At 59.7% G+C, this 114,000-nt stretch carries 107 protein-coding genes and 5 tRNA genes (2 of these 112 cut by a window edge); 69 read left to right on the forward strand and 43 right to left on the reverse strand.

Annotation, left to right across the window (positions count from 1 at the left end; genetic code table 11):
* The 6 genes from dusB to ppa form a co-directional block, all read right to left on the reverse strand.
* Positions 1-162, reverse strand: the beginning of a protein-coding gene (dusB, locus tag ACWHVV_RS09185; RefSeq protein ID WP_447929054.1) for a tRNA dihydrouridine synthase DusB. It extends 879 nt beyond the left edge of the window; only the first 162 of its 1,041 coding nucleotides appear in the window; its start codon is at positions 160-162; the stop codon falls past the left edge of the window.
* An 88-nt stretch (positions 163-250) separates the two neighbouring features.
* Positions 251-1,162, reverse strand: a complete 912-nt coding sequence (gene prmA, locus ACWHVV_RS09190) for a 50S ribosomal protein L11 methyltransferase (protein ID WP_447929055.1) — start codon at positions 1,160-1,162, stop codon at positions 251-253.
* An 81-nt stretch (positions 1,163-1,243) separates the two neighbouring features.
* Complete coding sequence (gene accC / locus ACWHVV_RS09195) at positions 1,244-2,584, reverse strand: acetyl-CoA carboxylase biotin carboxylase subunit (RefSeq protein ID WP_447929056.1); 1,341 nt, start codon at positions 2,582-2,584, stop codon at positions 1,244-1,246.
* 30 nt (positions 2,585-2,614) lie between these two features.
* The gene (gene accB, locus ACWHVV_RS09200) at positions 2,615-3,088 is read right to left on the reverse strand and encodes an acetyl-CoA carboxylase biotin carboxyl carrier protein (RefSeq protein ID WP_447528773.1); all 474 of its coding nucleotides are present in this window, start codon (positions 3,086-3,088) and stop codon (positions 2,615-2,617) included.
* 230 nt (positions 3,089-3,318) lie between these two features.
* On the reverse strand, positions 3,319-5,166 hold the full coding sequence (dsbD, locus tag ACWHVV_RS09205; protein ID WP_447929133.1) for a protein-disulfide reductase DsbD: 1,848 nt from the start codon (positions 5,164-5,166) through the stop codon (positions 3,319-3,321).
* Between the two features lie 213 nt (positions 5,167-5,379).
* The gene (ppa, locus tag ACWHVV_RS09210) at positions 5,380-5,910 is read right to left on the reverse strand and encodes an inorganic diphosphatase (RefSeq protein WP_447528774.1); all 531 of its coding nucleotides are present in this window, start codon (positions 5,908-5,910) and stop codon (positions 5,380-5,382) included.
* Between the two features lie 310 nt (positions 5,911-6,220).
* On the opposite strand from ppa, the gene ACWHVV_RS09215 reads away from it, so the two are divergent.
* Complete coding sequence (locus ACWHVV_RS09215; RefSeq protein ID WP_447929057.1) at positions 6,221-7,936, forward strand: protein kinase domain-containing protein; 1,716 nt, start codon at positions 6,221-6,223, stop codon at positions 7,934-7,936.
* An 87-nt stretch (positions 7,937-8,023) separates the two neighbouring features.
* On the opposite strand, the gene ACWHVV_RS09220 is transcribed toward ACWHVV_RS09215, so the two are convergent.
* Together ACWHVV_RS09220 and rnt are read right to left on the reverse strand one after the other, a co-directional pair.
* The gene (locus ACWHVV_RS09220; protein ID WP_447528776.1) at positions 8,024-9,283 is read right to left on the reverse strand and encodes a 6-phosphofructokinase; all 1,260 of its coding nucleotides are present in this window, start codon (positions 9,281-9,283) and stop codon (positions 8,024-8,026) included.
* A gap of 117 nt (positions 9,284-9,400) precedes the next feature.
* A complete protein-coding gene (rnt, locus tag ACWHVV_RS09225; RefSeq protein ID WP_447929058.1) occupies positions 9,401-10,069 on the reverse strand; it encodes a ribonuclease T in 669 nt (222 codons plus the stop codon).
* Between the two features lie 199 nt (positions 10,070-10,268).
* Between rnt and ACWHVV_RS09230 the strand changes: the two genes are divergently transcribed.
* Complete coding sequence (locus tag ACWHVV_RS09230) at positions 10,269-11,489, forward strand: argininosuccinate synthase (RefSeq protein WP_447929059.1); 1,221 nt, start codon at positions 10,269-10,271, stop codon at positions 11,487-11,489.
* A 75-nt stretch (positions 11,490-11,564) separates the two neighbouring features.
* Positions 11,565-11,891 carry an HlyU family transcriptional regulator gene (locus tag ACWHVV_RS09235; protein WP_447929060.1) on the forward strand — a complete coding sequence of 109 codons (327 nt, stop codon included), beginning with the start codon at positions 11,565-11,567 and terminating at the stop codon, positions 11,889-11,891.
* On the opposite strand, the gene ACWHVV_RS09240 is transcribed toward ACWHVV_RS09235, so the two are convergent.
* Both ACWHVV_RS09240 and ACWHVV_RS09245 read right to left on the reverse strand, forming a co-directional pair.
* Positions 11,888-13,108 (reverse strand): EAL and HDOD domain-containing protein, encoded by a 1,221-nt coding sequence (locus ACWHVV_RS09240; RefSeq protein ID WP_447929061.1) that lies wholly within the window; start codon positions 13,106-13,108, stop codon positions 11,888-11,890. The genes ACWHVV_RS09235 and ACWHVV_RS09240 overlap by 4 nt on opposite strands.
* A 145-nt stretch (positions 13,109-13,253) precedes the next feature.
* A complete protein-coding gene (locus ACWHVV_RS09245; RefSeq protein ID WP_447929062.1) occupies positions 13,254-15,206 on the reverse strand; it encodes an exonuclease domain-containing protein in 1,953 nt (650 codons plus the stop codon).
* Positions 15,207-15,525: 319 nt separating this feature from the next.
* On the opposite strand from ACWHVV_RS09245, the gene ACWHVV_RS09250 reads away from it, so the two are divergent.
* Entirely contained in the window at positions 15,526-16,599 is a 1,074-nt protein-coding gene (locus tag ACWHVV_RS09250; protein WP_447929063.1) for a tRNA-queuosine alpha-mannosyltransferase domain-containing protein, read from the forward strand.
* A 4-nt stretch (positions 16,600-16,603) separates the two neighbouring features.
* Here the strand turns inward: ACWHVV_RS09250 and nth are convergent, their stop codons facing one another.
* The 6 genes from nth to ACWHVV_RS09280 form a co-directional block, all read right to left on the reverse strand.
* Entirely contained in the window at positions 16,604-17,239 is a 636-nt protein-coding gene (nth, locus tag ACWHVV_RS09255; RefSeq protein WP_447929064.1) for an endonuclease III, read from the reverse strand.
* A complete protein-coding gene (locus ACWHVV_RS09260) occupies positions 17,236-18,234 on the reverse strand; it encodes an RnfABCDGE type electron transport complex subunit B (RefSeq protein WP_447929065.1) in 999 nt (332 codons plus the stop codon). The genes nth and ACWHVV_RS09260 overlap by 4 nt, the downstream gene beginning before the upstream one ends.
* Positions 18,235-20,271: a methionine--tRNA ligase gene (gene metG, locus ACWHVV_RS09265; protein WP_447929066.1), complete on the reverse strand. Its 2,037-nt coding sequence runs from the start codon at positions 20,269-20,271 to the stop codon at positions 18,235-18,237.
* Positions 20,272-20,390: 119 nt separating this feature from the next.
* Complete coding sequence (locus tag ACWHVV_RS09270) at positions 20,391-20,672, reverse strand: hypothetical protein (RefSeq protein WP_447528786.1); 282 nt, start codon at positions 20,670-20,672, stop codon at positions 20,391-20,393.
* 126 nt (positions 20,673-20,798) lie between these two features.
* A complete protein-coding gene (locus ACWHVV_RS09275; RefSeq protein ID WP_447929067.1) occupies positions 20,799-21,980 on the reverse strand; it encodes a 1-acyl-sn-glycerol-3-phosphate acyltransferase in 1,182 nt (393 codons plus the stop codon).
* A 65-nt stretch (positions 21,981-22,045) separates the two neighbouring features.
* Positions 22,046-22,984, reverse strand: coding sequence for a recombination-associated protein RdgC (locus ACWHVV_RS09280; protein WP_447896083.1), 939 nt, complete (start codon positions 22,982-22,984; stop codon positions 22,046-22,048).
* A gap of 179 nt (positions 22,985-23,163) precedes the next feature.
* Between ACWHVV_RS09280 and ACWHVV_RS09285 the strand changes: the two genes are divergently transcribed.
* The 9 genes from ACWHVV_RS09285 (at position 23,164) to ACWHVV_RS09325 (ending at position 35,335) form a co-directional block, all read left to right on the forward strand.
* The gene (locus tag ACWHVV_RS09285; protein WP_447528789.1) at positions 23,164-23,595 is read left to right on the forward strand and encodes an acyl-CoA thioesterase; all 432 of its coding nucleotides are present in this window, start codon (positions 23,164-23,166) and stop codon (positions 23,593-23,595) included.
* A gap of 189 nt (positions 23,596-23,784) precedes the next feature.
* The gene (gyrA, locus tag ACWHVV_RS09290; RefSeq protein WP_447929068.1) at positions 23,785-26,505 is read left to right on the forward strand and encodes a DNA gyrase subunit A; all 2,721 of its coding nucleotides are present in this window, start codon (positions 23,785-23,787) and stop codon (positions 26,503-26,505) included.
* The gene (gene serC / locus ACWHVV_RS09295) at positions 26,489-27,592 is read left to right on the forward strand and encodes a 3-phosphoserine/phosphohydroxythreonine transaminase (RefSeq protein WP_447929069.1); all 1,104 of its coding nucleotides are present in this window, start codon (positions 26,489-26,491) and stop codon (positions 27,590-27,592) included. The genes gyrA and serC overlap by 17 nt, the downstream gene beginning before the upstream one ends.
* 5 nt (positions 27,593-27,597) lie before the next feature.
* A complete protein-coding gene (pheA, locus tag ACWHVV_RS09300; protein WP_447528792.1) occupies positions 27,598-28,689 on the forward strand; it encodes a prephenate dehydratase in 1,092 nt (363 codons plus the stop codon).
* Positions 28,686-30,977, forward strand: a complete 2,292-nt coding sequence (locus ACWHVV_RS09305; RefSeq protein ID WP_447929070.1) for a bifunctional prephenate dehydrogenase/3-phosphoshikimate 1-carboxyvinyltransferase — start codon at positions 28,686-28,688, stop codon at positions 30,975-30,977. The genes pheA and ACWHVV_RS09305 overlap by 4 nt, the downstream gene beginning before the upstream one ends.
* Complete coding sequence (gene cmk, locus ACWHVV_RS09310; RefSeq protein WP_447929071.1) at positions 30,974-31,660, forward strand: (d)CMP kinase; 687 nt, start codon at positions 30,974-30,976, stop codon at positions 31,658-31,660. Before ACWHVV_RS09305 ends, cmk begins: the two co-directional genes overlap by 4 nt.
* Positions 31,661-31,854: 194 nt before the next feature.
* Positions 31,855-33,543, forward strand: a complete 1,689-nt coding sequence (rpsA, locus tag ACWHVV_RS09315; RefSeq protein WP_447528795.1) for a 30S ribosomal protein S1 — start codon at positions 31,855-31,857, stop codon at positions 33,541-33,543.
* A gap of 275 nt (positions 33,544-33,818) precedes the next feature.
* Positions 33,819-34,193, forward strand: a complete 375-nt coding sequence (locus ACWHVV_RS09320; protein ID WP_447896090.1) for a histone-like nucleoid-structuring protein, MvaT/MvaU family — start codon at positions 33,819-33,821, stop codon at positions 34,191-34,193.
* A 761-nt stretch (positions 34,194-34,954) separates the two neighbouring features.
* Positions 34,955-35,335, forward strand: a complete 381-nt coding sequence (locus ACWHVV_RS09325; protein WP_447929072.1) for a hypothetical protein — start codon at positions 34,955-34,957, stop codon at positions 35,333-35,335.
* Here ACWHVV_RS09325 and ACWHVV_RS09330 read toward each other — a convergent pair.
* The 6 genes from ACWHVV_RS09330 to pilB are packed head-to-tail and all read right to left on the reverse strand — an operon-like array spanning position 35,307 to position 40,920.
* Positions 35,307-36,179, reverse strand: a complete 873-nt coding sequence (locus tag ACWHVV_RS09330; RefSeq protein ID WP_447929073.1) for a DNA replication terminus site-binding protein — start codon at positions 36,177-36,179, stop codon at positions 35,307-35,309. The two genes, ACWHVV_RS09325 and ACWHVV_RS09330, sit on opposite strands and share 29 nt — an antisense overlap.
* A gap of 9 nt (positions 36,180-36,188) precedes the next feature.
* On the reverse strand, positions 36,189-36,419 hold the full coding sequence (gene yacG, locus ACWHVV_RS09335; RefSeq protein WP_447929074.1) for a DNA gyrase inhibitor YacG: 231 nt from the start codon (positions 36,417-36,419) through the stop codon (positions 36,189-36,191).
* A 21-nt stretch (positions 36,420-36,440) separates the two neighbouring features.
* Positions 36,441-37,043: a dephospho-CoA kinase gene (coaE, locus tag ACWHVV_RS09340; RefSeq protein ID WP_447929075.1), complete on the reverse strand. Its 603-nt coding sequence runs from the start codon at positions 37,041-37,043 to the stop codon at positions 36,441-36,443.
* Between the two features lie 32 nt (positions 37,044-37,075).
* Complete coding sequence (locus tag ACWHVV_RS09345) at positions 37,076-37,921, reverse strand: prepilin peptidase (protein WP_447929076.1); 846 nt, start codon at positions 37,919-37,921, stop codon at positions 37,076-37,078.
* Positions 37,922-37,939: 18 nt separating this feature from the next.
* On the reverse strand, positions 37,940-39,166 hold the full coding sequence (locus ACWHVV_RS09350; protein WP_447929077.1) for a type II secretion system F family protein: 1,227 nt from the start codon (positions 39,164-39,166) through the stop codon (positions 37,940-37,942).
* A gap of 8 nt (positions 39,167-39,174) precedes the next feature.
* Positions 39,175-40,920 carry a type IV-A pilus assembly ATPase PilB gene (gene pilB, locus ACWHVV_RS09355; RefSeq protein WP_447896097.1) on the reverse strand — a complete coding sequence of 582 codons (1,746 nt, stop codon included), beginning with the start codon at positions 40,918-40,920 and terminating at the stop codon, positions 39,175-39,177.
* 217 nt (positions 40,921-41,137) lie between these two features.
* On the opposite strand from pilB, the gene ACWHVV_RS09360 reads away from it, so the two are divergent.
* The 3 genes from ACWHVV_RS09360 to ACWHVV_RS09370 all read left to right on the forward strand — a co-directional run bounded on the left by ACWHVV_RS09360 (position 41,138) and on the right by ACWHVV_RS09370 (position 42,749).
* Positions 41,138-41,608, forward strand: coding sequence for a pilin (locus ACWHVV_RS09360; protein ID WP_447929078.1), 471 nt, complete (start codon positions 41,138-41,140; stop codon positions 41,606-41,608).
* Between the two features lie 134 nt (positions 41,609-41,742).
* A complete protein-coding gene (locus ACWHVV_RS09365; RefSeq protein WP_447929079.1) occupies positions 41,743-42,546 on the forward strand; it encodes an inositol monophosphatase family protein in 804 nt (267 codons plus the stop codon).
* Positions 42,547-42,672: 126 nt separating this feature from the next.
* Positions 42,673-42,749, forward strand: a tRNA-Pro gene (locus tag ACWHVV_RS09370).
* A 56-nt stretch (positions 42,750-42,805) separates the two neighbouring features.
* Here the strand turns inward: ACWHVV_RS09370 and ACWHVV_RS09375 are convergent.
* The 4 genes from ACWHVV_RS09375 to ppnN all read right to left on the reverse strand — a co-directional run bounded on the left by ACWHVV_RS09375 (position 42,806) and on the right by ppnN (position 45,523).
* Complete coding sequence (locus ACWHVV_RS09375) at positions 42,806-42,994, reverse strand: hypothetical protein (protein ID WP_447929080.1); 189 nt, start codon at positions 42,992-42,994, stop codon at positions 42,806-42,808.
* Positions 42,995-43,086: 92 nt separating this feature from the next.
* Entirely contained in the window at positions 43,087-43,290 is a 204-nt protein-coding gene (locus ACWHVV_RS09380; protein WP_447896101.1) for a hypothetical protein, read from the reverse strand.
* 91 nt (positions 43,291-43,381) lie between these two features.
* Positions 43,382-44,107, reverse strand: coding sequence for a sulfite exporter TauE/SafE family protein (locus tag ACWHVV_RS09385; RefSeq protein WP_447929081.1), 726 nt, complete (start codon positions 44,105-44,107; stop codon positions 43,382-43,384).
* A gap of 30 nt (positions 44,108-44,137) precedes the next feature.
* On the reverse strand, positions 44,138-45,523 hold the full coding sequence (ppnN, locus tag ACWHVV_RS09390) for a nucleotide 5'-monophosphate nucleosidase PpnN (RefSeq protein WP_447929082.1): 1,386 nt from the start codon (positions 45,521-45,523) through the stop codon (positions 44,138-44,140).
* A gap of 159 nt (positions 45,524-45,682) precedes the next feature.
* Here ppnN and ACWHVV_RS09395 point away from each other — a divergent pair, with 159 nt between their 5' ends.
* Positions 45,683-46,573, forward strand: a complete 891-nt coding sequence (locus ACWHVV_RS09395) for a LysR family transcriptional regulator (RefSeq protein ID WP_447929083.1) — start codon at positions 45,683-45,685, stop codon at positions 46,571-46,573.
* 95 nt (positions 46,574-46,668) lie between these two features.
* On the opposite strand, the gene gcvP is transcribed toward ACWHVV_RS09395, so the two are convergent.
* Entirely contained in the window at positions 46,669-49,563 is a 2,895-nt protein-coding gene (gene gcvP, locus ACWHVV_RS09400) for an aminomethyl-transferring glycine dehydrogenase (RefSeq protein ID WP_447929084.1), read from the reverse strand.
* 74 nt (positions 49,564-49,637) lie between these two features.
* Positions 49,638-50,024: a glycine cleavage system protein GcvH gene (gene gcvH, locus ACWHVV_RS09405; protein ID WP_447528811.1), complete on the reverse strand. Its 387-nt coding sequence runs from the start codon at positions 50,022-50,024 to the stop codon at positions 49,638-49,640.
* Positions 50,025-50,521: 497 nt separating this feature from the next.
* On the opposite strand from gcvH, the gene ACWHVV_RS09410 reads away from it, so the two are divergent.
* Positions 50,522-51,922: an alanine/glycine:cation symporter family protein gene (locus ACWHVV_RS09410; protein ID WP_447929085.1), complete on the forward strand. Its 1,401-nt coding sequence runs from the start codon at positions 50,522-50,524 to the stop codon at positions 51,920-51,922.
* A 78-nt stretch (positions 51,923-52,000) separates the two neighbouring features.
* Complete coding sequence (gcvT, locus tag ACWHVV_RS09415) at positions 52,001-53,113, forward strand: glycine cleavage system aminomethyltransferase GcvT (RefSeq protein ID WP_447929086.1); 1,113 nt, start codon at positions 52,001-52,003, stop codon at positions 53,111-53,113.
* 88 nt (positions 53,114-53,201) lie between these two features.
* Here gcvT and ACWHVV_RS09420 read toward each other — a convergent pair whose 3' ends face one another.
* On the reverse strand, positions 53,202-54,074 hold the full coding sequence (locus ACWHVV_RS09420; RefSeq protein ID WP_447929087.1) for a LysM peptidoglycan-binding domain-containing protein: 873 nt from the start codon (positions 54,072-54,074) through the stop codon (positions 53,202-53,204).
* Positions 54,075-54,094: 20 nt separating this feature from the next.
* Positions 54,095-54,976 (reverse strand): acyltransferase, encoded by an 882-nt coding sequence (locus tag ACWHVV_RS09425; RefSeq protein ID WP_447929088.1) that lies wholly within the window; start codon positions 54,974-54,976, stop codon positions 54,095-54,097.
* Positions 54,977-55,321: 345 nt separating this feature from the next.
* Between ACWHVV_RS09425 and ACWHVV_RS09430 the strand changes: the two genes are divergently transcribed.
* Entirely contained in the window at positions 55,322-56,020 is a 699-nt protein-coding gene (locus tag ACWHVV_RS09430; RefSeq protein WP_447929089.1) for a CoA transferase subunit A, read from the forward strand.
* Between the two features lie 38 nt (positions 56,021-56,058).
* Complete coding sequence (locus ACWHVV_RS09435; RefSeq protein WP_447929090.1) at positions 56,059-56,718, forward strand: CoA transferase subunit B; 660 nt, start codon at positions 56,059-56,061, stop codon at positions 56,716-56,718.
* Between the two features lie 31 nt (positions 56,719-56,749).
* Here the strand turns inward: ACWHVV_RS09435 and ACWHVV_RS09440 are convergent, their stop codons facing one another.
* Entirely contained in the window at positions 56,750-57,514 is a 765-nt protein-coding gene (locus ACWHVV_RS09440) for a DUF1338 domain-containing protein (protein WP_447929091.1), read from the reverse strand.
* A gap of 125 nt (positions 57,515-57,639) precedes the next feature.
* Entirely contained in the window at positions 57,640-57,900 is a 261-nt protein-coding gene (locus ACWHVV_RS09445) for a GrxA family glutaredoxin (protein WP_447929092.1), read from the reverse strand.
* A 157-nt stretch (positions 57,901-58,057) separates the two neighbouring features.
* Between ACWHVV_RS09445 and ACWHVV_RS09450 the strand changes: the two genes are divergently transcribed.
* Positions 58,058-58,831, forward strand: a complete 774-nt coding sequence (locus ACWHVV_RS09450; RefSeq protein ID WP_447929093.1) for a 3-hydroxybutyrate dehydrogenase — start codon at positions 58,058-58,060, stop codon at positions 58,829-58,831.
* Positions 58,832-58,861: 30 nt separating this feature from the next.
* Here ACWHVV_RS09450 and ACWHVV_RS09455 read toward each other — a convergent pair whose 3' ends face one another.
* The 3 genes from ACWHVV_RS09455 to ACWHVV_RS09465 are packed head-to-tail and all read right to left on the reverse strand — an operon-like array spanning position 58,862 to position 61,154.
* The gene (locus ACWHVV_RS09455) at positions 58,862-59,401 is read right to left on the reverse strand and encodes a response regulator transcription factor (RefSeq protein ID WP_447929094.1); all 540 of its coding nucleotides are present in this window, start codon (positions 59,399-59,401) and stop codon (positions 58,862-58,864) included.
* Positions 59,402-59,431: 30 nt separating this feature from the next.
* On the reverse strand, positions 59,432-60,706 hold the full coding sequence (locus tag ACWHVV_RS09460; RefSeq protein WP_447929095.1) for an ATP-binding protein: 1,275 nt from the start codon (positions 60,704-60,706) through the stop codon (positions 59,432-59,434).
* A gap of 22 nt (positions 60,707-60,728) precedes the next feature.
* On the reverse strand, positions 60,729-61,154 hold the full coding sequence (locus tag ACWHVV_RS09465) for a hypothetical protein (RefSeq protein WP_447929096.1): 426 nt from the start codon (positions 61,152-61,154) through the stop codon (positions 60,729-60,731).
* Between the two features lie 161 nt (positions 61,155-61,315).
* On the opposite strand from ACWHVV_RS09465, the gene pyrC reads away from it, so the two are divergent.
* From pyrC to ACWHVV_RS09480, 3 genes are all read left to right on the forward strand, one after another.
* Positions 61,316-62,353: a dihydroorotase gene (gene pyrC / locus ACWHVV_RS09470; protein WP_447929097.1), complete on the forward strand. Its 1,038-nt coding sequence runs from the start codon at positions 61,316-61,318 to the stop codon at positions 62,351-62,353.
* A 186-nt stretch (positions 62,354-62,539) separates the two neighbouring features.
* Positions 62,540-63,673: an NADH:flavin oxidoreductase gene (locus ACWHVV_RS09475; RefSeq protein WP_447929098.1), complete on the forward strand. Its 1,134-nt coding sequence runs from the start codon at positions 62,540-62,542 to the stop codon at positions 63,671-63,673.
* A gap of 76 nt (positions 63,674-63,749) precedes the next feature.
* Entirely contained in the window at positions 63,750-64,049 is a 300-nt protein-coding gene (locus ACWHVV_RS09480) for an ArsR/SmtB family transcription factor (RefSeq protein WP_447528825.1), read from the forward strand.
* An 87-nt stretch (positions 64,050-64,136) separates the two neighbouring features.
* Here ACWHVV_RS09480 and mtnN read toward each other — a convergent pair whose 3' ends face one another.
* Together mtnN and folD are read right to left on the reverse strand one after the other, a co-directional pair.
* Positions 64,137-64,850: a 5'-methylthioadenosine/S-adenosylhomocysteine nucleosidase gene (mtnN, locus tag ACWHVV_RS09485; protein WP_447929099.1), complete on the reverse strand. Its 714-nt coding sequence runs from the start codon at positions 64,848-64,850 to the stop codon at positions 64,137-64,139.
* A gap of 44 nt (positions 64,851-64,894) precedes the next feature.
* Positions 64,895-65,749, reverse strand: coding sequence for a bifunctional methylenetetrahydrofolate dehydrogenase/methenyltetrahydrofolate cyclohydrolase FolD (folD, locus tag ACWHVV_RS09490; protein WP_447929100.1), 855 nt, complete (start codon positions 65,747-65,749; stop codon positions 64,895-64,897).
* 204 nt (positions 65,750-65,953) lie between these two features.
* On the opposite strand from folD, the gene ACWHVV_RS09495 reads away from it, so the two are divergent.
* From ACWHVV_RS09495 to ACWHVV_RS09525, 7 genes are all read left to right on the forward strand, one after another.
* Positions 65,954-66,030: transfer RNA gene (locus ACWHVV_RS09495), tRNA-Pro, on the forward strand.
* A gap of 91 nt (positions 66,031-66,121) precedes the next feature.
* A tRNA-Arg gene (locus ACWHVV_RS09500) sits at positions 66,122-66,198 on the forward strand.
* A 55-nt stretch (positions 66,199-66,253) separates the two neighbouring features.
* Positions 66,254-66,328 (forward strand) — tRNA-His (locus ACWHVV_RS09505).
* A gap of 83 nt (positions 66,329-66,411) precedes the next feature.
* Positions 66,412-66,486: transfer RNA gene (locus tag ACWHVV_RS09510), tRNA-His, on the forward strand.
* Between the two features lie 363 nt (positions 66,487-66,849).
* Entirely contained in the window at positions 66,850-68,094 is a 1,245-nt protein-coding gene (locus ACWHVV_RS09515) for an NAD(P)/FAD-dependent oxidoreductase (RefSeq protein ID WP_447929101.1), read from the forward strand.
* 132 nt (positions 68,095-68,226) lie between these two features.
* Complete coding sequence (locus ACWHVV_RS09520) at positions 68,227-68,436, forward strand: putative motility protein (protein WP_447929102.1); 210 nt, start codon at positions 68,227-68,229, stop codon at positions 68,434-68,436.
* Between the two features lie 210 nt (positions 68,437-68,646).
* Positions 68,647-70,236: a peptide chain release factor 3 gene (locus ACWHVV_RS09525; protein ID WP_447929103.1), complete on the forward strand. Its 1,590-nt coding sequence runs from the start codon at positions 68,647-68,649 to the stop codon at positions 70,234-70,236.
* 52 nt (positions 70,237-70,288) lie between these two features.
* Here the strand turns inward: ACWHVV_RS09525 and ygfZ are convergent, their stop codons facing one another.
* Positions 70,289-71,245 (reverse strand): CAF17-like 4Fe-4S cluster assembly/insertion protein YgfZ, encoded by a 957-nt coding sequence (ygfZ, locus tag ACWHVV_RS09530; protein ID WP_447926040.1) that lies wholly within the window; start codon positions 71,243-71,245, stop codon positions 70,289-70,291.
* Between the two features lie 174 nt (positions 71,246-71,419).
* Between ygfZ and ACWHVV_RS09535 the strand changes: the two genes are divergently transcribed.
* The 9 genes from ACWHVV_RS09535 to ACWHVV_RS09575 all read left to right on the forward strand — a co-directional run bounded on the left by ACWHVV_RS09535 (position 71,420) and on the right by ACWHVV_RS09575 (position 80,463).
* The gene (locus ACWHVV_RS09535; protein WP_447926041.1) at positions 71,420-71,617 is read left to right on the forward strand and encodes a hypothetical protein; all 198 of its coding nucleotides are present in this window, start codon (positions 71,420-71,422) and stop codon (positions 71,615-71,617) included.
* The gene (locus ACWHVV_RS09540) at positions 71,617-72,048 is read left to right on the forward strand and encodes an OsmC family protein (protein WP_447926042.1); all 432 of its coding nucleotides are present in this window, start codon (positions 71,617-71,619) and stop codon (positions 72,046-72,048) included. Before ACWHVV_RS09535 ends, ACWHVV_RS09540 begins: the two co-directional genes overlap by 1 nt.
* A 24-nt stretch (positions 72,049-72,072) precedes the next feature.
* Positions 72,073-74,097: an excinuclease ABC subunit UvrB gene (gene uvrB / locus ACWHVV_RS09545; protein ID WP_447896118.1), complete on the forward strand. Its 2,025-nt coding sequence runs from the start codon at positions 72,073-72,075 to the stop codon at positions 74,095-74,097.
* A gap of 2 nt (positions 74,098-74,099) precedes the next feature.
* Complete coding sequence (gene nei, locus ACWHVV_RS09550; protein ID WP_447926043.1) at positions 74,100-74,924, forward strand: endonuclease VIII; 825 nt, start codon at positions 74,100-74,102, stop codon at positions 74,922-74,924.
* Between the two features lie 186 nt (positions 74,925-75,110).
* Positions 75,111-76,616 carry a fumarate hydratase gene (locus ACWHVV_RS09555; protein WP_447926044.1) on the forward strand — a complete coding sequence of 502 codons (1,506 nt, stop codon included), beginning with the start codon at positions 75,111-75,113 and terminating at the stop codon, positions 76,614-76,616.
* Between the two features lie 108 nt (positions 76,617-76,724).
* Entirely contained in the window at positions 76,725-78,143 is a 1,419-nt protein-coding gene (gene cls, locus ACWHVV_RS09560; protein ID WP_447926045.1) for a cardiolipin synthase, read from the forward strand.
* A gap of 33 nt (positions 78,144-78,176) precedes the next feature.
* Entirely contained in the window at positions 78,177-79,094 is a 918-nt protein-coding gene (locus ACWHVV_RS09565; RefSeq protein WP_447926046.1) for a LysR substrate-binding domain-containing protein, read from the forward strand.
* A 160-nt stretch (positions 79,095-79,254) separates the two neighbouring features.
* A complete protein-coding gene (locus ACWHVV_RS09570) occupies positions 79,255-80,172 on the forward strand; it encodes a YihY/virulence factor BrkB family protein (RefSeq protein ID WP_447926047.1) in 918 nt (305 codons plus the stop codon).
* Between the two features lie 15 nt (positions 80,173-80,187).
* A complete protein-coding gene (locus ACWHVV_RS09575; protein WP_447926048.1) occupies positions 80,188-80,463 on the forward strand; it encodes an acylphosphatase in 276 nt (91 codons plus the stop codon).
* Here ACWHVV_RS09575 and ACWHVV_RS09580 read toward each other — a convergent pair.
* Entirely contained in the window at positions 80,460-81,407 is a 948-nt protein-coding gene (locus ACWHVV_RS09580) for a D-2-hydroxyacid dehydrogenase (RefSeq protein ID WP_447926049.1), read from the reverse strand. The genes ACWHVV_RS09575 and ACWHVV_RS09580 overlap by 4 nt on opposite strands.
* 186 nt (positions 81,408-81,593) lie before the next feature.
* Between ACWHVV_RS09580 and ACWHVV_RS09585 the strand changes: the two genes are divergently transcribed.
* The 13 genes from ACWHVV_RS09585 to ACWHVV_RS09645 all read left to right on the forward strand — a co-directional run bounded on the left by ACWHVV_RS09585 (position 81,594) and on the right by ACWHVV_RS09645 (position 92,707).
* Entirely contained in the window at positions 81,594-81,887 is a 294-nt protein-coding gene (locus tag ACWHVV_RS09585; RefSeq protein WP_447926050.1) for an FmdB family zinc ribbon protein, read from the forward strand.
* A 62-nt stretch (positions 81,888-81,949) separates the two neighbouring features.
* Positions 81,950-83,734: an aspartate--tRNA ligase gene (gene aspS / locus ACWHVV_RS09590; protein WP_447926051.1), complete on the forward strand. Its 1,785-nt coding sequence runs from the start codon at positions 81,950-81,952 to the stop codon at positions 83,732-83,734.
* A gap of 154 nt (positions 83,735-83,888) precedes the next feature.
* Positions 83,889-84,440, forward strand: a complete 552-nt coding sequence (gene ruvC, locus ACWHVV_RS09595) for a crossover junction endodeoxyribonuclease RuvC (RefSeq protein WP_447926052.1) — start codon at positions 83,889-83,891, stop codon at positions 84,438-84,440.
* A 150-nt stretch (positions 84,441-84,590) separates the two neighbouring features.
* On the forward strand, positions 84,591-85,199 hold the full coding sequence (ruvA, locus tag ACWHVV_RS09600) for a Holliday junction branch migration protein RuvA (RefSeq protein ID WP_447528845.1): 609 nt from the start codon (positions 84,591-84,593) through the stop codon (positions 85,197-85,199).
* A 44-nt stretch (positions 85,200-85,243) separates the two neighbouring features.
* A complete protein-coding gene (ruvB, locus tag ACWHVV_RS09605; protein ID WP_447926053.1) occupies positions 85,244-86,281 on the forward strand; it encodes a Holliday junction branch migration DNA helicase RuvB in 1,038 nt (345 codons plus the stop codon).
* 14 nt (positions 86,282-86,295) lie between these two features.
* Positions 86,296-86,676, forward strand: a complete 381-nt coding sequence (ybgC, locus tag ACWHVV_RS09610) for a tol-pal system-associated acyl-CoA thioesterase (protein WP_447896159.1) — start codon at positions 86,296-86,298, stop codon at positions 86,674-86,676.
* Between the two features lie 105 nt (positions 86,677-86,781).
* Positions 86,782-87,462 carry a protein TolQ gene (gene tolQ, locus ACWHVV_RS09615; RefSeq protein ID WP_447926054.1) on the forward strand — a complete coding sequence of 227 codons (681 nt, stop codon included), beginning with the start codon at positions 86,782-86,784 and terminating at the stop codon, positions 87,460-87,462.
* 11 nt (positions 87,463-87,473) lie between these two features.
* Positions 87,474-87,917, forward strand: coding sequence for a protein TolR (tolR, locus tag ACWHVV_RS09620; RefSeq protein WP_447926055.1), 444 nt, complete (start codon positions 87,474-87,476; stop codon positions 87,915-87,917).
* Between the two features lie 5 nt (positions 87,918-87,922).
* Entirely contained in the window at positions 87,923-89,164 is a 1,242-nt protein-coding gene (gene tolA, locus ACWHVV_RS09625; protein ID WP_447926056.1) for a cell envelope integrity protein TolA, read from the forward strand.
* On the forward strand, positions 89,164-90,450 hold the full coding sequence (gene tolB, locus ACWHVV_RS09630) for a Tol-Pal system beta propeller repeat protein TolB (protein WP_447926057.1): 1,287 nt from the start codon (positions 89,164-89,166) through the stop codon (positions 90,448-90,450). The genes tolA and tolB overlap by 1 nt, the downstream gene beginning before the upstream one ends.
* Before the next feature lie 61 nt (positions 90,451-90,511).
* Positions 90,512-91,060: a peptidoglycan-associated lipoprotein Pal gene (gene pal, locus ACWHVV_RS09635; protein WP_447896128.1), complete on the forward strand. Its 549-nt coding sequence runs from the start codon at positions 90,512-90,514 to the stop codon at positions 91,058-91,060.
* Between the two features lie 43 nt (positions 91,061-91,103).
* Positions 91,104-91,925: a tol-pal system protein YbgF gene (ybgF, locus tag ACWHVV_RS09640; protein ID WP_447926058.1), complete on the forward strand. Its 822-nt coding sequence runs from the start codon at positions 91,104-91,106 to the stop codon at positions 91,923-91,925.
* Between the two features lie 20 nt (positions 91,926-91,945).
* On the forward strand, positions 91,946-92,707 hold the full coding sequence (locus tag ACWHVV_RS09645; RefSeq protein ID WP_447926059.1) for a YciK family oxidoreductase: 762 nt from the start codon (positions 91,946-91,948) through the stop codon (positions 92,705-92,707).
* Between the two features lie 27 nt (positions 92,708-92,734).
* Here ACWHVV_RS09645 and ACWHVV_RS09650 read toward each other — a convergent pair whose 3' ends face one another.
* Positions 92,735-93,439 carry an HAD-IA family hydrolase gene (locus ACWHVV_RS09650; RefSeq protein WP_447926060.1) on the reverse strand — a complete coding sequence of 235 codons (705 nt, stop codon included), beginning with the start codon at positions 93,437-93,439 and terminating at the stop codon, positions 92,735-92,737.
* Positions 93,440-94,183 carry a bifunctional 2-polyprenyl-6-hydroxyphenol methylase/3-demethylubiquinol 3-O-methyltransferase UbiG gene (gene ubiG / locus ACWHVV_RS09655; RefSeq protein WP_447926061.1) on the reverse strand — a complete coding sequence of 248 codons (744 nt, stop codon included), beginning with the start codon at positions 94,181-94,183 and terminating at the stop codon, positions 93,440-93,442.
* Positions 94,184-94,395: 212 nt separating this feature from the next.
* On the opposite strand from ubiG, the gene ACWHVV_RS09660 reads away from it, so the two are divergent.
* The 15 genes from ACWHVV_RS09660 to yidD all read left to right on the forward strand — a co-directional run bounded on the left by ACWHVV_RS09660 (position 94,396) and on the right by yidD (position 112,749).
* Positions 94,396-95,685 (forward strand): nucleotide sugar dehydrogenase, encoded by a 1,290-nt coding sequence (locus ACWHVV_RS09660; protein ID WP_447926062.1) that lies wholly within the window; start codon positions 94,396-94,398, stop codon positions 95,683-95,685.
* Positions 95,686-95,694: 9 nt separating this feature from the next.
* Positions 95,695-96,516 carry a hypothetical protein gene (locus ACWHVV_RS09665; protein ID WP_447926063.1) on the forward strand — a complete coding sequence of 274 codons (822 nt, stop codon included), beginning with the start codon at positions 95,695-95,697 and terminating at the stop codon, positions 96,514-96,516.
* Between the two features lie 101 nt (positions 96,517-96,617).
* The gene (tamA, locus tag ACWHVV_RS09670; RefSeq protein WP_447926064.1) at positions 96,618-98,468 is read left to right on the forward strand and encodes an autotransporter assembly complex protein TamA; all 1,851 of its coding nucleotides are present in this window, start codon (positions 96,618-96,620) and stop codon (positions 98,466-98,468) included.
* A 9-nt stretch (positions 98,469-98,477) separates the two neighbouring features.
* Positions 98,478-102,893: an autotransporter assembly complex protein TamB gene (tamB, locus tag ACWHVV_RS09675; protein WP_447926065.1), complete on the forward strand. Its 4,416-nt coding sequence runs from the start codon at positions 98,478-98,480 to the stop codon at positions 102,891-102,893.
* A gap of 9 nt (positions 102,894-102,902) precedes the next feature.
* Positions 102,903-103,523: a peptide-methionine (S)-S-oxide reductase MsrA gene (gene msrA, locus ACWHVV_RS09680; protein ID WP_447926066.1), complete on the forward strand. Its 621-nt coding sequence runs from the start codon at positions 102,903-102,905 to the stop codon at positions 103,521-103,523.
* A gap of 137 nt (positions 103,524-103,660) precedes the next feature.
* Positions 103,661-105,043, forward strand: a complete 1,383-nt coding sequence (gorA, locus tag ACWHVV_RS09685; RefSeq protein WP_447926067.1) for a glutathione-disulfide reductase — start codon at positions 103,661-103,663, stop codon at positions 105,041-105,043.
* Positions 105,044-105,281: 238 nt separating this feature from the next.
* Positions 105,282-105,863, forward strand: a complete 582-nt coding sequence (gene ectA / locus ACWHVV_RS09690; RefSeq protein ID WP_447926068.1) for a diaminobutyrate acetyltransferase — start codon at positions 105,282-105,284, stop codon at positions 105,861-105,863.
* Between the two features lie 105 nt (positions 105,864-105,968).
* Positions 105,969-107,243 (forward strand): diaminobutyrate--2-oxoglutarate transaminase, encoded by a 1,275-nt coding sequence (gene ectB / locus ACWHVV_RS09695; RefSeq protein ID WP_447926069.1) that lies wholly within the window; start codon positions 105,969-105,971, stop codon positions 107,241-107,243.
* Positions 107,244-107,318: 75 nt separating this feature from the next.
* Positions 107,319-107,714 (forward strand): ectoine synthase, encoded by a 396-nt coding sequence (locus ACWHVV_RS09700; RefSeq protein ID WP_447926070.1) that lies wholly within the window; start codon positions 107,319-107,321, stop codon positions 107,712-107,714.
* A gap of 289 nt (positions 107,715-108,003) precedes the next feature.
* Complete coding sequence (locus tag ACWHVV_RS09705; RefSeq protein ID WP_447926071.1) at positions 108,004-108,837, forward strand: ATP-dependent zinc protease family protein; 834 nt, start codon at positions 108,004-108,006, stop codon at positions 108,835-108,837.
* Between the two features lie 38 nt (positions 108,838-108,875).
* Positions 108,876-110,399, forward strand: coding sequence for an inactive transglutaminase family protein (locus ACWHVV_RS09710; RefSeq protein WP_447926072.1), 1,524 nt, complete (start codon positions 108,876-108,878; stop codon positions 110,397-110,399).
* Positions 110,396-111,394, forward strand: coding sequence for an alpha-L-glutamate ligase-like protein (locus ACWHVV_RS09715; RefSeq protein WP_447926073.1), 999 nt, complete (start codon positions 110,396-110,398; stop codon positions 111,392-111,394). The genes ACWHVV_RS09710 and ACWHVV_RS09715 overlap by 4 nt, the downstream gene beginning before the upstream one ends.
* Before the next feature lie 30 nt (positions 111,395-111,424).
* Complete coding sequence (locus tag ACWHVV_RS09720; protein ID WP_447926074.1) at positions 111,425-111,877, forward strand: transcriptional repressor; 453 nt, start codon at positions 111,425-111,427, stop codon at positions 111,875-111,877.
* 55 nt (positions 111,878-111,932) lie between these two features.
* On the forward strand, positions 111,933-112,397 hold the full coding sequence (hisI, locus tag ACWHVV_RS09725) for a phosphoribosyl-AMP cyclohydrolase (RefSeq protein WP_447926075.1): 465 nt from the start codon (positions 111,933-111,935) through the stop codon (positions 112,395-112,397).
* Position 112,398: 1 nt separating this feature from the next.
* Positions 112,399-112,749, forward strand: coding sequence for a membrane protein insertion efficiency factor YidD (gene yidD, locus ACWHVV_RS09730; protein ID WP_447929134.1), 351 nt, complete (start codon positions 112,399-112,401; stop codon positions 112,747-112,749).
* Here yidD and ACWHVV_RS09735 read toward each other — a convergent pair.
* Together ACWHVV_RS09735 and ACWHVV_RS09740 are read right to left on the reverse strand one after the other, a co-directional pair.
* The gene (locus tag ACWHVV_RS09735; protein WP_447553027.1) at positions 112,746-113,162 is read right to left on the reverse strand and encodes a SufE family protein; all 417 of its coding nucleotides are present in this window, start codon (positions 113,160-113,162) and stop codon (positions 112,746-112,748) included. The two genes, yidD and ACWHVV_RS09735, sit on opposite strands and share 4 nt — an antisense overlap.
* A gap of 41 nt (positions 113,163-113,203) precedes the next feature.
* A protein-coding gene (locus tag ACWHVV_RS09740; protein WP_447929135.1) for a tyrosine-type recombinase/integrase crosses the window boundary here: on the reverse strand, positions 113,204-114,000 show its 3' portion. The gene runs 337 nt beyond the window's last position; 797 of the gene's 1,134 nt are visible here — the last part of the coding sequence; the start codon falls outside the window, past its right edge — the gene reads right to left on this strand; the stop codon is at positions 113,204-113,206.

Here is a 114,000-nt window from a genome sequence, read left to right on the forward strand (position 1 = left end):
AGGGTCGGAGGTTACCATTTCGCCCACTACCCAGCCTGCGCCAAGGCGGCGGCAAAGCCTGCGAAACGGCCGGTCGGTCACGCCGGCCATGGGGGCCAGCATTACCGGGCCATGAAGGGGGTAAGGCCCAATGTCAGGAAGCTTAAGGGTCGATAATGTCATGATGATTCAAGCGTTGGGCGAGCGGGTGGGCGCGTTAAAGGGGCGTATGATACGCCTACCCGCTAACAGGGTGAAGGCCCTGCGGCAATTATACCGGCCGCTTGCCGGTCAGGCGCACCCAGCCTTCGCGTACCGCCGGCTCGTCGATGACAAGCCCCTGGGCTTCGTAGGCTTTAATGACCTCGTCGGCCTGGTTGGCCAGAATGCCGGAAAGCGCGATATGGCCGCCCGCGGCCACGTGGCCGGCGATGGTGCCGGCCAGTTCGATCAACGGCCCGGCCAGGATGTTGGCGGTCACGATCGGGTAGTCGCCGCCTTCGAGCTGCTCCGGGTAGTAAAGCGATAGCCGCTCTTCAGCCACCTGATTACGCTCGGCGTTTTCGCGGCTGGCCTGCAGCGCCTGGGGGTCGATGTCGGTGGCATCGGCTCTATCGGCGCCCAGCTTGAGTGCGGCGATGGCAAGAATGCCCGAGCCACAGCCCACATCCAGTACGGTTTTACCCTCGAGACTGCCTTCGACCGCCAGGCCGTCGAGCCACTCGAGACAAAGCGCGGTGGTGGCGTGGGTGCCGGTACCAAACGCCAGGCCCGGGTCGAGGATCAGGTTGACCGCATCAACGTGGGGTGGCGTATGCCAGCTGGGCACGATCCAGAGCCGCTCGCCCATTTGTAGCGGGGCGAAGTCGTCCATCCACTCGCGCTCCCAGTCACGATCCGCCAAGAGCTCGTACTCGATACTCGGGCAGGGTTCGCCGGGCATCTGCTCGGCCCAGGCCGCCTCGATGCGTGAAAGCATCGCGTCGATGCCTTCCAGGTCGTCGTACAGGCCGGTCAAAATGGTGTCTTGCCAGAGGGGGGTAGTGCCCCGGTCGGGCTCGAACACCGGATCGTCCTCGGCGTCTTGCAGGCCGATGGCGGTGGCGCCTTCTTCCAGTAACAGTTCCTCGAGAAGTTCCGCCTGCTCGGGGGCGACGTGGGCGCGAAGCTGTAGCCAGGGCATGGCACTCTCCGAAAATGATGAACGGGGGAAACGATAACGGGGTGGCCAGGCCACCCCGTCAGACTCGATTGCAAGCGTGGATTAGCTGCTCAGCTTTTTCTCGAGATAGTGAATATTGACGCCGCCCTGGCGGAAGTAGCTATCCCGTACCAGATCTTTTTGCAGGTCGATATTGGTTTTGATCCCTTCGACCAGTAGCTCGTCGAGGGCGTTGCGCATACGCGTTAAAGCGGTCTCGCGGTTGGCGCCCCAGGTGATCAACTTGCCGATCAAGGAGTCGTAGTGCGGCGGCACGCTGTACCCCGTGTATATGTGCGAGTCCATGCGCACGCCAAGCCCACCCGGCGCGTGATAGAGCGTCACCTTGCCCGGCGAGGGCATGAAAGTACGCGCGTCTTCGGCGTTGATCCGGCACTCGAAGGAGTGGCCATTGATCTGCACGTCTTCCTGGCGAATCGACAGCGGCAAACCCGAGGCGATACGCAGCTGCTCCTTGACGATATCGACACCGGTGACCATTTCGGTCACGGGGTGCTCGACCTGGACCCGGGTATTCATCTCGATAAAGAAGAATTCGCCGTCTTCGTAAAGAAACTCGAAGGTACCGGCGCCACGGTAGTTGATTTCCAGACACGCCTGGCGGCACGCTTCCAGCACTTTGGCGCGGGCGTCCGGGTCGATCCCCGGCGCCGGGGCTTCTTCCAGCACCTTCTGATGGCGGCGCTGCAAGGAGCAGTCGCGGTCATAAAGGTGGATGGCGTTGCCCTGGCCGTCGGCGAGTACCTGGACTTCCACGTGGCGCGGCTTTTCCAGGAATTTTTCCATGTACACCGTGCCATCACCAAAAGCGGCGTGGGCTTCGGTGCGGGTCACGGTAATCGCCGAGAGCAGGTGGCCTTCGGTGTGCACCACGCGCATACCGCGGCCACCACCGCCGGCGGCGGCCTTGATGATGACCGGGTAGCCGATGCGGTTCGCCGTGGCCAGATTGGTGGCGTCGTCGTCACCCAGCGGCCCGTCGGAGCCGGGCACGGTCGGAACGCCGGCTTCTTTCATCGACTCGATGGCGCTGACCTTGTCGCCCATCAGGCGAATGGTCTCGGCGCGGGGCCCAATGAAGGTAAACCCGGAGCGCTCGACCTGTTCGGCGAAGTTGGCGTTTTCGGATAAAAAGCCGTAGCCGGGGTGTATGGCGCTCGAGTCGGTCACTTCGGCGGCGCTAATCAGCGCGGGGATGTTGAGATAGGACTGGCTCGAGGCTGCCGGCCCAATGCATACCGCTTCGTCGGCCAGGCGTACGTGCATCAGGTCCCGGTCGGCCTTGGAGTGCACCGCTACGGTCTTGATCCCTAGCTCTTTACAGGCGCGAAGAATACGCAGGGCAATCTCGCCGCGATTCGCGATAAGTACCTTATCCAGCATGGGAGAATCCACCCGTATTGAAATGAAAGATTAAGCGATGACGATCATGGGCTGATCGAATTCCACCGGCTCTCCGTCTTCCACCAGGATAGCCTCTACCACGCCGTCGCGATCGGCTTCGATCTGGTTCATCATTTTCATGGCTTCGACGATACATACCGTGTCGCCTTGCTTGACGGTATCACCTACTTCGACAAAGGCCTTCGCACCCGGCGCCGGGCTACGGTAGAAGGTGCCGACCATGGGCGAGTTGACCGCTTCACCGCGGTAGCTGGTCGCCGGGGCGTCCGGGGCGGTATCGGTGCTGGAGGGCTGAGCCGCGGGTGCCGGTGCCGGCTGTGGGTAGCCCGGGTAGCCGTATTGCGGCATCTGCTGAGGCTGCCAGCTGGCGCCATCCGGGTGACGGCTGATGCGGACCGACTCTTCGCCTTCCTGAATCTCGATTTCGCTGATGTTGGATTCTTCGAGCAGCTCGATGAGTTTTTTAACCTTGCGAATATCCATAACGGGGGCCCTATGCTGGTGAATAATGGTGCGCGTGCCTTGAAACGCACGTTTAAAAGCGCAGTAAACCAAATGATAAAAGAGTCAAAAGGCTGCACGTTAACGAACGATGTCTGCCGGACAGCCTTAAAAGCGCGTATTTGACCGATATGGGGGCGGAGTTTGCCGAAAAACACCCCTATTGTCCAGCGCGGGGGCCTCAAAGCCCTCATGGGCGCAGTAAGCGGCTACTAAGCGCCCCGGCCATCTTGCTGAAAGCGTTTGAGCGAGGCGAGGTGCTTTGCGAGGGCGTCGGCGCTGATATCGCCCTGAACGCGGGCCTGGCGAATCTCTTCGCCTGCGTCGAAAAACAAAAGGCTCGGCGGGCCGAATAGATCGAACGCCTCCAGCGCCGCCCGGGTTTGCGGTGTGGTCTCGGTGACATCGACCTCGATCAGCGTCAAATCTTCGAGCTCGCTTACCACGCGCGGGTCCGGGTAGACGTTGCGCTCCATCACCTTGCAGGCGATACACCAGTCCGCGGTAAAGTGTACGAATGCAAGGGTATCACCGCTTTGTTCCAGAGCACTTTGCAGCTCCTCGAGTCCCGCCACCGTAGTGAAAGCGGGCGCCTCGGCCCGCTGGGATGAAGCGGTCGATGAGCCAAAGCCGCCCAGCGGGCGCAGCGGATCGTGACTGCCTTGAGCGGCGCCGAAGACCAGCGCCACCCCCCAGGCCAGCAGCATCAGGGCAAGGGTCTGACGCGCGCGGGCAAAGCCGCTTGCCGGGTGAGGGGTCAGCGCGCCAAGCGTCAACCCGGTACTGATTGCCAGGGCAGCCCAGAGCAAAAGCGCCATCGCCGGGTCGATCAGACGCTCGATCATCCAGATAGCCACGCCAAAGAGCAGCAGCCCGAAGGCCACTTTGACGCCGTTCATCCACGCCCCGGAGCGCGGCAGCAGGGTCGTGCCGAACGTGCCCACCAGTAAGAGCGGCAAACCCATGCCTAGCCCTAAAGCAAACAGCACCGCGCCACCCATCAAGGCATCGCCCGTGGTCGAGATGAACACTAAAGCGCCGGCCAGCGGCGCGGTCACGCAGGGCGACACCACCAATACCGACAATGCCCCGGCCAGCGCCAGCCCCGCGGGGCCACTTTGCTGAGCGCGGGTTTGCCAGCGCTCTACCTGCTGAGCAAGGCGCGGCGAAAGGCGCAGGTCGAACGCCCCCAGCATGGCCAAGCCGAACAGGCCAAAAAGAATCGCAAAGCCGATCAATACCGGCGCCGACTGTAGCCGTGCCTGCAGGTTGAGCCCGGCGCCGAACAGGCCCATCAGTATGCCGACCACGGCGTAGGTGGCGGCCATGCCCAGCACGTAGCTCGAGGAGAGCACGAAGGCCCGCGGCCGCGTGGGGTTTTGTCCCACGATGATCGACGAGAGTATGGGCAGCATCGGCAATACGCAGGGCGTAAAGGTCAGCCCGATGCCCGCCAACAAAAACAGCCCGAGCGCGACGGGCAGGCTCGTTTCGCTAATCAGCGCGCTGAAGCGCCCATCTTCGCTTTGCGGCGCGCTTAATGAGGCGGCGCCCTCCGCGGTCGTGGCCGCTGGTGCTTCTTGTGCCTCGCTTTGCCAGTCTGCAAAAGCGGCGGGCGGAGACGTTTGGGCGGCCTCCAGGGTAATCTGCTCTGGTGGGTAACACAGTCCGGCGTCGGCGCAGCCCTGAAAGCGGAACTCGAGGGTAATCGGGCCGTTTTGAGCGGTGGTAAAGGGCGCTTCGAATACCAGCTGGTCCCTGAAAACGTAGGCTTCGCCCATGAATTCGTCGGTAATCAAGCGGCCCTGGGGAATGACCGGCGCGTCCAGCAGCGCTTGTTCATTGGAGGCCTCGAGGGCGAGCTGATGGCGGTAGAGGTAGTAGCCTTCGCTGATATCCACCCCGACGTAAACCCGCTCACCGTCGTGCCAGGCCTGGCTTTGAAACGCCTCGAGTACCGGGAGAAAATCACTTTGGCTGCTATCCGAGAACCACTGGGCCTGGGCTGCCAGCGGTAGAGCCAATAAACAGGTTAAGAGTAAGCGCTTGATCAATAACACGGCAGGTCCTTGAAAATCGTCCCGCGTAGCATAACGTACCAGAGCGGACGCGCGTAGCGGCTGCGATGACGTGCCGCGCTCGGCGCCTGGCCCGCCTTGAGTGCACGGGTTTTCCATGCATTCGTCTTCGATGCCGACTTTTTCAATAAATTCGTTTTCCATACAAAAGGGCCGCCCTTGGGCGGCCCTTTAAGGCGGCAAAAAAAGCGTGGCTTATGCTTTCTGGTAAGCGGACACGGATTTTTCGATGGCTTTACGCGCGGCGTCTACGCCTTCCCAGGACTCGACTTTCACCCACTTGCCTTTTTCGAGATCCTTGTAGTTCTCGAAGAAGTGCGCGATTTGCTGGCGAAGCAGCTCAGGCAGGTCCGTCACTTCATGGATGTCGTCATAAAGCGTGCTGAGCTTGGGGTGCGGTACGCAAACCAGCTTGGCGTCTTCGCCGGCTTCGTCGGTCATGTTGAGAATGCCCACCGGACGAGCGCGGATGATGCTACCCGGCGCGACGGGGTGCGGCGTCACGACCAGTGCGTCGAGGGGGTCGCCGTCGTCGGCCAGGGTGTGGGGAATGAAGCCGTAGTTGGCCGGGTAGAACATCGGAGTGGCCATGAAGCGGTCAACCAGCAGTGCGCCCATGTCTTTATCGATTTCGTACTTGATCGGGGCATGGTTAGCCGGAATTTCGATCGCCACATAAATATCGTTGGGCAGATCCTTTCCAGCGGGGATGTGGTCGAAGTTCATTTGGAGTCCTTAGCTTGGCTTTTAACGTACGGAGTCTAAGCGATTGATGTATTGCGCAATTGCGACAAATTATACGAATAAGACCGCAGAATTACCAATTCAACGTCGGCCCCGCGCTAAATTTCCCCGGTTTTAACTTGAAATGCAAAAGCGTTATTCGTCTCGAGGCGGCCAGCCGCGTTGACGATCACCGACCATTGGCGGGCATCGCTGTGCTTACGCAACGTGTATGATAACGCCTATCGATAGGGCGCTTGGCGGTTGGCGCCTCTTTTTTTGATATTTAACGCTCGCGGCCAAGGAGGATGAATTGGCGCACGCTCAATTACTGATCAGCTACGGCCAGGCGTTTGTTGCCCCGGACCGGCGAAAGCATCGAAGCTCCATGTCGGTAAGCGTGCCGGACACCCCCTTGCTCAACACCAAGGGCGCCTGCGCGGTGATCAGCGATTCGCTTTCGCGCAATACCATGGCGAAACAGGCGGGGGATTTGAGCGTGCGCGGCTTCATGGCCGACTACTACTCGACGCCGGAGCACTGGGATATCAAAACCTCGGCGACCAGGGTGATGCTCGCTCTCAATAGCTGGTGCTATAGCCAGAGCCAGCACGTCAAAGAGGGCAGTTTCGTCTCGTCCATGTCGGCGATGATTTTCAAAGCCGGTGAGGCCAACCTGTTTCATATGGGTGACACGCTGGTCTTTCGCCTGCGCGGTGCCGAGTTCGAGCAACTCACACGCGACCACGTCACCGACGTCGGCGGCTACCGCTACCCTTCGCGGGCACTGGGCATGGATGGCAGCCTGGATATCGACTACAGCCTGATCAATCTAAAGCAGGGCGATTTCTTCGTGTTCACCACCCAGGGCGTTCGCGGCACGCTGATGCCCTCGGACTACGTGCGCCTGATTCGTGAAGACGCAAGCGACCTGGACGCCGCCTGCGAGCGGCTGGCCAGTGAAGCCAAGCAGCGCGCCCAGGAACGCGGCTACGGCGGCGACCAGTTCTGCTTTCAGATTCTGCGCATCGACGAGCTGCCCGAGGAGACCGAGGACGACCCGGCGCTCATCTACGGCGACCTGCCCATTCCGCCGGAGCTTTCCCCCGGTCAGCGCCTCGACGGCATGGAAGTCGAACGCGTGCTTTCACGTAATGCGCAGTCGCGGGTCTATCAGGTGCGCGATATCAACTCCCAGCGGCGTATGGTCATGAAGGCGCCAAGCCCGGAGCTTTCGCTACGCAACGCCTATCTGGAGCATTTTCTGCTTCAACAGTGGGTGGTGGAGCGGGTCAACTCGCCCTTCGTGGTCAAGGTGATCGACCCCTCGCGGCCCCGGCGCTACCTTTACTACCTGATGGCGTATATCGAAAGCGAAACGCTGCGCGAGTGGGCGGACCGCCACCCCCAGGCAAGCCTCAAGCAACGTCTGGACATCGCCAACCAGCTGGGCAAGGCAGTGCAGGCGCTGCACCACCGGGACATCATTCACCAGCAGATCACCCCGGACAACGTATTGATCGACCAGCACGGCCAGGTCGTGCTGGCGGACTTCAGCGCCTGCCACATGCGCGATATGGAGGGGCATCGTAACTCCGGCGAGCTGTTGCGCCAGGTCGGCTTCAACGAGCACACCGCCCCGGAATACGCCCTGGGCGATAGCGTTGGGCGGCGAAGCGATCAGTACTCGCTGGCCTCGACGATCTACTGGCTGCTGACCGGGACGCTTCCCTATAGCCTCACCCCCGACCGGCTGCGCAGCCACACCGACCTGGAATCACTTAGTTACAAAAGTGCGCGCAGCGCGACGCCGGAAATCACCCCGGCGCTGGACGATGCGCTACGGCGTGCGCTGGACCCCCAGCGAGCACTGCGTTTTAGAAAGCTGTCGGAGCTTTTACACGCGCTGCGCGTATCCCTTGGCCGGGTGCCGGTGCGCGACGAAACCCGCCGCGAGCCACGCCGATTCTGGCAGGGGGTGGCGGGTATTTTGCTGTTGCTGCTCGTGCTCTCCTGGCTTCTGCGATAGCCCGCTGTAGCGGTCACACTGAATAGTCAGCCACTAAAAAGCCGGGACGATGTGAGCATCGCCCCGGCTTTTTTTACCCGTTAACGCTTAAAGCGAAAAGGCGGGTAGTTTTTGCTCGACCTTGGCCAGCTTCAGCTTGGCGACTTTCGGCAGACCATTTTCGAAGGGCGGGAAATCCTCACCCTGAATCAGCGGCGAAAGATAGTCGCGGCAGGTTTGGGTAATGGCAAAGCCGTTATCGGAGATGAAGTCCCGGGGCATGAACTTCTCCTGGTTGGCGACCTGGGAAAGCGGTGCGGAGATCACGTCCCACTGGTAGGGCGTCTGGGAGATACGGCGAATGGCCGGCATCATCGCGTTCTTGCCTGCCAGCGCCAGGCTTACCGCTTCACGGCCTACGGCGTAGGCTTGTTCTACGTCGGTTTTGGACGCCAGGTGGCGCGCGGCGCGCTGCAGGTAGTCGGCCACCGCCCAGTGGTATTTGTAACCCAGGTCCTGTTTCACCATGCCGGCCAGTGTCGGCGCCACGCCGCCGAGCTGGCGGTGGCCAAAGGCATCGGTGTTGCCCGCATCGGCCAGGAAGGTGCCGTCTTCGTAGCGCGCGCCCTCGGAGACCACGATCACGCAGTAGCCGTACTTCTTCACGCTTTCATCGACCCGCGCCATGACGGCTTTACGGTCGAAAGCGATCTCCGGAAAGATCACCAGGTGCGGCGGCTCGCCTTCGCCTTCCCCCGCCAGGCCTCCGGCGGCGGCGATCCAGCCCGCGTGACGGCCCATTACCTCGAGAACGAATACCTTGGTCGAGGTGGCGCACATGGACGCGATATCAAGCGAGGCCTCGCGGGTCGAGGTGGCGATGTACTTGGCCACGCTGCCAAAGCCCGGGCTGTTATCGGTGATCGGCAGGTCGTTATCCACGGTTTTGGGTACGTGGATCGCGGTGAGCGGGTAGCCGAGCTTCTCGGAAAGCTGCGAGACCTTGAGGCAGGTATCGGCGCTGTCGCCGCCGCCGTTATAGAAGAAGTAACGAATATCGTGGGCCTTGAAGACCTCGATCAAGCGCTCGTACTGTTTTCTATGGGTCTCGATGTCCTTGAGCTTGTAGCGACACGAGCCGAAGGCGCCACCCGGGGTGTGCCTGAGAGCGGCGATCGACTCGTCGCTTTCCTGGGAGACATCGATCAAATCTTCGGTGAGGGCACCGATGATGCCGTTATGGCCGGCGTACACCTTGCCAATCTGGTCGGGGGCCTGGCGGCAGGCCTCGATAACGCCACAGGCGCTTGCATTGATGACGGCGGTGACGCCACCGGACTGGGCGTAGAAGGCGTTATGCTGAGCCATGGAAACCTTTTAACTCCTGATTCGGATGGGGTGAGGCGTTGCCGGCTTTTGAAACCGATACCAATCGAGTCATATCGGCCGGAGTTTACCGTAAAGCGGTTTTGACTGCATCACGGGTTACTCCGATGTATCCAGGTCTTGCTCCTGAAGCGCAAGGCGCCAGCCCCCCAGGTCCTTGTAGCGGTTGACCATGGCGCAGAAAAGCTCGGCGGTGCGCTCGGTGTCGTAGCGTGCCGAGTGGGCGGCCTTGTTGTCGAACTCGATGCCCGCTGCCCGACACGCCCGCGCCAGCACCGTTTGCCCGTAGACGAAACCGGCGAGGGTGGCCGTGTCGAAGCTCGAGAAGGGGTGGAACGGGCTTCGCTTCACGCCGCAGCGGTTGGCGGCGGCGTTCAAGAAACCGTGATCGAAGGCGGCGTTGTGGCCCACCAATATGGCGCGTGAGCAGTTGTGCGCTTTGACCGACTTACGAATCGGTTTGAAAATCTCGCTCAGTGCTTCTTCTTCCGAGAGCGCGACCTGCTGGCGCAGCGGGTCGTCCAGGTTGATACCGGTGAAATCGAGCGCTGATTGCTCGACGTTCGCCCCCTCGAAAGGTTTGATGTGGTAGGCGTAGGTCGCATCCGGCAAGAGGTTGCCGTCGGCGTCCATCGTGAGCGTGACGGCTGCAATCTCGAGAACCGCATCACGTTGGGCGTTGAATCCACCCGTTTCCAAATCGATGACGACCGGTAAATAACTGCGAAAACGTTGGGCCATCAATTCACGGGCTATTGCCTCGCTCATGCAGCTCTCCTTAAAAGCGAGTAGTCGGTAAAGAGTAGCGGCAGGCTACCGCTAACAGTGGCTTGATTCTAGCAGCTTTGAACCGGCGGCGTCGTTGACGGTGTTCCCGAGACTTTGAGAGCGCTATACTCAGGGTTTAACGAATTCGTTAAAGCCCGGGTGTTTAAGAGCGGGCTTTGCTAAACCAAAGGAGTCGAGAATGTCCGATGTCAAAAAGGTTGTGCTGGCCTATTCAGGAGGGCTTGATACATCCGTGATCGTTAAGTGGTTGCAAGAGACCTATAACTGTGAGGTCGTGACCTTCACAGCCGACATCGGTCAAGGTGAAGAAGTCGAGCCCGCCCGCGCCAAGGCCGAGGCGTTAGGTGTTAAAGAGATCTACATCGAAGATCTGCGCGAAGAGTTCGTGCGCGACTACGTCTACCCGATGTTTCGCGCCAACACCATTTATGAAGGCGAGTACCTGCTCGGCACTTCGATCGCCCGCCCGCTGATCGCCAAGCGCTTGATCGAAATCGCCAACGAAACCGGCGCCGATGCGATCTCTCACGGCGCGACCGGTAAGGGTAACGACCAGGTGCGCTTCGAGCTGGGCGGCTACGCGCTCAAGCCTGGCGTCAAGGTCATCGCGCCCTGGCGCGAGTGGGATCTGACCTCGCGTGAGAAGTTGATGGCGTATTGCGAAGAGCACAATATTCCGGTCGATTTCTCCAGCAAGAAGAAGAAATCCCCGTACTCCATGGACGCCAACCTGCTGCATATCTCCTACGAAGGCGGCATTCTGGAAGACCCCTGGGCGGAAGCCGAGGAAGACATGTGGCGCTGGAGCGTATCGCCGGAACAGGCGCCGGAAACACCGACCTATATCGAGCTGACTTTCGAGAAGGGCGATATCGTCGCCATCGACGGCCAGGCGCTCAAGCCCCACGAAGTGCTCGAAAAGCTCAACAAGGTCGGCGGCGACAACGGTATCGGCCGTCTGGATATCGTCGAAAACCGCTACGTGGGCATGAAGTCGCGCGGCTGCTATGAAACACCGGGCGGCACCATCATGCTGCGCGCCCACCGCGCTATCGAGTCACTGACTCTGGACCGTGAAGAGGCGCATCTGAAAGACCAGCTAATGCCCAAGTACGCCGAAGTGATCTATAACGGCTACTGGTGGAGCCCGGAGCGGCGCATGCTGCAGGCCGCCATCGACGAAACCCAGGGCAATGTGTCGGGCGTGGTGCGTTTGAAGCTCTATAAAGGCAATGCCATCGTCGTGGGCCGCCAGTCCGAGCAGTCGCTGTTCGATGAGTCGATCGCTACCTTCGAAGACGATGCCGGCGCTTATGATCAAAAAGACGCGGAAGGCTTTATCAAGCTGAACGCGCTGCGTCTGCGTATCGCCGCAGGCAAAGGCCGTAAGCAAAGCTAAACGTTTGGCGGCCAGCGCGGCTGGCCGCTTTTAGCGGCAAGACGTCGTTTTCAGGTAACGGTTCAGGATAGCGCCATGTTTAAAAAACTGCTTTCGATTCTAACGGGCAGCGGCGATCAACCCGCCGCCGGGGTGACACCCGCCGAGCCCGTTCAGTACAAGGAGTACGCCATCGTCTCGACGCCGGACCCGCAAAGCGGCCAGTACCGGGTGAGCGGCACTATCAGCAAGGCGTGCGATGATGGTCAAACCCGTGAGCACCGCTTCGAGCGCTCGGACATGCTGCCCGCGCGCCAGGCCTGCGACGACATGATGGTGACCAAGGCCAAGCGCTATATCGACGAGGTCGGCGAGACGATGTTCGAACCCGACTCGCGCCATACGAGCGACCCTAAAGTTTAGGATTTGGCACTACTGTTTAGAGTGTTATCCACCAGGGACCGGGCTTGTGCAGCGGCTCCCAGCAAAAGAGAGTCCGAAAGCCCGTTCAAGAGGTTGCCACTCTCGGCGGACTCCACATCATTGAGCAGCATCCCCATTGCGCCCTTGCGCTCGACCAGCGCCTCAAAAAACATGGGGCCCAGCGAAATCTCTTTCATCAGCGTGCTTAGATCGATATTCAAAATGATCGGCATGTGCGATAAGAGCCCGAGTATGAACCCTTCTTCATCATCCAGTTTTCTTTTGCGCGCGACTTGCTCGCAGGCCAGCGCCTTGGTTAGGCCGTTAATCAGGTTCAGCTTGTTGGCCGGACTATTATTAGCGAGCAGGATAATCGTCACCATCATTCTCAGCTCGTTAATACCCAGAAGCTGAATGCAGCTATTGAGCTTATAAGAGGGCTGCGCGAGCGCATACCATGCCGAGTTGGTGCGCCTTAATACTGCATCGACCATGCTCGGGTCCTGAGCAATCAGGGACCGGATTTCCGAAATACTGACATCGGGCTTATAGAGTTTCGCGATGAGCCGCAGCTGATAGGCTTTTGGGGATGAGCGGCGGATATTACGCGTTTTTTGGGTGGTCGGGCGCTCGTAAAAATAGCCCTGAAAAAGCGACACCCCAAGCGCTTTGAAATGCTCGAACTCCTCTTGGGTCTCCACCCGCTCGGCCAAAAGCGTGACATTGTGCGCTTTTAGCGATGCGATCATTTCGTTTGAAATGCCGGATGAAATATCCAGTTTGATAATGTCGCAATAAGGCAGCAGCGATTCGTGATTTTGATCCGTCTGGAAGTCGTCGATGGCCAGCGTGTAGCCCTGCGCTTTCAACCCTGCCAGGGCTTGCTTGACTTCTGGCGTGGGCGGCGTGGTTTCAAGAATTTCGAGCACGACTTGATTGGCCGGGAGCGCGTGCAGGTCCGGGTTGAGAAGCCACTGTTCGGAGACATTGATGAACAGTTTGCGCGTGCCACAAAGCTTGTTTAAGCCTATTTCGTAAATAGCGACGGCGCAGGCCCGGGCGGTTGCCTGTACGTCGTCATCGATATGCGCTTCCCGGTCGTTGAAATGACCACGATAAAGTAGCTCATCGGCGACGTGGTTGAGATGGGCATCGACGATAGGCTGGAGTGCGATCGTATAGCTTTTGGAAGCCACATCGAGTGCGCTGCTTGGCATTAACTTATGGCTCCCAATTATATGGCCTGTGTGGCCGGGAATGTTAGCTTAAACTCTCCCCCCGTGCTAGTTACCCTACAGCGAACGAACCAGCGAATTTGCAAGCAAAGTGGCTTTTAACCCTCGGCTCGAAATTAGAGAACGTCTATAAACTACCGTCCTGGCGGTCCAGGGCGCTCGCCTGGAAAACGAGAAGCTCGGCGAGCGTATGAATGTTGCGCGCTTTTAGCCGAGTAACCATCGAAAGCCAAAGCTCGGCGGTTAGCTGAGCGTCGCCCAGCGCCGTATGGCGGGCGTCCTGGGGGATTGCCAGCGCGTAGCGCTTGGCCTGGGACTCCAGGTCGTGGCCGGATAGCGCGCTGTCCAACGCTTTGGAAATCAACAGTGTATCCAGCACCGGCTGGGTCGGCCTGGCGCCCGCTTGGCTCAGCGCGAGCAGGTCGAACGAGGCATTGTGCGCCAGTAGCACGGCGTTTTGGGTGTAGGCATTAAACGCATCGAGCACCACGCTTGCAGCCGGTGCGTTTCGTACGTCGTCGTCGCGGATGCCGTGAATGGCGGTGCTCGCGGCGGGGATCGGGCGAAAGGGGTTGATGTAGCGGTCGAACACGTCGTTGGCGAGCAGCCGGTTGTTGACGATTCGGCAGGCGCCAAGGCTTAACAGCGTATCGCCGCCGCGAAGGTCGAGCCCCGTCGTTTCGGTGTCGAAGGCCACGATATCGAGCTGCTCCAGGGCGCGCTCGAACGGCGCCGCCGCCGGTGTTTGATCGGCGATGGCGAAGTCATGAAACTCCGGGCGGGGAGACGCAGACGGCCTGGGAGCGCTCTGGCGGCGCGAGCGCTTGAACGATACGCATAGCCTGGCGTGCTTGCCGTCCGCGTCGTTCTCGCTCCAGAGCGTGCTTTGGTGAATGAGCAGGACGTCCTCGACACTGGGCGCCAGGGGCAGCGTCTCGATGACTTCGTTTCGCCAGTTCGTTAGCGTTGTCGCCTCGATGGCAAGCCCCCGCCAGATGAAAGCGAGCCAAACGCCGTCGTGGGTGTTGATCAGCTCGCCTTCGAAGCCGCATCGGGGCAGCTCACCGTGCAGCTTTTTAACCAGCGTATCGAACAGGGCGATGAGCGATGGCTGGTGGCCCTTGAACCAGCCGGGCACGCCGATGGGCGTTATCAGGGGGCGTGCCGGATCCAGCTGTTCGTCCAGCGCCTGCCAGAACGCGTTCGACCAGATCGAGGTCAGCCGCTCGTTGACGAAATCCGGGTCTTGCCACAGCGCTCTCAACTCGCCAAGCGCCGCGGGCGGCGTGGTTTGCTCGATGCCCTGCAGCAGGGTATTGATGTTTTTTCGCACCCCCAGCTCGTTTTGCCAGGCGCGGGTCACATCCTTGAGCGTTACGACGATTTCACCGGTGGAATGGGCAAGCCGGGTTAAGCTAACCGACAGGATGCGCTCGGTTTGGCGCGTTAGCACTTCCCGGGAGAAATCCCCGTTCGAGGCGGGGGCCGCCATCAACGCGTCGAAGCGTGCGCCAAGCGCCGGGTCGGGGATCAGGCTCTTGAGCTCTTTGCCCAGTCCCAGGCAGTAGGGCGAGACGAAAAGCGCCTCCGCCGCCTGATTGAAAAGTAACAGCCGACGGTGCTGGTCGAACACCAGAATGGGCGTGGCCAGGCGCTGTAACAGGTTTTCGAGTTCCCGGCGAACCCGTGCGGTTTCTTGTGCTCCTTCCTGGCGCGCGCTTTGCAGCCGAGCCCGGTCGACGCGCCACTGCTCGGCGATCTGGCTCACGTCCGGCCCCAAGCTTGCAAGCCAGCCGCTCGGGGGTTCGATGGTTTTATCCGGGTGGGCCAGCAGTTTGGCAAGCTCGCCATGAAGGGTGCGCAGCGGCGTCAGCAAAAAGCGCTCGAGCCCATAGCCCACCGTCAAGAGCGTGACCCCGCCGGACAGCGCGCACAGCCACATAAGCGCCCGCGGCAGGGGCGGAAGCACAAGTTGGCTGTCGAGCCAGGCCGCGAACACGGCGCCGCCCAACAGGCTAATACCCCCGAGCAGCAGCCAGAGCCCTACCAGCCGCTGGGGTGTAGGCAGGCCTTTAACCATGGTCAGCGCCCGCGTGGCGGCTGGCGCTCGAAAGCGCTAAACGTAACAAATAAATAGACAAGCGCTGAGTCCTTTGTCGGCGAAGGTGGCTGGGCGCCGGCGTATCGAACCCGGCTGTTGGAAGTTTAAGCTGTTGGAAGTCTATGTAGATACGCGCTATCCGCCTAGGCGACCTTGGTGCAAACAGCCGTTCTCTTTAGTGCTTTGTGGCGCGAAGCGAGTTGATATACTGGCGGGTCTTCAGGGCTTGTCCGAAAAGCCGGCGGTACGGGTATCGTTCAGGCAGGGCCTGGCAAGCGCTTAGCCAACAGGGTTTTAAATGCGGGTACTGTTACTCTCGGCTTACGAGGCGGTTAGCCACCGCTACTGGGCAGACCAGTTGATCGCGCGCTTTGATGATCTGGACTGGACACGGCTTAGCCTGGCGCCACGCCACTTTGCCTGGCGCATTCGCGGTAATCCCATGAGCTGGTGGCTCAAAGAGCACGCCACGCTGAGCCAGTCTTATGATGTGGTGCTGGCCACCTCTGTGGTGGACCTGGCCACATTGGTCGGGCTTTTTCCTCACCTTGGGCGGGCGCGGAAGATCGTTTACTTTCACGAAAACCAGTTTGCCTACCCACCGTCGAGCGCCCAGCAGCATCACGTCGAAGCGATGATGGTCAATCTCTACGCAGCGCTTGGCGCAGATGAAATCGTATTCAACTCGGCCTATAACCGGGACTCGTTCATCGACGGCGCCCGGGCATTTTTGAAAAAGATGCCGGATAACCTGCCCGCCGCCGCGCCGCTGGAGGCGCTTCGACGCCGCGCGTGGGTGTTGCCGGTGCCGATTGCGCCGCTTGAGCAAACCGCCACGGGAGGGTCGCCTTCAAAGCGGATTATCTGGAATCACCGCTGGGAGTATGACAAGAACCCGGACGACTTCTTTAACGTGCTTTTCAAGCTAAGCGAGGCGGGAGTGGCCTTCGAGCTTGCGGTGGTAGGCCAGCGCTTTCGCGACGAGCCGGCCATTTTCGACGAGGCGAAAACGCGCCTAAAAGAGCATATCGTGTGCTGGGGCGCGCTCGAGCTTTCAAAATACCGGCAGCTTTTGGAGCAAGGCGGCATCGTGGTCTCCACGACCTGGCACGAGTTCCAGGGCCTGGCGATCATGGAGGCCGCCCAGCAGGGCGCACTGCCGCTGGTGCCCGACCGGCTCTGCTTTCCCGAGCTCTACCCGCAAGCATACCGCTACGATGGAACGCCCCAGGGGCTTTATGAGCGTTTAAAAACGTGGCTAACCGACCCCGAGCGCCGCCCAAAGCGGCTGGATAGCCACGCCTGGGAGTGGCCCCAGTGGCAGGCGCGCTACCAGGCGCTTTTGTACGGGCCGCCAGCAACGAGCGAGTAGCCGCTCAAAGCTCGACTTTCTCCTTGTACTCGCACAGGTCTTCGATGATGCAGCTGCCGCAGCGCGGTTTGCGCGCCACGCAAGTGTAGCGGCCGTGAAGAATCAGCCAGTGGTGGGCATCCTTCATGAACGGGCGGGGGACGTGGCGCATCAACTTTTGCTCGACCTCGACGACATCCTTGCCTTTGGCGATGCCGGTACGGTTGGAGACCCGGAAAATATGGGTATCCACCGCGATGGTCGGTTCATTGAAGGCGGTATTCAAAATGACGTTGGCGGTCTTGCGGCCTACCCCGGGCAGTGCTTCCAGCGCCTGGCGGGTGCGGGGCACTTCGCCGTCATGTTGCTCTACCAAAAGCGTGCAGGTCTTCATCAGGTTCTGCGCTTTGGTGTTATAGAGCCCGATGGTCTTGATGTGCTCTTTCAAACCCTCGAGGCCGAGGGCGATGATTTGGCCGGGCGTATTGGCGGCGGGAAAGAGCTTCGCCGTGGCCTTGTTCACGCCGACGTCGGTCGACTGGGCCGAGAGCAGCACAGCGGCGAGCAGCTCGAACGGCGTACGCCAGTTGAGCTCGGTGGTGGGGTGGGGGTTGTCGGCCTGGAGCCGGCTAAAGATTTCAAAGCGCTTGTTGGCGTTCATGAGGACGTTTCCGATTCGAGCGCCTGATGGGCCGCATCTACCACCTGCTGGGCCTGGTGCAACTGCTCTTCGACCCGCGCGACGTCGGCGGCCGTTCCCTGGCGCTTGGCGTGGCTTAGCTGCTGGCGCACGTGGCGTAGCGACTGCTCGGCGGCTTTTAGTGCCATGCGCTTTTGATGGCGCCGCGTAGCGCTGCTTTGTGTCTGTACGGTGGCTGGCTCGCCGGCGTTTGCTTCATTCAGGGTCGCGTCGAGCGCCTCTAGCGCCCGGCGTTGGGTCTCGAGGCTGGCGGCAAGCTCGTCGCGTTTGGCGCTATCCTGCTCGTTTTCAAGCTTACGCTCGAGGCGTTTGAGGGCGGCGGCCTGGCGCGCGCGGTTGGCTCGCAGCGCACTGGGCGAGGCGAGCGAGGCGGGCGGGGCCTCCTTTTTAGGCGCCTCCAACGGTTTGGTGGCGCTACGCTGCGCGCGCCGCTGACGTTTGGCCTCGGCCTGGGCGGCCAGGCGTTGGTTGCGCGCGATGAAGCGCTCGCGCCCCTTGATGGCGCGATGCTCCAGGTAAGCGGTTTGCTCGGCGCCGGTATTCGCGGCCTGCCACTGCGGGTGGGGCACCAGGTCGATGCAGTCTACCGGGCAGGGCGCCACGCAGAGCTCGCAGCCGGTACACTCGTCCTCGATGACCGTATGCATCTGCTTGGCCGCGCCGACGATCGCATCCACCGGGCAGGCCTGAATGCACTTGGTGCAGCCGATGCACTCATCCTCACGGATGAGCGCAAGGGTGGGCGGCTGGGGCGGTTGCTCCAGCGGCAGCGTGGCCCGGCCGGTGAGTTCGGCCAGCCGGTTTAGGGTCTCGACGCCGCCGGGCGGGCAGCGGTTGATAGCGTCACCCGCTACGATGGCTTCGGCGTAGGGGCGACAGCCGTTATAGCTGCACTTGCCGCACTGGGTTTGCGGAAGCTCGGCGTCGATGGCATCGATGAGCGCACTAGCAGCCACTTAAGTCACCCGTTGGCCCGGCTTGGCACCGCTGTCCGGCGACATTAGATAGATCCCTTCATCGTCGCCGGCGGCCAGTACCATGCCTTCGGACATGCCAAAGCGCATCTTGCGTGGCGCCAGGTTGGCGACCATCACGGTCAGGCGGCCTTCGAGCGCTTCCGGCGAGTAGGCACTGCGGATACCGGAGAAGACGTTACGGGTTTCACCGCCCAAATCCAGGGTGAGCTGCAATAGCTTGTCCGCGCCCTTGACGTACTCGGCTTTCGCGATGCGCGCGATGCGCAGGTCGACCTTGGTGAAGTCGTCGAAGCTGATTTCCGCCGCGATAGGGTCGTCAGCAAGCGGCCCCTTGGCGGATTCCTTGAGTTTCTGCTCTTCCACGAGATCTTCTTTCGAGGCCTCGATCATGGCGTCGATCTTGTCACGCTCGATGCGCGTCATCAGCGGCTTGAATTTCTCGATGGCGTGGCCGGTTAAGATGACCTTGCGGCTCTCCCAATCGAGCGAATCAAGCACGAGAAAGCGCTGAGCTTCGGCGGCCATGGTGGGCACGACCGGCGCCAGGTAGACCATTAACTGGCGGAACAAATTGATGCCCACCGAGCAGATATCCAGCACTTCCTGCTCGCGGCCGTCTTGCTTGGCCAGCGCCCAGGGGGCTTTATCGGCGATGTAGGTATTGGCTTCGTCGGCAAGCTCCATGATTTTGCGCATCGCGCGGCCGAATTCGCGTGCCTCATAATCCCGGGCGATCTCATCCCCTGCGTCAACGAAGCGCTCTACCAGCTGCGGCTCGGCGCAGTGCGCGGAGAGCGTACCGCCGCCGAGCTTCTTCACGAACCCGGCGCAGCGGCTGGCGATATTGACCACCTTGCCGACGAGATCCGAATTGACCCGGGCGGTGAAGTCGTCGAGGTTCAGGTCGAGATCATCGACCCCGGCGCTCAGCTTGGCGGCAAAGTAGTAGCGCAGGTACTCCGGGTTGAGATAATCCGCGTAGGTGGCGGCCTTGATGAAAGTGCCGCGGGATTTCGACATCTTGGCGCCGTCCACGGTCAAAAATCCGTGGCAGTTCACTGCGGTGGGGGTGCGCAGGTCGGCGCCGTGAAGCATCGCCGGCCAAAAAAGCGCGTGGAAGTAGACGATATCCTTGCCGATGAAGTGATACACCTCGGCGGTGGAGTCCTTCTCCCAGAAGCTGTCGAAGTCGATGCCTTCGCGCTCGCAAAGGTTCTTGAAGCTGGCCAGGTAGCCGATCGGCGCGTCGAGCCAGACGTAGAAGTACTTGCCTGGCGCGTCGGGAATTTCAAAGCCGAAGTAGGGCGCATCCCGGGAGATATCCCACTCGTTGAAACCGGATTCGAACCACTCCATCAGCTTGTTGCGAATTTGCGGCTGCACGTGGCCGTCGTTGATCCAGTTTTGCAGAAATTCGCTGAACTCGGGCAGCTTGAAGAAATAGTGGGTCGAGCTTCTAACTTCAGGCTTGGCGCCGGAAATCGCCGAGACCGGGTCGATAAGCTCTGCCGGGGTATAGGTCGCGCCGCACTTTTCGCAGTTATCGCCGTACTGGTCGTCGCTATGACACTTGGGGCAGGTGCCCTTGATGAAGCGGTCGGCGAGAAAGAGCCCCTTGACCGGATCAAACATTTGCTCGATATCGCGGGTGGCGATATGGCCCTTGTCGCGCAGGCGCGTATAGATCTGCTCGCTAAAGTGGCGATTCTCTGCCGAGTGGGTGGAGTGGTAATTGTCAAAGCCCACGCCAAAGCGGGCGAAATCCGCCTGGTGATTATTGGAGACCCGCTCGATCAGCGCCTCGGAGGTAATACCTTCCTGCTCGGCGCGCAGCATGATGGCGGTGCCGTGGGCGTCGTCGGCGCACACATAAAAACAGCGCTGGCCCCGGCTTTTTTGAAAGCGCACCCAGATATCGGTTTGGATATATTCGAGCAGATGACCAAGGTGAATATCACCGTTGGCGTAAGGGAGGGCGCTGGTCACCAAAATATCGCGCGGGGCAGTGTTTGACATGGTTTGGAATACTTCCGATTAGCTTGTAACAAATAAAGTCGGCGAAGGGTGGGGGCACTTCGCCGATAACGTCGTTCGCCAGTGAGGCCCGGGCGCCTCTTGTCAGCGCAAGTCCGGCGCTAGTAGAGCGCCTGCTCCTCCTGCACGACTTCCCGCAAAAGCTCTAAAAAGAGTTTGTCCGCCTCGGAGTGCTCGGCGGGGTCTTCGGGGATGTGCACGCTGGTCGTGCCGGATACTTCGTTGGCGATGCGCGCCATCGCCGCGGGGCTGGAACCTTCGGCAAGCTCCCGGCGAGCAACGGCGAGCGACTGCAGCAGGATATCCGGGTCTTGTAGAAGCTTGCGGATAAATCCACGTAGCTCGTTGATTACGCGAGTTTTTTGAATTTCGGATGCCGACATGGTGCGCTCCTTGAGGCTTGGGCTAAAAACCAAGCCTGAACCAAACAGTGAATGCCTTGACCTTAGCACTTTTTGACAGGCTCGGCATGAGCCGTGCGCGGGTAAGGCGTGGGCCGCGCCGGCGTTTTAAAGGCGCAGCCGGCCGGCCTTGTGTTTTACCGGATTGGCGTACTGGTTGAGCCAATAAGGGCGCAGTTCTTCGGGCACAGAGGCCAGGCGCTCTGCAAAGCGTGCCCGGTCTTCCCGGGTAATGGCCTTGCGCGCCACCAGCTCCGGCGCCTCACCGAGCGCTTCCAGGGCCAGGTAGTGGCTGGGGAATAGCCGGTAGCCGCCGATCACCTGGCGGTCGATCTCGGCGGCGACTTCGTCCGGGGTCGCCATGTCCGCGTCTAGCGGCTGGCCAAAGCGCAGCTGCACGCGGCCCTTGGTACCGGTAATGCCGGCCACGATCGAGCGGATATCCTCGAACTCGCTTTTCGCGTAGCTGCCAAGGGTGGCCACGTCATGCAGTTCCTGGGCCTTTTGCACGTCGCAGGGGTCGTACTCGTAGCTGATCGACACCGGCACGAGCTTGAGCTCGGCGATCGCTTCGCCGAAAACGAAATCGCCCGGATCGCTACGACTCGCCATGGTCAACATCTTGATGATGGCCGGGTCGGTACGATCGATGCCGTTTTTGGCCCGACCTTCGCGCTGGGCCATCCAGATGGAGTGGTTGTCGCCGGTGATCGAGTGGCGAATATAGCCCGAAAGCTTCTGGTAAGCGGCCAGCATCGCCCGCTTGCCTCGCGCGCTGCGCGGCACGATAAAGCTCTTATTGAGCCGCATCAGGTCGGTGACGTAGGGCTTTTTGAGCAGGTTGTCGCCAATGGCGATGCGCACGGTGTCGCGTCCGGCGGCGTAAAGCGCGTAGTTGACGAAGGCCGGGTCCAGCGAGATATCGCGGTGATTACCGATGAACAGGTAAGCGCTATTCGCGTCGAGCTTCTCGAGCCCGGTGACCTCGAAGGCGTCGGTCGTGGTGCGTATCATGCGCTCCATGTAACCGGCGATACGCATTTGAAAATCGCGAACCGAGGCAACGTTTTCGACCTCGCGGCGCACCGTGCGCCCGGCGATCATGCGCGCAAGCGCCGGCGCCCACTTGGCAAGACGGGGCAGCTTGAACCGGGTTAACGCATCGAGTAGCTCGCTGTCGCGACTCAGCCGCGTGAGCACGTCTTTCACCTCGTGATCCATGTAAGGGCGAATATCCGCCCAGGGATCATCGGACGAGGCGTCGTTGAGAGCGTGATGTTGGTCAGTCATGCGATCCGTTTGTAAGAGTGAGCCAAATCGAGGGTGAAACCGCTATTCTAACCCAACGGCGCGCGTCAGGCCTGGTCGGTCGTGGCGGGCTCTTTTTGGGCCTCGCCGCCTAGCCATTCGAGTAGCCGGGCGATATCTTCTGAAAGCGACTGCGCCATCAGGATGAAGTCGGTTTCAAGCCGGGCAAGCGCGTCGTCGCCGTCGTCGGCGTGATCCGCTTCCTCGATCAGGGCATCGCCAAAGCGCAGCGACTTGAGCGCCAGGTCGTCGTGTAGCACCAGGTGTAACCGACCTTCGAGGCCGATGGCAAGTTTGCTTGCCTGGCGGCCGCTCTCCAGCAGGTTTTGAATCTCGTCGCTGTCGAGATCGACCTGGCGGGCGCGCAGGACGCCGTCGTCCCCCTTGGCCTTGAGCTCGACCTGATCGCCTAGCTGCATATCCGCCGGGCGGCTCGCGGCGTCGCCAAGCCAGGTCGTCATGGCGCGAATCGGCAGGGTTTGCGAGTTGACCGGGGTCACCTTCAGCGTACCTAGCGTTTCGCGTAGAAGATCGAGAATCTCCTCGCAGCGGGTGCGCGAGCTTGCGTTGATACCGATCATGTTACGCCTGGTATCCCACCAAAGGTCGACTTTTTGGCTGCGTACGAAGGCACGCGGCATCAACTCCTCGGTGATCTGCTCCTTGAGCGTGGTTTTCTCCTTGCGGGTCACCTTGCGCGCCTCGGCGGCCTCGATATCGGCGACTTTCTCGTCGAGCTCTTCCTTGACCACGGAGGCCGGAAGCAGGCGTTCCTGGCGCAGCGCACTTAGCAGGCGGTGACCCTGGATCTCGTGGAGCAGTTGACCACTGCCCAAGCGGCCTGCTGGCGCTGTCCACCCAAGCCTGCGGGCATCGGCGCCGCCCAAAGGCCTGGCGGCGTGGGGCTCGAGTGCGCTCTGAAGCGCGCTGGCATCGAGCTCGAACTCGCCGTGTAGACGATACAAGTGCAGGTGCTTAAACCACATATCACCAATCCTATCCAAAAGGGGGCACATTATGGCGAAACGCTGCCCGTCCTGCCAGCCTCTTGCACTAAAGCGCCTTTATTGCCTACGTTAAATGGCCGGTATTTAAATGTGCGTTTAAAACCCATGTTTGTTCGCTGGCGCTTTTCAAGCGTTGTTTAATTCAATAAGGATTTTTTATGTCGTCTTCGATTACCCGTGTCGATCTTCGCGTACGTGGCTACCACCTGGATGGCTACGGCCACGTCAATAATGCCCGCTATCTCGAGTTCATGGAGGAGGGGCGCTGGGCGTTTTTCGACGACCACAAGGACCTGATTCGCGAGCTGCACGAGGCCGGGCGCGCTTTTGTAGTGGTCAATCTCAATATCGATTACAAAAACGCGGCGGTGCAGAACGACGACCTGTCCGTGCTCACCGGCATTACCGAGGTGGGCGAGCGCAGCGCACGCTGCCACCACCGCATCCAACGCGCCGACGGCAAAGTCGTCGCCCAGGCGGATCTTACTTTCGTGCTGCTGGATATAAAATCGAACAAGGCAAGCGCCATCGAAGGCGATGTGTACCAGGTGCTCGACCGGCTTCGGGTCGATAAAGAAGCCTTCGCTTAAGCTTTTCATTCGCAAATGATCCCGGCGCGTTGATGAGTCTACCCTTTACGCGCTCTCTGACTGCCCTTGGTGCTTATGCGGTGGTATGATGGAGGGGTATGTGCGCCCGCCTGTTGATTCTCTAACACGGCGGCATTAAAGCGCTTTCAACTCTCGCAGTGCCAATGCAGTGCAAAGGATCTGACTTTCATGGGTGACATCGCCAGAGAAATCTTGCCCGTCAATATTGAAGACGAGCTAAAGCAGTCGTACCTCGACTACGCGATGAGTGTCATTATCGGCCGCGCGCTTCCCGATGTGCGCGACGGGCTGAAGCCGGTGCATCGCCGCGTGCTCTTCGCCATGCACGAACTGAGCAATGACTGGAACAAACCGTACAAGAAGTCGGCGCGTGTCGTCGGCGATGTCATCGGTAAGTACCATCCCCACGGCGACAGCGCGGTCTACGACACCATCGTTCGTATGGCCCAGCACTTCTCCATGCGCCACGTGCTGGTGGATGGCCAGGGTAACTTTGGTTCGATCGACGGCGACAACGCCGCTGCCATGCGTTACACCGAGGTGCGCATGGCGCGCCTGGCCCACGAACTGCTGGCGGATCTGGAAAAAGATACCGTCGATTGGGTCGATAACTACGACGGCACCGAGCGGATTCCCGAGGTGCTGCCCACCCGCGTACCGAATCTGTTGATCAACGGCTCGTCGGGTATCGCCGTGGGTATGGCGACCAACATTCCGCCGCACAACATGCGCGAAGTGATCGACGGCTGCCTGGCACTGATCGACGACTATACGCTGACCATCGATGATCTGATGCAGTACATCCCGGGGCCGGATTTCCCGACCGCGGGGATCATCAATGGCCGCGCGGGTATTCTGGATGCTTACCGCACCGGTCGCGGGCGTATTTATGTGCGCGCGGCGCACACCATCGAGCACCACGACAAGACCGGGCGCGATCACATCATCATCACCGAGCTTCCCTACCAGGTGAACAAGGCGCGGTTGATCGAGAAAATCGCCGAGCTCGTCAAAGAGAAGCGCATCGAAGGGATTGCGGAGCTTCGCGACGAGTCCGACAAGGACGGCCTGCGCGTGGTCATCGAGATCAAACGCGGCGAGTCCGGTGAGGTGGTGGTCAACAACCTCTTCGCCCAGACGCAGCTTCAAAATGTGTTCGGTATCAACATGGTGGCGCTGGAAAATGGCCAGCCGCGCACGCTGAACCTGAAAGAAATGCTGGAGGCGTTCATTCGCCACCGGCGCGAGGTGGTTACCCGGCGCACGCTGTTCGAGCTCAAAAAGGCGCGCGAACGCGGCCATATTCTCGAAGGCCTGACGGTTGCCATCTCGAACATCGACGAAGTCATCGAGCTGATCAAGGCCTCACCCAACGCCGCCGAGGCGAAAGAGAAGCTGCTCGAACAAGTGTGGCAGCCCGGCCAGGTCACCGCGATGCTCGAGCGTGCCGGTGCCAACTCCTGCAAGCCGGAAGACCTCGACGAAGGCTTTGGTCTGAATACCACGGCCACCGAGTACCGTCTCTCGCCGGCCCAGGCCCAGGCCATTCTGGAACTTCGCCTGCACCGCTTGACGGGGCTTGAAACCGAGAAACTGCTCGACGAGTACCTCTCTATTCTGCAACGCATTGCGGAGCTGACCGAGATTCTCGCCTCGCCGGAGCGTCTGATGGAAGTCATCCGCGAAGAGCTTCATGCGGTTCGCGACCAGTTCGGCGACGACCGCCGCACCGAGATTCAGGCAAGCCATCTCGATCTTTCCATGGAAGATCTGATCGCCGAAGAGGACATGGTGGTGACCGTGTCGCGTTCGGGCTACGCCAAGACCCAGCCGCTTTCCGACTACCAGGCTCAGCGCCGCGGCGGTCGCGGCAAGTCCGCTACCTCGATGAAGGACGAAGACGTCATCGAGCACCTGCTGGTCGCCTCGACCCACGACACCGTGCTGCTGTTCTCCAACCGCGGCAAGGTGTACTGGCTCAAGGTGTACGAGATGCCCAACGCCAGCCGGGGCTCGCGAGGCAAACCGTTGGTCAACATGCTGCCGCTCGACGAAGGCGAAGCGATCAACGCGATTTTGCCGGTGCGCGATTACAACCCGGACAACTACATCCTGTTCGCCACCGCCAAGGGCACGGTCAAACGCACCAGCCTCGAGCAGTTCTCGCGCCCGCGCAGTGTCGGCCTGATTGCGATCGATTTGGAAGAGGACGACCGCCTCGTCGGCGCGGCGATTACCTCCGGTAGCGATCACGCGATGCTGCTCTCGTCCAACGGCAAAGCGATTCGTTTCGAAGAAGGTAACGTGCGCGCCATGGGCCGTACCGCCCGCGGCGTTCGCGGCATGCGCCTGCTAGGCGACGCGGAAGTGATCAGCCTGATCATTCCCAAGAGCCAGCAGATCGACTCGGAAACCGATAGCGAAAGCGAAACCGAAACCGGTGAAGAGGCGGCGGCCCAGGTCGAGCCTCAGGCGGAAGGGCAGATCTACATTCTCACCGCCAGCGAAAAAGGCTACGGCAAGCGTACGCGCCTTGAAGAGTTTCCGCTGCGCGGACGCGGCGGCCAGGGCGTGATCGCCATGCAGACCAGCGAGCGTAACGGCGCGTTGGTGGCCGCCATGCAGATCTACGACAGCGATGAAATGATGCTGATCACCGACCGTGGCACGCTGGTGCGCACCCGCGTCGAAGAGGTCTCGACCACCTCGCGTAACACCCAAGGCGTCATGTTGATTCGTCTGGGTAAAGAGGAGAAGCTGGTCAAAACCGTGCGTGTCGACGAGCCCGCTGAGCTGCCGCTCGAAGAGCCAGGCGAAGAGGGCGAAGCGCCGGAGGAGGCGATCAATAGCGGCGAGGAGGAAAGCGGGCACGATGACACGTCACTATAACTTCTGCGCAGGGCCGGCGGCCCTGCCCACCGCTGTCTTAGAGCGCGCCCAGCAAGAAATGCTCGATTATCAAGGGCGCGGGCTTTCGGTGATGGAGATGAGTCATCGAAGCGATGAGTTCGTTGCCATTGCCCATAAGGCCGAGGCGGATCTACGGGGGCTTTTAGGCATTCCGGATAACTACCGGGTGCTGTTTTTACAGGGTGGCGCAAGCCTGCAGTTCGCCATGCTGCCCATGAATCTGTTGGGTCAGGGCGGCAGCGCTAATTTTATCCAGACCGGCATCTGGGGGAAAAAGGCGCTATCGGAAGCCAAACAGCTGGGCTTTGATTGCCATGTGGCAGGTAGCAGCGAAGCGAATGGGCACCTGGAGGTGCCTACGCTCGAGAGCCTTGCCTTGAGTGCTGATGCCGCCTACTTGCACTATACGGCCAACGAAACCATCGGCGGGCTCGAATTCGATTATACCCCCGCGCTCAAACGCCAGGACGGTGCGGACGTGCCGCTCGTTTGCGATATGTCCTCGAGCATTCTTTCCGGGCCGCTCGACGTCAGTGACTTCGGTGTCATCTACGCCGGCGCCCAAAAGAACATCGGCCCGGCGGGTTTGACGCTGGTGATCGTGCGCGACGACCTGCTCGGTCGCGCCCAGGCCGCGACCCCCTCGCTGTTTGATTACCAAAAGCTCGCCGAGGCGCAGTCCATGGTCAATACGCCGCCGACCTACGCCTGGTATCTCTCGGGGCTCGTCTTCGAGTGGCTTAAAGACGAGGTAGGTGGGCTCGAGGCGATGGATGCGCTCAATCAGCGTAAAGCCGACAAGCTTTACCGCGCCATCGACGAAAGCGACTTCTACTCCAACCCGATCGCCAAGCGCAATCGTTCGCGCATGAACGTGCCGTTCGTGCTGGCCGACGCCGCCCTCGATGGGGTGTTTCTGCGTGAGGCCGAAGCGGCCGGGCTATTGAACCTGAAAGGCCACCGCAGCGTGGGCGGCATGCGCGCAAGTCTCTACAACGCCGTGCCGGAAGCCGCCGTGGACGCGCTCATTGCGTTCATGCACGATTTCGAACAACGAAAGGGCTAGGATTCATGTCAGATACGCCGATCAATTTGGACGAGCTGCGCCAACGCATCGACCAGCTCGATGAGGACATCGTGCGTTTAATCAGCGAGCGTGCCCATTGCGCCCAGCAGGTGGCCAAGGTCAAGCTGGTGGATGACGAGAACGCGGTGTTTTATCGGCCCGAGCGTGAGGCCCAGGTACTGCGCCGCATCATGTCGCTCAATGAAGGCCCGCTCGATGACGAAGAGATGGCGCGGCTTTTCAGAGAGATCATGTCGGCGTGTCTGGCGCTGGAGAAACCCATCAAGGTCGCCTACCTGGGCCCGGAAGGCACCTTCACCCAGCAGGCAGCGCTCAAGCACTTTGGCGACAGCGCCGTCAGTCTGCCCATGGCAGCCATCGACGAAGTTTTTCGCGAGGTAGAAGCGGGCGCGGTGAACTATGGCGTGGTGCCGGTGGAGAACTCCACCGAAGGGGTGGTGAATCACACCCTCGATACCTTTATCGACTCCTCGATCAAGATTTGCGGCGAGGTCGTTCTGCGTATTCATCACCACCTGCTGGTCAGCGAGAATACCCGTCGCGATAAAGTCACACGTATTTACTCCCACCCGCAATCCTTTGGTCAGTGTCGCAAGTGGCTCGACGCTCACTTTCCTCACGCCGAGCGGGTGCCGGTCGCCTCCAACGCCGAAGCGGCGAAGCTGGTCAAGACCGAGTGGCACAGCGCCGCGATTGCCGGTGATATGGCGGCCAAGCTCTATGGGCTTACGCATATCGCGGAAAAAATCGAGGACCGTCCGGACAACTCGACACGGTTTTTGATCATCGGTAGCGAAGGCGTGCCCAGCTGCGGCGAGGATAAAACCTCGGTGGTCGTGGCCATGCGCAACCAGCCCGGCGCGCTTCACGACCTGCTCGAACCCTTTCATCGTCACGGTATCGACCTTACCCGTATCGAAACACGCCCCTCGCGCACCGGGGCGTGGAACTACGTCTTCTTTATCGATTTCAGAGGCCACTGCGACGAACCCGGCGTTGCCTCTGTGCTCGAGGAAGTCAAACAGCGCGCGCTTGAGCTGCGTGTTTTGGGCTCCTACCCCCAGGGCGTAATGTGATCGATCGGCAATCCTCTTTGAAAAGCCAGGGGGGCTTTCGAGAGCCGCGGTTATTGATCGTCGGGCTTGGCCTGATGGGCGGCTCGCTTGCGGCTGCGCTTAGGCAGCAAGGCTTTGATGGCAAGATTCTGGCCTGCGACCCCAGTGATAGCGAGATCGCGCTGGGCATCGAGGTGGGGCTGATCGACGGCGGCGGTCGCCATCTCGAAACGCTGCTGGATAACGTCTCGATGATTGTGCTGGCGGTGCCGGTGCTGGCCATGGAGACGGTGCTGGCAACGCTTAAAGAGGGCTTGTCCAGCGCATCCCCCGACGTAGTGATCACCGATGTCGGCAGTACCAAGGGCACGATTCGCGACTGCGTGGTGCGGGTTTTTGGCGAACTGCCAGCCAACGTGGTGCTCGGCCACCCCATCGCCGGGTCCGAGAAAAGCGGCGTGGCGGCGGCCAATCCGGCGCTTTTTATCGATCATAAGGTCATCCTGACGCCGGCACCCAACGCCGACCCCGTAGCGCTTTCCAGAGTCGCTGCGCTTTGGCAGACCTGCGGCGCCGAGGTGCTCGAAATGAGTGTCGAGCGCCACGACCAGGTGCTGGCGCGTACCAGCCACCTGCCGCATCTGCTGGCATTTTCCCTGGTGGATACGCTGGCCCGTCAGGACGAGCGGATGGAAATCTTCCGCTACGCCGCCGGTGGCTTTCGCGACTTTACCCGCATCGCCGGCAGTGACCCGGTCATGTGGCGCGATATCTTCATCGCCAATCGCGAAGCGGTGCTGGCCTCCCTCGATGACTTCGAGGCGGGCCTGGCGAATCTTCGCCGCTCGATCGAGCAGGGCGATAGCGACGCGCTCATTGCTACCTTCGACCGGGCCAGCCACGCGCGGCACTACTTTGGAACCCTACTTAGTAAAACCAGTTATCAGGCGGAATACCATATGCAGTCTCACGCAAATGTTACCTACCGTGTAAAACCCGGTGGCCAGGCCCAGGGCCGGCTGCGGGTGCCCGGCGACAAATCCATGTCCCACCGCTCGATCATGCTGGGGGCGCTGGCCGAGGGCGTGACCGAGGTAAAGGGCTTTTTGGAAGGCGAGGACAGCCTGGCCACGCTGCAGGCGTTTCGCGAAATGGGCGTGGCCATCGAAGGCCCGCACCAGGGGCGCGTGACGATTCACGGCGTGGGGCTTCACGGGCTCAAGGCACCGGCCGGGCCGATTTACGTGGGCAATTCGGGTACCGCCATGCGGCTATTTGCCGGGCTGTTGGCGGGCCAGCAGTTCGATAGCGAGCTTACCGGGGACGAGTCGCTGACCAAACGCCCCATGGGCCGCGTGGCAGAGCCGCTGCGCCTGATGGGCGCGGAGGTAGAAACCGCCGAGGGCGGGCGCCCGCCGCTGGTCATCCGCGGTGGCGCCAAACTGCAGGGCATTCATTACGATATGCCCATGGCCAGTGCCCAGGTCAAATCGTGTTTGCTGTTGGCGGGGCTTTACAGCGAAGGCGAAACCCGCGTGCGCGAACCCGCGCCGACCCGCGATCACACCGAGCGCATGCTCAACGGCTTTGGCTACCCGGTACACCGTGAAGGCGATACTTGCTGGCTGGAAGGCGGGCATGAGCTCACCGCCGGGCCCATCGACGTCCCTTCGGATATTTCGTCGGCCACGTTCTTTTTAGTCGCTGCGGCGATTACCCCAAACTCGGACATTACCCTCGAGCACGTGGGCATGAACCCGACCCGTATTGGTGTCATCAATATCCTGACGCTGATGGGCGCTAATCTCGCGTTTGAAAACGAGCGCGAAGTAGGCGGCGAGCCGGTCGCCGATATTCGCATTCGTTACGCGCCGCTCGAGGGTGTCGATATTCCGGTCGACCAGGTGCCACTCGCCATCGACGAGTTTCCGGCGCTGTTTATCGCCGCGGCCAATGCCAAGGGTACGACCCGGCTGCGCGGCGCCGAGGAGCTTCGCGTCAAGGAGTCCGACCGACTCCAGGCCATGGCCGACGGCCTTGCTATTTTGGGCGTCGAGCACACCGTGGTGGAAGACGGTATCGATATCGTTGGCGGCCAGTTGTCAGCGGACGCATCGCCAAACTACGCCGGCGGCACGGTCGATAGCCTGGGCGATCACCGTATTGCCATGGCGTTTGCCGTGGCGGGTCTGCGCGCCTCGAGCGAGATCGTCATTAACGACTGCGCCAACGTGGCCACGTCGTTTCCGGGCTTCTTGACGCTTTTGGAACGCATCGGCATGAGCGCCGAGGAGGTACGCGAGCCATGATATCGATCCCGGTACTGACCATCGACGGCCCCGGCGGGGCCGGCAAGGGCACGATCAGCAGTCTGCTCGCCGAACGCCTTGGCTGGCATCTGCTGGACAGCGGCGCGCTTTACCGACTCACCGCCCAGGCGGCGGCCAAACACGACGTGGCGCTGGACGATGAAGACGGCCTCAAGCGCCTGGCAGCGGAACTCGATGTCGCCTTTCCCGTGACAGACGGTACCCCGCGTACACTGTTGGAAGGCGAGGACGTCACGCTCACCATTCGCACCGAGCAGGCCGGCGAGCGGGCTTCACGGGTGGCCTCGCTTCCCGGCGTGCGCCAAGGGCTCCTGGAGCGCCAGCGTGACTTTTGTAAAGCGCCGGGTCTGGTAGCCGATGGGCGGGACATGGGAACGGTGGTATTTCCCGATGCGCCTTTAAAGGTGTTTCTAACCGCCAGCGCCGAGGAGCGTGCCCGTCGACGGCATCAGCAGTTGCAGGAAGCCGGCGTGGATGCTAGTCTTTCGAGTCTTTTAAAGGAGATTCAGGCACGCGATGCACGCGACACGCAGCGCAGTGTGGCTCCTCTCAAGCCGGCAGATGATGCCATTACGCTTGATACCACACGCCTGAGTATACCGGAAGTGGTTGATCAGCTAACTCGCTTGCTCGCTGAGAAAGGGCTTGCAAGCGCAAACTGACTCTCCCTTGCGGCGTTTTTGGGAAGGTGTCACGACATGGCAGGGCGGCAATTCATATGATCGTTCATATCAGAGAGCCCGGTCAGGTCTAACCAGCGTTAACACCCCTGAAAGCTGAGTTACATTAGGCCCGTACTCGCTGGTGGTACGGAGAAGGCATTACGCCTCAACAACGTTGATCACGTAGGAAAACCATGAGCGAAAGCTTTGCTGAACTGTTTGAACAGTCTCTTAACGACATCAACATGGAGCCGGGCGCCATCGTCGCGGCCCAGGTTGTCGACATCGACGGTGACTGGGTTACCGTTAACGCTGGTCTGAAATCTGAAGGCCAAATCCCCGCGGCGCAGTTCCGCGATGAAAACGGCGAACTTAACATCGCGATCGGTGATGACGTTCACGTTGCACTGGAAGCCGTAGAAGATGGCTTCGGTGAAACACGTCTGTCTCGTGAAAAAGCCAAGCGTGCAGAAGCCTGGAAGATTCTTGAAGCAGCCTTCGAGAAAGACGAAATCATCAAGGGCGTGATCAACGGTAAAGTTAAAGGCGGCTTTACAGTCGACGTTGACTCTATCCGTGCCTTCTTGCCGGGTTCACTGGTCGATGTTCGTCCGGTTCGCGATACCGCGCACCTGGAAAACAAAGAACTCGATTTCAAAGTCATCAAGCTCGACCCGAAGCGCAACAACGTCGTCGTTTCGCGTCGCGCCGTGCTTGAAGCCGAAAACAGCGCCGAGCGTGAAGCACTGCTCGCTACGCTGCAGGAAGGCCAGCAAATCAAGGGTATCGTCAAGAACCTGACCGATTACGGCGCCTTCGTTGACTTGGGTGGCGTTGACGGCCTGCTGCACATCACCGATATGGCCTGGAAGCGCATCAAGCATCCGTCCGAAATCGTTGCCGTGGGTGACGAGATCAACGTCAAGGTTCTTAAGTTCGACCGTGAGCGCAACCGCGTATCGCTGGGTCTTAAGCAGCTGGGCGAAGATCCCTGGGTCAACATCAAAGCGCGCTACCCGGAAGGCACCAAAGTACACGCTGTCGTCACTAACCTGACCGACTACGGCTGCTTTGCAGAGCTTGAAGAGGGCGTCGAAGGTCTGGTCCACGTTTCCGAAATGGATTGGACCAACAAGAACATCCATCCGTCCAAAGTCGTGCAAGTGGGCGACGATGTCGACGTCATGGTGTTGGATATCGACGAAGAGCGTCGTCGTATTTCCTTGGGTATCAAGCAGTGCACCGCTAACCCGTGGGAAACCTTCAACGCTGAGTACAACAAGGGCGACCGTGTTTCCGGTACCATCAAGTCGATCACCGACTTCGGTATCTTCATCGGCCTTGAAGGCGGTATCGACGGTCTTGTACACCTGTCCGATATCTCCTGGACCGAGACCGGCGAAGAAGCGGTTCGCAACTTCAAGAAAGGCGACGAAGCCGAAGCCGTCATCCTGTCTATCGACCCCGAGCGTGAGCGTATCTCGCTGGGTATCAAGCAAATGGATTCCGATCCGGTTGCTGAGTACCTCTCGGTCAACGATAAAGGCAGCATGGTAACGGGTCGCGTCGTCGAAGTTGACGCGAAGGAAGCGCACGTAGAACTCGCTACCGACGTTATCGCTATCTTGAAAGCGTCTGAAATTAGCGCTGACCGCGTCGAAGACGCGCGTAACGTGCTAAACGAAGGCGACAGCGTTGAAGCGCGCATCGTTAATGTCGATCGCAAGAGCCGTCAGATCAATCTGTCGATCAAAGCGAAAGACCAGGACGATACACGTCAAAATATGAAGAAACTGCGCGATCAGGACTCTTCTGAAACAGGCGGCGGTGGTGCAACCACTATCGGCGACCTGATCAAGCAGCAGATGGGCGGCCAGGACTAATTGTCCTAGCGTTCATTAAGAAACGCCGCCTTCGGGCGGCGTTTTTTTTACCTGTAATAACGCGTCTGCTTCAATAAATTACTTTGCCGGTTTCCAGGTTTAAACTTTTAAACTGGTTTGATATAAAAAAACGATTAGTATTTAGCTTAAAATCAACTAGACTATTGTCAATTAGATCAATTAAAGCAATAATGTCGACGCCTCGGGGCAAGTAATTCATGGTTATTATAATTTAACCTTTTACTTGTTCAGTCACAGTTATCAAGGAACCCCCTATGTCACTCCTAAATGAATACATGCAGAAAGAGCAGCAGCTAAAGCAGCTGCAGGAAGATCTACAGCGTCTGGAAGGTGATCAGCGCCTTAAGAGCGAGCTCGAGTTTAAATCAAAGCTCGAAGCATTGATGAACGAGTTCAATAAGCGCCCGGCCGATGTCGTTGCGTTACTGGAACCTTCAAGCGACCAGCGCTCTTCCCAGAAAGCGGCGGCCCCGACCAATCGTCGCAAGCGTCGTCTTAAAGTGTACAAGAACCCGAACACCGGCGATGTCATTGAAACGCGTGGCGGAAACCATAAAGGGCTACGTGCATGGAAAGACGAGTACGGCGATGAGACCGTCGAATCCTGGCTCCAGCCGCAAGACAGCTAATTAAGAAAAGCCGGTGCCTTTTGAAGGCACCGGCTTTTTTTGTTCGAGTTAAGCATTGGATGCCCCAGGATTCTCTGAAAGCCCTTCAAGCGCAGACGAGCCAGCAAGCGTTTCTCGCAAAGACCCACAGCAGTAGACAGCTGAATCCATTCCAGCGCCTGCTGCGTAAGCACAGACACCTCTGCTATGCTTGAAAGAGGTTTGGGGCTACCTGCCACGCCTTGAGTACCTTGATAAGCATTTGTGAACGGGCCCAAGAGCTTTGAATCAACGTCTCTTTGCAGTGTTCTGACTTTGTCCTTAGCCCTTTGCCGTATGGTTTGAATGTCGCACGCTTCATTCAGTGTCAGATAAGTGTGAACGTGACAGTCACGGCTCGCTTTTTATGCGCTATAGTCGTTGTGCTGAAACGCCAAGATGAACGCTTTTCGCCCCTGCGGGCAGCCCATTTAATCCAGCGAAAAGCGGCTGGACAAGGTAGCGGCGACCTCAGCCTGTGTGATGCATTAAGTAGCTCATTCTTACCATTTAAAACGACTGCCAGTGCCACCATTATAAGACGTAGTAACGCTCACTGAGCCTGTAAGCCGTCATCAAGTATTTTGAGTATCAGTTAGCCGATTGGCTCGGCCGATTTAGAGTATTTACTGAAATTAACTTTTGTTAGTAAGCGCGATATTAAGTCGCACCCTCAAGCTAGACTTGCCGCACCATGAAGCTGCACATTTTCTTTTCTTAAGTAAGGTGTAAATGAAAGATCAATGAAATATCAAAAGGACTATAAGCAGGTGGACGAGCGCGACAAACTACGTAAGTTTCGCGAGCTTGACGATGCTTTCGCGCAGGCGTTACGTCAGCTGGAGAATCCAGACAATAGTTTTGATATTCCTACCGGCCCTCCGGTACGTTCGCTTAAAGACCTGGAAGAGCAGGATGAGAAAACCCGGGTCGAGGAACGCGAGCAGCTGTTTGGTGAGCGCTTGAAAGCCCTGTGTATCGAAAGCGGATATTCTGAGGAAAGTGTCAAAGCGCTCGTAGAGGCTTTGGTGAAAGGAGGACGCTGGGCTATGGATGAAACACCGTCGGTTACCCAGCCCACGGTCGAGCACAGCCTTAGCGGTAGCGATAAACCCGCAGGCTAGGTAGAAACGCCTCACTTTCCAGCTTTTCATCGCGGCGCTTGGCGCGGGTGCGCTGCTCCGGCACCTGAGGCGAGGGCGCCTTGATGTGCGGTAGGCGCGCTTGCTGGGCGGGCACGATCAGTGGCATGGCAATATTATGCGCCAGGCGTGTATGGCCATCCTGAAGTGGCTCGGTAAAGAACAGGTTCGCGCGCATCAATGGTGCCTGGGCTTGCACCCGGGCCAGCGTTTCGCCAGAAGGTATGCCGGCCAGTTTCTGAAGCTGAATGCGTATGTGAGGGGCATCGGTATCGAGTTGCAGCAGTTTTTTCTCCGCCTCTTGAACGCTCAGCTTTTTAATCGAACGCCCGCTCGTATACCAGGCCAGGCGCACCCGGGAGACCGGGGCCGGGGCGATAGGAATATGACGCCAACACTGCTTCAAGTGAAGGCGTGCCATACCGCTTTGGCGCAATACATCATCGACATGGGGATGGCGCTCCGGCAAGCGTTGCCGCGCCTCGCTCAAGGCGCTGGGTGAAAGCGCCTTGATACGCCTTATAAGCTCACTAATAGCGCTCTTGGCCTGGTTGACCTCGTCGATGGCTTCGAGAAGGTCGTCGCCTGCCGCGATCACGGCGATATAGTTACGCGTTTCGCGCCCGTCCTGGCCTTGCACATGCCACATATCCATCAGTGCATGGCGAAACCAGCACGCCTGCTCGCTTGTTCCTTCCAGTTGCCAGGTGGGCGGCTGGGCTCTCTCATAAAGCTCGGCGGCCTTTTCGATCGCAGCTATCAGCTGGTCGAAGCGGGAATCGAGCGCGTAAAAGAGGTGATACGCCGCGGGGGTATCGCTACTCATTGAGTGCCTTCATGAGAGCGGGGCGTCTTTATCGGCCTGGGCCAGCAGTGTTTCGATATCGGCTTCATCCATGGCCGATTCGCCACCAATGCGGTGGGATTCATCCGCCCAGGCACCAAGGTCGATCAACTGGCAGCGCTTGCTGCAAAACGGCCGATACGCACTTTCCGGCGTCCAGGGTACCTGGGTGGCGCATTGGGGGCAGGCTACTTCAAAAGGGGAATCGTTAGCGGGGGACATAAAACTCCTGCACGTTGATGCTCATATAGTGTTACTCAAATGCCGGTAGCGCTGGTCGAGAGTGGCGACTTGTTTTTCGAGCTGCTCGCAAGCGCTATCATTATCGACCACATCATCGGCGTTGGCCAAACGCTCTTCCCGAGAAAGCTGCGCGGCCAGGATCGCATTTATCTGCTCTTCGCTTACGTTATCCCGGCGCATGGTACGTTCGCGCTGGGTCTCGACGCTCACATCGACCACGAGCGTGCGCGCGACCAATGCCGCCTGTCCGGACTCGAATAGCAGCGGTGAAACCAGCAGTACGTAGGGCGAGTGCCGTTCGAGTGCTTCGAGATGCTCGACCAGACGCGTACGGATACGCGGGTGGGTAAAGGACTCGAGCCATTGACGCTCTGTGGCGTCGTTGAAAATCAGGGCGCGTAGCGCGGCCCGGTCGAGCGTGCCATCACCCTTGAGTATATGGCCGCCAAAGTGCTCGATGATGTCCGCAAGCGCTGGCTCACCGGGCATGACGATTTCCCGGGCGACGTCATCGGCATCGACAAACCCGATACCCCGCGCCTCGAACGCCCTGGCGACGGTCGATTTACCCGAGCCGATACCACCTGTTAAACCAATGATCATAAAACTATCTATCCAGCCCTGGTGGGGCTTGGTTAAAAGCTAAGCGCTGTGTAAAGCACGAACAGTTCGTCACCGGCGAGCAGGCACGTCCAGCCAGCCAGCGCCAAAAAGGGGCCAAAAGGCAGCGGCTTACCGCGCATGTTGGGAATCAGCCACTGGGCGAGCAAGCCTATGACCGCCCCCAGCCCCGCCGACACTACCAGCAAAAGGGGCAAGAACGCCCACCCCAGCCACGCGCCAAGGGCAGCCAGCAGCTTGAAGTCGCCATACCCCATGCCTTCCTTGCCGGTTATCAGCTTAAAGAGCCAGTAAAAACTCCAAAGAACGAGATAACCCGCCATGGCACCGATAACGGCACTTTGCAGCATGAACGGCTGGAACATCAGCTGGTAGATGAGGCCTAGCCAGAGAAGCGGCAGCGTCAGCGCATCGGGCAACAAGAAGGTACGAAAATCGATAACCGCCAGAGCGAGAAGTGTCAAACACGCGGCAAAGATGAACAGCGCGTTGAGCGTAAAACCAAAAAGTGCCAGCACCGCCACGGCCAGTAGCCCCCCGGCGAGTTCCACGAGCGGATACTGCGGGCTGATACGTGTTTGGCAATGCGCGCAGCGCCCCCGGCGCTTTAGCCATCCGACGACGGGCAGGTTATCGTGCCAGGCGATGGCCGCTTCGCAACGTGGGCACATGGAAGCGGGGACGGCGAGATTGAAGCGCGGGGCGGGTTCGAGGGGTAACTCCAAAGACGCCCGCGCCTCTTCGCGCCAGTGGCGCATCAGCATGACCGGAAGGCGGGTAATGACCACGTTCAAAAAACTGCCCAGGCAGAGTCCAACGATAAAAATGGCGCTATATAAAACGGCTGGCGGTAAACCCATGATGCTCCAGGCAAGCGGTTAAAGTGCGGTACCAATTTCGAAGATGGGCAGATACATGGAAACGACGACGCCGCCGACCAAAAGCCCCAGAACGACGATTATAACCGGTTCCATGAGTGAGGTAAGTGTGTCGACCTTGTTTTCCACTTCTTCTTCGTAATAGTCGGCCACTCGATTCAACATCGCATCCAGGGAGCCTGCTTCTTCGCCAATGCTTACCATTTGCACGGCTAGGGCCGGAAAACGGTTGGTCAGGCGCATGGCAAAATGCAGCTGTTGGCCGGTCGTCACGTCTTCGCGTACCTCGTTGATAGCCTTGATGTAGACCCGGTTGTCCGCCGCCCCGGAGGCGGTTTCCAGCCCCTCGATGAGCGGCACGCCGGAGCTAAAGGTCGTGGCAAGCGTTCTTGTAAAGCGTGACACCGCTGATTTGTGCAGTATGTCCCCCAGCACCGGTAGGCGAAGCAGGAACTGGTCGATGGCGTAGGCGACTTTATCCGAACGCCTGGCCGCCGCCTTGAGGAGCACGATTCCCCCCACGATCAGACCAAGAGTAGGTAGCCAGTAGGCCTGGGCGAGTTCCGAGAAGCGCACGGTCAACTGAGTGAGTACGGGAAGCTCGGCGCCAAAGCCCTGGAACATGCTTTCGAACTCGGGCACGACCATTACCAGCAAAATCATCGTCACGACCAGGCCGATGGTCATGACCGCAGCCGGGTACCAAAGCGCCTTTTTCACCCGGCTTTTCAGTGAAGCGACTTTTTCCTTGTAGAGGGCGATGCGTTCGAGCATTTGGTCGAGCGCCCCGGCCTGCTCGCCGGCGCTGACCAGGTTCACAAAGAGCCGGTCGAACTGCTTGGGGTGTCGGGCCATCGCCTGGGAAAGGCTGTCGCCGGAGGAGACATCGCGCATGATCTGCTGGGTCAGATCGACCATGGCCGGCTTTTTCATGCTCTCGGAAATGGCCTGGAGCGCCTGAAGAATCGGGATGCCTGCGCGCATCATGGTCGCCATTTGCCGGGCAAACAGCATGATGTCGACACTGGAGACGCTGCCGCGGCCGTTCAGGCTGCTGCGTTTTTGAATTTTTTGCGCGGTAATCCGTTGGCGTGCAAGCTGCTCGACGATTTCATCCTTGGTGCGGCCAATCAGCTCGCCCTTCATGACACGGTCTTTCGGGCCCTTGCCCTGCCATTTCCAGCGGTGCAAGGGAGCAAGTTTCGTGCGCGCTTTCGCTTTGGCCATCACCCTGGTTACTCCTTGCTGATACGGTTGACTTCTTCAAGGCTGGTGCTGCCATCCAGCACCCGACTCAAGCAGCTTTGATAGAGGCTTGGGTGGTCTTCCTGGCGGGCGAGCTTGTCGATTTCGAGCGCGTTGCCGTCGCGCATGATCAAGGTGCGCATGTCGTCGCTAATCGGCAGTACTTCGTAAATGCCCACGCGCCCTTTATAGCCCTGGGTGCACTGCTTGCAGCCCACCGCCTTGTAGATGGTGACGTTATCGAGCTGCGCCTGGCGGAAACCGGCTTTCAAAAGCGCCTCGTGAGGGATATCCGCCGGCGCCTTGCAGTTGGGGCAAAGCCTGCGTGCTAGCCGCTGAGCGATGATCAGCGTGACCGAGCTTGCGATGTTGTACGAGGCAACGCCCATATTGGCCAAGCGCGTCAGGGTTTCCGCCGCCGAGTTGGTGTGCACGGTCGAGAGCACCATGTGCCCGGTCTGCGCCGCCTTGACGGCGATCTCTGCGGTTTCGAGATCGCGAATCTCGCCCACCATGACCACGTCCGGGTCCTGGCGCAAAAACGCGCGCAGAGCGCTGGCAAAATTGAGCCCGATCTTGGGCAGCACGTTGACCTGGTTGATGCCCGACACCTTGATCTCGACCGGATCCTCGGCGGTACAGATATTGCGCTCGATCTGATTGAGCATATCGATACCGGTGTAGAGCGTTACGGTTTTACCGCTACCGGTGGGGCCGGTCACCAGGATCATGCCCTGGGGGCGTTTGAGGGCGGCTTCGTAATCCTTTTGTTGGCGTGCACTGAAGCCCAACTGCTCGATACCCAAGCGTATCGAGGAGGGGTCGAGTATCCGCAGCACCAGCTTTTCGCCGTACACGGTGGGGAGCGAGTTGACCCGGAAATCGATCGAGCGCGAGCGGGACAGCTGCAGCTTGATCGCCCCGTCCTGGGGAAGGCGGCGCTCGGAAATATCCAGTCGGGACATGATTTTCAAGCGCGCCGCAATCCGGTCGCGCATGGCAAACGGCGGCTTGGCGATCTCGATGAGCATGCCGTCGATACGAAAACGCACCCGGTACTGGGATTCGTAAGGCTCGAAGTGAATATCCGACGCGCCGCGGCTAATGGCATCCAGCAGCACCTTGTTGACGAACTTGACGACCGGCGCGTCCTCCTTGTTGACGCCGGTACTCTCGAGGGTGACCTCTTCGCCTTCCTCGTCGTGAACGATATTGAGCGCGCCTACGGAGTCGTCCACGCCGTCGAGCTCTTCGAGCAGGCTGCGCTCGTTCTGAGCCACGTACTGAATCAGGTGGCTGCGTATTTGCTCCGCCGGTGCCAGTACGCCCTCGACGCTCAAGTTGGTGGCAAACTGCAGTTCATCTAGCTGGGTGAGCGTGGCCGGGTAAGGCACCGCCACGGTGAGCCGGTGGCCGTGGCGCGCCAGCGGCAACGCGTTCAGCTTGTTGAGTATCTTGATAGGGTATTCGTTGGCGGGGGGTAGGGCGCTTAACTTGACCGCCTCGAGATCCACCACCGGTAGCCCGTACTCCCAGGCCGCTGCTAGCACCGCATCGGTCGAATCCACCAGCCCGCTTTCTACCACATGCTGTAGAAACGAAAGATCGAGCTCGGCGGAGGACTCGTCCGCCACCTCGGCTTGAGCCCGGGTCAGCACTTCATGGGCAACCAGGCGCCTGGCAATACCGCTTAATTTAAGCCCCGTGGCGGGCTCGTCAAAGGCAGAAGAGGTCATAGAATCTCGCAACGCGTGCGTTTGGGCAGCAAGAATACTTAACTGCCATTAAAAACTACTATAATGCACGCTTTGCCGTCATCATAAAGAGGGAATAGCGCTCAAAAAAGGCTTATAAAGCTAGTTGTCAGCTCTTCCCCGCCAGGCTACTGTGATCCCCACATGGGCTAAACATTTTTAGCCCCAAAAAAACGACATATTCAAAGGGACACACCGAATGCAAATTCCAAACGCAACACAGCTAAAACGCTACCACCAGAGCGGTTTTACGCTGATCGAGCTGCTGATCGTAGTGGCGATCATCGGTATTCTGGCGGCGGTGGGTGTGCCTCAGTATGGTAATTACTTGGATCGTTCTGAGCGTAGTGCTTGTATGTCGGAGCTGAGTTCGTTTCGTTCGTTGGCGATGGCGACTGCAACGGTAGGTGGTAGTACGAGTACCGATACACCTGAAATATATAATTTCCAGTTTGAATCTTGTGGCGAGTTAGAGTCATCAGATATTAACGATACAGGCACCAAAGATACTCTTGTAGACCTGTTCGTGAATACCCCTGACACTGCTGAGACTAGTAGTACAGTAGAAACGCGTAATCGTGAACAGGATGTGTTCGTTACCAACCGTGGTCGAATTGCTGCAGAAAACCCCGTTACTACTGCGGGTCAGGGTAACTCCGGTAATGGTTAAGTTTTCTGGTAGTGGGTTTAAACTCAATTAAGATGTTATTGAAAAGCTGCCCAAGGGCAGCTTTTTTATTGTCATGACAACGACATGAAACCGCCTTAATATAAAGATTTAATTCGATTCGCCAAGGAGACCCCATGCCCGCCACATTACAAGCCCGCCTGAAAGAAGCTGTACGAATCGCCAAGGAGGCGGGGCGGATGATAAGCGAGGCGCGGGCCGAGCAGCGTTTCGATCAGCGCTTAAAGCAAGGCATCGAGCTGGTCACCGATGTGGACGTGGCGGTGGATACCTTTATCAGCGAAGAGCTTTCCAAACACTTCCCCGGTGAAGCGCAGCTTAGTGAAGAGCTGAGCCCAGAGAAGGGGTTGGAAGCGAAGGAGCCGCTGTGGGTCGTGGATCCTATCGACGGCACGGTGAACTTCGCCCAGGGGCTTCGCCATGTGGCGGTCTCCATTGCCTGGCTCGAGCAGGGCGTGGGCAAGGTCGGTGTGGTGCACGCGCCGTTTTTGGATGAAACCTTCACCGCGGTCCAGGGCGGCGGGGCGTACCTGAACGGTCAGCCCATCGAGCCAAGTAAGGCCAGTGATCTGGCAGCGACCCTGGTCGGAACCGGCTTTCCCTACGACAGGGCTGAGCGCAAAGCGCTAATGCCGCGCCTGGAGGCCGTGTTAACGAATTGCCAGGATATCCGCCGAAACGGCGCCGCGGCGCTGGATATCTGCGATATCGCCTGCGGGCGGCTGGACGCCTACTTCGAGACCGTCTCGCCCTGGGATTTTGCCGCCGGCTGGGTGATCGCACGCGAGGCGGGCGCCTCGCTTGGCCGTTTGGTCGAAGTACCCGAGGGGCTCTCGGCGGACCTGTACCCTGAAGAGCTTCTGATCACGGCCCCCGGCGTTTTCAACGAGATGGCGTCGCTTCTCAAGGGCGTGTCGTAAGCGTTTGGCCAAGCATTTGAAAAGAAAGCCTAAAAAGGACTTTTCATTTACGCCATTAAACGCTAGTATACGCACCGTCTTGAGGCGATAAGTCAGCGCTTTAAAAGTGCCGGTCCCAAAAGACATCGGAGTGTGGCGCAGCTTGGTAGCGCGTTGCAATGGGGTTGCAAAGGTCGCAGGTTCGAATCCTGTCACTCCGACCAAAATACGAAAACCGCCGCTACGGGTTACCCCGAGCGGCGGTTTTTTTTATGCCTGATCAAAAACGCTCGTTAATGTCTTTGATCTCGTTGGGGCGGCGTTGGGCGCCGCCAGGGCGAGTGCCTGGTTGTTGGCCTGGGCGGCTCGCGGCGTTACCCCGATACTTGTCCCAGGCGTTTTTCGCCTTTTGCCGGTTGGCGGGCTTTCGTAGCCAGTTGAAGAGCGCCAGCAGTATCCACTTACGCATGATGACCTCCAGAGACGCTGATTCCGGGCGAACGTGCTGAATCAAAAAAGCCGCCGCTTAAAGCAAGCGGCGGCCCTTCGCGTTCGGCGGGCTTATTCTTGCTGGGCGCGGTGGTCGGCCAGGGCGGTGGTGACCGCTTCTTCCCATTGGCCGGCGTCGATACCCCAGTGCTCCATCTCCGATTCATCCGGCGCGCCTTCGGCGGCGGCTTCGAGCTCTTCCGGCGAATGGGCCTCGAAGCAGTGTTTAGCGAATGCTTTGGTCGGGCCTTCCTGAAGCTGGTTGATCATTTCCATTGGGTCGTATCCTTTCCTTATGGGTGCTTAATAGCGGGTATGAATCAGTATAGTAATTAGCCAGCACTTTGCGCTAAATGTTCCACGCGGACTAGACAAATACCTCGGTGAGAATTTTAACCGCGATACCGGCCAGTAGCAGCATGATCAGCTTATCGAACCACGCAAATGGCAGGCGCTTGCCAAGGGCGGCGCCCAGCGGCATGCCCAGCGCAATCACGGCGAATGCCGCCAGGCTATAGGCGCCAAGCTCGAGGGTTAGAATACCCGTGGCCAGCAGTGCCGGTATTTGGGCCAGCGTAATGGCGCAGAAAAATACCGAGATCGAGCCAATGAACACGCGCCGCTCGAGTCGCATGGCGTTTAAAAAGGTAATCGAGGCCGGCGCCGACATGCCCGCCGCCCCCTGAAGTATGCCGCCGACTAGCCCCACCGGCAGTACGAGCCGGTCGGCCATCGCCATCGAAAGCGCCATCTTCCCCCTCAGTAGCTTGATCACGAGATAAAGCACGATCGCCCCGGCCACGCCTAATGACAGCGTATCGTGAGAGAGCGCTACCAGCCCCCAGGTACCCAAGACGATCCCCGCGCAGCCTGCCAGCGAGAACACCATCAAAAACCGAGTCGGCAGCAGGTGGCGGCGGTGCTGCCAGGCCTGGAGGGCGTTACTGAACAGGTTGGAGGCCACCAGTAGCGCGATGGCCGTCTGCACGTTGTAAAGCATGGTAAACACCGGCACGACGATGACCGGCACGCCGGAGCCGATCGCGCCTTTCACCACTCCGGCTATCAATAGCGTGAATAGCGCGATGATCACGGGTTCATCCTGTATGTCATGCGTTCAAGATCAGTTTTCGAGCACGTAGCAGGGCGTATAGGGCTCGCCGTCGAGCTTCATGCGCCCCTGGGCGACGAAGGAGCTCAAAAGCTCGTCCAGGCGGCGCATGAGCTCCGGCTCGGCGGAGAGCACGAAAGGACCATGGGCCTTGATGGCGCGAATACCCGGCTCTTTCACGTTACCCGCCACGATGCCGGAAAATGCCCGGCGCAGGTTGGCGGCCAGTTCGTGAGTGGGCTGGTCGCGATGCAGAGCAAGGTTCTTCATCGCTTCGTGGGTCGGCTCGAAGGGGGCCTGGAACTCGCGGGCGATGTTGAGACGCCAGTTGAAATAGAAAGCGTCCTGATGCTCGCGGCGAAATTGAGCGATCTCGTCGATGCCTTCACGCATGCGCCGGGCGACGGACACCGGGTCGCCGGTAATGATGGTGTAGTAGCGGCGAATCTCCTCGCCCAGGGTGTACACCAAAAACTCGTCGATTTTCTCGAAGTAGGCGGCAGAGGCGGCTGGGCCTGTGAAAATGAGCGGGAAGGGCGTGTCGCTGTTTTTCGGGTGTAGCAGAATACCCAGTAGGTACAGGATCTCTTCCGCGGTGCCCACACCGCCGGGGAAAATGATGATGCCGTGACCCAGGCGCACGAAGGCCTCGAGGCGCTTTTCGATATCCGGCATGACCACCAGTTCGTTGACGATCGGGTTCGGCGCTTCCGCGGCGATGATGCCGGGCTCGGAGATCCCCAAATAACGCCCCCCTTTACGCCGCTGCTTGGCGTGGGCCACATTGGCGCCTTTCATGGGGCCTTTCATCGCCCCGGGCCCGCACCCGGTGCAGATATCCATTTCGCGCAGACCCAGGTGATAGCCCACGTCCTTGGAGTAGTCGTACTCTTCGCGGGAAATCGAGTGCCCGCCCCAGCACACCACCAGGCTCGGGTCGAGCTGGGGCTTTAACGTGCCGGCCTTGCGCAGAATATGGAAAACCGCGTTGGTCGTGCCTTCGCCGGTGGTCAGGTCGAAGCGGTCCTGGCGCTGAATTTCGCTATACACGTAGACGATGTCGCGAAGGATCGACGAAAGATGTTCGCGAATACCGCGAATCATGTGGCCATCGACGAAGGCTTCCGCCGGGGCGTTGGTCAGCTTCAGCCGAATGCCGCGGTCCTGCTGAAGCACTTCGATGTCGAAATCCTTGTAAGCCTCCATGATCGCCAGGCTGTCGTCCGAGGGACGCCCGCAGTTGAGCACTGCCAGCGCGCAGCGGCGAAGCAAGTCGTGAAGCCCGGTTTGAGAGGTGCTTTGCAGGCGATAGACCTCTTGTTGAGAGAGCACCTCGAGGCTGCCTTCAGGGGAAATCGTGCTGGAAATCGTAGGGCGCGGGGCCAGGGCTTGGTTCATTCGTGTAACGTTCTCTGGGTGAATAACAATGACTTGCCCTACTATCACCCAAGCGAATGGCTACGTGCAAGGCGCCTCGGCGTGCCAGATATGCTAATCTTGACCGTTTTGGTGTTCGCGTTTGAAACACCATACGTTACTTTTGCTATGGCGCTCATCATGTTCAATGCCCACTACTTTCGAACCTTTATTACGCTGGTGGAAACCGGTAGCTTTACGCGCACCGCGCGCCGCCTGGAAATGACTCAGCCAGGCGTCAGCCAGCACGTTCGAAAACTCGAAGGGTATCTTGATAAAACGCTGATCGAGCGCAAGGGAAAAAGCTTTACCCTGACCGAGTCCGGCCGGCGCGCCTACGACTATGCCCTGAAGCTGTTTGCCGAGCACGAGCAATTTCGCCACGCCCTGGACGATGACCTGATCGACAGCGGTGAGTGCCGGATCGCCTCGCCAGGAAGCGTCGGGCTCATGCTCTATCCGTTCATTTTGGGCCAGCAGCAAATGCACCCGAACCTTACGGTGAGCTATAGCTTCGCCTTCAATCATGAAATCGTCGGGGACCTGCTGGATGGTCGCTACGATATCGGTATCGCCACCGAGCAGGTCAAAAGCGCCGAAGTCTCCTGCGAGGTGTGGCATAAAGAGCCGCTTTGTCTGGTGGTGCCGGCAGACTTTGCCGGGACTACGCTGGCCGAGCTGATGGGGCTTGGTTTTATCAACTATTACGACGGTATCAATCACGCTAACTACCTGCTGCGCGCCAACTTCCCCGACGAGTTTCGCTCCATGAGCCACTTTCGCCATCAGGGCTTTACCAACGAGGTGAGCATGGTGCTCGACGCCGTGGCCCGGGGGCTTGGCTTTACCGTGGTGTCACGGCTGGTGCTCGAAACCTCGCCCTGGCAGCGCCAGGTGAGGGCCTTGTCGCTCCCCGTTGCCGTGGATGAGGTGCTTTACGTGCTGACCCGGCGGGATTCGACGCCGCCCAAACGCTACGAAAAGCTGCTCAACGGCTTCAAACAGCAGCGTCTGCAGGAAATCGCCCAGTAGCGCCAGGCACTGAAACCTATAAAAAAGCCCCGGGATGCTCGTATCCCGGGGCTTTTTTGAGAGTGCGCTAAACGTTTTTTTGGCCTGGGGGCGCTTTAGTTACGGTAGTCATCGATGCTGGGGCAGGAGCAAATCAACTGACGATCGCCCAGCACGTTATCGACCCGGTTGACCGTCGGCCAGTACTTCGCCGCCATCACCGCCTCGGAGGGGAAGGCGCCCAGGGTGCGGTCATAAGGCCGCGCCCATTCGCTGTCGGCCAGGTCGCGCTGAGTGTGCGGCGCATTGACCAGCGGGTTGTTCGCAAGCGGCCACTCGCCGCTCTCGACGCGTTTGATCTCCTCGCGAATCGCGATCATCGCATCGCAGAAGCGGTCGATCTCGAAAAGCGACTCCGACTCGGTGGGCTCGATCATCAGCGTGCCCGGCACCGGGAACGACATGGTTGGGGCGTGGAAGCCGTAGTCCATGAGGCGCTTGGCGATATCCTCTTCGGAAATGCCGGAAGTCTGTTTCAGCGGGCGAATATCGATGATGCACTCATGGGCCACGGTGCCGTTTTGCCCGCGGTAGAGAATCGGGTAACTCTCTGCCAGGCGCTTGGCGATGTAATTGGCGTTGAGAATGGCAAACTCGGTGGCTTCACGAAGCCCCCGGGCGCCCATCATCTTGATGTAGGCCCAGGAGATCGGCAGGATCGAGGCGCTGCCGAAGGCCGCGGCGGCCACCGCGCCGCCTTCGGTTTTCACGCCGTTGATCGGGGTGACCACGTGGTTGGCAACGTAAGGCGCCAGGTGCGCTTTCACGCCGATGGGGCCCATGCCCGGGCCGCCGCCACCGTGGGGAATGCAAAACGTCTTGTGCAGGTTCAGGTGCGATACGTCGCCACCGAAATCGCCGGGGCGGGTAAGCCCGACCTGGGCGTTCATGTTGGCGCCATCGACGTAGACCTGGCCGCCGTTTTCGTGAACCACCTCGCACACCTTGCGTACGTGGGATTCGAACACCCCGTGGGTCGACGGGTAGGTGATCATCACCGCCGAGAGGCGATCCTTGTGCTGCTCGGCCTTTTGGATCAAGTCGTCGAGGTCGATGTTGCCTTGCTTGTCGCACTCGACTACGACCACGTCCATGCTGACCATGGCGGCGGAGGCCGGGTTGGTGCCGTGGGCGGAGCTTGGGATCAAGCAGACGTTGCGGTGGCCTTCACCGTTGGCCGCCTGGTAGCGGCGGATGGCCAGAAGCCCCGCGTATTCGCCCTGGGCGCCGGAGTTGGGCTGCATCGAAACGTGATCGTAGCCGGTGATCTCAACCAAAAACGCGGCAAGCTCGTCGATCATCTGATGATAACCCGCGACCTGATCCCGCGGGGCGAAGGGGTGCAGTTGGGCAAAGGCCGGCCAGGAAATCGGCAGCATTTCGCTGGTGGCGTTGAGCTTCATGGTACAAGAGCCCAGCGGAATCATCGCGTGGGCGAGCGACAAATCCTTGTTCTCCAGGCGCTTCAAGTAGCGAAGCATTTCGGTTTCGCTACGGTAGCGGTGGAACGTGGGATGCGTCAGGAAATCGCTTTCGCGGCGGTACGCATCAGGAATGCCTGAAAGAGCGCTTTCGAACAGCTGGTCTTCGAGCGACGGAATCGATAGGCCGTGCTCGTCGCCCAGGATCACGTCGAACAGCGCCGCCAGGTCGTGAGCGGTGGTGGTCTCGTCCAGGCTTACGCCGATGTCGCCATTGTCGAAGTAGTGCAGGTTGATATCAACAGTCATCGCCCGGCCGTGGATCTTGCCCGCATCCACGCCGGTCAGGCGAAGCGTATCGAACCAGCTTTCACTTTCTAGCGCCACGCCGGCCTGTTTCAAGCCCTGAGCCAGCAGCGAGGTGAGACGGTGAACCCGGGCGGCGATTTTACGCAGGCCCTCGGCGCCGTGATAGGTCGCGTAGAAGCCGGCGATGTTGGCCAAAAGCGCCTGGGCGGTACAGATGTTGGAGGTCGCTTTCTCGCGGCGTATGTGTTGTTCGCGGGTCTGCATCGCCATGCGCAGCGCCGTGTTGCCCCGGCTGTCCTGGGAGACGCCGATGATACGCCCGGGAATCGAGCGCTTGAGCTTGTCCGAGGTGGCAAAAAACGCCGCGTGAGGGCCACCAAAGCCCATGGGCACGCCAAAGCGCTGGGAGTTGCCGACCACGATGTCGACGCCCATCGCGCCCGGTTCTTTCAAGAGCACCAGGCTCAAAAGGTCCGTGGCCACGCAGGTCATGATGCCGCGCTCTTTGGCTGCGCTTACGAGGGGCTCGAGCGCGGTGATGGCTCCGCTTGCGCCGGGGTACTGAAGCAGCGCACCGAACACGTCGTGCTCGGCGAGGGTGTCGGCCGGGCCGGTAATCAGCTCGAAGCCAAAACATTCGGCGCGGGTTTTGACGACGTCGAGGGTTTGCGGGAAAACGTCGTCGGCAACGAAAAAGGCGTTGGACTTGCTCTTCTTGTTGGCGCGTTTGCAAAGCGCCATGGCTTCCGCGGCGGCGGTGGCTTCATCGAGCAGCGACGCGTTGGCAAGCTCCATACCGGTCAGGTCCATCACCACCTGTTGGAAGTTCAGAAGTCCTTCGAGTCGGCCCTGGGAAATTTCCGGCTGGTAAGGCGTGTAAGCGGTGTACCAGCCCGGGTTTTCCAACACGTTACGCTGAATGACCGCGGGCAGGTGGGTGTTGTAATACCCCTGGCCGATGTAGCTTTTGGCGACCTTGTTCTGGCGCGCCAGCTGGCTTAGGTAACCGAGCGCTTCGGCTTCGCTTTGCGGCTCGTCGAGGGCGAGCTCGCGGTCTAGTCGGATATCCCCCGGCACGGTTTGCTCGATCAGGTCCTCGATGCGCTTCATGCCGAGCGCGCTCAGCATGGTCGCGGCATCGCGCTCGTTAGGGCCGTTATGGCGTTTGATAAAAGCATCGTGATCGGCCAGTTCGGCCAAGCGGCGAGTTTCAAAGGACATGAGAAGATTCCAGACGTAATGGGAAGACCGTGCGGGGCAAAACCTAAGCGCCTGCGTAGGCAGGCGCTTGAAAATCACTCGTCGGCCAGCGTTGCCTGATAGGCGTCGGCATCGAGAAGATCGTCGAAGTCCTGGTCGCTGACCCGGACTTTCATGATCCAGCCGCCATCATAAGGCGCTTCGTTGACGGTCTCCGGTGCGTCTTCGAGCGCATCGTTCACCTCGATTACATCCCCATCCACCGGCGCGTAAAGATCCGAGGCGGCCTTGACCGACTCGATCACACCAAACTCTTCACCCTTGGTGAGCGTTTGGCCGATCTCGGGAAGCTCGACGAATACCACGTCGCCAAGTGCTTGCTGAGCGTGGTCGGTGATACCGATCGTGACGGTGCCATCTTCGTGGTCAAGCACCCATTCGTGGCTTTTGGCGTAGCGAAGATTCGCAGGAAGATTGCTCATGTCGTATCCCTATTAAACGGTTGTCCAAGCCAAAACATACTAGCGCTTGTTGGGGGCCTTAGCGACCCCTTCAAACGCGCTGGCCGATAGCGCTATGGTACCGTGTTTCTCATAGGAAACAAATTTCTATAGCGTGGCATGAGTAGAGGCCCACTGCGTTTTTATTTACCTGGAAACGCCATGCTATTTAATAGAATCAACCACTTCACCCTGATTTTGCCCAGCGAAAGCGTCAAGTCCATGGCAAGCCAACGGGAAAATAGTGTAAAACAGGGTTATCGGCCGTTTAGCCGAGTAACGAACGCTTACGCGCTATACACGCTCCGGAATCGGCGCTTCTAACGTGGCAAAGCATCACCGTCTCGATCCGGAGTTTGCCAGGTGTGCTCGAAGGCGGGCCGACTTTTTGGGCGTATCGGATATCGACACCATCACGACACCATAATGACATCGAATAAACATGCATTCCTGAAATGCTCAAGGGTAAGGAGAACGACGTGGAAACGCTAACAACTGTGGTCGAGGCCGTTAACGGGGTCGTGTGGGGGCCGTTAATGCTCATCCTGCTGCTCGGTGTGGGGCTTTATCTTCAGGCGGGCTTGAAGCTCATGCCGATCCGTAAGCTCGGTACCGGCTTCAAACTGATGTGGCAAGGGCGTGATGCCAAGCGCGGCAAGGGAGGCGAGCAAACGACCGACGACGGCGAAATTTCGCCTTTCAACGCGTTGATGACGGCGCTTTCGGCCACTGTAGGCACGGGCAATATCGCCGGTGTGGCCACCGCGATCGCCCTCGGTGGGCCGGGGGCGGTGTTTTGGATGTGGATTACCGCCCTGGTCGGCATGGCGACCAAATTCGCCGAAGCGGTGCTCGCCGTTCGCTACCGTGAAACCGATAGCAACGGCTACCACCTGGGCGGGCCGATGTTCTACATCAAAAATGGTTTGGGCAGAAAGTGGCTGTGGCTGGGTATCTTGTTTGCCTTCTTTGGCGCGGTGGCGGCCTTCGGCATCGGTAATACCGTGCAGTCGAACTCCGTTGCAGACGCCATGGACGCTACCTTCGGCGTGCCACACTGGCTGACCGGCGTGGTGATCATGGTGTTGGCTGGCGCGGTCATTCTGGGCGGCATCAAGCGTATCGCCAAAGTGGCGGGTAAGCTCGTGCCCATTATGGGGATCGCTTACGTGCTGGCGGGGGTGGTGGTACTGATCGTCAACGCCGACCAGGTCGGTGAAGCCTTTAGGCTGATTTTCTACTACGCCTTCAACCCCATGGCGGCGGCCGGTGGTTTTGCCGGGGCGGCGGTCATGGCGGCGATCCGTTTTGGTGTGGCGCGCGGTATTTTCTCCAACGAAGCGGGGCTCGGTAGCGCGCCGATCGCCCACGCGGCGGCGCAAACCAAAAACCCGGTCCGCCAGGGGTTGATCGCCATGCTGGGGACGTTTATCGATACCATCGTGGTGTGCACCATCACCGCACTTGTGATCCTGACCTCTTCGGTATGGCTCGAAGGGGAAGAAGGGGCCTCGCTGACGGCGCTTTCTTTCGATGCGGCGCTCCCCGGTTTTGGTAACCAGATCGTGGCGATTGCGCTGGCGGTGTTTGCGTTCACCACGATTCTGGGCTGGTCGTTCTACGGCGAGAAGTGTTTCCAGTTTCTCTTCGGTACGCGCTCGATCATGCTTTACCGGGTGCTGTTCGTGCTGGCGCTGCCGCTTGGCGCGATGGCCCAGCTGGGCTTTATCTGGCTGATGGCGGACACGTTCAATGCGCTCATGGCCATTCCCAACCTGATCGCGCTGGCGCTGCTGTCGCCGGTGGTGTTCAAACTGGCCAAGGACTATTTCGCCGGTAAGGACGTGCTGCCCGGCGAAGCGCTGGATCACGACAAGTAAGGGTTGAACGATCTAACCCCCAATACGAGCCGGGAAGCGACGTTTGCTTGCCGGCTCTTTCGATGGCGAGGACACGACATGACAGAACTCCACAAAACACCGCTTCACGCGCTGCACCAAACACTTGACGCCAAAATGGTGCCTTTCGCCGGTTATGACATGCCGGTGCAGTACCCGCTTGGCGTGAAAAAAGAGCACGAACACACCCGTCGCCAATGCGGGCTTTTCGACGTGTCGCACATGGGCCAGATTTTGGTCTCTGGGCCGGACACCGCCGCGGCGCTGGAGTCGCTGATTCCGGCGGATCTCGAGGGGTTGGCCGAAGGGCGCCAGCGCTACGGGCTTTTCATCAGCACCGATGGTGGGATCATCGATGATTTGATGGCCGTCAACGCCGGGGATCACTTTTACCTGGTGGTCAACGCCGCCTGCAAGGACCAGGACATTGCGCATCTGCGCGCCAACCTCGGCTCCAGCCATGAAATCGAGGTGCTCGAGCGTGGCCTACTGGCCCTGCAGGGGCCCAAAGCGGTGGAGGTAATGCGCAGGCTTTGCCCCGAGGCCTGCGAGCTTACGTTCATGCAGCACGGACGTTTCACGATTCTCGGTCAAACCGTTTGGGTGAGCCGCAGCGGCTACACCGGTGAGGACGGCTTCGAAATCTCGGTGGCCGCCGAGGCCAGCGAAGCGTTCGCCAAAGGGCTTTTAGAGGCGCCGGAAGTCGAGATGATTGGCCTGGGCGCGCGTGACTCGCTGCGTCTTGAAGCCGGGCTCTGCCTCTACGGCCATGATATGGATATGGCGACCACGCCTGTCGAAGCGGGCTTGATCTGGGCGGTGGGCAAGCCGCGCCGCCACGGCGGCGAGCGCGCCGGCGGTTTCCCAGGCGCGGATGTCGTGCTCCATCAGATCGATGCCAAGGATCACACCCGTAAGCGGGTAGGGTTGGTTGCCGAGGGTCGCGCGCCGGTGCGCGAAGGCGCGCGCCTGCTCGACGAGCAGGGCGAAGAGGTCGGCGTGGTGAGCTCTGGCGGGTTTGGGCCAAGCGTTGGCAAGCCCATCGCCATGGGCTACGTCACCCGCGAATGGGAGGCACCGGAGAGCGTGGTTTACGCCGAGGTACGCGGTAAAAAGCTGCCCATGACGGTCGTCAAAACGCCTTTCATTACGCCGGGCTACCACCGCGGTTAATAGCGCGGCCTGGCCCCGACATAAAAAGCCCCGGTGATGCCGGGGCTTTTTTATGGGCGAGTGAAAAGGGCTTTCAACGACGAACGCGTTAGCGAAGAACCTGACGCGGGTCGATGGGTTTACCGGCCTGGCGCAGGTCGAACAACAGATCATAGCGCTCGGTGGCGCTGCTTTGACCGACCTCGCAAAGCGGCTCACCGGCGCTTACGTTCTGCCCCGTGCTCACCAGTATGCGCTCGCAAAGCGCGTAGACACTTTGCAGGTTGTCGGCATGATGAACGATCACTACCTCGCCGAGCTGGCGCATACCATCGGCGAAGCGTACCTCACCCGGGGCGACCGACTGCGCCCGGGCACCGGGCTGAGTCGCCAGTAGCATGGGCTGGAGCGTGCCACGGCTGTCCGGGCCGAAGCGGCGCACGATCCGGTAATCCTCCAACGGCCAGGGCCAATTGCGCGCCGACGAGGGTACGCTTGCACTGGGCGTGGGCGCCGCCGGCGACGGTGAACTCGAGCTGCTCGAAGAGGCCGTGGCGCGGGAAGCGGAGCCCGCGCTAAGCGGCACGCTAATGATCTGACCAACGCGCAGCGCAGTGGGGGAGGTCCCGGCGTTGGCGCTCTGGATACGCCCGCTGGTCGTGCCAAAGTGGCGCGCCACGCCGGAGAACGTATCCCCTGAGCGGATCTGGTAGCGGTAAGGCCCACCGGAGGGCGCACGCTCCTGCTGGGTGGGAATCAAAAGACGTTGACCGACCGCCAAGCGCTGGGCGTTTACCCCGGGGTTGAAGCGCTCGAGACGCTCGATGGGCACGCCCGCGCGCGCCGCGAGCTGGCCCAGCGTATCACCACGGCGCACCTCGACCCATTCGCCGTTGATGGCACTCGAGGCGCTGCTGGTGGGGTTTCGCTGGCTCGACGACGGCGCTGAGCTGGCGCACCCGGCCAGTATGCCCGCCAGCAAGCAAACGCCTACCCAAAGGGCTAGTCGTGGTCGCTCAGCGTTTCCAGCAGCGCGTCTTTTTCCTGCCAGAGTGAGTTGATCCATGCGTGGAAGCGTTCCTTGTGCTGCGGTTGTTGATGATAACGTGCGGTGTGCATCCACTCGGGGATCGCGATCTGTCGCGCCACCAGGTTAACCGATGCCTCCTGGCCGCATAAGAAGTCCCAGAAGTTCGGCGAAGGGTTGGTGTAGCTGATGGTGACGTCTACGATACCATCCAATTGATCGCCGAGAAGCCCTAATACCTGGGCCACGCCACCGGCCTTGGGGCGTAGAAGATGGCGAAAAGGGCTCTGCTGGGCCTCACGTTTAGCCACGCTAAACCGGGTGCCCTCGACAAAGTTGTAGATCGAAATGGGCGCGTGGCGCGCCTGACGGCACACGCGCTCGGTCGAATCCCTGTCAATAGTAGCGAGCTTAGGGTTTTTGGCAATCTGTTCCCGGCTAAAACGGCGCATAAAGGGAAATTCGAGCGCCCAGAAGGCCAGTCCGACGATGGGAATCCAGATGAGCTGATGTTTGAGAAAAAAGCGCGGCATGGGAATACGCCGGTGAAGCGCCATGAACAAAATGAAGATATCGGTCCAACTGCGATGATTGGAGATGACCAGAAGCCACTGGTTCGGGCTAAGCGAGGCGGGGATATCGATCGACACATCGGGTTTGAGCCAGTGCTTCATCCACCAAAGATTGAGCCCGATCCAATTGAGCGCGACCGCGCAGAGCTTGCCCAAAAGCCACTGTTTTGCGCGTTGGCCCGGCACGACGACCTTTAAAAAGGTGAGCGCGATCAGCGGCACCCCCCACAATAGCGTGCTGAGCGTGAGCATTAAAATGCTCCCTGCTCCCTTGATGACTGGCATACCCTTGACTCCTTCGCGGTTTCATAACCCTGGCCTTGCGCGCTGTGTTGTACACGGCCTTTGAGGTAAATGCTAAAGGATCAAGGCCTTACTTCCCAGTAAATCCCTCTATAAGCACCGTTAGACGCTTGACGCTCCTGGTGGCTCTTTATAAGTTGTCTCTTCGGTTTGATAACAAAAAACACGTCGCCCCTTTGGCGCCAGGCTTTTTAACGACCACCCTGTAGTAGTATTTGGTAAGCAACCATGTAGCAACTTTGGGGCGCAAGACCCTCGAGCCACCCACCCTTTAACGTGCACGCGCCAAGGCGCGCCGGGCACGAATGACAACAAGCGAGGCTACACATGGCAGGATTCGATAAGCGGGTCGCTTCCTATGAGGAAGCAATGGAAGGCATCGAAAGCGGCATGACCGTTCTGGCCGGTGGGTTCGGCCTTTGCGGCATTCCCGAAAACCTGATCGCCGAGATCAAGCGCCGCGAGGTCAAGAATTTGACGGTGGTATCCAATAACTGCGGCGTAGACGGTTTCGGTCTCGGGCTTTTGTTGGAAAAGCGCCAGATCAGCAAGATTTTTGCGTCTTACGTAGGCGAAAACGCGCTTTTCGAGCGGCAGATGCTCGACGAAGAGATCGAGGTCGTACTGACGCCCCAAGGCACGCTTGCCGAAAAAATGCGCGCCGGCGGTGCGGGAATTCCGGCGTTTTATACCGCGACCGGCTACGGCACGCCGATTGGTGAGGGCAAGGAAGTGCGCGAGTTCGATGGCCGTCACTATATTATGGAAGAGGCGATCGTGGGGGATTTCGCCATCGTCAAAGGATGGAAGGCGGATCGCTACGGCAACGTCATGTACCGCCACACCGCGCAGAATTTCAACCCGATGGCGGCTAGCGCCGGCAAAATTACCGTTGTAGAAGTGGAGGAGATCGTCGAGCCCGGCGAGATGGATCCCAGCCAAATCCACACGCCGGGTATTTATGTCGACCGGATCATCCAGGGCACGTTTGAAAAACGTATCGAAAAGCGCACGGTTCGTAGCTAAGCACCCGGCCAACTTCCACTGACTTCGAGGTAATTACCATGGCGTTAACACGAGAGCAGATGGCCCAGCGCGTGGCCCGTGAACTTCAGGACGGCTTCTACGTGAACCTGGGGATCGGTATCCCCACTTTGGTTGCCAACTACATCCCCGAGGGGATCGACGTGATGCTTCAGTCCGAAAACGGGCTATTGGGTATGGGACGCTACCCAAGCGAAGATGAGCTCGACCCGGACATGATCAACGCCGGAAAAGAGACCGTTACCGCCCGGGACGGCGCGGCGATTTTCTCCTCCGCCGAATCCTTTGCCATGATCCGTGGTGGCCACGTGGATTTGACCGTACTGGGCGCCTTCGAGGTGGACCAGCACGGCAACATCGCCTCCTGGATGATTCCCGGTAAGCTCATCAAGGGCATGGGAGGGGCGATGGACCTGGTCGCGGGTGCCGAAAACATCATCTGCACCATGACCCACGCGTCTAAACACGGCGAGTCCAAGCTGCTCGAGAAGTGCGAGCTGCCGTTGACCGGCGCGGGGTGTATCAACCGGGTGCTGACCGACCTGGCGTATCTGGAGATCAAGGACGGCGCGTTCATCTTGAAAGAACGCGCGCCCGGGGTAAGCGTAGAGGAAATTCAGGAGAAAACCGCCGGTAAGCTGATCGTCCCCGATCACGTGCCGGAAATGGAATTCGCTTGATTCAAGCGGTCTTCTCAAATGGCGTGTTCGATCACGCCATTTGGCACCGGGTGTGCGGCGGAAGCAGCTCTTCGCCCAGGGTGGTTGACGCGCTGTTCACCCCTTTTTGGGCCAGCGCCAGTCCACCAAAGCAGAGCCGGTGTTCATCTCCCTGGCTAAACGCTACCTTTTGCGGCATGGCCGGGTAGAAGCGGTGATCCAGGGAGTTCGAGACGGGAAAAATGCCGTTTTGCCGATCACTGGAGCACGCCCACCCGGCATTTTCGAGGGCCTCGTTCAGTGTGGCCAGCGGCTCGCCCAAAACCTGGCAATTGAACCCGGCGTGGTGAAGTCGCGGGCCCATCACCGCAAGCCACGCCGCCACCGGGTGTTCCCGCTCGAGTGCCTGGTAAAGCGCCCAGGAGGGCATCGGCCAGGGTCTTCCCCGGCAAAGCAAATTGTGCCCCTTACAATCCTGGGGGTGGCTTTGCTCTATAAGCTCTAAAAGTGCCTGCCTTGGCGATGTACACAGTGCGCCCAGCTGGAGCTCGGCTAAAATCAACCAGCTACTCTGTGGTGCGCCAAGTAGATGAATGATGAGACCTTTATCTGCCAAGGCATACTGGGTAGCACAGACGTAACCCATGCGGTGAAGCTTGTCGGCAAGTCGTGCCGCGCTAAACGGCCCGTGGTTCAGGGTTAAAAGCGTCAGGTATTCGGCTTTGACGTTGGCCGGCCAAATACCCAGGCCGCCAAGGTCCGGGTGCGTATGGATATAATCAAGCCAGAGCTGCTGTTCGAATTCTTCACGTTGCATGGCGCATGTCCTTGCCGCCTTGGGCGGTCTTGTTGGGGAAGGTAGGCCCTGGTCACTATAGGCAGCAAGGTGGCATGCGGGTTCAATTAAAAAGGGGAATAAAAGGGGAATAAAAGGGGCAGGGATCAGGCCAGAAGGCCATTTTCACGCACGTAGGCGTCAAACTCGCTATATCCGCCGATATGATCCTGGTCGATAAACACCTGGGGAACGGTGTGGATCGGCTTGCCTGCGGTCTTGGCGATGTCCTCTTTGGTGACGCCTTCCGAGGGCATATCGACGTAGCGATAGCCTTCGATCTTATGGGCGCTTTCCAGCTGCTCGGCAAGCTGCTTGGCTCTTACACAAAATGGGCAGCTCATGCGCCCGAAAATGACCACGAACATGGTGACTCCTTGGGGATGGTGACGTTGGTTTGCCATTGTCGCTCAGGTGGGCTGCGTTGAACAATCCTGGCGCGCTTTCGATCATGTTCGCTCAGGCGTTCTATACTGATGTTCGTCTAATGAATGCTTGGACTTTTTCTTCTTTTAGGAGGTGGGTATGTCGGCAGGTATGGGTAACACGCCCCGGGTCGCGCTGGTCACGGGCACTAGCAGCGGCATTGGTGCAAGCGTGGTCGAACACTTTTGCCAACTGGGCTATCAGGTGCTGGCGGTAGACTTCAACGCCGAGGGCGAGAAAACGGCCAGCCAACAGGGTGCGGCGTTTTTCCAGGCCGACTTGACCGACGCCCAGGCGTGCAAGGACGCGGTGAAAGAAGCGATCAAACGTTTTGGCCGGGTCGATATTCTGGTCAACAACGCCGGCATACAGCACGTCAGCGCCATCGAATCGTTTCCCGAGCAGAAGTGGCGCGCCATCATGGATTTGATGGTCACCGCGCCGTTTTTGCTTACCCAGGCCGTGTGGCCCTCCATGCGAGAAAACGGCTGGGGGCGGATCATCAATATCGCCTCGATTCACGCCCACGTGGCCTCGCCGGGCAAGGTCGCCTACGTGACCGCCAAGCACGGGCTGATCGGCATGACCAAAACCGCCGCGCTGGAAGGCGGCGAGCAGGGTATTACCGCCAACGCCGTGTGCCCGGCCTACGTCAAAACCCCGCTGGTGGATAACCAGATCGCCGATCAGGCGAAGCTCAACAAGATGGACGAGCAAGAGGTGATTGAAAAGATCATGCTCAAGGATGCCGCCGTGAAGCGCCTGGTCGAACCCAGCGAGGTCGCTCAACTGGTGAACTACCTTGCTTCCGACGCCGCGGGCGCCATCACCGGCTCGAGTTTCAATATCGACCTTGGCTGGACGGCGCACTGATGCGAACGGCGGCTCTTGGGTGCCTCGATCCTAGCGCTTGACCGGGCGTTTTTGCAGCTTGCGCTGAAGCGTGCGCCGGTGCATACCCAGTGCCCGGGCCGTAGCGGAAATATTGCCGTCGTGCTCTTGCAGCACTTTTTGAATGTGCTCCCAGGTGATCCGGTTGATCGACGGCGGGTTGTCGGCCAGTTCGATGTCCGGATCGCCGCCTTCGTGCTCGAAGGCGGCGATCACGTCGTCGGCGTCCACGGGTTTACACAGGTAGTGTAGCGCGCCGAGTTTGATCGCCTCGACGGCGGTGGCGATGCTCGAGTAGCCGGTCAGCACCACGACCCGGCAGGTGGGTACGATGGCGAGCAGCTCCGGCAACAGCTTGAGTCCGGAGCTTTGTTCGAGTTTCAAATCGAGGGTCGCCATGGTCGGGGCGAACGCGGCTGCGATCTGCAGCGCCTGTTCGGCGTCGTGGGCTACTTGTACTTCATAGCCCCGGCGGGTCAGCGCGCGGTTCAACACATGGCAAAACACGTCGTCGTCGTCCACGATCAAAAGGCGCTGGTCTTGAGTCGGCATGGTCTTCTCGCTGTTTATCGGTGGGCGGCGCTATTTTTCGGGGGCATCGCTTCTGGGCAACGTGACCTCGGTGAGCGTTCCGCCTTCAGGGTGATTATAGAGGCTGACGCCGCCGCCGAATCGGTTGATGGTGGCATGGGTTAAAAATAGCCCAATGCCCATGCCTTTGCTCTTGGTCGAAACGAAGGTGTCGCCGAGCTGGTCGGCAATCGACATGGCGATCCCCGGGCCGTGGTCGCGAATATCGATCACCACGTTCTCTTCGTTCCAGTCCAGACGTACGTTCACCTGCTCCGGGTGGGCGTCGGCGGCATTGTTCAAAAGGTTGGTCAGCGCCTGGTCCAGGGTGGCATCGACCAAAAGCCAGGGGCGGCTTCGCCGGCTTTGAACCTCTAACTGATGGGTGACATCCGGGCGGATGACCAGCCAACGCTGGAGGACGCTCGAAAGCCACTCTTCGGCGTCGAACACCTCGGGCTCTGCCATGCGCCGCCGGTCGGCGTTGGTAACCAGATTCTGAAGGCGGGATTTACACACGTCGACCTGCTGGCGCAAAAGTTTTATATCGGCTTGAAGCGGCGAGTCGGCGGTGGTTTCCGCTTCCATCTCCTTGAGCAGTACCGCCATGGTGGAAAGGGGCGTGCCCAGTTCGTGGGCGGTACCCGCCGCCTGGGTCGCGACGGCCAGCACCTGTTCGTTGCGCAGCGCCGCTTCACGGGTGCGTGAAAGCGCCTTGTCACGGCTTCTCAGCGCGTGGGCCATTTTGTAGATGAAAAACGTCACCAGCCCCGCCGAAAGGCCGAAGTTGAGCCACATGCCCAGCACGTGCAGATTCAAAAGGCTGTCGCTGTCGATATGGCTCAACTGGGCGATAGGGTGGTAGACGACCATCAAGAAGCTGTAACCCGCCATCGCGCAGCCTGCGATGATCCAGGCGTGGCGCCAGGGTAGCGTAGCGGCGGCGATGGTCACCGGCACCAGGTAGTAGGTGATGAACGGGTTGGTCGAGCCGCCAGTAAAGTAGAAAAGTAGCGTCAAGCCGGCAATATCGGCCAGAAGGTGCAAAAGATACTCGTGATGGCTCACCGCGCGGGGCCTGCCCAGTCGCCACCAGGTAATGATATTCAACACGCCCATGGCGATGACCACGCTAATGACCGCCGCGACTTCGAGCTCGAAAGCGAGAAACTCCACGCCCACGATGATCGCCAGCAAAAAGCCCGTCCAGGTAATGCCGCGCACGATCGTCAATCGGACCAGGTTGCGGTTGGGAGTGGAGAGTGGTAGCGGCAGGGCGGTTTGCATAGAGAGCTACTTGGTTAGGGCGTTAGCGCGACTGGGCGCGGGAGGTTTTGAAACCGTGAATGATGAACTTGATGAACAGGGTCATCACGTAGGTCAGCCACCCGGCGGTAGCCAGCAGGTTAAATACCAGTATCTTGGGTGGAAGCCAGGCACGGCCGACCAGTGTTTCCAATAAAATATGGAGCAGCATGGCCAAAAGCAGCGGCAGCGCCAGGGTATGAATCCACATGTCCGTGCGGCGTTTACGCACGTGGTAGCGGCGCAGTAAAACGCGCATGGGCTTGTGCGCCCAGCTAAACAGCAAAAGTGCCCCCACCACGAACAGCATGGCAAGCGTGGGCTCGGTGCTGCCTCGGTGCACGGATGCCGAGATGGACCAGGCAAGCGCTAGCCACATCAGCCCTTCAATGCTGGTGAGTATGTCGGCGTAGCGTCTGACGTTTTGCATAGTCGGCCAAAATCCTTGAGCGGTTATAAAGCCGCCATGATACGACACTTGTAAAGCGCTGTGGACGTTGCGCGGGATTTACCGGCTGGATTTAACCCGTCCGGCGTTCAGGTATACTGATCGAAAGCCCCTTCAAACCCACCGCTGATACAGGATTGACCGTGGACTCTATTACGCTGACCCGCCCCGACGACTGGCACCTTCATTTGCGCGATGACGAAGTGCTGAGCGCGGTCGTCAATCACACCGCCGCGCAAATGGGGCGTGCCATCATCATGCCCAATTTGAAGCCCCCGGTCACCACCACCGATCAGGCGCTCGCCTACCGCGAACGCATCCTGGCGGCGCTGGCGCCTGGCAGTCAGTTCGAGCCGCTGATGACGCTCTACCTCACCGACACCACCACTGCCGAAGAGATCGAAAAGGCGCACCAAAGCGGTGTGGTCAAGGCGGTGAAACTCTACCCGGCCGGGGCGACCACCAATTCGGCCTCCGGCGTTACCGATATCACCCACTGCGATGCGGCCATTGAGGCGATGGCAAGGCTCGGGTTGCCGCTGCTCATTCACGGTGAAGTCACCGATAGCGACATCGATATCTTCGACCGGGAAGCCGCGTTTATCGAGCGCGTGTTGAAGCCACTGCTCGAGCGCCATCCCACGCTCAAGGTGGTGTGCGAACATATCACCACCCAGCAAGCCGCCGAGTTCGTCGCTAAAGGCCCGGATAACCTGGCGGCCACGATCACCGCGCATCATCTGCTGTTCAATCGCAACAAGATGCTCGCCGGCGGCATTCGCCCTCACTACTACTGCCTGCCGATTCTCAAGCGCGAGCAACACCGCCAAGCGCTGTTGCAAGCCGCCACCAGCGGCAGCCCGAAGTTCTTTCTGGGCACGGATAGCGCCCCCCACGAGAAGGGTGACAAGGAGTCGAGCTGTGGCTGTGCGGGGGCCTACACGGCGCCGGCCGCCATCGAGCTATACGCCATCGCCTTCGAAGAGGCGGGGGCGCTTGGCAAGCTCGAGGCGTTTGCCAGCCTGAACGGGCCGCGCTTTTACGGGCTGGCGCCCAATGCCGATACCGTCACCCTCGAGCGCCGCCCGCAGGTGCTACCGGCAAGCTACGCCTACGGTGACAACCGCTCGATCGTACCGCTAATGGCCGAGGAGACGCTCGAGTGGTCGCTCAAGGGGTGACGAATCCCCTGGGTTGATTGAACTGAACGGAGCCTTTGGGCTCCGTTTTTCGTTGTAAGGCGCCTCATGGGCCTGCTTGAAGCGCTCGTTGTTGGAAGGCGCCAGATTCTGGTTCGTCCAGGCGGTTGTCTTGCGCGCATATTAATGTTTATATATTGAGATATTTCTATATATAGGTGAATAAGCATGTCCGTTAATCCAGAAACCCTCGCCGCGCCGCTTTTCGAACCCTTCGATCTTGGCTCGCTCAACCTGGCGAATCGTATCGTCATGGCGCCGATGACGCGTAACCAATCGCCGGGTGGCGTACCCACGGAAGAAGTCGCGGCCTACTATAAAAGCCGCGCCGCCGGTGGGGTTGGCCTGATCATCACCGAAGGCACCTATATCGACCATCCCGGCGCCAACGGCTACCCGGCGGTGCCGGCGTTTCATGGCGAACAAGCGCTGGCCGGTTGGCAGCGCGTGGTCGAAGGCGTACACGCCGCTGGCGGTAAAATCGTACCCCAGCTTTGGCACGTAGGTCGCGAGCGCCGTCCGGGGGTCGAGCCCCAAACCAGCGTGCCGGGTTTCGGCCCCATGTCGATCGTCGAAAACGACCTGGAAGTCGTCGAAGCGATGACCGAGGACGACATGCATGACGTTGCCGCCTCTTTTGCCCGGGCGGCGATGGATGCTCAGCGCATCGGCTTTGATGGTATCGAGCTTCACGGCGCCCACGGCTACCTGATCGACCAGTTCCTGTGGCCGGAGAGCAACCAGCGCACCGACAACTACGGCGGCAGCCTCGAAAACCGGCTACGCTTTCCGCGCATGATCGTGCGTGCGGTGCGTGAAGCGGTGGGGCCGGACTTCCCGATCATCTTCCGCTTCTCGCAGTGGAAGCTTTCCGACTACACGGCCATCATTGCCGAAACCCCCGAAGCACTTGGGGAGCTCTTGAAGCCGCTGGCCGATGACGGCGTGGATATATTCCATGCCAGCACCCGCCGGGTGTGGGAGCCGGGCTTTACGGGTAGCGAGAAGACCCTGGCCACCTGGACCCGCGAGCTAACCGGCAAGCCGGTGATTGCCGTGGGTAGCGTAGGGCTCGACCGTACCTTCCGGACTGGCCACTTCACGCGTACCGAGGACCCGACCTCCAAGAGCCGGGTGAACGTGGCCGAGCTTGCCGAGTGGCGTGCCAAGGGGCATTTCGATCTGATCGCCATTGGCCGCGCGCTGCTCTCCGACCCGCAGTGGGCCAACAAGGTAGAGCAGGGCCGCCTGGACGAGCTTTCGGACTTCGATAGCGCCGCCCTCGACTCCCTGGTCCGTTAAGTCGAGACCAAAGAGCGCCTCGGCAGTATGGCGTTAAACGCGTATACTGATCAGGCTTTCGCCACTGGCCGTGATCATGGATATTAATACCGTTTTAAGCGCGCTGGCGAACCCGGTGCGCCTCGACATACTGACCTGGCTGAAAGAGCCGGAGCGCCATTTTCCGGCTCAGAAAGAGACCGCGCCCCAGGGCGGTGTGTGTGTCAGTCATATTCGCGAAAAGGCCGGTCTTTCGCAGCCGACCATTTCGCTCTATCTTTCGACACTCGCCCGCGCGGGGCTGGTCTCTTCGCAGCGGGTGGGGCAGTGGACCTACTACTGCTACGAACGCGAAGTCGCGGATGCCTTCCTGCATGCGCTACAAGAGCGGCTATGAAAAAAGCGCCTGCCAACCGGCAGGCGCTTTTTTGTTGGGATAAAACGGCGAGGCCGCCCGGCCGCGCCATTTGATAAAACCATGGATTTACGGCTTTCGCTGCCCCAGCGTTTGCAGCATTTGGTCGACCATACGCGAAGAGTGGGCGGCCGCGACTTCCAGAAACTGCTCGAAGGAGAGGTGGTTGTCGCCGGCACCGGGAATATCGGACAGCGCGCGAATCACCACGAAAGGGCAGCCGTAGAGGTAGCAGGTCTGGGCGATCGCCGCCGCTTCCATTTCAACGGCCAGCATGGTGGGAAACTGCGCGCGGGTGGCTGCTACTCGCGCCGGGTCGGCCATGAAGGCGTCGCCGGTGGCGATTAACCCCTCGCGCACGTTTACCTCGCCCAGTGTCTTGATGGCCTGTTTGGCGATATCGCCCAGGTGAGTATCGGCGATATACGCCGCCGGCATCCCCGGTACCTGGCCGATTTCATAGCCAAAGACCACCGCGTCGACATCGTGGTGGCGTACCTCGCTCGAGATGATGATATCGCCGATATCCAGATCCTCGGCAAAACCGCCCGCGGAACCCGTATTGATAATCGCATCCGGCTGATAGCGCTCGAGTAGCACCGCCGTGCCCACCGCGGCGTTGACTTTGCCAATGCCGGACTGCAGCACGATCACTTCGAGCCCATAATGCGTGCCGCTATAGAATACGAAGCCCGCGTGATCGACACGCTCGGCGTTTTCGAGCTGACCTGCCAGCGTTTTAACTTCTTGCGCCATTGCGCCAATAATTCCAATGCGTTGCACCCGGCGTACCCCCTTTCGATTGAATGTAGACGGTTTTGGTTATGTTAAGCGTCGTGAGCCTCGGCGGCTTCAAGTGTGTTCTCGAGCAGCGTGGCCACGGTCATCGGTCCCACGCCGCCGGGTACCGGGGTAATAAAGCTTGCGCGCTCGGCGGCGCTTTCAAAGTCCACGTCGCCAATGAGCTTACCGTCTGCCTGGCGGTTGATGCCCACATCGATCACCACCGCCCCCGGCTTGATCCATTCGCCCTTGACGAGCCCGGGCTTGCCGACGGCTACGATGACCAAATCGGCGCGGCTTACGTGGGCCTCGAGGTTTTGGGTGAAGCGGTGGCACACGGTCGTCGTGCAGCCGGCCAGCATTAGCTCCATCGACATGGGGCGGCCCACGATATTGGAGGCGCCGACGATCGTGGCGTCGAGTCCGCGTACGTCGATACCGCTTTCGCTCAATAGCGTCATGACGCCCTTCGGCGTACAAGGGCGAAGAGCCGGGCTGCGTTGCGCCAGGCGGCCCAGGTTGTAGGGGTGAAAACCGTCGACGTCCTTGTCCGGGCGGATACGTTCGAGAATGGGGCGAGCGTCCATATGTTCGGGAAGCGGCAGTTGCACCAGAATGCCGTCGACCCGGGGGTCGTCGTTTAGCTGGTCGACCAGCGCCTCGAGCTCGTCTTGCGTCGTGTCGGTGGGTAGCGCGTGCTGAAAAGACAAAATGCCGGCCTGGTCGCAGGCGCGGTGTTTGTTGTTAACGTACACATGAGAGGCCGGGTCATCGCCAACCACAACCACGGCTAATCCGGGGGCGCGAGCACCGGCCTGTAAACGGGCGGCGGTTTTCTCGGCAACACGATGGCGGACATTAGCGGCGATGGTTTTGCCATCGATGAGTTGGGCGGTCATGTAATGAGGTCCCTATGGAGGTGATGAGCGGGTCAAAAGGCCGATATGAGGTTGGCATACCAGCGAATCGCCAATTTTCGCATGTTGGGCCTGGCAGGCAAAGCGGCCAAGGCCTTAAAGCCTTTAAGTGTTGACTTTAAAATTAAAAATAGTAGTATATGCCTCGCTTGAGACGGGCTAAGCAGTAGCGTCAAAGGTAGTCATCGGGATGTAGCGCAGTCTGGTAGCGCGCCTGCTTTGGGAGCAGGATGTCGGGGGTTCGAATCCCTCCATCCCGACCACGTACCTCGCGCGGAAGGTGGTAACTTGCTTTTCCAGGCGTTGGTTGTGGTCAAGTGCTCATCGGTGTTCGGTATCAGGAATGCTTCATGTGCGCCCATAGCTCAACCGGATAGAGCAACGGCCTTCTAAGCCGTAGGTTGCGGGTTCAAGTCCTGCTGGGCGTGCCATCGAAGTATGGCCGCAGCTGTTAAGCGCAGGCGTCGTGTTTGTTGGTTATCAATGGTGGATGTAGCTCAGTGGTAGAGCCCCGGATTGTGGCTCCGGTGGTCGTGGGTTCGATCCCCATCATCCACCCCATTGATACGAAACACGTAGTGCTAATAAATTAGTACTAATAAAGCAGTAGCAGTAAAGCAGTAGTAATAAGTTTTCTGGTTGTGGTGGATGTAGCTCAGTGGTAGAGCCCCGGATTGTGGCTCCGGTGGTCGTGGGTTCGATCCCCATCATCCACCCCATTAACCTTTCCCTTCTCGTTTCTTTTCCCTTCTTTTTTATCGTTCGTTTTTTCTCTATCCAATTCTTGCTTCAAGCATATTAGACGGCTTGTAGTCTTTTCTGCGTTCTGCGTTCTGCGTTCTGCGTTCTGCGTTCTGCTGCGCTTGAAATCCCCCCTGCGAATCGACGCATTAAAACGTGGCAGGCGATTTTACTGTCGTTCCTGTTTTAGCGGTAAAAAATTCTGCTCCTTTGGCTTTTGTCGTAATTCATGCTGTTTATGGCCTTCAATACAGTGGTTATCACTATATTAAAGCTACCTGAGCAGTGGTATTTTTTTCTGATACTTTCAGTCATTTATACCAATAAAGGGGAGCGTTTAAATGGGCCAGCGGCGTATTGCGGTACTCGGAGCAGGCATGGTCGGTGTGAGTATCGCCTGGCACCTGCAAAAGCGGGGCCATCAGGTAACGCTCATCGACCGGCGGGAGCCCGGGCGCGAAACCTCCTACGGTAATGCCGGTATCATTCAGCGCGAAGCCGTTAGGCCTTATGCCTTCCCCCGGGATATGAAAACCATTTTGAGCGTGCTGCCCAACAAGCGGGTCGATATCCGCTACCGCCCCGGCGGCATGCTCAATGCGTTCTCGCCGCTTTTAAGCTACTGGCATCATTCATCGGCTAGGCTTTATAAAAAGATCGTTCCTGAATATGCCTCGATCATCAAGCTCTGCCTCGACGCTCACGGGCCGATGATCGAAGCGGCCAACGCAAGTCATTTGGTGCGCCGCGAAGGCTGGCTCGAGATTTACCGCACCAAAGCGAAGCTTGCCAAGCGTATCGAGCAAGCCAAGGAGGCGCGCGAGCGGTTCGACGTACGGTTCGACGTTTTGGACCGCGCCGCTCTCGAGCAAAAAGAGCCGGACATCGGCCAAGACATCATCGGTGCCATCCACTGGCTGGACCCCTGGACCGTGGCCGACCCGGGGGCGCTGGTAGCGGCCTATGCGGCTTCCTTCGTCGAACTGGGCGGGCGTATTCTGCAGGCGGATATCGAGAGTGTCGAGAAAGACGGCGAAGGCTTCAAGGTAGTGGCGGGGCAGCAAACGCTGACACCGGACGATGTGGTCATGGCGCTGGGCCCCTGGGCGGGCAAATGGGCATCAACGCTTGGCTATAATATCCCCACCTTCGTCAAGCGCGGCTATCATATGCACTACGCCACGAAGCCCGGTGCAAAGCTCAACTACTGGCTGATGGACGCCGAGATGGGGTATTTGCTGGCGCCAATGAATGCGGGCGTGCGCCTGACCACCGGCGCCGAGCTCGACCGGCTGGAGTCACCGGCCGACGAGCACCAGCTTGGCGCCGCGGAAAAAGTGGCCCAACAGGTTTTTCCGCTAGGCGAGCGCAGCGAAGAGGCGGCCTGGAAGGGCGCCCGGCCGTGCCTGCCGGACATGAAGCCGATTATCGGCCCGGCGCCACGTCATCAAGGGCTTTGGTTTGCTTTCGGCCATGGCCACCAGGGCTTTACCCTGGGCCCGGCGACGGGCTCGCTATTGGCCGACCTGATGGAAGGCAAGCCCACGGCGATCGATATGGCGCCGTTCCGGGTTGAGCGCTTCTAAATGGATTATAAAACTCATCCTTTACTGGTGAGATCATTGGGCCTTTGCTACGCTTTGACACAGGTTTTACAAATCGTGATTTCAACCCAGCAGTACGCTCAAGGAATCAGGAACTCAACGTGAGGTGAGATTATGGATGTCGCAGCGAGCCATGCCGTTAGCCAAGCGCTTTATATGAATCAGGCGCAAACCGCGGAGCAGGCCCAGATGGAGCTTTTCCGTCAGGCGCTGGATATGCAGTCGCAGCAGGTGACCGAGGTATTGGCCGGCGCCGATCTTCAGGCCCAGCCGGATTTGGCCCGGGAGGGCACGCTCGGCACGCAGGTCAACACCTACGCCTGATGCATTCGAGCCCTTCACTGTAAAGAGTCGCCGCTGGCGGCTCTTTTTTTGTGCTCGACATTTTGTACTTAACAAGGCCTGGCGGCGCTGCTTTTTTAAAGGGCGTGGCACCGGTCCCGCCAGAACGTTACAATCCCGGCCATTGTGACTCACTCAGCCAGAGCCGTTCGGCGCTTTACACATCGCTGAGTATCAATTTATAGAGGCAAGATGAAAGAGACTCAGTTAACCCAGGAAGCGGAACTACGGCGCACCTTCGCGATCATTTCGCACCCTGATGCGGGCAAGACCACGATCACCGAGAAAATGCTGCTGTTCGGTAACGCCATTCAGATGGCGGGCTCGGTCAAAAGCAAGCGTAACGACCGCCATGCGACCTCCGACTGGATGAAAATGGAGCAGGAGCGCGGTATCTCGGTTACGACCTCGGTGATGCAGTTCCCCTATAACGGGCGCATCGTCAACCTGCTGGACACCCCAGGCCACGAGGATTTCTCCGAAGATACCTACCGTACGCTGACGGCGGTGGATTCCGCCTTGATGGTGATCGACGGCGCCAAGGGTGTCGAGGACCGCACCATCAAGCTGATGGAAGTATGTCGGCTGCGTACCACGCCGATTTTGACCTTCATCAACAAGATGGACCGGGATATTCGCGACCCCATCGAAGTGATGGATGAAGTCGAGACCGTGCTCAACATTCAGTGCGCGCCGATGACCTGGCCGATCGGCATGGGGCGTCACTTCAAGGGGGTGTATCACCTCTATAACGACGTAATTCACCTCTACACCCAGGGCCAGGGTAACCGCATTTCTGAAGACAAGCGCATCGAAGGTCTGGATAACCCGGACGTGGAGGCGCTGTTGGGCGAAGAGCAGGCCGAAGAGCTGCGTATGGAGATCGAGCTGGTCCGCGGCGCTTCTCACGAATTCGATCTCGACGCCTACCGGCGCGGTGAGCTCTCGCCGGTCTATTTCGGTACCGCCATGGGTAACTTCGGCGTGCGTGAAATGCTCGACGGCTTCGTCGAGTACGCACCGCCCCCCCAGCCGCGGGACACCGATGCCCGGGAAGTCATCGCCTCGGACGAGCGCTTTTCCGGCTTCGTGTTCAAGATCCAGGCGAACATGGACCCGAACCACCGCGACCGCATCGCGTTTTTGCGGGTGTGCTCGGGCAAATACGAAAAGAACATGAAGATGCGCCACGTGCGTATTGGCAAGGACGTCAAAATCGCAGACGCCTTGACCTTCATGGCCTCGGACCGCTCCCAGGTGGAAGAAGCCTGGCCCGGCGATATCATCGGCCTACATAACCACGGTACGGTGCAAATCGGTGATACCTTCACGGTGGGTGAAGACATGCGCTTCACCGGCATTCCGCACTTTGCCCCGGAGCTTTTCAAGCGCGTACGTCTGAAAGATCCGCTTAGAATGAAGGCGCTACACAAAGGCTTGCAGCAGCTCTCTGAAGAGGGCGCGACCCAGGTCTTCATGCCCATGGACAACAATGACCTGATCCTGGGCGCGGTGGGTACCCTGCAGTTCGACGTGGTCGCCCACCGGCTGAAGGAAGAGTACAAGGTCGACTGTATTTACGAAGGCGTGAACGTGCAAACCGCGCGCTGGGTGTATTGCGAAGATGCCAAGATGCTCGAGGAGTTCAAGCGTAAGGCCAGCACCAATTTGGCCATCGACGGCGGCGGTTATTTGACCTACATCGCCCCGACTCGGGTCAACCTGCAGATGACCCAGGAGCGTTGGCCGGACATTCGCTTCCAGCCCACCCGCGAGCACTAAGCGCGTATCTCCCAAGCGCCGCCGGCTAAAGGCCGGCGGCACTTTGATCGATTCAACCCATAAGGCTTGCCGAAAGCTGCTCCGGGTCCAGGCGTTCGACCGGGTAGGGCAACTCTTCGAGTGTGACGGGCTTATCACTCCAGCTTAGCCCAAGCGGCGTTTCGATCGCTTTGGTGGCCACCACCGCGAGTAACGCTACCTGATGCTGGCCGCTAAAGGCGCTATTCACCACCTCGCCCAGGCTTTTGCCATTTTCATCGGTCAGTGAATCGGTCACGCCGGGCAGTACGTCGCTTTCAAGGCGTGCGCGTACAAGGCGCTTTTTCACCTGGCCGCGAAAGTGCGCGCGGGCCACCACTTCCTGGCCGGTATAGCAGCCTTTTTTGAAGCTGATACCGCCAAGGGCTTCCCAGTTGATCATCTGGGGCAGGAAATGGTCTTCCTGGGCTTCGGTCAGCCAGGCAAGGCCGCTTCGAATATCCGCCAGCTGCCAGGCGTTTTGCAGCGTTTCATCCGCTGGCGCTTCGCTTTCATCTTCTTGCAGGCCCAGCACGTAGCGCTCCTCGCCCGGTAGACGCAGTATCGAGGCTTTTTCATCGCCGGTGTGCAGGTAGGCGCTCTCGGGCAAGGCAAGCCCCGCTTTTTCTGCCCACTGCCGGGCTTTTTCCGGTCCTGCGCCGACCAATGTAAGCCCGGTGTTGACGCCAAGTTCGGCCTGGTAGAACACTGCAAACTTTTTGAGATGCTCGGCAAGTTTTTCGACGAGGCTTTCGCTGACCAGCAGTCTAAAGTGGTGCTCGGCGACTCTTAAAAGCTGACCATTGGCGATGATGCGCCCCTTGGGCGTACAAAAGCAGGTGAGCGGGGCGAAGTGGCCGTTCGCCAGGCTCACCTGGGCGCTGGTTTGCCCCTGTAGAAACTTCTCGGCGTTCGCACCTTTGATATCCAGCGCGGCCAGGTGATCCAAGCGTACGTCGCCGTTGAAGGAAGGGGACTGTTCGGTTGCCATACAAGCTCCACTAGCAGGGGGTGTGCGTTCGCTCTAGCGTAACACTGTTGATCTGCAGGTGAGGGCTCGAAGTCGCAATTGCAAGGCAGCGGCGGCGTGCTAGACTTCTCGGGTTGTATCAGTTTTGCATAGGTTAGCGGGCGCCCGGCGCCGGTTTCAAAAGAAGGATGAGTCATGGCTTACCAATCCCTGAACTTCAAGGGTGTACGAAACGCCGATGAAGTGAACAAGATTACGACCGCACTGATGATGCTCGACGGCGTGGAGAGCGCCGAGGTCGGGCGTCATGGCGCGGAGGTCGAAGGGCGTGCAAGCCATCAAACGCTTATCAAGACGGTCAAGGATCTAAAGCTCAACATCGAGGTCTCCTAATGCATCAGCCCATCACCCTTATCAGCGAGCGCAATAAAACCTTCAGGCAGCGAATCGAGGTCGAGGACGTCGAAGCGCTTTACGCCGACGCGCCCGCGCCGATGGGGGGCGATGGGCAGGACCCGGACCCGCACGACTACTTCGATATGGCGCTGGGCAGCTGTAAAGCCATCACCGTGCAGATGTACGCCAAGCGCAAGGAGTGGCCGCTGGAAGGGATTACGGTGACGGTAGCGCGGGACGAAAGCCAGGAGCGCCAGGGGCAGTACTCCCTCGACGTTCATCTCGAGCTTCACGGTCCTCTCGACGAGGCAATGCGCGCAAAACTTCTGGATATCAGCGAGCGCTGCCCGGTGCAGCGGCTCATGACCCAAGCCACCGTGACCATCAATACGCAGTTGACTTCCCCCGGCCAGCACGCGGGCGAATAACGATTTTTCCAGATTGGAGTAACGATGAGCAGAGAGTTCCGGCTAACGTCGAAGTTCGAACCCGCGGGTGATCAGCCGACCGCCATCAAAGGCTTAATCAGCGGGCTCGAGTCGGGGCTTGCCCATCAGACGCTACTGGGTGTGACCGGGTCGGGCAAGACGTTCACCATGGCCAATATCGTGCAGCAGCTGCAGCGCCCGACTATTGTCATGGCCCCCAACAAGACGCTGGCCGCCCAGCTTTACGGGGAGTTCAAGGCGTTCTTTCCGGATAACGCCGTCGAGTACTTCGTCTCCTACTACGACTACTACCAACCCGAAGCCTACGTTCCTTCCTCGGATACGTTCATCGAGAAAGACGCCTCGATCAATGACCACATCGAGCAAATGCGTCTGTCTGCCACCAAGGCGTTGCTGGAGCGCCGCGACGCGCTGATCGTGGTATCCGTGTCGGCCATTTACGGTCTGGGTGACCCGGACCAGTACTTGAAGATGCGCCTGCACTTTACCCGGGGCGAGTTGATCGACCAGCGGGCGTTTTTGCGCCGCCTGGCCGAGCTTCAATATACCCGCAACGACATGGACTTTCGCCGCGGCACCTACCGGGTACGCGGCGACGTCATCGACATCTTCCCGGCGGATTCCGACGAGGAGGCGGTGCGCGTCGAGCTTTTCGACGACGAGATCGACTCCATTCGCCTGTTCGACCCGCTCACCGGCGATGTGCGCGGCCAAGTACCGCGTATGACGATCTACCCCAAGTCCCACTACGTGACGCCGCGAGAGACGATTCTGGAAGCGATCGAGTCGATCAAGGCCGAGCTCAAGGAGCGCCTGGAGTGGCTTAGAAAGCACGAACGGCTGGTGGAAGCCCAGCGCCTGGAGCAGCGTACGCTCTACGATATCGAGATGATGCTGGAGCTTGGGTACTGCAACGGCATCGAGAACTACTCCCGCTATCTTTCCGGGCGCGACCCGGGCAACGCGCCGCCCACGTTCTTCGACTACCTGCCGGACGATGCACTGCTGTTCATCGACGAGTCCCACGTGAGCGTCCCCCAGGTGGGCGGTATGTACAAAGGCGACCGCTCGCGCAAGGAGACCCTGGTGGAGTACGGTTTCCGGCTGCCTTCGGCGCTGGATAACCGCCCGATGAAGTTCGAGGAGTGGGAATCTATCTCCCCGCAGACCATTTTCGTCTCAGCCACACCGGGTAAGTATGAAGCCGAACACGCCGGCCAAGTGGTCGAGCAGGTGGTGCGGCCGACGGGGCTTCTCGACCCGGAAATCGAGGTGCGTCCGGCCAGTACCCAGGTGGACGACCTGCTCTCGGAGATCAACAAGCGCACCGCGGTAGGCGAGCGCGTGCTGGTCACCACGCTTACCAAGCGTATGGCGGAAGACCTGACCGAGTATCTGGACGATCACAGCATCCGCGTACGTTACCTGCATTCGGATATCGATACCGTCGAGCGGGTCGAGATCATTCGCGACCTGCGCCTGGGCAAGTTCGATGTACTGGTCGGCATCAACCTGCTGCGCGAGGGCCTGGATATTCCCGAAGTCTCGCTGGTGGCCATTCTCGATGCGGATAAAGAGGGCTTTTTGCGCGCCGAGCGCTCGCTCATCCAAACCATCGGCCGCGCCGCGCGTAATGCCCACGGCAAGGCGATTCTTTACGGCGATCGTATTACCGACTCCATGCGTCGTGCCATGGATGAAACCGAGCGCCGTCGTGCCAAGCAGATGGAGCACAACGAGGAGCACGGCATTACGCCGACCACCGTGACCCGCTCGGTGGCGGACATCATGGAAGCCGGCCAGGCGCCGGGGGCTAAAAAGACCAACGGCCGCCGCGGTTCGGATCGCAAGAAAAGCCAGCCCGTCGAGTACGACATTGCGAGCATGGGCCAGCAGGAGCTTACCGATGCGGTCAGCAAGCTCGAGGACGCGATGTTCGAAGCGGCCCAAAATCTGGAGTTTGAAGAGGCGGCGCGTCTGCGCGACCAGCTCAATCAAATGAAAGAGAAACAGCTGGTGCTAGGGTAGTCGTGCCGGAAGGTCCGGAAATCCGCCGCGCGGCGGACCGTATCGAAAAGCAGATAGGCGGCCGGGTAGTGGAAGAGGCCTGGTTCGCCTTTGACGAGCTCCAGGCCCAGGCAGGCTCGCTGGTAGATGTGAGCATCGACGCCGTCGAGACCCGGGGCAAGGCCATGCTGATTCGCTTTGCCAATGGTCGGGTGCTTTATTCGCACAATCAGCTGTACGGCGTCTGGAAGCTTCACGCCGCCCACCAACCACCTCAAACCAGGCGCTCGCTGCGCGTACGTTTGATCGCCGAGGGAAGGGCGGCGAGCCTTTATAGCGCGTCGAGTATCGCGCTGCTCGAGCAAGACCGTCTCGACGAACACCCCTTTTTGGCACGCCTGGGCCCGGATCTGCTAAGTCAGAACGTATCCACCGCCGGGGTGGTCGAGCGGCTGGACGATACCCGGTTTTATCGCAGAAGCCTGGGGGCGCTGCTGCTCGACCAGTCCCTGGTGGCGGGGCTTGGTAACTACCTGCGCTCGGAGATCCTGTTCTTTGCCGGGCTCAACCCCAAAACCCGGCCGGTGGATCTAACCGCTGACGCGCGCAAGACGCTGGCGCAGATCATCATCGATACCACCTGGCAAGCCTACCGCCAGGCCGGGGTCACCAACCGCGATGCCTGGATCGAACAGGCCAAAGCGGCCGGCGAAACACGGCGGCAGTGGCGTTTTAGTGTATTCGAGCGCGCCGGGCTCTCTTGCCACCGCTGTGGCGAGGTCATCGAGCGGCAGATGGTCGGCTCGCGTAGGCTTTACTGGTGCCCGCACTGCCAGCCGGTTTCATGAATCCAAATTTATACCGTTATCTTATTTGTTAAGCTAAAAGAATTGCCTCTGGAGTAATGTTGTCAGCAAGCAGAGCTGCCGTGAATTATTCGATCGGGTATACTGCGCTTCGCCTAGACGGCTAACGGGATACCAAAATCCTTTAGAAATAGCCGCTTGAATCGACCTATCAGGAGCCCGTTGTTCATGACCGTGATCAAACAGGACGACGTTATTCAAAGCGTCGCCGATGCCCTCCAGTACATCTCCTATTATCATCCGAAAGACTTTATCGACGCCATGGCGGCCGCCCACGAGCGTGAAGAGAACCCGGCCGCGAAGGATGCCATCGCCCAGATTCTGATCAATTCACGCATGTGTGCGACCGGACATCGGCCGATTTGTCAGGATACCGGCATCGTAACCGTGTTCGTTCACGTCGGCATGAACGTGACCTGGCAGGCGGACATGAGCCTGGATGATATGGTCAATGAAGGCGTTCGCCGGGCCTATCTTCTGCCGGATAACGTGCTGCGCGCCTCGGTGCTGGCCGACCCGGACGGCAAGCGCCAGAACACCAAGGACAACACACCCGCGATCATTCACCACAAGATCGTTCCCGGCGATAAGGTCGATATCCACGTAGCGGCGAAGGGCGGCGGTAGCGAAGCGAAATCCAAGTTCGCCATGCTGAATCCTTCGGACAGCGTCGCCGATTGGGTGCTCGAGCAGTTGCCCAAAATGGGCGCCGGCTGGTGCCCGCCGGGGATGCTTGGCATCGGGATTGGCGGTACGGCGGAAAAAGCCATGGAGATCGCCAAGGAAGCGCTGCTCGATCCCATCGATATTCAGGAGTTGCAGGCGCGCGGGGCAAGCAACCGCGCCGAAGAGCTACGCCTGGAGCTTTTCGACAAGGTCAATAAAACCGGAATCGGCGCCCAGGGCCTGGGCGGTTTGACCACGGTGCTCGATATCAAGGTCAAGGATTACCCGACCCACGCGGCCAACAAGCCAGTGGCGATCATTCCCAACTGCGCGGCCACACGTCACGCCCATTTCACCCTCGACGGCTCGGGCCCGGTGGCCTTGAAGGCACCCAAGCTCGAGGACTGGCCCGAGATCACCCGCGAAGTAGGCGACAACGTCAAGCGGGTCAATCTCGACACCGTTACCGCCGAGGAGGTCAAAACCTGGCAGCCCGGCGATACGCTACTGCTCAACGGCAAGCTTCTGACCGGCCGGGACGCGGCGCATAAGCGTATGACCGACATGATCGCCAAAGGCGAGCCGCTGCCGGTGGATATGAAAGGGCGCTTTATCTATTACGTCGGCCCGGTAGATCCGATCGGCGACGAAGTCGTGGGCCCGGCTGGCCCGACCACCGCGACACGCATGGACAAGTTCACCCGCACGATGCTCGAAGAGACCGGGCTTCTAGGCATGGTGGGTAAGGCCGAGCGTGGCCAGGCGGCGATCGAGGCGATTCGGGACAACCAGGCGGTTTATTTAATGGCGGTGGGGGGCTCGGCTTACCTGGTCGCACAGGCGATCAAGAAATCCCGCGTGGTAGGCTTCGAAGATCTGGGGATGGAAGCCATCTACGAGTTCGAGGTAGAAGATATGCCGGTCACGGTGGCGGTCGACACGCAAGGCACCTCGGTTCATCAGACCGGCCCGGCTAAATGGAAAGCAATTATTGCCGAAACCGCGTAAACTGGCGGAAGCAAATTACCCGTCAGTCAAAAACGAAAGCCCCGTCTCGCGGGGCTTTCGCATATAGGGAATCGTTCAAGGAACTGAGTGTATGGCAGGGAGCGTTTGATGACTTCATGGCTTATCGGTACGGGGATTATGCTCATCCACCTGTTGGGCATGGTCTCCGCCGTCATGGCGCTCATGTCGAGTCGAACCTCGCAAGGTGCCGTCGCCTGGATAATGTCGCTTCTAACGTTTCCTTACGTGGCGCTGCCGGCCTACTGGTTTTTTGGCCGCCCGCGGTTTTATGGCTACGTAACGGCTCGTGGCGCCAAGGACAATGTCCTAAGGCGCGTGCTGCGCCGCTACCGTAATAACATGAAGCCGCATATCTCGCTTCCCGCCACCCCGGATATTCAAGCGGTGGAACAGCTGGCCATGATGCCGCTGACCAAGGGCAACCACGCCGAGCTATTGATCGATGGTGACGCCACCTTCGAGAGTCTGTTCCAGGGAATCGACGACGCTAACGACTACTTACTGCTGCAATTTTTTATCGTTCGCGATGATCGGCTCGGTCAAAAACTCAAAGAGCATCTGTTAGACGCGGTAGGCCGGGGCGTGCGTATCTACTTTCTTTACGACGAGCTTGGCAGCCGTAAATTGCGCGACGGCTACTTCAAGGAGCTGGCAAGTGAAGGCGTAGAAGTAAGCCCCTTTGGCTCCTCACGCGGGTTCAAGCATCGTTTTCAGCTCAATTTCCGCAATCACCGTAAGATCATGGTCGTCGATGGCAAAAAAGGCTGGGTAGGGGGCTTCAACGTCGGCGTGGAGTATCTAGGGGAGCACCCGCGGCATGGCCCCTGGCGGGACACTCACCTGATGCTTCAAGGCCCCGGCGTACTGGGTCTGCAGGAAGCGTTTTGGGAGGACTGGCACTGGGCGACCGGTGAAGTCATCACACTGAACTGGCACGCCGAAAACCACGCGCAGATGGACCATCAGGTGGTCATCGTGCCCTCGGGCCCGGCGGACAAGCACGATACGGCCAGCCTTTTGATCCAGCAGCTCATTCATAGCGCCAACGACCGGCTATGGGTGACAAGCCCTTATTTCGTGCCGGACCAGGGCGTACAGGATGCGCTGCGTTTAGCGGCCATGCGGGGCGTCGATGTACGCGTCATGATCCCCGAGCGGCCAGACCATCTGCTGGTATTTCTTTCGGCGTTCTCCTTTTTACCGGACATGCTGCGAGCAGGTGTTAAAATATACCGTTATCTTCCTGGGTTCTTACACCAAAAAGTCATGCTAATCGACGATGAGGCGGCCACGGTCGGCACGATCAATCTGGATAACCGTTCTTTTCGGCTTAATTTCGAGATTACCGCCTACGTACCGTCGTCAAGCTTCGCCGCAAGCGTCACCGATATGCTCGAGGAGGATTTTTCCAATTGCCGGCGGGTTACCATCGACGAAATCAATAATCGGCCGCTTTGGAAGAAAGTCGTTTCCCGCGCTGCCTATTTAACCGCGCCCATTCAGTAGCTTTAGCGTAGACGCCGACACAAGGAGTTTCGGATGAATCTGGAAACCAAATGGCTCGAGGATTTCGTCGCCCTGGCCAATACGCGAAGCTTTTCGGCCTCGGCGCGACAGCGCCACGTCACCCAGCCCGCTTTTAGCCGCCGCATTCGCGCCCTCGAGCAGGCGCTGGATACGACGCTGGTGGACCGCTCGACCACGCCCATTGGATTGACCGCCGAAGGGCAGCTTTTTCTAGTGACCGCGCGCAACCTGGTAGAACAACTCAATGAGTCCATTAGCCACTTACACGGGCTTTCCATCGCCAACGAGGCATTGGACATCGTCGCGGCGCACTCGCTTGCGCTCAGCTTTTATCCGCCCTGGATCTCGCGGCTGCAAAAAGGGGTAGGCGAGCTGCCTACCCGATTGATGGCGATGAACGTGGGCGAGGCGATCCACGTACTGCGCGAGGGCAACTGCGACCTGATGCTCGGTTATTACGACCCCTTCGCCACCATGCAGCTCGATACCAAGGTGTTTCCCTCATTTTCCATCGGCAATGTCAAAATGCTGCCGGTGTCGCTTGCCGATAGCAACGGGCAGCCGCTCTTTACCCTCGACCAGCAAGAGCCGGTCCCGTTTTTGGCTTATAGTCAGGGTGCTTTTTTGGGTCGCAGCGTGCATATGGTGCTCAAAAACGACCCGCTGCGCATGAACCTGCGCACGGTTTACGAAACCGCCATGGCCGAAGGGCTAAAAGGGATGGTGCTCCAGGGGGTCGGCGTTGCCTGGATTCCGGACTTCTGCATTCGCGAGGAGCTCAAGAGCAAACGCCTGGTGCGCGCCGGCGACGAAAGCCTCGATATCCCGCTGGAAATTCGCCTTTACCGCTGCTCGCTGGTCCATAAACCCGGTGTCGAGCGGCTTTGGCGGCAGATGATGAAACTCCCGAGGGATTTCCTTCAAGCGTGATCATTTGAAAACGGCTTCACTATAAAGTGCTTGTGAAAAAGGCACGTACTGCGAAGAAAGCGCGCCAGGCAATAGTTAGGTATGCTGTTATTATTAAAAAGCATCACACAAGTGCGCGCTATAAAGCGCATGACATAAAGTATTTCGCAAGGGAATCAATATGCTAAAACGTACGCTACTGTTCTGGTGGAAAGTAGTGCAGGACGCCATTGCTCTCTGGCTCGAGCGCAACGCTTTTAGCTACGCAGGCTCGCTTGCGTTCTATACGCTTTTCTCATTGGCACCGACGATCATTATCGCCGTCACGGTCATTGGTATCGTGCTGGGCGAAGATGCCGCCCAGGGCCAAATCGTCGCCCAGTTGCAGGGCACACTTGGGGTCGATGCCGCATCCGCCATCGAACAAGCCGTCGCCCAGTCGCGTATCGAAGAGTCGGGGCTTCTTCCCACGCTTTTGGGCTTTGGCGCGCTACTGGTCGGCGCAACCACCGTGTTTGCGCAGATGCAGTTCTCGCTGAACACCATCTGGGACGTTACTGCCAAACCTACCTCCAACAGCGCCTTCATCTTTATCAAGACCCGCCTTTTATCGCTGACCGTGGTGCTGTCGATCGGCTTCATTTTACTGGTGTCTCTGGTGCTGGGGGTAGTGATTCGCGGGATGCTGCAAGCGGCCAATTATCTCATGCCGTTCATGAGCTTTTTCACCACTACGCTCGAATCCTTGCTTTCGCTTGCCATGGTCACGCTGTTGTTCGCGACCATCTTCAAGGTGTTGCCGGATGTCGTGCTACGCTGGAGGGACGTATTGATTGGCGGGCTGGTGACGGCGGTACTCTTTACTATCGGGCGCAACCTGATTGCCGTTTATCTGGCCTACACGGCGACGGCATCGACCTACGGCGCGGCAGGTTCGGTCGTCATGGTACTTTTATGGGTCTATTACAGCTCGCTTATTCTACTGTTTGGCGCTGCGTTTACCCGCTCGCTATTGGCCCGCCGCGGGCGGCCGATCATCCCGCGTAATAGCGCGGTTCGCGTCAAGCATGAGTTCATCAAAGAGCAGGACGACGTTTAAAAAGGGGAGGCCATCGTGGTAACGAAAAACGTTCGCGCTTGGGTAAGCGGCAAGGTACAAGGCGTTCACTACCGTTCGAGTACTCAGCAACAGGCCCGTACCAAAGGGGTAACGGGCTACGCTAAAAACCTGCCCGATGGCCGGGTCGAAGTACTCATGTGCGGCGACGCCGAGGCGGTCACCGCCCTTGGCGAGTGGCTCTGGCAGGGGCCTGCGAACGCACACGTCACCGAGGTCACCTTCGAAGAGGTCAGCGGCGTGCGCTTGCCCGAAGGTTTTACGACCGCTTAAGCGCTTGCTTTGAAGCGTTCGATATTCTCGGCGGTCAGCTTGACGATGTTCTGGCGGGCCTCCGGGGTAACCCAGGCGTTATGGGGGGTCACGATCAGGTTGAGCGCCTCGTCGCTTGCCAGCGCGTCCAGCAAGGCATGGCCACTGCGCGGCGGCTCTTCGGGCAGTACATCGACGCCAAGCCCGCCAATTTGGCCTTCGCGCAGGGCCTTTAACGCAGCGTTCTCGTCGATAATGCCGCCTCGGGCGCAGTTAACCAGCAAAAGCGACGGCTTGGCGTTTTCCAGCCGCTCTTTATTGATCAGGTGCTCCGTTTGCTCGTTGAGCGGGCAGTGCAGGCTGATGACATCGGCGCGGGGCATAAGCTCGTCGAGGCTCGGGCGCTCGTCGTCGGCCTCGCCACTTGGGCGTGCGGCGAACGTCACGTTCATACCAAACGCTTTCGCCAGCCGCGCCACTTCCGAGCCAAGCTCGCCCTGGCCGACCATGACGAGCTCCTTGCCGGCAAGCTGTAGCGTCGGGTAGTCCTGCAGGCAGAAAAACGCGCTCTGCTGCCAGGCGCCTTGGGCGACATCCTGCTGGTAGCGGGGCAGGCGAGCCGCCAGTGTCAATATCAACATCAACGTATGCTGAGACACGCTGGCCGTGCCGTAGGCGGACACGTTTTTCACGGCAATACCGTTGGCCTTGGCCGCGTCCATGTCGATATTGTTAAGGCCGGTCGCCATGACGCAAATAAGCTTGAGCGAGGGCAGCGACTCCAAAAGCTGACGGTCGAGTTTGACCTTGTTGACCAGCACGATCTCGGCGTCTTTCAGGCGCTCCTGGGCCTGCTCCGGGGTGGTTTGGTCGTAGATATCCAGCGTCGAGACGCAGTCACGAATCGCGGTGAAATCGATATGGGGGCCCATGCTTTGTGCATCGAGTATTACCGCGTTGGCCATTTTATTCTCTCCATGTAAACCGAGGGGTGCCAGGCCTTGCCCGGCAGGGGGCACAAAAGGGTATAATGGGCGGCTTTACCAACCGCTGTCTTGGAATTTATTACGACAGGCCACATATTGCCAGGGCCCAAAGTCGTTAGGGTTATCAATGTCCTGTCTACGCTGAGCTTTTCAGGAGCTATCAACATGCCCATCTATGAATACGAGTGCAAGGCCTGCGGTCATCGCATGGAAAAACTACAGAAGATCAGTGCCGACCCGTTGAAGCACTGCCCGGCCTGTCAGCGCGACGATCTTAATCGTCTGGTGTCGGCGGCCGGTTTCCGCTTGGCCGGCGGCGGATGGTATGAAACCGATTTCAAAACCGGTGGCAAGAAAAACCTGGCAGCGGACAACCAGCCCGCCGCAAAGGGTAAAGCCGAAAGCGCTTCGTCTACACCCACCGGTGGCTCTTCCAAAAGCAAGGGTGATGCGGCGTAGCCGCGCCGGTGAAGGCCAGACCCGCGATACCTTTATTGTCACGTAACAGAACAGGATGAAACATGCGCAGCCATTATTGCGGCCAGCTTAACGAAACTCTGGTAGATCAAACGGTCACCGTCTGTGGGTGGGTGCATCGTCGCCGTGACCACGGCGGGGTCATTTTCCTCGATATGCGCGATCGCGACGGCATCGCCCAGTTCGTAGTCGACCCGGATACCGCTGAAGCGTTCGCCAATGCCGACCGTGCCCGTAATGAGTACGTGCTGCGTATTACCGGCCGCGTTCGGCTGCGCCCGGAAGGCACGCAAAACCCGAACATGCCCACCGGCATGATCGAGATTCTGGCGAAAGACGTCGAGGTGCTCAACACCGCTGCCACGCCGCCTTTCCAGCTCGACGAGCACGGCAAGGTCGGCGAAGAAGTGCGCCTCAAGCACCGCTACATCGACCTGCGCCGCCCGGACATGATCGAGAAACTGCGTCTGCGCTCGCGTATCTCGCATACCGTTCGCGCCTATCTGGAAAACGAAGGTTTTCTGGATATCGAGACGCCGATCCTGACCCGCGCAACGCCGGAAGGCGCCCGCGACTATCTGGTGCCTAGCCGCACCCACGCCGGCAGCTTCTTCGCGTTGCCGCAGTCGCCTCAGCTTTTCAAGCAGCTTTTGATGGTGGCGGGTTTCGATCGTTACTACCAGATCGCCAAGTGCTTCCGCGACGAAGACCTTCGCGCCGACCGTCAGCCCGAGTTCACCCAGATCGATATCGAGGCCTCCTTCGTCGAGGAGAACGATATCATGGGCATTACCGAGTCGATGATTCAAAAGCTCTTCAAGGAAGTACTCTCCGTCGAGCTGCCGGAATTCCCGCGCATGAGCTGGCAGGAAGCGATGGACCGGTTCGGCTCGGACAAACCCGATCTGCGTATCCCGCTCGAGCTGACCGATGTCGACGACCTGATGAGCCAGGTCGACTTCAAGGTCTTCTCCGGACCGGCCAGCGCCGATGACGGCCGCGTGGCCGCGCTGAAAGTATCCGGCGGCGCCAAGCTTTCGCGTAAAGAAATCGATGAGTACACCAAATTCGTCGGTATTTACGGCGCAAAAGGCTTGGCCTGGATCAAGGTCAACGAGCGCGCCAAGGGGCTGGAAGGTCTTCAGTCGCCCATCGTCAAGTTCATGGAGAACGTGGTCGAAGAGCTTCTGGACCGGGTAGGGGCCGAGGATGGCGATATCATCTTCTTCGGCGCGGACAAGACCAACATCGTCAACGAGGCGATCGGCGCGCTGCGCGTGAAGCTCGGTGCCGATCTAGACCTTTACACCCAATCCTGGGCGCCGCTTTGGGTCGTCGACTTCCCGATGTTCGAAGCCGACGATAACGGTCGTCTGAGCCCGCTTCACCACCCGTTCACGGCGCCATCCTGCTCGCCGGAAGAGCTCAAGGCCGACCCGGCCAGCGCGCTTTCCCGCGCCTACGACATGGTGCTCAACGGCACCGAGCTCGGCGGCGGTTCGATCCGTATCCACGACCAGACCATGCAGCGCAGCGTGTTCGAGATTCTGGGTATCGGTGAAGAGGAAGCTCAGGAGAAGTTCGGCTTCTTGCTCGACGCGCTCCAGTACGGCGCGCCGCCCCACGGCGGCCTGGCCTTCGGCCTCGATCGTCTGGTGATGCTGATGGCCGATGCGAAAACCATCCGCGAAGTGATCGCCTTTCCGAAAACTCAGAGCGCGGCGTGCTTGATGACCGACGCCCCGGGCGAGGTGAGCCCCGATCAGCTCAAGGACCTCAACATCCGCCTGCGCCAGAAAGCGAAGCCCGAGACCACCACCGGCGAGTAATCCGGTAAAGGTTTCAATGCTACGTTAAGGTAGGCTCAAGCACCGGCGCTCGCGTCGGTGTTTTTGTTTCCAGGCACCGTGCTCCAAGGGAAGTAGGTCAGGAAAAGTACGTCTGGAAATAGTACGTTAGAAAAAGTCCGTCAGGAGAAAGCACATGGACGAACGGCCCAAAGGCCCGCCTAGGCGCATCCTGGGGATCGACCCGGGCTCGCGGATTACCGGGTACGGCGTGATCGAACTGGTCAACGCCAAGCCGCACTACGTGGCCAGCGGCTGTATCCGAACCGCTGACGGGGCACTCGAGCAGCGCCTGGCGCAAATTTACGCCGGGCTTGCCGAGGTAGTGGGTCTTCACCGGCCAACCGAGGTTTCGGTGGAGCGTGTCTTCATGGCGAAAAACCCGGATTCCGCCCTGAAACTTAGCCAGGCCCGCGGCGCGGCGTTGGTGTGCATGGCCAACCACGGGCTCGAAATCGCCGAGTACGCCGCCCGCCAAATCAAACAGGCGGTGACCGGCCAGGGCGGGGCGGATAAAGCCCAGGTCCAGCATATGGTCACCGCCATTTTGAATCTTTCGGCCACCCCCCAGGCCGACGCCGCGGATGCGCTGGCCATTGCGCTCAGCCACGCCTACGCAGGCCAGGGGCTAAAGGCTTTGCCCGCCCGGGGGGCAAGCCGGCGCTCGAGCGGGCGTTGGCGACTTTAACGGCGCACAGCGCTTACAGCGCTTAAGGTCGTCGCGCCACCACTGGTCATCTGTACAGAGTCGTCATATAGTAACCCTGTGTAGAGTAACCGTCTGTTTAGTCACTCGCTTTTTTATGTAACCCAAGTTTGATCGGTAACGAGGTAGCCCATGATTGGTCGTTTAAACGGCGCACTGCTGGAAAAACATCCACCCTGGGTGGTCATCGACGTGCACGGCGTTGGCTACGAGTTGGAAGCTTCAATGACAACCCTTGTGGCGCTTCCCGCCCCAGGCGAGACCGTAACGCTCTATACCCACCTGACCATTCGCGACGACGCGCATCTTCTTTACGGCTTCGCCCGGGCCCAGGAGCGTGCGCTCTTTCGGGCGCTGATCAAGGTCAACGGCGTAGGCCCCAAGCTCGCCCTGGCGATTCTCTCGGGCATGGACGAAGACGCCTTCATGCGCTGTGTGCGCGACGACGACAGTAAAGCGCTCACCAAACTGCCCGGCGTGGGCAAGAAAACCGCCGAGCGGCTGATCATCGAAATGCGCGACCGCTTCCCGGAATGGGAGCAGGGCCAGCACGCCCCGCTTGCCCTGGAAGGCGCCAACGGCGAGCCCGCGCCGCGCAACAACCTGGCCGATGCCGAAGCGGCGCTGACAAGCCTTGGCTACAAGCTGACCGAAGCCGCTAAAATGCTGGCCGATATCGACCCCCATCAGCCCACGGAAGCGCTCATAAAAGCAGCCCTTACCCGGCGCATGGGAGGCTGAATGACAAATTATCGGGTTTTGAACGCAGGCGCTAACGAGTATTTATGCTAGAACACGACCGGCTCATTGCCGCCGCCCCCGAGCAGGGCGAAGTGCGCATCGACCACGCCATTCGCCCCAAAAAACTCCAGGACTATATTGGCCAGCCCCGGGTACGCGAACAGCTGGAGATTTTTATCGGCGCCGCGCGGCTTCGCGAGGAGAGCCTGGACCACACCCTGGTCTTTGGCCCGCCAGGCCTTGGTAAAACCACGCTGGCCAATATCATTGCCACCGAGATGGGCGTCGGGCTCAAGTCTACCTCGGGCCCGGTACTCGAGCGCGCCGGCGACCTGGCCGCCATGCTCACCAATCTCGAGCCCGGTGATGTGCTGTTCATCGACGAAATCCACCGGCTTTCGCCGGTCGTCGAGGAAGTTCTTTATCCCGCCATGGAAGATTTCCAGCTCGATATCATGATTGGCGAAGGGCCGGCGGCGCGTTCGATCAAGCTGGATTTGCCGCGTTTTACGCTGGTCGGGGCGACCACGCGCGCCGGGCTTTTGACCTCGCCGCTGCGCGACCGCTTCGGTATCGTGCAGCGTTTGGAGTTTTATAACCTGGAAGAGCTGACCGAGATCGTGACCCGCTCGGCCAGGCTTTTGGACGTCGAAACCGACCACGAAGGCGCGATCGAGATCGCTCGGCGCTCCCGGGGCACGCCGCGTATCGCCAATCGACTTTTACGCCGCGTGCGCGACTACGCCGACATCAAGGGTAACGGCGTCGTTAACGCCGCGTTGGCCGACGCCGCGCTCAATATGCTAAACGTGGACCATCACGGTCTGGACCATATGGACCGGCGGCTATTGCTGGCGATGATCGACAAGTTCGACGGCGGCCCGGTCGGGGTGGATTCGCTTTCCGCGGCGATCGGTGAAGAGCGCGATACCATCGAGGACGTCATCGAGCCCTACCTGATTCAGCAGGGGCTCATGATGCGCACGCCGCGTGGGCGCGTGGTGACCCGCCAGGCCTGGCGACACTTCGACCGCGTTCCCCACGAGCAGAGTATCGATGTGGAAGGGGAGCGCCGCCCGTGAGCTCAACGTTTCGTATGCCGGTGCGTGTCTATATCGAAGACACCGACGCCGGCGGCATCGTCTACTACGTTAACTACTTGAAGTTCATGGAGCGCGCCCGCAGCGAATGGCTAAGAGAATTGGGGCTTGGCCAGCAAACGCTGCTGGACGAAGGCACGCAGCTAGTGGTATACCGCTTGGCTTGTCACTATAGCAAACCGGCCAGACTCGACGACGCGCTAAGCGTAGACGCAACGGTCGACAGTATGGGCCGCTGCCGGATGGTGTTCGAGCAACGCGTATGGCGAAACGAGGAACTCTTGTGCCGCGCCACAGTCGAGATAGCCTGCTTGAACGGCGAAACGCTGCGGCCCAAAGCGTGGCCCAGCGAGCTTCGCGCCCAACTCGACGCGTAAGCGGGCCGGGCAGCACTACCTAACGGGTTTCTGGATCCATTCTACAGACCATAACGGCGCGTTTGCGCTAACAGACTGATGAGGGCGACTGTGAACGATAACACCATGTCCATACCCCACCTGATAATGAGTGCCAGCACCGTCGTGCAGCTGGTCATGCTGCTGCTTGTAGTGGGGTCGATCCTCTCATGGGTGGTGATTTTTCAGCGCAGTATCGCTATACGCCGAGCCAAGCGGGAGTACAGCGAGTTCGAAGAGTCGTTTTGGTCCGGTGTCGATCTCAACGAACTCTACCGCGACATTCCCGCCGACGAGCCGGGGCATGGCGCCGAGCATATCTTTCATTCCGGCTTTCGCGAATTCAACCGTTTGCTTCCCAAGACCCGTAACGCCGATACCATTCTCGAAGGCGTACAGCGCAGCATGCGCGTGGCCTGGTCCCGGGAAGAAGACCGCCTGACCCAACATCTGACCTTTTTGGCCACCGTGGCCTCGGCAAGCCCCTATATCGGCCTGTTCGGTACGGTCTGGGGCATCATGGGCTCGTTTCAGTCGCTCTCCATGTCGCAGCAGGCAACCCTTGCCACCGTCGCGCCCTGGATCGCCGAAGCGCTGATCGCCACGGCCATGGGCCTGTTCGCTGCCATCCCCGCGGTTATTTTCTACAACCGTCTCTCCAATGACGTTGGCCGGCTACTAGGTAAGTACGAAGACTTTGCCGAAGAGTTCCACGCCATTTTGCATCGCAATCTGCAAGGTCGCGATAGCAGCAAGAGCGCCGGCTAAGGGAGTCCACCATGAACGGACCATTTCATCGCGGCGGTAATAAAAAACCGATGGGGGAGATCAACGTCGTCCCCTTCATCGATGTCATGCTCGTGCTGCTGGTGATCTTCATGATCACCGCTCCCATGCTGACTCAAGGAGTCGAGGTCGACCTGCCCCAGGTAAGCTCCGAACCGCTGGAGAACCAGGACGAGTCGGACCCCATCATTATCTCGGTCAATAGCGAAGGCAGCTATTTCATTACCCTGGGTGAGGACACCACGGCGGTGTCGCTTGATCAGATGTCCGAGCGCGTCGTCGCGATACTCCAGCGTGTACCCAATACGCCGGTCATGGTGCGGGGCGACCGTAACGTACAGTACGGCCAGATCGTGGTGCTGATGAGTACGCTTCAGCGCGCCGGCGTTGCCAACGTAGGGCTACTTTCCGAGCCGCCCCAGGAGGCGCAAGGGTAACGCTTATGGCCCATGACGCTTTTCGTGACCGACAGGACGTCGGCTATACCTTGCCCGCGATACTGGCGATTGCGGTTCACCTCGCGATCCTGGCGTTTAGCTTGATCAGCCTGCCGAGCAGCACCGAGGAGCCGGACACTACCTCGATCGTGCAGGCAACCTTCGTCAGCACCGAGACCTTTACCGACCAGGCGCAGCAGGCGGTCGAACAGCAGGCGGCATTAGAGAGTGCCAGCGCCCCGGAGGCGACCGAACCACCGCCTGAGCCGGAACCCGAGCCCGAACCCGCGCCGCAAGAGAGCAACGCCGAAGCCGAGGCGGAAGCGCAAGCCGCTGCCGAGGCTGAAGCCCAGGCGGCTGCAGACCGCGCTCGTGCGCTCGAAGAAGCCGAAGCCGAAGCGGCGCGCCGGGAACAGCAGGCCGAAGAACAGGCTCAGGCGCAGGCAGCTCAAGCCCAGGCACGCGAAGAAGAAGCCCAGCGCCTGGCCGAAGAGCGCGCCGCCGAGGAGCAAGCCCGAGAAGAAGCCGAAGCCGAGCAGCAACGCCTGCGCGAAGAGCAGGCTCGCCAGGAACGCGAGGCAGAAGCGGAAGCCGAACGCGAAGAAGCCGCACGTCGCGAGGCGGAGGCCGAAGCAGAGGCCGAAGCAGAGGCAGAGGCAGAGGCAGAGGCCCAAGCTGAAGCCGAACGCCAGCGTGAGGAAGAGGCGCGTCGCGAAGCCGAGGCCGAAGCACAAGCTGAGCGCGAAGCCCAGGCAGAACGTGAGCGCGAAGAAGCGGCGCAACGCGAACGCGAAGCCCAAGCCGAGCGTGAGGCACAGGCCCAACGTGAACGGGAAGCAGAGGCCCAGCGTCAGCGCGAAGCCGAAGCTCAGGCAGAGGCCGAAGCCGCCATGCAGCGCCAGTTGGAAGGCGAAGCGGCGGCCGCGGCCAATGCGCAACAAGCCCAGCAGGCAGCCAATAACTTTAGCAACCTCGTGCAGCGTGCCGTCGAGCAGGCCTGGATCATTCCCGGCGGCGCCGGCGACAACCTGCGTGCCACCATAAGCGTGCGTTTGGGGCCGTCAGGGGAGGTGTTAATGGCTAACATAGTTACGTCGAGCGGCAACAGCGCTTTTGATCAGTCGGCCATTCAAGCGGTCGAGCAAGCAGCGCCGTTTCGCGAGCTGCTGCAACTAACCCCGGAACAGCAGCGCATGATTCGATCACAACCGATGAACTTTAACTTCACACCAGGAGGGGTACGTTGATGCAGACATTGAGCAAAGTGTGGCTATTTTGTGTTCTGCTGCTGATCAGCAGCGTCGCAAGTGCCAACCTTACCATCGAAATAACCCGGGGCAGCGACCAGGCCCTCCCCATCGGCGTAGTGCCTTTCGAGGGTGGCGAGGGGTTTCCTGAAGACGTTGCGCAAATCGTTCAGGATGACCTGGAGCGTAGCGGCATGTTCGCGCCGCTCGAGCGCAGCGCCATGTTCGAACGGCCAAGTCAGGCAAGCGATGTGCAGTTCGGCACCTGGCGCTCGCTGGATACCCGCTACCTGGTCGTCGGGCGCGCTCAGCAGTCCGGCAGCGGCTACCAGATCCAGTTCGAGCTGATGGACATTAGCGGCCAGTCGCGCATGATTGGCGAAACCGTCAACGTCGATAGCAACGACCTGCGCGGTGGCGCGCACTACATCAGCGACCAGATTTTTGAAGCGATCACCGATATTCGCGGCGCGTTTTCGACCAAAATTGCCTACGTCACCGCCCAGGGCTTGGGCGACAACATGCAATTCGGACTTTACGTGGCTGACTCTGACGGGCGCCGCAGCCAGCAGGTGCTGACCTCTGATCAGCCGATCATGTCACCGGCCTGGTCGCCGGATGGCACTAAACTGGCCTACGTTTCCTTTGAAACGGAACGCCCGGCGATTTATATTCAAAGTGTGTCCTCCGGGCAGCGGGTTCAGGCAACCTCGTTCGAAGGTATCAACGGTGCACCGGCCTGGTCGCCGGACGGCCGCCGTCTGGCGATGTCGCTTTCCAAGGATGGCCAGCCGGATATCTACGTGCTCGATATCGGCAGTCGTTCGCTCGACCGTGTGACCCAGAGCAATAGCATCGATACTGAACCGGCCTGGTCGCCGGATGGCCGTAACCTGATTTTCACTTCGGATCGCAGCGGCGGCCCGCAGATTTATCAGATGCCGGCCAGTGGCGGCAGCGCCGACCGCGTGACCTACACCGGCAACTACAACGCCCGCGCGCGCTACTCACCCGACGGTGACCAAATCTTTTTGATTCACCGCTCGGACCGTGGGTATCAGGTAGCGCGTCAGGAATTGGATGGTGGCCGTTTGGTCGTATTGAGCGAATCAACGCGGGATGAATCTCCTAGTGTTGCGCCGAACGGGACCATGGTAATCTTCGCTACCCAACAGGGTGGAAGTGGCTTTTTGAGTGCCGTTTCGGCGGATGGCCGCTCGTCATTCAGACTGCCGGCAGCACAGGGTGAAGTACGCGATCCCGCGTGGTCTCCCTTTTTAAATTAAAGTTGAACAACAGAAATAGTTGAACAACACAAAATTCTGTTTTCAGGCAAGGAGTCTGATTATGCAACTTAAGCCATTGGCTCGCTCTCTAGCAGTCGCTTTCTCCATTCTGGCGGTTGCTGGCTGTTCCAGCACCGGCGGCACCCAGGACGGTGACGCTTACGGAAGCCAAAGTGGCAGCACCACGGGTACGGGCACCGGTTCTGGCACGGGCACCAGCGGTACCGGTCAGTACGGTTCGACCAGCGGCTCGGGTACCGGCCAGCAGGCCGATTCACGTATCCCCGAAGTGCGCACCATCTACTTCGATTACGACCGCGATACGATCAAAAGCGAGTACGAATCCGTGGTAATGGGCCATGCGCGCTACCTGCAGTCCAACCCGAACGCGCGCGTTACGCTTCAGGGCCATACCGATGAGCGCGGCACGCGGGAATACAACATGGCACTGGGTGAGCGCCGTGCTCGCGCGGTACAGCGTTTTCTGAACATTCAGGGCGTTTCGCCGTCTCAGATGAGCGTTGTGAGCTACGGTGAAGAGCGTCCGGCGGCCAGCGGCCAGGGCGACAGCGCCTACTCACAAAACCGTCGCGTTGTATTTAGCTACTAGACGTACCGGCGCGCCACGGCGCGCCTGCGTTTTCGGAGTCAACATGAATCACAGTCTCAAACGCTTTTTTGAGAGGCTGTGCGGTGCGGGAGCCATTGCGCTCCCGCTGTCCGTATTGCCCCTTACGGCGCTTGCCCAACAGCCCCTGGTTCAGGATATTTCTTCGGGCTCCAACGGCTTCTATCAGCAAACCCAGCGCCAGGAAGCTTCCGGCGGTAACCTGGTGTTGTTCAACCAGGTCGAGGAGCACCAGCAGGAAATCCAGCAGCTGCGCGGCCAGGTCGAAGAGCTTAGGCATCAGCTGGAGCAGCTGCGTCGGCAGTCGCAGCAGCAGTATATCGATATCGAAGACCGCTTGATGAACCTGCAAACGAGCGCACCGGCGCAGGCCTCCGCGCCAGCCCCGGCGCCCGCCGAGCAGGCCGCGCCGCAAGTAGAACCCGAAGCCGCGGAGGCGGTGGTCAACGCCCCCTCCAGCAACGTAAGCGAAGACGCCCAGGCCGACTATCAGGCGGCCTTCGCCCACGTTCAGGCGCGCCGCTTTAACGAAGCGATCGACGCGTTCAACGCCTTCGTCGATGCCCATCCGGATACCAGCCTGACGGCCAACGGCTACTACTGGCTTGGCGAACTCTACGCCGCCGAAAACGAACTCGGCGCCTCGGATGAAGCCTTTAGTCGTGTTATCGAAGACTTCGACAACAGTAACAAAGTGCCGGACGCGCTTTATAAGCTGGGTCTGGTCAAGGCCCGCCAGGGCGAGCCCGAGCGCAGCCGCGAGCTACTAGAGCAGGTGCGCGACGACTTTCCGCAAAGCAGCGCCGCCGGGCTTGCCAACGACTTTCTCCGCCAGTCCGCCGGATAATACTCACCTCGAGGTTATGCATGACCTGCAAGATCGACTATCAGCCCCAGCCTGAACTCTTAAAGGACCGGGTCATTTTGGTCACCGGTGCCGGCGATGGGATCGGCCGGGTCGCGGCGTTGAGCTACGCCCAGCACGGCGCCACCGTTATTCTGCTGGGCCGCACGCTCGAGAAGCTCGAACGCGTGTACGATGAAATCGAGGCGCAGGGCAGCCCCCAGCCGGCGATTTTTCCGCTCAATATCGAGGGCGCAACCCTCGAAGATTTCGACGATATGGCCAGGCGGTTGGATAAAGAGTTTGGTCGGCTGGACGGCGTTTTACACAACGCCGGGCTTCTGGGAACGATTACGCCTTTCGAAGAGTACGATCCCGAGCTTTGGGAACAGGTGATGCAGGTCAACATCAATGGCCCCATCTGGATGACCCAGGCACTCTTGCCGCTGCTGGATAGCGCCGAGGATGCCTCGCTGATTTTCACGTCCTCTAGCGTGGGCCGTAAAGGCCGGGCGCAGTGGGGCGCTTATAGCGTTTCCAAGTTTGCCACGGAAGGCTTCATGGAGCTTTTGGCCGACGAGTTCCAGGAGCGCGCGCACCTGCGCGTCAATACGTTAAACCCGGGCGCCACGCGCACCGCGATGCGTGAAGGCGCCTACCCCCAGGAAGACCCCACTACGCTGCGTACGCCGGAACAGATCATGCCCACCTACCTTTGGCTGATGGGCCCGGACAGCCGCGGCGTCACGGGGCAAAAAATCGACGCGCAGCCGCCCCGGGCTTAAACCCCGAAAGGGTTCGTTCTCTGCCTGCTAGAACGTGAGAAGGCGCTCGACCAGCGCCTCGCAGGTCTCGAACCAGACATCGGCGGGCCAGGTGCGATAGTCGTCCTGCTCGCTGATATACCCATACCCCACCGCAATGGCCGTCATGCCCGCCGCTTTCGCCGCCTCGATATCGCGGCGATGATCGCCCACGTACCAGCACTCTCCTGGGGCGATATTCAGGCGCCGCGCGGCCTCCCAAAGCGGCTCGGGCTCGGGCTTTTTGACACTCAAGTCGTCGGCGCACAAAAGCGCACCCGGCTCCAGCGCCAGCGCCTCGAGTAGCGGCAGCGTGTAGCGGCGCGGCTTATTGGTCACGATCCCCCAGAGTCTTTCGTTGGCGTGCCAGTCGATCAGCCACCGATCCAGCGGGCTAAAGACCTGGCTATGCACCGCTACCGCCTGCTCGTAGGCATCCAGCAGGTACTGGCGGGCGCTGGCGTGGCCGTCGGCATTGGCTTCAAGACCAATGGCCAGCGTCACCAGAGCGCTGCCGCCGTTGGAGACTTCCCGGCGGATCTGATCGAAGGGCAGGGGCGCCAGGCCGTGGTACTGCCTTAACGCGTTGGTCGCGTTCGCCAAATCCGGGGCGGTATCGACCAGCGTGCCGTCGAGATCAAACAGCACCGCCTTGGGTGCAGGAAGCTCACGCGTGGCGCTAGCGGCGGGCGCATCAAGGGTCGAATACGCCATTTATTGGCTCACTTTGCGGCAGTACATCATGTAGTTGACCGAGACGTCCTGGGCTACCAGCTTGTAGCGGCGGGTAAGCGGATTGTAGGTCAGTCCGGTTTGCTCACGCACCTCGAGTCCCGCCTCACGCGCCCAGCCGGCCATTTCAGAAGGGCGAATGAATTTAGCGTAGTCGTGGGTGCCCCGGGGCAAAAGATTCAGTACGTACTCCGCGCCCACAATCGCAAACGCGTAGGCTTTGGGCGTGCGGTTGATCGTCGAAAAGAAAACGTAACCGCCCGGGCGCACCAGCTTGCAGCATGCACGAATGACCGAGGCCGGGTCCGGGACGTGCTCGAGCATTTCCATGCAGGTGACCACATCGAAGGTGCCCGGCGACTCCTCGGCCAGGCTTTCAACGCTTATATTGCGATAGTCGAGCTCGACGTTATGGTGCTCGGCATGGACCCGGGCAACGCCCAGCGGCGCCTCGCCCAGGTCGATGCCGGTCACCTGAGCGCCGCGGCGCGCCATGGACTCGCTCAAGATGCCGCCGCCGCAGCCCACATCCAGCACGGTTTTACCCGCAAGCCCGGCGCGGGCGTCGATGAAATCCAGGCGCAGCGGGTTGATCTCGTGCAGCGGCTTGAACTCGCCCTGGTCGTCCCACCACTGGCTGGCAAGTGCTTCAAATTTCGCCACTTCCGCTTGATCGACGTTACCTTTATAGCGATCAGCAGTGCTATCCTGAGAGGTCGCTTGCATGGGGTCACTTCCTTATCGTGTCAGCGCGAGATTTACCGGGCCGCCTAACGGCCAGATCGTTCCAGCGGGTTAGATTAGGCAACAAGGTGGCATCCACCCCCGGGTTTTGTATTATTACATTCTAACCACTCCAGGAGCGAAGCGCATGAAAAGGAACGCGTCATGACTCAAAAAGCCCTGTTTATCCGGCGATTGCGTTGGGAGCGTACCTAATGCGCGTATTACTCCACGGCAGTGAGCTCAGCGCTGCGACAGCGGCCGCGGCGCTTGCCTTCGTAGGCCACCGGGTCGATTGGCTGCTCCACGAAGACTCTCCCTGGGAGGCGGTTTCCGAGCGCGACTGGCTGCGCCGCGAGCCCGAGCTCATGGCGCATATCAGCCAGGCGCTCGACCAGGGCACCTTGCGTATCATCGATCAGTTGGACGATGCCGGCGCCACGGAGGTGATCTGGCTGGCTCTTTCGCCCAACCAGCGCCAGGCGGCGGACACCTTGATCGACGCGCTAACGTTTCAGGTGCCGCGGGTGGTGCTGGTAAATAATTCCACCTTCCCGGTGGGCGACACCGAGCGGCTGCACGCCTTGATGGGCGAGCAGCATTCGAGCGTGGCCCTCCCGGATACGCTGGAAGAAGGGCGCGCCTGGGAGTCCTTCACGCGCCCCACACGCTGGCTATTGGGCTGCGACGACGCCCAGGGCGAGCAGGTCATCCGCGAACTTCTGCGCGCGTTCAACCGCCGCCGCGACGTTTTCCAGCTCATGCCTCGGCGTGCCGCGGAGCTGACCAAACTTGCCATCAACGGCATGCTGGCCACGCGCATCAGCTACATGAATGAAATCGCCGGGCTTGCCGATACGTTAGGAGTGGATGTCGAGCACGTGCGCCAGGGCATGGGCGCCGACACGCGCATCGGCTTTGAATACCTGTACCCGGGGTGCGGTTTTGGCGGCCCGAACTTTTCCCGGGATTTGATGCGCCTGGCCGATGTCCAGTCGCAAAGCGGGCGCTACTCGGCGCTTTTAGAGCAGGTCGTCGACATCAACGAGCAGAAAAAAGAGACGCTGTTCAGAAAGCTCTGGACGTTTTTCGAAGGTGAGCTGACCGGCAAAACCGTCGCGATCTGGGGCGCGGCGTTCAAGCCCGGTACCGCGCGCATCGACCACGCGCCGGTCCTTACACTGTTGGAAGCGCTATTGGCTCAGGGGGTCAAGGTGAAACTCCACGACCCGGCAGCCACCCCGGCGCTTGCAGCGCTTTTGGGCGAGCGCGAGGACCTGACGCTTTACACCGGCGACCCTTACCTGGCCTGCGAAGACGCGGATGCGCTGATGCTGGTCACCGAGTGGAAAATCTATTGGAACCCGGACTGGCATCGCTTAGCCTCGTTGCTCAACGCTAAATTGGTATTGGATGGGCGCAACATTTTCGACCCTGCCTTCGTAGCCAGCTGTGGCCTACGCTATAGAGGGATTGGTCGTCGTGCCGACCCAACGACTCTTTGAGGATATTTCATGTCTGACGCCACCTCGTCCCAACGCATCGTGCCCGATGTGGACCAAAGCTTGAGCGCGCAGCACCTGCGCCACCGCCGCGGGCCAACCATCTGGCCTTTGTGGCTCATGCTGCTGCTAGTGATCGCGCTGCTGGGTGCGCTTGCAGCAGGGCTTTGGTTCGAGCGCGAGCGTCTATCGGGCGAGCTTAGCCGAGTAAGCGGGGAGGTTTCCAACCTGCACGCGCGGCTCGAGTCCGGCGATGTCGACGTCGTCGATACGGTCACCTACATGCAGGCGCAGATGACCACGCTGTTCCAGGAGCAGGAACAGCTTGCCCTGCGGCTGAGCAACACCCGGGAAGAGCTTTACGGTGTACTGACCGACGGCGAAGAGTTGGCCTCGGTCGAGTCGCTGGACGACCTACGCACAGACCTCGATCAGCTTCGCGAGGCCGCCGATCTTAACGACCGCCAGTTGGACGCCATTCGCACCTCGCTTGGCGCTCTGGAGCAGGCGGGAACCGCCGGCCGTCGAAATCTGGTGGAAGAGGTGGCTTACCTCGACCAGAGTACCGCCGAGCGCATCGCGGCACTTGAAGAGCAGCTCGCCCGGGAGAGCACCTCGATCGAGAACCAGTTCAGCCAGTGGCGTAGCGACTTCGACGAACAGCTGGCCGAGCTATCACAAAGGCCCCAAAACGATGAAGCGGGTATCGATCAACAAGCACTCGATAGCGCGACGGCAGAACTAAGCGAGCGTATTAGCGCGTTGGAGAGCGATGTGCGTCAGGTGCGCCAGGCGCAACTGGCGTTTAGTGCTCAAATGGAAATGCTGCGATAATTCGGCGCGCGACGTACTATATCGTCTACAAGTACTCTATCGTCTACACGTACTCTATCGCCTCACGCTTTTTCGCTGGCCTGGGTTAGGAAAGGACACACATGCAACGATACCGTCAGCGATTGGCCATCCCCGTCGCGCTGTTGGCAGCCACGCCGTTTTTGACGCTTAGCCCCATGGCGCGCGCGGTAGAAGCCGCCATTAGCGGCGTCACCGGGCCGGTACAAGAGAACGTTGACGCTTACCTGCAAAACATCGACGAAGAGCGCTATACCGACGTGCGTCTGGAAGGCGAGATCCGTCAGCGCGCCCAGGAAGCGCTGCGGGTTTTTGGCTACTACGAATCCGAAATCAACGTCGAGGTCGATCAAACCCCGGTGAGGGTACGAATCGAGCCGGGCCCGGCGGTACGCATCGAAACTCTGTCGATCGATATCCAGGGCGAAGCCAAAGATGACCCGACGTTTCAGGCGGCGCTGGACGCCTTTCCGCTCAGCGAAGGCGATGTGCTCAATCACGCCCCCTGGGACGAACTAAGCTCCGATTTCTCGGGCCTTGCGATCGAGCGCGGCTACTTTGACTGGGGCTTTACCGACCGGCGTATGGAAGTTCGCCCTTACCTTGAAAGCGCGCGACTCTACATGGATTTCGATAGCGGGCCACGCTATCAGTTCGGCAATACCGTCATCGTGGGCAGCCATATCCAGCCCGAACGGCTGCGACAGATGCGCGGCTTCGAGACCGGCGACCCTTATCTGGCGGAATCCGTGGCTCGTTATAGCCAGCGGCTGGGGGAAACCCGTTGGTTTAGCTCGGTCACCGTGCGCCCGCGGCTGCAAACCGCCCAGGAGCTGGTGATTGCACCAAGCGGCGGCGGGTCGCCCTGGTTCGACTCGGCCACCGCCTCCCAGCCCCAGCGCCCGCGGCTTTCCAGCGCGGCGTTCGCGAGTGCACTAAGCCTTGGCCAGCCGGGCAACAACCGCCTGCCGATCGACGTAACCGTCGAGCCTGCCGACCGCCACCAGTTCGAAACCGGTATTGGTTATGCCACCGATGTCGGCCCCAGGCTGCGTTTTGGCTGGCAGCAACCCTGGATCAATAGCCTGGGCCATAGCCTTAACCACGACCTTTACATTTCCGGGTCGGATCAGCGCTTTACCGGGGTGTATAACATCCCGCTGGAAGACCCGATTCGCGATAACTACCGGCTCCAGTACGGGATCCGTAACCGTGACGATAACGACACCCAGTCGATCGAAGGCACCATCGAGTTCGCCCGGCGCTGGGAGTTCGAAAACCGGTGGGTTCAGACACTTTACTTGCGTACCACCTACGAAGACTTTACCCAGGGCGGGCTCTCCGACGAGGTCTGGCTTTACTATCCCGGCATTCAATGGTCGCGTACGCGCACCCGGCCCGAGCGCTTCCCGCTTTGGGGCGACCGTCAGCAGCTCTCGGTGGAGTACTCGGATACCGCTTGGGGGTCGGACGCTCGCTTTGCCCGCGTGACCGGTGATACCGAGTGGATCCGTACCCTCAATGCGGACAACCGCTTCATAGCGCGACTCAGCGTGGGCGCTACCGAAACCGACGACTTCGACAAAATCCCGCCCTCGCTGCGCTTTTTTGCCGGCGGCGACCGCAGCGTGCGCGGCTACTCCTACGAGAGCCTGGCGCCGCGCAGTGAAGACGGGCTGCTACGCGGGGGCCAGCAAATGCTGAGCTCGACGCTCGAGTACCAGCGCCGGGCGACCGGCAACTGGTGGGGCGCTGCCTTCGTCGATAACGGCAACGCCTTCGACGATTGGGAAGCCGACGACCTGAAAACCGGGGCGGGCCTGGGCGTTCGCTGGGTATCGCCGGTCGGCCCCATTCGTTTTGACGTCGCGCATCCCTTCGACGATGACGACAACGATTACCGCTTACACTTCTCTATCGGCCCCGAGTTCTAGGAGCGCATTTTGGCAGACGTCGCAAAGAAAAAGCCGCGCAGCAAAAAGCGGCTCTCTTCTAGAACCCGCACCCGCTTGGCCATTTGGAGCCTGATCCGGCTTCTAATCCTCGTGCCGCTGTGGCTGTTTGGCCTGGTCGCGCTGATTTTGGGAACGGCGCTTTCTCCCTGGGGAACAGCGCAGATCTTCTCCCAGGCGGAGAAGCGCGGCTATATCAGCTTCGAGTCGCAGTCCGGGGAGCTGCTCGACGAGTTCACACTGCAAGGCTTTCGCCTGAACATCGGCGCGACCCGGGTCGCCATCGATGACCTGGAACTTCGCTGGGCGGACGACTGCCTGCTGTCCGGGCGGCTATGTATCGACACGCTGCGCGCCGACGGGGCGGATATCCGTATCGGCGCGAGTGACGATGAAACGCCGCCGCAAGAGAACCAAGAGCCGCTGCGCATTACGCTGCCTTTTCCCATCGAACTTCGCGAACTGGTACTGAACGACACCGCGGTGACGTTGGGGGACGGTACGCGTATCACGCTGGCGTCATTGACCAGCGCCGCCATCGCCGAGGAACAAAGCGTGCGTTTGGCGCCGACCGAGCTAAACCAGCCTCGCGTCTATTTGCCCCCGTCCCAAGGCGTGCGGCTCACCCAGAATACCGACACACCGCTCGAGGCCACCGGCATCGACGGGGCGATCGCCGTTCACGCGCCCCGGGATGAACGAGAGGCAACCGAAGACGAAGGCGGCGGGGTGCTGGTGAGCGAAAAAGGGCGAACGCAGCTGCCCGATATCACGCTCCCCATCGATGTCATCGTCGAAGAACTCGCCATCAACGACTTCGCCCTCGAAGGCGCCTTCGACTACCAGGTCGAGCGGCTCACGCTCGTGGGCTCGGTGGTCGAACACGATGTCGCGATCGATACCTTCTACGTGCTCACCCCGGACGCCGAAGTCGATCTTGCGGGCACTATCCGCCTGGCGGAAAGCTATCCCCTCGATCTAAACCTGGACACCACGCTTTACTTGCCCGAACGCTTTCCCGAGCTTAGCGGTAATACGCTGTCGCTTTCACTGTCCGGCTCGCTTGCCGAACTAAGCGGCGAGCTCGACACCGAAGGGCTGGTCAATGTCGTGCTCGATGCAAGCGTGGACGTACTCGACCCACGCTTTCCCTTCGATGTGCGCCTGCAAACCGAGCAATTGCAGTGGCCACCCACGCCGTCGGCAGACAGCGACGCCGAGCCCTTGACGGTGGAGAACCTGGATCTTCGCGCCAGCGGTAACCTGGAAGCGTTCACCGTGGTGCTCGACGCCGACGGTATCGAGGACACCAGGCTCGACGCGCGGGTCGATCTTGACGATCCGACGTATCCGTTCGACCTGCGTCTACGAAGCGAGCGGTTCCAATGGCCGCTGATCGGTGCAGACAACGCCGAAACCGACCCTATCGTCGTACAGAATCTGGATCTGCACGCCAACGGCGACCTGGAGGCGTTCACGGTAGTGCTCGACGCCGATGGAATCGAGGATACCCGTCTCGAGGCACGCATCGATATCGAAGATGCGAACTATCCGTTTACCGCTCGGCTTCAAAGCGAACGGCTACAGTGGCCCCTGATCGCCCCGGAAAACGCCGAGACCGCCCCTTGGGTCGTGCAGAATATGGACATGCGTGCCGAGGGTGACATCAACGCTTACACACTAGCGTTGGACGTGGACGGCCAGGGGCCGGAGGTGCCGCTTTTATCGCTGAACGTAGAAGGCAGTGGCGATACCGGCTCTTTTAGCTGGTCATCCCTTGCCCTTCGAATCGATGAAAGCCGGTTGGCAAGCCAGGGGCGGGTCAGTTGGGCCGACGCCATTGCGCTGGATACGCGGATTCGGCTGGATAACTTCGACCCCTCCCACTTCGTCGATGACCTCAACGGCTCCCTCGATGGAGATATCGAACTGGGCGTGCTGCAGCAGGGCAGCCGCTGGCTGATCGACCTGCCCGAACTCTCGATCGGCGGCGAACTCCAGGAGTACCCACTGACGCTGCAAGCCGCGCTGACCGCCAATACGGACCTGGAAGTCGATATCGACGAGCTGCTCTTTACCCAGGGCGAGAACCGTCTCACCGCCCAGGGCCAGGCAAGCCAGCAGGCGCTTTCGCTGGATGCGGACATTGCGCTCACCCAGCTGCAAACCCTGCATCCGGAACTTGCCGGCCGGTTGACCGGCGATATCCAGGCGCGGGGTAGCCTTAACGAGCCACGCCTTAACGCCGCGCTAACCGGTGAGGGCCTACGCTTTGCCGACAACGCCGTCGAGCGGTTGACGCTCAACGCCGATGTCACCGGCATCGACGATCCGCGTCTGGACGTCGATTTAGCGCTCGACCGCGTAATCGCCGGCGGCCAAACCTTCGAGCGCCTAAATCTGGCCCTGGACGGGCGGCTTTCTCAACATACGCTGTCCGTCGACGTAGAAGGCGGCGACGGCGCGATCATGAGCCGCGCACAGCTAGGCCTGGCAGGACGCTTCGATCAGGCAGACCAGCGCTACCAGGCCCAGGTAACGCCGCTGGAGATCGACTCCGAGGCCGGCAACATCCGCCTCGAGAGCCCGCTCGATGTGCGCTACAACCTGGCCAACGGCCAGGCGCGGCTAACTCCGTTCTGCTTGCGCCGGCTGGAAGGCGGACTGGTCTGTTCCACGGAGACGATCAATGCCTCGGCGGATCAAGGCCAGGCCGCCTTGACCGTGCGCGAAGTTCCCATGGAAATGCTCGAGCCGTTTTTGCCCGACGACTGGCGTCTTGAAGGTGACACGACGGCGGACCTGGGCCTTTCCTGGCGTCAGGGTGGGGCGCGCTGGCAGGCGAATGTCGAACTGTTGAGCGAGCTGGCCATTACCGCGATCAACGACTTTGGCCAGCCGGTTCAACTGCCGGTCATCGACCTGGACGCCCAGATTGAGGCCAACCAGTCGCTGGCTAACGCAAACGTCGTGCTTTCGCTTTCAGAAGCCGGCCGGCTCGCCCTCGACCTTACCGTTAACGACCCGATCGGCCAGGGCGGGCTCAACGGTGAACTGCGCGCCAGCAACGTCTCGCTCGAGCCTTACCTGCCGATGGTCGCGCAGCTCGACCAGTTACAGGGTGACCTGAACGGCAGCGTTCAAATCGGCGGTACCACGGCCCAGCCGGATCTTCAGGGCACCCTTGCGCTGCGGGGCGTTCGGGCGCGCGGCCCGGATATCCCGCTGGATATCGTGGATGGCGAGCTGGCCCTGCGCTTCGACGGCGGCCAGGGCTCTATCGACGGTTTCGTCGCCGCCGAGCGGGGCCGGCTCAACATCACCGGCGATGCCTACTGGCCCGAGGACGAGCAGTGGCGCATGGGTATCGATCTAAACGCGGTTCAGGAGCCGTTACTGGTGGTGCTTCCCCAGTTCGGCCGTCTGGAGGCCGCGCCGGATATTCGTATTCGCATCAACCCGGAGCTTCTTCAGATACGCGGTAACGTGGACATCCCCTGGGCGCGACTGGAAATCGGCCGACTGCCGGCCTCCGCCATTACCCCAAGCGGCGATGAAATCATCATTACCGAGCGCCAGGACCGCGAAGCCGAGCGCATTGCCCAGCTACGAGCCGCCAACGGCGAAGGGCCCAGCAGGACCGACGAACTCGCCCAAACCGGTATCGAGCTCGATATGCTGATCACTCTGACGCTTGGCAGCGATATGCAGCTAGCGGCCTACGGGCTCGAGTCCGGGCTATCCGGCGGCCTCGAAATCCGCCAGGATAACGGCATCCTGCAACTGTTTGGCGAGGTGAACCTGGTCGACGGGCGTTTCCAGGCCTTTGGCCAAGACCTGTTGATTCGCCGCGGCCAGCTGATCTTTAGCGGCCCGCCGGGCCAGCCGGTGCTCGATTTCGAAGCGATTCGTAACCCGGATGTGACCCAGGACGACGTAATCGCCGGGCTTAGAGTCACCGGCACCGCCGACGAGCCCAATGTCGCGATCTTCTCGGAGCCTGCCATGCCGGAAAGCAGCGCGCTCTCCTACGTACTGCGTGGGCGGGCACCGGATTCTTCCGGTGGCGGCGTCGACAGCGCCTTGACCACCGCGCTCATCGGTATGTCGCTTGGGCGTACCGGCGGCGCGGTCGGCTCGATTGGTGAAGCCTTCGGCATCAACGATCTGGCACTCGACACCACCGGAGCCGGCGACGACAGCCAGGTCGCCCTGAGCGGCCAGCTCACCGACGACCTCCGCATTAGCTACGGCGTGGGAATTTTCTCGCCGATTGCGGAACTAACGCTACGCTATACGCTTTGGCGTAATCTTTACGTACAGGCGGTTACCGGTACGAGTCAGGCGGTGGATCTGATCTACACCTTCTCGCGCCAGGGCTCGCCCAGCATATTCCCACGGCAATAAGAGGTGGCCATGACACTTTTTTCCAGAACTTCGACATCACTGCCAGGCCGTGATCAGCCGATCGAAACAAGCGACGTTCACGCCGTCAACGGCCAGTCGATCAAGGCGCCGTTTCCCGAAGGGTACGATGAAATCGTGCTGGGTATGGGCTGCTTTTGGGGGGTAGAGCGTCTGTTTTGGCAAACCCCCGGCGTATTCGTCACCGCCGCAGGCTACGCCGGCGGCGAGACGCCAAACCCCACGTACGATGAAACCTGCACCGGGCGCACCGGCCACACCGAGGTCGTGCGCGTGGTTTATGACCCGGCCAAAGTGACACTTGCCACGTTGCTGCAGATCTTCTGGGAAGGGCACGACCCGACCCAGGGCAACCGCCAGGGCAATGATATCGGCAGCCAGTATCGCTCGGCGATCTTCACGACCAGCGAGGCCCAGCTCGAGCAGGCGCGTCAAAGCGCCGAGGCGTTTCAAGCCGCGCTCGACGAACACGGCAAGGGTGAAATCACCACCGAGATAAGGCCGCTGGACACGTTCTACTACGCCGAGGGCTATCATCAGCAGTACCTGGATAAAAACCCGGGAGGCTACTGCGGGCTGAAAGGTACTGGCGTAACCTGCGCCATTGGCTAAGCTGGCTTCATCGTTCGACCGTTAAGGGCTCATCCCCTTCAAACGACGCTTTAACCGCTCGCTCAGACTCCCTTTGAGCGGGCGGCTTTCGTTATACCGTCAAATTTCGTTATACAGTCAAGTAGCAAGGAGTCCCTATGTCAGCGCAGGCTGAGTTCGATTACGACCTGTTGGTCATCGGCGCCGGTTCCGGCGGTGTACGCGCGGCGCGCACCGCCGCCGCCCAGGGCGCCCGGGTGGCGATTGCCGAAGACCGCTACCTGGGCGGCACCTGCGTCAACGTGGGGTGTGTTCCCAAAAAGCTCTACGCCTACGCCTCGCACTTTCGCGATAGCTTCGACGATGCAGCCGGCTACGGCTGGCACTTACCGGCAACGCCCACCTTTGATTGGCCGACGCTTCGCGACAACAAGTCCGGCGAGATCAAGCGGCTCAACGGTATTTACCAGCGCCTGCTCGAAAACGCCGGCGTGACCCTCTATAACGCCCGGGCCTCGGTCGTCGATGCCCATACCGTCTCGCTTGGCTCGGCCAAGGGCGATAGCCTGATCAGCGCCAAAAAGATCCTGGTGGCCACCGGCGGCTGGCCCTGGGTGCCGGATTTCCCGGGAAGCGAGCATACGATAACCTCCAACGAGGTGTTCGACCTCGACACGTTTCCTCAGCGCTTTCTGGTGCTCGGCGGCGGCTATATCGCCGTTGAATTCGCGAGCATCTTCAACGGATTGGGCAGTGAAACGCATCTGATCTATCGCCAGGAGCTCTTTTTGCGCGGCTTCGATAACGAAGTGCGCGAATTTACTCGCGACGAGATGAAGAAGAAGGGCGTCAATCTACATTTCTCTGCCAATATCGAGCGTATCGACAAACAAGAGGATGGCCTCAAGGTCACCCTGACCACCGGCGAGACACTCATCGTCGATACCGTGCTGGCCGCCACCGGGCGCAACGCCAATATCGAAGGCCTGGGCCTCGATAAATTGGGTATCGCGCTCAATGAAAGTGGCAAAATCACGGTCAACGAGCGCTTTGAGACCAACGTGCCGTCAGTATTGGCGCTGGGGGATCTGATCGATAGCCCGGAGCTGACCCCGGTCGCCATTGCCGAAGCGATGCAGATTGCCGAGATCCACTTTAGCGACTCGACCCCCGAGCCTTTGGACTACGAGCACGTGCCCACTGCGGTGTTCTGCCATCCCAATATCGGTACCGTAGGGTTGACCGAAGAGGCCGCTCGGGAGCGCTTTGCCCATATCCGCGTGTATCGCACGGATTTCAAACCCATGAAACATACGCTGTCAGGAAGCGACGAGCGCATGCTGATGAAGCTGGTCGTGGACGACGCAAGCGACGTCGTGGTCGGCGCCCATATCGTAGGCGAAGATGCAGGCGAGCTGATCCAGAACGTGGGCATTGCGGTGCGCGCCGGGCTCACCAAGAAGGATTTCGACCGTACCCTGGGGGTTCACCCCACGGGCTCGGAAGAGCTTGTCACCATGCGTACACCGTCGCGCACGTAACGTCCAATACCTCAATGAAACGTCAGTCAATCAAAGCGAGCGAAAGCTCGCTTTTTTTTACCACTTTTTTGAAGTTGGACTAAGCTTTTAACGGCCAGCTCTTATGGGCAACGTCTGCATAATCGAGCCATATATAATTAAAAATTATCAAACAGGGAGAAAAGCATAATATGCATTTTGAGTTATTAATAATTCGCTGTTATAGTAGGGCTCGAATTCGCAACGGCGAAGTAACACCATGAGCATGCCTTCAACATCTTTTACGCCTTCTTTCGACCTTGCCAGACCCACCGTGGCCGATGCGGTAGTGGGGAGCGAGCAGATGCCGCTCTACATTCGCAAGCCCAACGCCGACGACGGCTGGGGTATTTATGAGCTGGTCAAAGCCTGCCCGCCGCTCGATGTGAATTCCGCTTACGCTTACCTTTTGCTGGCGACCCAGTTTCGTGACACCTGCGCGGTCGCCACCAATGAAGAGGGTGAAATCGTGGGTTTCGTCTCGGGTTACGTCAAGGACAACGCCCCGGATACGTTCTTTCTATGGCAGGTGGCGGTGGGTGAAAAAGCCCGCGGTACCGGTCTTGCCAGGCGGCTGATCGAAGCGATCATGTCCCGCGAGGATCTGGGCGCTGTACACCACATGGAAACCACGATCACCCCGGACAATCTGGCGTCCTGGGGGCTTTTCCGGCGCCTGGCCGCACGCTGGCAGGCACCGCTCAATAGCCGTGAATACTTTTCGACCGAGCAGCTCGGTGGCGAACACGACCCGGAAAACCTCGTACGTATCGGGCCGTTTCAAACCGACAATATCGTTTAACTGGAGATCGCTTAGCCGTTACTCGATTGCTCGAGTAAGCCCTTGAAAATTCATTTAGCCGTCTCAAGGTTCTGAGACAGGTCATTCTCTGAAAGGGAGGTCAACATGCAGACCCAAACGCTTGAACGTATGGAATCCAATGTGCGTACCTATTCGCGCTCGTTCCCGGTAGTGTTCACCAAGGCGAAAAACGCGCGTTTGACCGATGAAGAAGGGCGCGAATACATCGATTTCCTCGCCGGTGCCGGTACGCTCAATTACGGTCACAACAATGCCCACCTCAAGGAAGCGATGATCGACTATCTGTCGTCGGATGGCGTGGTGCATGGCCTGGATATGTGGACGGCCGCCAAGCGCGACTACTTCGATACGCTGAACGAGCTGATTTTCAAGCCGCGCGGGCTCGACTACAAAGTACACCTGCCAGGCCCCACGGGCACCAACGCCGTCGAGGCAGCGATCCGCTTGGCTCGCGTTGCCAAGGGCCGCCATAACATCGTGACCTTCACCAACGGCTTTCACGGCGTCACCATGGGCGCGCTTGCCACGACCGGTAACCGCAAATTCCGCGAAGCGACCGGCGGCATCCCCACCCAGGGCGCAAGTTTCTTGCCCTACGATGGCTACATGGGCGAGCACGCCGACACGCTGGATTACTTCGAGAAGCTTCTGGGCGATAAATCCGGTGGGTTGGATATCCCGGCGGCGGTCATCGTCGAAACCGTGCAAGGCGAGGGCGGTATCAACGTGGCGGGCCTCGATTGGCTCAAGCGTTTGGAAAGCATCTGCCAGGCCAACGATATTCTTTTGATCATCGATGACATTCAGGCAGGCTGCGGGCGGACCGGCAAGTTCTTTAGCTTCGAACATGCGGGTATCAAACCCGATATGGTGACGAACTCCAAGTCGCTTTCCGGCTTTGGTCTACCGTTTGCTCACGTGCTGATGCGCCCGGAGCTCGACCAGTGGAAACCGGGTCAGTACAACGGGACTTTCCGTGGCTTCAACCTCGCCATGGTCACGGCGACGGCGGCGCTTAAAAAGTACTGGTCCAACGATACCTTCGAGCGTGATGTCCAGCGCAAAGGACGCATCGTCGAAGAGCGCTTCCAGAAGCTGGCCAAGCGCTTGTCTGACAGTGGCATGCCGGCCACCGAGCGCGGCCGCGGTCTAATGCGCGGTATTGACGTGGTTTCCGGCGATATTGCCGATGAAATTACCGCCAAAGCGTTCGAGCACGGCCTGATCATCGAAACCAGCGGCCAGGGCGGTGAAGTCGTCAAATGTCTCTGCCCGCTGACCATTAGCGATGAAGACCTCATTGCGGGTCTGGATATTCTCGAAAAATGTGTCGAAGCAGTGATCAACGAAAAAAAGTAACGCGGTAGACCCCGTTAAGCCACGCCCAAGACTGTTACGGTGGCCAAACACGGCCACCTCATAAGGAGCACATCGATGATCGTTCGCAACCTGGAAGAAGCCCGCAAGACAGACCGCCTGGTAACGGCGGAGAACGGTAACTGGGACAGCACGCGTCTGATACTGGCCAGCGACAAGGCCGGCTTCTCGTTTCACATCACCCGTATTTTCCCGGGCACCGAAACCCATATCCATTACAAGAACCACTACGAAGCCGTTTTCTGCTACGAGGGCGAAGGCGAAGTGGAAACCATCGCCGATGGCAAGATCTGGCCGATCAAAGCGGGTGATGTCTACATGCTGGATCAGCACGACGAACACCTGCTGCGCGGCAAGGAAAAAGGCATGACCGTGGCCTGTGTGTTTACACCGCCGCTTACCGGCAAGGAAGTCCATCGTGAAGATGGATCTTACGCGCCGGCAGAAGAGTGATCTGGTAGCGACCGGATCGATACGGCCAACGCAGGCGTTCAAAGGGCAGCCCGATATGGGCTGTCCTTTTTATTGGCATGCCTTGAGTCAGCGGGCTATTTGTAAAGCAGAGATAGAAGAAGCTCAACACAAAGGCGGTCCGTGAAGAAAACCGTGCCCTTTAGTTCGTATAATATATATTATGTTAAATCAGATATCTTGAGTTAATAAAAAACCGCCACCGTATTGGACAAGGCAGCGTACTTATTCATATTATTCCCCCTCTCGATCGGCAAGGAATTCCCATTTTATGCGCCCAACACTTATCTGGTTGATGGCTACGCCGCTGCTTTTGGCAGGCTGTGCAGTGAACCAGCCAGAGCCAAACGAGCCCCCGCCGCTGAGCCAGGCTTCGTTTGACTCGCGCATTCAGGAGCTCGAATCGGCACTCGTTCAGCAGTGCGACACCCGTTCGCTGCAAACCGAGCAGATCAGCCAGCACCAAACCCTGGTCTCCAACATGCACGAAGTGGGCAATCTGTTGCGCGTACTCCAGCGCGACGTGGCGGATATCGAAGCTCGCGGTGAAGAACCCCTGATCGTTCGCGAAGAGTGTGAGATCGAGCAGACTCAAAGCGATAAAACGCTTTTGGGACGCAGCGAATGGGTCGGCTTTCCCATGATCGGTACCTACCTGCAGGCCCGTATCGACTCGGGAGCCAGCACCTCGTCGCTTTCCGCCTCGGATATCACACGGTTCGAGCGCGATGGCGAAAACTGGGTGCGTTTCAAACTGGCGCTCAACGAGGAAGACGTAGCCGTCGAGCAGATACGCGACGAGTGGATCGAAGCGCCCATCCAGCGCCGGGTTCGCATCGTTCAAGCCTCCGGCGAAGAGTCGCGCCCGGTCATCTCGCTGCTGTTGACCCTGGGGCCGATTCGCGAAAACGTCGAATTCACGCTAAACGATCGGTCACATCTGGATTTTCCGGTGCTTTTGGGACGACGCTTCATGATGGATATTGCCACTATCGACGTGGCGCAGTCCTACATTCACGATCGGCCCGAATTTCCCGGCGGCGAGCCTGCAGACCAGGCAGCTGACGATGAAGTAGCTGATGATCAGGACGATACCGAAGAGTAACCGCTCTACCCTGTCGCTTTTCGCTGAAAGGAATCTTCATGTCACGCTTGCCCTTCTATTTGATCGTGGGTTTTTTATTGATTGCGGGGATCGCTGCCAGCGTTCACCGCCACGTCCAGTTCGAAATCCCCTGGGTGCCCGGCGAACAGCGCCAGGTATGGGAAATCGAAGCGGTCATCACCTTCAACGCTCAAAACGGCCCGGTTCAGGTCGACCTTGCGCTGCCTTCCCACCAGGCGGGATACCGCGTACTGACCGAAAACACCGCGTCATCCGGCTATGGGCTTGCCTATAGCGCCGACGAGCTGGGCCGCCAGGCGCAGTGGACGATTCGCAACGCCGCCGGTAGCCAGCAGCTTTACTACTCGGTACAGATGCTGGTATCACCGGATGCCCGCGCGCCGATCCAGACCCCGCCCGGGCTTTCGACGCCGACCCCTTGGGAGTCACCCTACGAGTCGGCCGCCGAACAGATCATCGAACGCGCCTGGGCGCGCAGTGCCGATAACGCGACCTTCGCCCGCGAGCTCATCCTGGACATCAACGGCGAGCGCCAGGCGGAGAACGCACGCCTGCTGCTGACCCAGGAAGAGCCTTCGGCGCTTATCGTGCGCCTTTTGAACCAGGCCGGTGTCCAAGCGCGGGAAGTCAGCGGCTTATTGCTCGAAGACGCCCGCCGGCGTCAGTCGCTTTCGAGTTGGATTCAGGTCTTCGACGAGCCCGGTGATCAGTGGGCGATTTTCAACCCGGTTACCGGCGAGCGTGGCCGGCCGGACAACCTGCTGCTATGGGAAACCGGCGGCCGCGCGGTGCTCGAAGTGCTGGGTGGCACCAACTCCCAAGTCAGCTTCTCGATGTTGACCCACAATCAGCCCGCCTCGGCGGCCGTGCGCAATCACCGCTCGGACAATACGCTGCTGAATTTCTCGATTCACAGCCTGCCGCTGGAAGAGCAAGCGCTGTTCCAGACCATTTTGCTGATCCCTATTGGTGCGTTGGTGGTCGTGCTGCTGCGCGTATTCATCGGCGTTAAAACCTCCGGTACCTTCATGCCGGTACTGATCGCCCTGGCGTTCATCCAGACCACGCTGCTAACCGGTCTCATCGGCTTCTTGTTGATCGTTGCCGTCGGCCTGGTGATTCGTAACTATCTGTCGTATTTGAATTTACTGTTGGTGGCGCGAGTGTCGGCGGTGATCATCACGGTCATCGCCATCATTGCCGCCTTCACCGTACTTGCCTACCGTATGGGGCTTAGTGCCGGGCTTACCGTCACTTTCTTCCCGATGATCATTTTGGCCTGGACGATCGAGCGCATGTCGATTCTCTGGGAAGAGGAAGGTCCCAAGGAAGTACTGATTCAGGGGGGCGGTAGTTTGGTCACCGCGGTACTGGCGTACCTGGCCATGAACAACCCCTGGATTCGCCACATCACCTTCAATTTCCTCGGTGTGCAGCTGATTCTGATGGCGTTCATTTTGCTGCTGGGCAACTACACCGGTTACCGCCTGCTGGAGCTTCGCCGCTTCAAGCCTATTATTGATGACGAGAAACCGTCATGAGCTGGTTAAAGGATTGGACCTGGCCCAAAAACCTGCAGAGCAAGGGCATCATCGGAATGAACCGGCGCAATATCCGCTATATTGGCCGGTACAACTCGCGCAAGCTCTATCCGCTGGTGGACGACAAGCTCCAAACCAAGTTGTTGGCCCAGCGCTATAACATCACCACCCCAGCGCTGATCGGCACGGTAGGCACCCAGTTCGGGGTCAAGCATATCGGCGCGATGCTGACCGGCCACAAAGGCTTCGTCATCAAGCCCGCCAAGGGCAGCGGTGGCAAAGGCATTCTGGTGATCGAGAACGTCGAAGAGAATGCCTTCATCAAACCAAGCGGCGCCCACCTGACACTGACCGATATAGAGCGTCACGTGTCCAATATCCTCTCCGGGCTCTATTCGCTGGGTGGCTCGCCGGACGTCGCGGTGATCGAAACGCTGATCAACTTCGACGAGAGCCTGATGGCCTACACCTACGAAGGCGTACCGGATATCCGTGTCATCGTCTTCAAGGGCTACCCGGTCATGGCCATGATGCGCCTGTCTACCGCGGCCTCGGACGGTAAAGCCAACCTTCACCAGGGGGCGGTCGGCGTGGGGCTCAACATCGCCAGTGGCGAGGCGCTTCGCGGCGTGCAGTTCGACCGCCCCTGCTACCGCCACCCGGATACCGGCCATGATTTGGCAAGCCTGGTGGTGCCTCAATGGGACACCCTTTTGAACCTGGCCGCCGGCTGCTATGAAATGACCGGGCTTGGCTATCTGGGCACCGACATGGTGCTCGACCGGGTGCACGGCCCGATGCTTTTGGAGCTCAATGCCCGCCCGGGCCTCGCCATTCAAATGACCAATGGCGAGGGGTTGCGCCGGCGGCTCGATTTGATCGAACGCCAACCCGATGGCGTGGGCGCCCAGGAGCGCGTGGCCTTTGCCCAGCACCACTTTGCCCGGCAAAGCGAGCTTACCGCCTCCCCTGACACGAAGGCGGCGAGCGCGTAAACTAGGCGTGTTACGTTAACCGGGTCGTTGATGATGAAAACCAGTACGCTACTGCAGCAGGCGGAATCACAGTGCATTACGCGGGGAGTGCGTTTTACGCCTATTCGCAAGCGCGTGCTCGAAATGATCGCGGACAACGGCGGCGGCTTGAAAGCCTACGATTTGCTCGACCAACTCTCGAGCGAACACGCCGCGGCCCGCCCGCCCACCGTTTACCGGGCGCTGGAGTTTTTGATTACGGAAGGCTTCGTTCACCGTATCGAGTCACAAAACGCCTATATTGCCTGCGCCTGCCCGGAACATACCCACGGCTTCCAACTTTTGATTTGCCGACAATGCGGCCACGTCGAGGAGCTGCACCTGGATGCAGTTAGCGATGAACTGGCAGAGCTTGCAAGCCAAAAGGGCTTCAACGTAGAGCGCCAAACCATCGAACTTCAGGGCCTTTGTGCGGCGTGCCGAAAAGAGCAGCGCATCGATTAGCCCTCCTCGAGTCAAACGGCTCGCGCTTAAATGCATTCACTTAATACGAGTATTTATGTCCCGTTTTGACCAGATCCCGCCCAATGAGCTCTTTAAAGCGATCGAAGCCGCTACGGGCGAAGACACGCTGCCCGAGACGCCAGCGCTTTTGGACGCGGCCAAATTCAATGACGAAGGGCTGATACCGGCCATTGCGCAGCAGCACGACACCAAAGAAGTGCTGATGATGGCCTGGATGAACCGCGAAGCGTTGGAAGAGACGTTAAAAACGACGCGCGTATGCTACTACTCGCGCTCGCGCAAAAAGCTCTGGCGCAAGGGCGAAAGCTCCGGCCAGCAGCAAGCACTGGTCTCCGCCGCCTTCGATTGCGACGGCGACACGCTACTTCTTCAGGTCGATCAAACCGGCCCTGCTTGCCACACCGGGCGTAAAAGCTGCTTTTATATCGCAATCGACGCCCAAAACGCCGCGATCACCAGCGAAGCGCTGATTGACCCGGCCACCCTCTACGCCCAATAACGTGCCCGCTTTACGCGCCCTTAAAATCGCGCTGACCAGGGCGCTGGGGGCGATCTTGATCGGTTTGGTCAAAGTGTATCAGGTAACGTTGAGCCCCCTGCTCGGCCCGCGCTGCCGCTTTTGGCCAAGCTGCTCTTCCTATACCGTTGAAGCCATAAAGGTGCATGGCCCGTTCAAGGGCGGCTGGATGGCGATCAAACGCATCAGCAAGTGCCACCCCGGCCACCCAGGTGGCATGGACCCGGTTCCCGGCGGGCGAAGCGAAGCCTTGCACAAGGCCGACCAGCGCAACGAAGGTAAAGACGCCTGCGCCGGTCACGACAAGAAGCCGAACGGTAAGAACAAAGCCTAGCCGCTTTGCGCGACCTGATAGATACGCTCGAGCATCGCGTGCAGGCCGTTGCTGCGTGTGGGTGACAGGTGTTTATCCAGCCCCAGGTCCTGAAGAAAGTGCGGCTGGGTCGCGGTGATCTCTGCCGGCGTACGCTCGCTGTAGATGCGCAGCAGCATGCCGATCAAACCCGAGACGATGGCAGCGTCCGAGGTCGCCTTGAACACCAGCTTTTCGCCATCGACCTCATGGTTCATCCACACGTTCGACTGACACCCCTGGATCTTGTACTGCTCGGTTTGCCATTCGCCAGGAAATTCAGGGAGCTGCTTTCCCATATCGATGATGTACTGATACCGGTCCATCCAGTTATCGAACATCTCAAACTCTTCAACCAGCTCTTGCTGGGCAAGCTCGGGGCCTGGCGTGCTCATGATGCCTCCTTGGACGTCTTGAAAGATAAATCTGGCGAGCATTATAACGCGTCACTACCGCTTTTTGGGGTCGTCGAATGAATGCGGTGGCGCTGCTGCTCATCGTGCCATTCGTCGGCCTCGGTATGCAGGTAGCGGCTGGTGGTTTCCAGGCGGGCGTGGCGGGCGCTCTCGGCCAGGTAGCGAAGGCTGATACCCGACTGCGCCTGATGGGTAATCGAGGTGTGTCTCAGCCAGTGCGGCGTGGCCCGCCTTAGCGTATCGACATGGGCCGGTTCGCCCTGCTCTTGCTCGAGCGCCTGGGATGCCTGTAAAAACGCCGACTTGATCAACCGATAGAGCTGGTTGTCGCTGATACCGCGGGTTTTATCCAGCGCACGCAGAAGTGGCGTCGGCTCGTCGAAGCCGGGCAGCGGTGAAAGGCCGAGCGCAAGGCGCCACTCTTTTAGTGCCTCGAGCATGTCCTCGGGCAGCGGTATACGCGCCCGTTTTTGGCCCTTGCCGGTCACCACCCACCACCAGCGCCCTTCTATCAGGCGAAAATCGTCCATTTTGGCCTCACTCATTTCGCTGATGCGCGGCGCCAATAAGTAAGCAAAGCTAAAAATGAACCGCCGCCGCGCCTGCTCGAAGCGCTGCCTGGGGCTTGCGCCCTCCTCTGTTTGGTCGATCCAGCCCCAAAGCCACTGCCAAAGCGACTGCTCCAGGTAGCGCTCGACCGACGTCGTCTGATTATTGAGCCGCCGTGATTTATCGCGCATCAAGCGAAACGGGTTATGCGCAACCCATCCCGCCTCGACCAGCCAGCTATAAAGCCCTTGAAGAATGACCAGACTTT

This window comes from Vreelandella sp. EE27 (assembly GCF_968206495.1).

Bases quoted from the DNA above. Each gene is read 5' to 3' on its own strand.
- prmA (WP_447929055.1), bottom strand. From the start codon at position 1,162: ATGCCCTGGCTACAGCTTCGCGCCCACGTCGCCCCCGAGCAGGCGGAA.
- accC (WP_447929056.1), bottom strand. From the start codon at position 2,584: ATGCTGGATAAGGTACTTATCGCGAATCGCGGCGAGATTGCCCTGCGT.
- accB (WP_447528773.1), bottom strand. From the start codon at position 3,088: ATGGATATTCGCAAGGTTAAAAAACTCATCGAGCTGCTCGAAGAATCC.
- ppa (WP_447528774.1), bottom strand. From the start codon at position 5,910: ATGAACTTCGACCACATCCCCGCTGGAAAGGATCTGCCCAACGATATT.
- ACWHVV_RS09220 (WP_447528776.1), bottom strand. From the start codon at position 9,283: ATGGCTCAGCATAACGCCTTCTACGCCCAGTCCGGTGGCGTCACCGCC.
- rnt (WP_447929058.1), bottom strand. From the start codon at position 10,069: ATGAGCGAGGCAATAGCCCGTGAATTGATGGCCCAACGTTTTCGCAGT.
- ACWHVV_RS09230 (WP_447929059.1), top strand. From the start codon at position 10,269: ATGTCCGATGTCAAAAAGGTTGTGCTGGCCTATTCAGGAGGGCTTGAT.
- ACWHVV_RS09235 (WP_447929060.1), top strand. From the start codon at position 11,565: ATGTTTAAAAAACTGCTTTCGATTCTAACGGGCAGCGGCGATCAACCC.
- ACWHVV_RS09240 (WP_447929061.1), bottom strand. From the start codon at position 13,108: ATGCCAAGCAGCGCACTCGATGTGGCTTCCAAAAGCTATACGATCGCA.
- ACWHVV_RS09245 (WP_447929062.1), bottom strand. From the start codon at position 15,206: ATGGTTAAAGGCCTGCCTACACCCCAGCGGCTGGTAGGGCTCTGGCTG.
- ACWHVV_RS09250 (WP_447929063.1), top strand. From the start codon at position 15,526: ATGCGGGTACTGTTACTCTCGGCTTACGAGGCGGTTAGCCACCGCTAC.
- nth (WP_447929064.1), bottom strand. From the start codon at position 17,239: ATGAACGCCAACAAGCGCTTTGAAATCTTTAGCCGGCTCCAGGCCGAC.
- metG (WP_447929066.1), bottom strand. From the start codon at position 20,271: ATGTCAAACACTGCCCCGCGCGATATTTTGGTGACCAGCGCCCTCCCT.
- ACWHVV_RS09270 (WP_447528786.1), bottom strand. From the start codon at position 20,672: ATGTCGGCATCCGAAATTCAAAAAACTCGCGTAATCAACGAGCTACGT.
- ACWHVV_RS09275 (WP_447929067.1), bottom strand. From the start codon at position 21,980: ATGACTGACCAACATCACGCTCTCAACGACGCCTCGTCCGATGATCCC.
- ACWHVV_RS09280 (WP_447896083.1), bottom strand. From the start codon at position 22,984: ATGTGGTTTAAGCACCTGCACTTGTATCGTCTACACGGCGAGTTCGAG.
- ACWHVV_RS09285 (WP_447528789.1), top strand. From the start codon at position 23,164: ATGTCGTCTTCGATTACCCGTGTCGATCTTCGCGTACGTGGCTACCAC.
- gyrA (WP_447929068.1), top strand. From the start codon at position 23,785: ATGGGTGACATCGCCAGAGAAATCTTGCCCGTCAATATTGAAGACGAG.
- serC (WP_447929069.1), top strand. From the start codon at position 26,489: ATGACACGTCACTATAACTTCTGCGCAGGGCCGGCGGCCCTGCCCACC.
- pheA (WP_447528792.1), top strand. From the start codon at position 27,598: ATGTCAGATACGCCGATCAATTTGGACGAGCTGCGCCAACGCATCGAC.
- cmk (WP_447929071.1), top strand. From the start codon at position 30,974: ATGATATCGATCCCGGTACTGACCATCGACGGCCCCGGCGGGGCCGGC.
- rpsA (WP_447528795.1), top strand. From the start codon at position 31,855: ATGAGCGAAAGCTTTGCTGAACTGTTTGAACAGTCTCTTAACGACATC.
- ACWHVV_RS09320 (WP_447896090.1), top strand. From the start codon at position 33,819: ATGTCACTCCTAAATGAATACATGCAGAAAGAGCAGCAGCTAAAGCAG.
- ACWHVV_RS09325 (WP_447929072.1), top strand. From the start codon at position 34,955: ATGAAATATCAAAAGGACTATAAGCAGGTGGACGAGCGCGACAAACTA.
- ACWHVV_RS09330 (WP_447929073.1), bottom strand. From the start codon at position 36,179: ATGAGTAGCGATACCCCCGCGGCGTATCACCTCTTTTACGCGCTCGAT.
- yacG (WP_447929074.1), bottom strand. From the start codon at position 36,419: ATGTCCCCCGCTAACGATTCCCCTTTTGAAGTAGCCTGCCCCCAATGC.
- coaE (WP_447929075.1), bottom strand. From the start codon at position 37,043: ATGATCATTGGTTTAACAGGTGGTATCGGCTCGGGTAAATCGACCGTC.
- ACWHVV_RS09345 (WP_447929076.1), bottom strand. From the start codon at position 37,921: ATGGGTTTACCGCCAGCCGTTTTATATAGCGCCATTTTTATCGTTGGA.
- ACWHVV_RS09350 (WP_447929077.1), bottom strand. From the start codon at position 39,166: ATGGCCAAAGCGAAAGCGCGCACGAAACTTGCTCCCTTGCACCGCTGG.
- pilB (WP_447896097.1), bottom strand. From the start codon at position 40,920: ATGACCTCTTCTGCCTTTGACGAGCCCGCCACGGGGCTTAAATTAAGC.
- ACWHVV_RS09360 (WP_447929078.1), top strand. From the start codon at position 41,138: ATGCAAATTCCAAACGCAACACAGCTAAAACGCTACCACCAGAGCGGT.
- ACWHVV_RS09365 (WP_447929079.1), top strand. From the start codon at position 41,743: ATGCCCGCCACATTACAAGCCCGCCTGAAAGAAGCTGTACGAATCGCC.
- ACWHVV_RS09375 (WP_447929080.1), bottom strand. From the start codon at position 42,994: ATGCGTAAGTGGATACTGCTGGCGCTCTTCAACTGGCTACGAAAGCCC.
- ACWHVV_RS09380 (WP_447896101.1), bottom strand. From the start codon at position 43,290: ATGGAAATGATCAACCAGCTTCAGGAAGGCCCGACCAAAGCATTCGCT.
- ppnN (WP_447929082.1), bottom strand. From the start codon at position 45,523: ATGAACCAAGCCCTGGCCCCGCGCCCTACGATTTCCAGCACGATTTCC.
- ACWHVV_RS09395 (WP_447929083.1), top strand. From the start codon at position 45,683: ATGTTCAATGCCCACTACTTTCGAACCTTTATTACGCTGGTGGAAACC.
- gcvP (WP_447929084.1), bottom strand. From the start codon at position 49,563: ATGTCCTTTGAAACTCGCCGCTTGGCCGAACTGGCCGATCACGATGCT.
- gcvH (WP_447528811.1), bottom strand. From the start codon at position 50,024: ATGAGCAATCTTCCTGCGAATCTTCGCTACGCCAAAAGCCACGAATGG.
- gcvT (WP_447929086.1), top strand. From the start codon at position 52,001: ATGACAGAACTCCACAAAACACCGCTTCACGCGCTGCACCAAACACTT.
- ACWHVV_RS09425 (WP_447929088.1), bottom strand. From the start codon at position 54,976: ATGCCAGTCATCAAGGGAGCAGGGAGCATTTTAATGCTCACGCTCAGC.
- ACWHVV_RS09430 (WP_447929089.1), top strand. From the start codon at position 55,322: ATGGCAGGATTCGATAAGCGGGTCGCTTCCTATGAGGAAGCAATGGAA.
- ACWHVV_RS09435 (WP_447929090.1), top strand. From the start codon at position 56,059: ATGGCGTTAACACGAGAGCAGATGGCCCAGCGCGTGGCCCGTGAACTT.
- ACWHVV_RS09440 (WP_447929091.1), bottom strand. From the start codon at position 57,514: ATGCAACGTGAAGAATTCGAACAGCAGCTCTGGCTTGATTATATCCAT.
- ACWHVV_RS09445 (WP_447929092.1), bottom strand. From the start codon at position 57,900: ATGTTCGTGGTCATTTTCGGGCGCATGAGCTGCCCATTTTGTGTAAGA.
- ACWHVV_RS09450 (WP_447929093.1), top strand. From the start codon at position 58,058: ATGTCGGCAGGTATGGGTAACACGCCCCGGGTCGCGCTGGTCACGGGC.
- ACWHVV_RS09455 (WP_447929094.1), bottom strand. From the start codon at position 59,401: ATGCCGACTCAAGACCAGCGCCTTTTGATCGTGGACGACGACGACGTG.
- ACWHVV_RS09460 (WP_447929095.1), bottom strand. From the start codon at position 60,706: ATGCAAACCGCCCTGCCGCTACCACTCTCCACTCCCAACCGCAACCTG.
- ACWHVV_RS09465 (WP_447929096.1), bottom strand. From the start codon at position 61,154: ATGCAAAACGTCAGACGCTACGCCGACATACTCACCAGCATTGAAGGG.
- ACWHVV_RS09475 (WP_447929098.1), top strand. From the start codon at position 62,540: ATGTCCGTTAATCCAGAAACCCTCGCCGCGCCGCTTTTCGAACCCTTC.
- ACWHVV_RS09480 (WP_447528825.1), top strand. From the start codon at position 63,750: ATGGATATTAATACCGTTTTAAGCGCGCTGGCGAACCCGGTGCGCCTC.
- folD (WP_447929100.1), bottom strand. From the start codon at position 65,749: ATGACCGCCCAACTCATCGATGGCAAAACCATCGCCGCTAATGTCCGC.
- ACWHVV_RS09515 (WP_447929101.1), top strand. From the start codon at position 66,850: ATGGGCCAGCGGCGTATTGCGGTACTCGGAGCAGGCATGGTCGGTGTG.
- ACWHVV_RS09520 (WP_447929102.1), top strand. From the start codon at position 68,227: ATGGATGTCGCAGCGAGCCATGCCGTTAGCCAAGCGCTTTATATGAAT.
- ACWHVV_RS09525 (WP_447929103.1), top strand. From the start codon at position 68,647: ATGAAAGAGACTCAGTTAACCCAGGAAGCGGAACTACGGCGCACCTTC.
- ygfZ (WP_447926040.1), bottom strand. From the start codon at position 71,245: ATGGCAACCGAACAGTCCCCTTCCTTCAACGGCGACGTACGCTTGGAT.
- ACWHVV_RS09535 (WP_447926041.1), top strand. From the start codon at position 71,420: ATGGCTTACCAATCCCTGAACTTCAAGGGTGTACGAAACGCCGATGAA.
- ACWHVV_RS09540 (WP_447926042.1), top strand. From the start codon at position 71,617: ATGCATCAGCCCATCACCCTTATCAGCGAGCGCAATAAAACCTTCAGG.
- uvrB (WP_447896118.1), top strand. From the start codon at position 72,073: ATGAGCAGAGAGTTCCGGCTAACGTCGAAGTTCGAACCCGCGGGTGAT.
- ACWHVV_RS09555 (WP_447926044.1), top strand. From the start codon at position 75,111: ATGACCGTGATCAAACAGGACGACGTTATTCAAAGCGTCGCCGATGCC.
- cls (WP_447926045.1), top strand. From the start codon at position 76,725: ATGACTTCATGGCTTATCGGTACGGGGATTATGCTCATCCACCTGTTG.
- ACWHVV_RS09565 (WP_447926046.1), top strand. From the start codon at position 78,177: ATGAATCTGGAAACCAAATGGCTCGAGGATTTCGTCGCCCTGGCCAAT.
- ACWHVV_RS09570 (WP_447926047.1), top strand. From the start codon at position 79,255: ATGCTAAAACGTACGCTACTGTTCTGGTGGAAAGTAGTGCAGGACGCC.
- ACWHVV_RS09580 (WP_447926049.1), bottom strand. From the start codon at position 81,407: ATGGCCAACGCGGTAATACTCGATGCACAAAGCATGGGCCCCCATATC.
- ACWHVV_RS09585 (WP_447926050.1), top strand. From the start codon at position 81,594: ATGCCCATCTATGAATACGAGTGCAAGGCCTGCGGTCATCGCATGGAA.
- aspS (WP_447926051.1), top strand. From the start codon at position 81,950: ATGCGCAGCCATTATTGCGGCCAGCTTAACGAAACTCTGGTAGATCAA.
- ruvC (WP_447926052.1), top strand. From the start codon at position 83,889: ATGGACGAACGGCCCAAAGGCCCGCCTAGGCGCATCCTGGGGATCGAC.
- ruvA (WP_447528845.1), top strand. From the start codon at position 84,591: ATGATTGGTCGTTTAAACGGCGCACTGCTGGAAAAACATCCACCCTGG.
- ruvB (WP_447926053.1), top strand. From the start codon at position 85,244: ATGCTAGAACACGACCGGCTCATTGCCGCCGCCCCCGAGCAGGGCGAA.
- ybgC (WP_447896159.1), top strand. From the start codon at position 86,296: ATGCCGGTGCGTGTCTATATCGAAGACACCGACGCCGGCGGCATCGTC.
- tolQ (WP_447926054.1), top strand. From the start codon at position 86,782: ATGTCCATACCCCACCTGATAATGAGTGCCAGCACCGTCGTGCAGCTG.
- tolR (WP_447926055.1), top strand. From the start codon at position 87,474: ATGAACGGACCATTTCATCGCGGCGGTAATAAAAAACCGATGGGGGAG.
- tolA (WP_447926056.1), top strand. From the start codon at position 87,923: ATGGCCCATGACGCTTTTCGTGACCGACAGGACGTCGGCTATACCTTG.
- tolB (WP_447926057.1), top strand. From the start codon at position 89,164: ATGCAGACATTGAGCAAAGTGTGGCTATTTTGTGTTCTGCTGCTGATC.
- pal (WP_447896128.1), top strand. From the start codon at position 90,512: ATGCAACTTAAGCCATTGGCTCGCTCTCTAGCAGTCGCTTTCTCCATT.
- ybgF (WP_447926058.1), top strand. From the start codon at position 91,104: ATGAATCACAGTCTCAAACGCTTTTTTGAGAGGCTGTGCGGTGCGGGA.
- ACWHVV_RS09645 (WP_447926059.1), top strand. From the start codon at position 91,946: ATGACCTGCAAGATCGACTATCAGCCCCAGCCTGAACTCTTAAAGGAC.
- ACWHVV_RS09650 (WP_447926060.1), bottom strand. From the start codon at position 93,439: ATGGCGTATTCGACCCTTGATGCGCCCGCCGCTAGCGCCACGCGTGAG.
- ubiG (WP_447926061.1), bottom strand. From the start codon at position 94,183: ATGCAAGCGACCTCTCAGGATAGCACTGCTGATCGCTATAAAGGTAAC.
- ACWHVV_RS09660 (WP_447926062.1), top strand. From the start codon at position 94,396: ATGCGCGTATTACTCCACGGCAGTGAGCTCAGCGCTGCGACAGCGGCC.
- ACWHVV_RS09665 (WP_447926063.1), top strand. From the start codon at position 95,695: ATGTCTGACGCCACCTCGTCCCAACGCATCGTGCCCGATGTGGACCAA.
- tamA (WP_447926064.1), top strand. From the start codon at position 96,618: ATGCAACGATACCGTCAGCGATTGGCCATCCCCGTCGCGCTGTTGGCA.
- msrA (WP_447926066.1), top strand. From the start codon at position 102,903: ATGACACTTTTTTCCAGAACTTCGACATCACTGCCAGGCCGTGATCAG.
- gorA (WP_447926067.1), top strand. From the start codon at position 103,661: ATGTCAGCGCAGGCTGAGTTCGATTACGACCTGTTGGTCATCGGCGCC.
- ectA (WP_447926068.1), top strand. From the start codon at position 105,282: ATGAGCATGCCTTCAACATCTTTTACGCCTTCTTTCGACCTTGCCAGA.
- ectB (WP_447926069.1), top strand. From the start codon at position 105,969: ATGCAGACCCAAACGCTTGAACGTATGGAATCCAATGTGCGTACCTAT.
- ACWHVV_RS09700 (WP_447926070.1), top strand. From the start codon at position 107,319: ATGATCGTTCGCAACCTGGAAGAAGCCCGCAAGACAGACCGCCTGGTA.
- ACWHVV_RS09705 (WP_447926071.1), top strand. From the start codon at position 108,004: ATGCGCCCAACACTTATCTGGTTGATGGCTACGCCGCTGCTTTTGGCA.
- ACWHVV_RS09710 (WP_447926072.1), top strand. From the start codon at position 108,876: ATGTCACGCTTGCCCTTCTATTTGATCGTGGGTTTTTTATTGATTGCG.
- ACWHVV_RS09715 (WP_447926073.1), top strand. From the start codon at position 110,396: ATGAGCTGGTTAAAGGATTGGACCTGGCCCAAAAACCTGCAGAGCAAG.
- ACWHVV_RS09720 (WP_447926074.1), top strand. From the start codon at position 111,425: ATGATGAAAACCAGTACGCTACTGCAGCAGGCGGAATCACAGTGCATT.
- hisI (WP_447926075.1), top strand. From the start codon at position 111,933: ATGTCCCGTTTTGACCAGATCCCGCCCAATGAGCTCTTTAAAGCGATC.
- ACWHVV_RS09735 (WP_447553027.1), bottom strand. From the start codon at position 113,162: ATGAGCACGCCAGGCCCCGAGCTTGCCCAGCAAGAGCTGGTTGAAGAG.